The organism is Symbiopectobacterium purcellii (assembly GCF_019797845.1).
GTDB lineage: Bacteria > Pseudomonadota > Gammaproteobacteria > Enterobacterales > Enterobacteriaceae > Symbiopectobacterium > Symbiopectobacterium purcellii.
The window spans coordinates 863,397-978,739 of sequence record NZ_CP081864.1 but is presented as its reverse complement, the minus strand read 5'-3'; the positions used below and the strand labels follow the sequence as shown (position 1 = coordinate 978,739).

Genomic DNA, 115,343 nt, shown 5'->3' with positions numbered 1-115,343 from the left:
GCCCCAGCGCAAGCGCCGTCCGCTAATCACATCGTAAATCAATGTGACGTACAGCGGCGTCATCACCGAAAACAGCAGCAGGGTCGGAACATCGAGATAGAGATAACTACGGAACAGCAGCAGGTACATCACGCCGAGTTGGATCACGCCAATCAGCAAATACAGTCCCAATACCTTGGCTGAATAACCACGCCAACGCAGGAACGGCAGAAAAACCACGGCGGCCAGCACTAAACGAAACATGGCAGAGAACCAGCTATCGACCTGCCCCGCCAGAAATTCGCCAATCAGGCTAAATGAAAATGCCCACAGAATGGTGGTAATGACCAGTAGTAACACGCTGACACCCTAGCAAAAAACGATAAGGCACCATTGTACCGCATTGGCTGCATAATCCTCGACCAATGCGGTTTACATTTGGTTTACATTTGGTTTATATACGAACAATCAGATTTGCCAGCGCAGCCAGGCAAAAAAGACGTTGCCGTTGTTGTAGGTACCTGGAATGTAAGTCGCCTGAAATGAAAGACGCTGATAGTTCACCGAAACCAGCGGCAATAACACCGGGATCGGGACATAGTGCCAGTTGTCCCGCATGGTGACGCCAGCGGTGAAGCCAGCACCCAATTGAAAATCCGGGTTGGTGGTCGGCGTCCAGCGTTTCTCAAAGCCATAACCGCCGATCGGCTCCCATTTGTTAAAGGAGTCTTTGAACGCCATCAGATAGAGGCCATGCCAATCACCGTCGGCATCCAGCCGCGACACACCATAGCCCGCGCCCCAAGGGCGTTCATTGTACTTGTCGGTTTTCTCTTTGTCGTAAGTCCAGCGGTTATGCCAGGTGATAGCCGGGATATACAGTTCCTGACTTGACGAGTTCGACCAGGTTTCTGATAGATTAAATTTGGCTTTTTGCCACCAACTGCCCTGGCCACTGCTCTGCACAGTCCCCTTCGACATGTCCACGGGGAAATCCGTTGAGGCAGCGAGGGAAGGAAGTGAAAACAGAAAAGGGAAAAGGGTAAATATCACACGTCTCAGATACATCTTTGCTTCTCGTAAACCATCAATGTTGTTGCGAGACTTGAACCGTCACATGACAGGGAAAGTCTGGTCTAGGGAAACAGGCCGCGGGGAGAAGTCTGTCCAAAGCGGTATTATGACGGATTGACACACCCTATTGCGTGTAATTGTCGGTGAAGCGGCAATATTTGAGATATTTCTTATAAGAAAATATCCTAGGGGCTGTTGACAATTAACACAGCCAGACGAATGCAGCAGCGAGCGCAACGAATGATGCGAAGCGTTTTGAGAGTTTGTCGAAGCGTGTAGCTACGCGTCGAAATTGCTTGATACGGCAAAAGAAACGTTCGATCAAATTGCGTGAAGCGTAAAGATGTTTGTCCAGTGGGCGTTGCTCACGGCGATTCTCTTTGCTGGGGATGACAGCCTGAATGCCTACCGACTCCAGATATTGTAGAATCACATTCGTATCGTAGGCTTTGTCTGCAGCCAAGCTTGAAGGTTTCAATTCACCAAGTAAAGGCAATGCTTCTCTGGTGTCGCTCTTTTGACCACCAGTCAAACTAAAACGGGCAAGCATGCCCAGCCCATCAACCAGAGCGTGAATCTTGGTTGTCAATCCCCCGCGAGAACGACCAATCGACTGGTCACCGTTTTTTTGGGAGCGCCCGCTGCATGCTGATGAACCCGTACGATAGTGCTGTCGATGAAGATTTCCTCGAAATCGGCATCGCCCGCAAGTTCAGCAAAAACGGAATGCCATATTTCTGCCCGTGACCATCTGGCAAAGCGTTTGTACACACAGTTCCAGAGTCCGAAATCGGGTGGTAAATCTCTCCATGGGCTTCCAGTTCGGGCGATCCATAAAACCGCTTCGACAAAAAGCCGATTATCTGCTGCTGTTCGTCCCGGCTCCGAATCCTTTCCCGGCAAAAACGGGCTAATCCGTTCGTATTGGTCATCACTGAGCATCAATCTTGGCATTCTGCTTTTCCAAAAAAGACAGAATGTAAACAGATTCTTTTACAAAAAAACAGGTTCTTGGCGATGATTGTCAACAGGCCCTAGTTCTGAAGCCAGGCATCGACTTGATTTTTTTGTGATCGAGATCGTGTACTTTCCTGCGTACAGATCACGTACTTTTATTTGTACTTGATCACGTATGATTTTGTGCCTATGATTGGTTCAAAGGTTGTGATTAGAGGAATTTACACATGACTCAAGTAATCCATAGCGGCAGGGTTATCAGCATCACTGAATTCAGGAAAAACCCGGTTGAGTGTGTCAATTCTGGCAAAGGCGCTCTGGCTATCATGAGCCGTAACTACCCCGCCTTTTACTGTGTTTCAGCAGAAGAATTTGGAAAACTTTTAGAACTGGCCGAGATAGGTAAAAAGTCTCAAGCTAACTAATGTGACTGCCTGATTTGGCAGTTTTTTAATCTACATTTTCCTTAGATTTATGATTCATGAGTCTAATGAAAATTGAGATTTGTTCATATAGAACAAATTGTTAGGGTGAATCTCATTGTAAGCGCGGTTTGATCGTCACAATTGAACGTGCTAGATTAGGCTGGCTTATGCATTGTTACGGGTAGGACGTTCCCGGTAATAGCGTCTAGGGATGGGGGAATAGGCAAATGCCGAACCCCTGAATGCAAGAACCCCCCGAAATCATCTCGAATCTTGGCGGAGCCGAATGATATCAGGGGGTCGTAAAGCAGGCGCTGGCCTGAGAAGGATTATAGCAAATGTATAATCACTTACAACCCCCCTACTCCGCCATAAGTGCGGGCGGGCGTGACTGAACAATCAATTACGTCTGTTAGTCATTACAAACAGGTCAAAAACCCTAATCCGAAATTTGTCGAACCTGACGATAAACGGACACTCCCGTTTTGTCGGAAACTGATGGACAAAGCACAGGGATTCACTGAGCGTTTCGACTTCCTTATGCACGTTGCATTTTCGCGTTCATTAGGTAAACGCCAGCGCAAGCCAGCCCCTTTACGCTGCAAAGCAATCAATGCCCTACTCCAGGGGATGTGTTTTCACTATGATCCTCTCGCCGGTGAACGTGGACGTGTCCAGTGTTCAGTGACAACTCTCGCTATTGAATGCGATCTGGCTACGGAATCTAACCGTGGAAATTTATCCATAACCCGTGTTACCCGTGCGTTAGAGTCTTTAGACAAGGATTTTGGCATGATCTCCTATGATACTGAGTTTTTGGCAGAACTTGGCTGTAATGCCCCGTCGAACATTCAGTTCACTCCCGCGTTATTTGAAGCCTTAGACGTATCAATGCAGTCTCTGGAAGCTGCGCGAAACAGTCGCGCCGAGTGGCAGAATAAGCAACGCGAGAAGAAGGGTTTGCTGCGGCTTGACTTAGAAGAGCTGGCTAACCGCGCCTTCAGCTATGTGCGAAGCAAATTCCGTGAGTATCACCGCGAACGTCGCGAGCATGGGCTTAAAAGAGCCAGGGCAAAGCGTGATGCGGAACGCAGTCGAAAAGATATTGAGCTATTGGTTAAACGTGAATTGACGCGAGAAATTGCAGATGGTCGATTCCCGGCGGATAAGCTAGCCGTATTTAATGAAGTCCAGCGACGTACTAGCGAACGTACTATCATGGCCAGAGGCAATTATAGCCGCCTTGCCCCCCCCAATTTTGTTTGATTAACTTCCCTGCCCTCCGGTTGACGCCGGAGAATTTTGCTCGCCCTGAAGCATCCAGCGCTCATTTTTTAATCATCACAACCAGCATTCAGGCATCTGGGTCTGAGGTCCAATCGTGTAAAAAACCACGTTAAGAAGATAATTCATTGTTTAAATTGAAATTTAATGACCTCAATTCTCCCTTCAAAATATCTTCCGGCAGGGTAAACGTATAGTGCCCCAGCATGTTGATATGACCGTGCATCAGTGGCGAAAGCCGGGCAATATGCTCATCCTCTGGCGTCTCGCCTGTTGAGCGAAGGTGTGAAAGCGCCTCCTGCATATAAAGAGAATTCCACAGTACTACTGCATTAGTGACCAGACCAAGGGCACCCAACTGATCTTCCTGCCCTTCACGGTAGCGCTTTCTGATCTCTCCACGCTGACCATAACAGATGGCTCTGGCTACAGCATGACGGCTCTCTCCCCGGTTGAGTTGGGTCAGGATACGACGACGATAATCCTCATCATCAATATAATTAAGCAGATACAACGTCTTGTTGACTCGTCCAACCTCCATGATGGCCTGAGCCAGCCCTGACGGGCGGGTACTCCTGAGCAGGGAACGGATAAGTTCCGAAGCATGGATCGTGCCCAGTTTGAGGGAGCCGGACGCCCGCATCATTTCATCCCAGTGGCTTTCAATCTTTGGCAGCGCCACACATCCCCGAGCCAGTTCATCCAGTACACCGTAATGGGAATTTTTGTCTATCCGCCAGAATACGGCCTCACCGGCATCCGCCAGCCGGGGCGAAAACTGATACCCCAGTAGCCAGAACAGGCCAAATATAATGTCGCTGGCTCCGGCCGTGTCTGTCATTATCTCTACCGGATTCAGGCCGGTCTGTTGTTCCAGTAGCCCTTCCAGGACAAAGATAGAATCCCTCAGCGTCCCGGGGATAACGATACCGTGGAATCCGGAATACTGATCGGAAACGAAGTTGTACCAGGTGATACCGCGTCCGGAACCAAAGTATTTTCTGTTAGGGCCTGAATTGACGGTTTTCACCGGGGTGACAAATCGCATACCATCCGCTGAAGCTACCTCGCCGCCGCCCCAGTGGCTGGCAAGCTCCAGCGTGGACTGAAAATCAACCAGCCGGGCATTAGCGCTGACCAGCGTTTCTGCCCGGAGGTAATTCTGTTTCACCCAGCTGAGACGGTGGCGAGTCAGTGCCGGGATATTGTGCTTTATCAGCGGTTCATGCCCGATATTACAGGCCTCAGCCAGCAATACGGCACACAGGCTGACGTTAAGATCCTTTGCTCTCGCTTCAGATTCACTGACGTGCGTAAACTCACGGGTAAAACCAGTTCTGGCGTCGATTTCAAGCAACAGCTCAGTTAAATCCACCGGGGGAAGGAGCTGTTTCACCCGGCTGCTGAGTTGTGTCAGCGCGGATGGCTCATTGAGTTTTTCCAGACTGCCGATAGTCAGGGAGGGATATTTGCCTTCATGGCACATACCTACAGCATCATTGCTGTGAAAGCGTGCGGACACGGCTTTCCAGGTCTCATCCAGCTGGTTCGCCATCTGCTCCGTGGCTTTTCTGCCATCGGTGGGGTGCCCCAGCGCACGACAGACTGCGACACGTTGAGCCTGCCACTCTTTGCCATGAAGCAGCTTCTGACGCGGATCGCCCCAGCGCTCGCTGTTTTCCAGCCAGATATCACGACGCCGCAAGGCATCCTGAAGACGCTCCAGCAGGCACAGTGAGTAACCAGCGCGTTGTATCCGGCCCTCCGCATCGTATACGAGGCGTTTCCAGGGGCCAGTGATGATATGCTCAGGCGCATCATCGAGGATGCGCTTTTTCGAGCCGATCAGTTCTGCCAGGTAATGGATTGCGGCCAGGGGATGCTCACCGTCGGGCGCAGAGCTAAAGTGCAGGTCGCGCAGTAGCGCGGGAAGGAAACGCTTTACTCGTCCGTACTGCTCCACCATTTCATCCTGAAAATTCGTGTCCTGCGGACGGGCCAGCTCGTTAACTTTATCAACAGACTCCGCAAGCCTGGCGACCGGAACGCTTTTGAATATGGTCTTTCGCAACGTACTTTCGTCAGTATTTTCATCAAGCAAAAGCGCACAGGCCCGCGCCAGCAGCAGTGCTGCCCGATCGAGATCTTTCAACGTCCTGAGCCGCTTTTTCTGTCCCGTTTTCTTCGCCTCGCGGGCGATGTCCAGGATCAGCATATCAAGCACATCGACGGCGTCATCCAGCGCGGATATTTCCTGCGCTTTAACAAATGCGGTCAGAACCGCCAGCCGCCGCACCTCAGGCATTCTGGCGATATACTTGGCTGACGTCATTCCTGCGTAGCGGGCCAGGTTACGTAATTGTATGGCCGGGAGGCCACTGAAATTCAGCCGTGAAAACTCCAGGTTTCTCAGTCGGGTATAGCGTTCCAGCGCTTCTGTAAAAGACGGGCCGCTGACCGCCACAGGACCTTTACGTAGCTGCTCCATAACCGACACCCGCTGCCCCTCGGGGACCTCAAGTAAACACGCCAGTTGTGCTGTCTGCCAGCTGTCAGGCAGCGATGCCAGTTTTCGCCACAGGCGACGATTTGCCCGCTCCCGTATTTCACCAATAATTCTTGTCAGCGTGGAGGCAGCTGGCAGTAACACTTTGTACTGAAGTAACCATGCTGTCGCAAAATCAAACATCAGACCGGGCCGTTCATTGCTGAGCCAGACGCGGACATACAGAAGACGTTTCAGCCTGAATGTCCAGGGGAAATCACCAAAATCATGATAGCCGTAGTGCTGCCTGATCAGGGCATGGTGTTCCCAGCGTGTATTATCCCTCTGTGCGTAACGGGAAAGGATTTCCGGGCGGGGAATGCCTAATTGCGCTGCCACATAGAATCGTACCCCGTCAGGGATCTGCATGAGATCATGCAGAAACGTTCCCAGAAAACGGGCGGTGGTGAGCTGAAGGGCAATTCCAAGGCGGTTATGTCTGCCCCGGCGCTGATTAACGAAATCCAGATCGCACTCATCAAGATGAAAATACCTCGCCAGCTGAACCTCATTTGGCTCGGCGGCATAACAACCATAGCTCTGGACCTGGCTGTCGGTCAGAAAATCAACACTCATCCGCAAATCCCTTTTTCGTTCATTATTCCATAATATTTTTGATGGTATCAGATATTATAAATTTTGAGACTGCTCAAAATGGCTTCAAACATGAGTATCAAAAATCGCGATTTATACTTTATGATACTATGCAGTATTAATATCGATTTGTGAGACCAATATGGCATTACTGGGATATGCAAGAGTATCAACCAGCCATCAGAAACTGACGTTGCAGATCTCTGGGCTGAAATCTGTAGGTGTCAGGGATGACAGAATTTTTACTGACATGATGTCGGGAGCCACGGACGAACGTGAAGGGCTACAACGGTTGCTTGCCCGTGCGGAAAAAGACGACATCATCATTTGTACAAAAATGGATCGGCTTGGCCGCAATACAGCGGACATGATCCACATTGTTGACGTTTGCTATAAAAAGGGGATCGCTATTCGTTTTCTGGATAATGGTCTCAGTACTGAAGGGACTATGGGTAAAATGGTTATACAGATACTTGCGGCCGTAGCAGAAGCAGAGCGAGAGCGTATTTTGGAGCGAACTAATGATGGTCGGGTAGCTGCCATGGCTGCGGGGATTAAATTTGGTCGCAAGCCCCATCAAAAATCGGCAATGGCACAGGAGCTTATCCAGCAGAAGATACCAGGTAAAGGTGTGATGGAGAAAACTGGAATTTCCCAGGCTACCTATTATCGCCTAAAAAGGCTTAAAGAGAACAAATAGTAAGCTATTCGGAATGTTTAAGCGTACACTGAGATCCAACGTCTCTGCTGGATAAAAGATATGTCTATATTTGATAGCTTTAAGATGTTTCGTGACAAATCAGTAGATGTCACATGTCCTAAATGTTCTCGCATAGCTCAACAGCATACTCATAAATTAAGAAAAAAAATGACGATGGTCTGTCCTCATTGTGGGCATTATTTTCGGGGTGGGGAAGATTAGAGATGATGTGCATATTTATGAGCAATAGTTGAGTGCTATTTGAAGCTAAATATTTCTTTTCCATTTAACCAAGCGTACTCTAATTATTAATATTGCATATGTTATTTTCATGAGTGCATTGTGATTAATTTATGAGGGGGTTCTACATGATTGCATATTTCATGCTGATTCATCGTTATCCGAAACAATTCAAGAGATTATTTAAATCTATTTATCATGAAAAAAATTATTATATAATACATATTGATAAACGTGCCGGTAGAAAAATATTTGATGAAATAGATTTATTTTTGGGTGATTATGAAAATGCATCAATATTAGAAAGCAAAGAAGCTATATGGGGAGGGTATAGTTTGGTTGATGCCCAGTTGCGTGGTATTGAAAAGCTTGTAACCAGTGGTGGAACATGGGACTATTTCATAAATCTAAGCGGTCAGGATTTTCCATTAAAAAGTCAGGAATTTATTATGGAGTATCTTAGTGCATTTGATTGCTGCGAATTTATAAAAGTAGTTAATCAAAATTTGATTAGACCAGAAACCATGCACAGAATAAAAGACTATGTAGAGGAGATAGATGGTGAGTTGGTAATATCTACTACATCTAACAGAGATTTTTTGACAGGGGTTACGCCATATATAGGTAATCAGTGGATGATACTAAGTAAGGATTTTTGCGAATTTATTACCTATAGTCCAGAACTGGCAGTTTTTAAAGAATTTTATCGCAATACATTAATTGCAGATGAAAGTTTTTTTCAGACTGTATTGATGAATACTACATTTAAATCCAGAATAATTTATGATGATAAAAGAGAAATTGACTGGATTGAGTCAAGTGATATTAAGTTGCGCCCTCGTGATTTCTTGACTAATGATTCGAAAATGCTATTAAATAGTAAGAATTTATTTGCCAGGAAATTTGATGAGAATATAGATGGCGGCATTCTCACTATACTTGAACGCAGCATTAAGCCGTCTGTCATTAGCGCTATATTATATTGAGAGTCTTTATCTCATTCCAACCAGTCACTGTAAATGACTGGTAAATAATGGGTTAGAGTAAGCTTTCGCACTGCTGACCCTGGAACCAATTAAAGTCTGCCGTTAATACGTTGATTGTCTCTGAGTACATCAATTGCGGTCTGCATCGCAACTTTATTATCTCTTCTTTTTTGCTTTTTCTGCATCACCTGCAGATATTCGAGCAGCGTCCGGGTATTAATCGCTCTGCCCTGTTTACCAACAACCAGCACGGCTTCACCAAGGATGATTTTCACTGGAGGCAATTGAGCCGGGTACCAGTCGAGGGTGTCTTCTGATTTCATCATTAATTTCTCATGGAAGGGCATTCTATCACAGATAAGGTTTTTATGCCTGAACTGAAATTACCATCATCCCTTGTTCGATTAAGTAAAGGAATTCATTGCTATTTTTTACCGTTCAGCAAAATATGCCGCCTCTAGGCAATACTGGCACCAATTGAAAGAGTAAACAAAACCTGTCTTCTTTATTATCTCTAAATATGTTCAAGAAATGCACTTAGCGTAAGTTATCATTTCGTTGGATTTTCCTCACATAAAACTAAATTTTTCAGGTGGTTAATTGCTTAACGTGGTTTTTTACACGAGTGGACCTCAAACCCCGGTACCAGTCGAGGGTGTCTTCTGATTTCATCATTAATTTCTCATGGAAGGGCATTCTATCACAGATAAGGTTTTTATGCCTGAACTGAAATTACCATCATCCCTTGTTCGATTAAGTAAAGGAATTCATTGCTATTTTTTACCGTTCAGCAAAATATGCCGCCTCTAGGCAATACTGGCACCAATTGAAAGAGTAAACAAAACCTGTCTTCTTTATTATCTCTAAATATGTTCAAGAAATGCACTTAGCGTAAGTTATCATTTCGTTGGATTTTCCTCACATAAAACTAAATTTTTCAGGTGGTTAATTGCTTAACGTGGTTTTTTACACGAGTGGACCTCAAACCCCGGTACCAGTCGAGGGTGTCTTCTGATTTCATCATTAATTTCTCATGGAAGGGCATTCTATCACAGATAAGGTTTTTATGCCTGAACTGAAATTACCATCATCCCTTGTTCGATTAAGTAAAGGAATTCATTGCTATTTTTTACCGTTCAGCAAAATATGCCGCCTCTAGGCAATACTGGCACCAATTGAAAGAGTAAACAAAACCTGTCTTCTTTATTATCTCTAAATATGTTCAAGAAATGCACTTAGCGTAAGTTATCATTTCGTTGGATTTTCCTCACATAAAACTAAATTTTTCAGGTGGTTAATTGCTTAACGTGGTTTTTTACACGAGTGGACCTCAAACCCCGGTACCAGTCGAGGGTGTCTTCTGATTTCATCATTAATTTCTCATGGAAGGGCATTCTATCACAGATAAGGTTTTTATGCCTGAACTGAAATTACCATCATCCCTTGTTCGATTAAGTAAAGGAATTCATTGCTATTTTTTACCGTTCAGCAAAATATGCCGCCTCTAGGCAATACTGGCACCAATTGAAAGAGTAAACAAAACCTGTCTTCTTTATTATCTCTAAATATGTTCAAGAAATGCACTTAGCGTAAGTTATCATTTCGTTGGATTTTCCTCACATAAAACTAAATTTTTCAGGTGGTTAATTGCTTAACGTGGTTTTTTACACGAGTGGACCTCAAACCCCTCTACTACAGACCAGACGATCTGCTGCTTCGCTGGTAGTTCTTCGACAGAGATGCAGGCAATACCATTCAGTTCACGTACCGTCCGCTCAACAACCACGCCAAAAGCCTTTTTCATCAGATGAATATTGGCATCGGCCAGTTGAAGCACCGTTTTGACACCCATGGCATTCAGTTTGACGCTGATCCGGTGGCCAATTCCCCACACTTCCTCAACCGGTAGCAGCGCCATCAGCTTACGCTGGCGAACGCGGTCACTCAAATCGACCACACCTCCAGTCGCAGGCCAGGTCTTGGCTGCATGATTGGCTAGCTTGGCGAGCGTTAATGTCTGTGCGATACCAATGCCGCAGGTGAGGCCGGTTTGTTGCAATACAGTCGCACGTACACGATGGCCATAATGTGCCAGCGGTTCGCTGGCCTCGATACCGTCAATCTGCAAGAAGGCTTCGTCAATGGAGTAAACGAAAATTTTTGGGGCCATCGATTCTAAAATCGCCATAACACGGGCGCTTAATTCGCCATACAGCGCGTAGTTGGAACTGAAGCAGGCCACCTGGTGGCGATCGATAAGGGGCTTAGCTTGGAAAAAAGGTAAGCCACGTTTGATGCCGAGAGTTTTAGCCTGGCGGTTGAGTGCAACAATGGCACCGTCATTGTTGCTGAGAACAATAACAGGCTTGCCTTTTAAATCAGGACGAAACAGTTGTTCGACACTGGCGTACATCGCGTTGACATCTGCAAGAAGAAACATGGCCACCTCAGCGCAATGTGTGAATGGCGTGTATCACTACGCCAAAGATGTCTAAGTCATCAGGGTCCACAAAAATGGGGGCATAGGCAGGATTCATCGGTTGTAGGCACAGGCGTGGTGTCGTACAGAGTCGCTTGACGGTAAATTCGCCCTCAACCGCCGCGATAACGATATCGCCGTGGGAAGGCATTAATGCTTTATCTACAATCAGCAGATCACCGGAGAGTATGCCCGCTTCTGCCATCGAATCCCCGGTGGCGCGTACAAAAAACGTGGCCGCTGGATGCAGTATGCAATACTCATTGAGGTCCAGTTGGCGCTCGATATAATCTTGAGCTGGCGAGGGGAACCCGGCAGGACAGAGGTCAGCGAATAGGGGCAGTGCTAGAGGTACGCCAGTCAGCGGTGCGAAGAGTTCTGCTTTCATTGATATCTAAATAACTGTTCATCAATCCAGTATTATTAATTAAAAATTTCCGGTTTGACAAGCAGAACTCTGTGTAAATAGTAAATTCCAATCGGCTGTGGTGCGGGCTAAAATTTTTCGTCAGTATCGGACTCTTCTGGTCTGGGAAAACGTTGTGCCACAGAATGGGCAGGGGCGATGGCCAGAGGGCAGACACTACATGTTGTGCGCCGGTCAGATCATCGAGACACTAGATGTTGATTATCCACAGAAACCGGGGATAAGGTCGGGATAACTGGACAGAATAACCTGAACGTCCAAACTGGTGTGGAACCTATGATGCAGGTATCGGCAATGGGGTATACTCCAGGTATAACAACTGGCGGGGATTAAGCGCTGAATGAAACTATATCATTATACAGACCTGAACGGACTCAATGGCATTGTTGAACATCATTCTCTGTGGGCGACCAATCTGTATTTTCTCAATGACGAAGAGGAAATGCATCATGGCCTTAAAGCATTCGAAAATACCCTAGAACATCTGAAGGAAGATCTGAGTGAGAAAAGTATTAAAATCCTTCGTGATACACTCGCTGGACATAGGTTATTTCAGGCAAGATGTAACTATAATATTTCATTCTGCCAGGAACCTGACCTGCTGAGCCAGTGGCGCGGCTACGGAGCATCGCAGGGTGTGTGTTTGGAATTCGATAAAGATGAATTATTAGAGGCGCTGGATTTCGGAAACGCGACGTTTTTTTCTGGTGATGTTTTTTATACCAAGCCTGATTCAACGCTGGAAGCAAAAGAAGAAATTCTTACTTTTTTGAACAACGCGGATTTTCTTAAAAAGAAGAAAAGCTCGGTGCTGCATGAATTTGTGGGTACAGCGGAATTGATAAACAGCCTGACACCTTTTTTCAAGCATGAGGGTTTCCGGCAAGAAAGCGAGTTCAGGATTGTGATACAGCAGGATATAAAGTCTAAGGCTATTAAGTTCCGGGTGAACACGCACGGACTCATTCCCTTCATTGAGATCAAGGCCAAATCAAATACCCCTTATACAGGGCGGCTACCGCTACGGGGCGTGAAGATTGGTCCATGTAAAAACAGATGCTTTGTGGCTGAAGGAATACAGTTTCTGCTTAACAGCAGGGGTTATAAAGGCATCCGACACTCATTCACTGAAACGCCTTTCCGGGCATGAACCATAAGGCTTTACGCGATGCAAAGGGATCACCGGACAGAATGCGCAGTATGTCCAGGTGTCGCGGGAAATACACACAACAGGCGCAAAAAAGACCGCTGGAGCGGCCTGACGGTAGAGCTGCACTTCATTAAAGAAAGAAGACCACTCGGAATGTCATATTCAGATTCTGCATTTGAGATGCAGATTTCGTCAGCAGCATCTTAAATTTATCTCAGATAACGGAAAATATATAAAATAATAATACAGGGAATTGTGACCTTTAGTGCAAAAAGGAACGATAGAAATAAAAGATCTAGATTGATTTTATGATTATAGTCAAGAAAATAGACGCCAAAGGAAAATGTGATAATAAATAATGATATAGAGAAAACAAACTCCCATTTCTTAATACCATTTTTTTTTAATAATGAATAGACTCTATTTGCCATATTAATCGCATCCTTTATAGTTATTCGCAATACTATCACAACAGCTATTATGGTACGTTACATTGCAGTAAAACAAAGGCATATGGGTTCTGACGCTTATGATCTCCACGGATTGAAGATCTGCACCCCAGTCGGCTCGAAATCTGCCACATTCCGGGTTACTACAGTCATCCCATGGACCAGTGCCGTTGCTGCGATAAGCGCATCACGTTCCCCGCGTTTATCAGGGACATGAAGCCGGGCGCAGCGCAATGCCACAGCAGTATCGACGGGCAGCGTTCTACCTGAAAACTCAGGTAATACATGCTGCTCTAACCAGGAGCGAAGTAAAGCACCTTGCACGGCATCCCGGCGTTCAACTGACAGAATCCCTAGTTCCAACTCCATGATAGTAATCGAAGACACAAAGAGATCAGCGGCATCCATGCTTTCAGCCCATGCCAATACGTTCGAATCTATCTTCCCTGTTCGCGCTTTTCTCAGTTCAGACACGACGTTGGTATCGAGAACGAACATCATGATAAATCAGCCGGCTTCGTTCCTAGCGAGATACGTGGCGGCTCAAAATCAATATCAGCCGCATCTGGCATGGCTAGCGCGTCCGCGATGCTCCGGCGTTGCTGTGTTAGTCTCTGATACTCCTCGATACTCAGAAGAACATGCGCCGTTCTGCCACGATCCGTGATAAACACGGGGCCATTACAGGTGGCTTTCTTGGCTCGGGTAACATCCTGATTCAGCTCCCGGCTCGACAGTGTGGTGATAGTCATTTTCGATTCTCCAGCAACTCAATATCTTCATGTAGTAACGTTACTACATATGGCGAACTCTGTCAAAGTCAAAACCTGTCTAACAGGCAGATGGCCGCTCCGGGTTCTTCACATCAGGAAAAAATTTGTCTGTAGCTGAAGCAGAGCGCAGCGATAATGAGGAACACAAAACCGGTATATTTTGCAACGTGTTTAGATAGGATGATAAATTTACGAAACTTAAGGTCTGGATCTTTACTCATATAAAGACTTAACTGGGTGTCTTCGAGAAGAAAAGAAGTACCTAAAGATGCCGCCCCAAGTAAGAAAAATATAATTGCTGGATTACCTAACATATTGATTTATCCCATGCGTTGATGATGAATTTACAAGATAAAGTCGCTTTAACGTTTATGCTAATAACGCTACGCATGGCTTTGTTGAATAAATCGAACTTTTAGGTGATTGGCGGATCTTATCGCTAAATTCGTTTCAACATCAGGTCCCCATGGCAAAGCAAAAGTTTAAAATCACCAACTGGCCCACCTACAACAAAGCACTCAGACAACGCGGTTCTCTGACAGTCTGGCTTGATCAGTCGGCCATCGCTGCATGGACTGACAGTTCTTCGCCTGAAGGTCGTGGCCGGCCGCTTTACTACAGCGATATGGCTGTTACCACAGTCCTGATGATGAAGCGTGTGTTTAACCTGTCGCTCCGGGCATTACAGGGCTTCGTTGATTCGATTTTTAAACTCATGTCTTTGCCGCTGTGCTGCCCGGACTACTCGCTGGTCAGCAGACGAGCAAAGAGCGTCAACATCAGCATAAAAACGCCAACGCGTGGTGAAATCTCGCATCTGGTCATCGACAGTACCGGTCTGAAGCTCTTTGGCGAAGGTGAATGGAAAGTCAGGCAGCATGGGGCTGACAGACGAAGAGTGTGGCGCAAGCTTCATCTGGCCGCAGACAGTGCGACGCATGAGATTATCTGTGCCGACTTATCGCTCAGCGGAACGACAGATGCGCAGGCACTGCCGGGCCTGATGAACCAAACCCACCGGAAAATTAGGGAAGTGTCAGCAGACGGTGCTTATGACGCCCGTTACTGCCACGATACGTTGCTAAGAAAGAAAATCAGGCCCCTTATCCCGCCGCGAAGCGGAGCGCAATACTGGCCGGACAAGTACCATGAACGTAACCATGCGGTGGCGAATCAGCGTCTGAGCGGGAGTAATGATATGTGGAAAAAGAAAGTGGGTTATCACCGGCGTTCAGTGGCAGAAACAGCGAGGTTCCGCATAAAAACTTTGCGGGGTGGCCATCTGAGCCTGCGTGACTATGAGGCTCAGGTAGGTGAAGCCATGGCGATGGTCAAGGCGCTGAACCGTATGACGTTGTTGGGTATGCCACACAGCGTCAGGATCGGATAACAGGTGTAGCAGAGGGAGCCATCCTGTCGGCTAATTCTGATTTATTCAACAAAGCCGCTACGCATGACATGTTCAATCAGACATGTTGCGCTGGTTCAACTTGTGCTTTGACCAATGTCTTGATGGCACTAACATCAATATCTTGCTGTGCATGCCATAGGTCATAGCCGGACTGCATCGCCAGCCAGTGGCGAGCGGTGCCAATCCCAGCGGCTTCAAGTTTAACGGCCATTTCAGGGCTGATAGCCGTATCTCCACGCATAACACGGGAAAGAGTCGATGGAGCGACACCCAGCGCACGTGCTGCGGTGTTGATCGATAATGCCAAATCTTCCAGTGACTCAGCAATGATGCCACCAGGGTGTGGAGGGTTAAACATAGTCATCAGTGATAATCCTCTAAATCTAGAATATAGGCGTCGCCGTCCTCAAATTCGAACGTGATCCGCCAGTTTGCTCGCACCGTGATTGAGTATGTTCCTTTACGGTTACCTGTCAGTGGATGAAGCTTGTAATTCGCAAAAGCTGCGATTTCATCCAACGTTTCCGCGCTATCGATCACATAAAGCCGTTGCCGTATCCGCTCTACATCTTTCTTGTCACTTAAAACGCCTTTTGGGTTACCTGTCAGGTAAAGCTGTTGTAATCCTTTATGTTTCCACGTTTTTATCACGGCTCTTTTCCTGAGTTGTTGCGTAACGTGCAATGGCATTATAATAGCATAATGCATATTGCGCAATGGGCATCATTCAGCCGAACCAGGTAAAGATAACGGCAAGCGCAGATGAAAAACTATGAAGCAGAATTGGGAGCGCCATCCCGCCGCTGCGCAGACGTGCCCACCCATATACGAGAGACAGTGACATCAATTCTATAAGCGTACTTAGATGGTGGTACTGAGGGTGAACAGCAGCAAACAGCAGCGCGATGAACACTATGCCAGCCCACAATGTCCAGGGCCGAGAGGTGCGAAAGAGGTTGAGCAGTACGCCGCGAAATACGATTTCTTCGCTCACTGGTCCCAGTAACAGGATGGTGACAAACACAGATAATAGCTGCCAGGGAGGCCGACTCAACACTTCTTCAACCCAGGTTTCAGGAGGCTGGCCAGTAAACTTGGCATAGACATGTTCTAGTGAATATATCGCGAGAACTGCGACCGCTGGCAGTAATGAAGTTCGCTGCCAGGCCCGCCCCCATTCCAGTGATGCCATCCAGCGATGATAGGCAGGTATCACGGCGAGCAGAACGGCAACGCCGGTAAGATGTTGCACAAACAGATTGTACCCCAGTGGAATGTTAAACAACGCCCAGTCACCAACCTTGCTCAGGACCACAAACCACACACAGGCAATGGCGACGGCCACCGCAGCCTCATTCAATTTTTTTAGTTTTTTACTGGCTAACATTCATCCTCACTTAAGCTGTTTGCCGGCAAGCGCGGCGACAGAATATCCCTACCAAGCATTGTGGCCTGCCGATGTAGCGTATTTGAACAGAAACATGACCAACATCAAGCCTCTTTTCGCTTTGGTTGAAAGCGTATCAACGTGGCAAACGCGCCCCTTCTCTTGCTATGCGCGTTTTGCCCTAAGCATCAGTGGTAGTACAGATCACTACGTCATGCGTTCTTGGGTGAGGTTGCGTGCTATAAGGTTTGGTTGAATCGTATAACGTAATTACATTAACCCCCATGGTCTGGCAGTGTGGGAGGGGTGTAAGTCAATCTGAGGGATAATTTAGGCCCGAAGGTTTATGCTCCGTGATTCGTCTGTAAGTGTTATTGCGCCTTCTTCTATCCCCCGAGGGGCCGGGGGAGGATTTATTATCAGTTGATTACTGTAACGCGTCCATCGAGTATCTGGTATGGCGTTTCTGGAAGGATGCCGTTTTGACCAATTCGAGCAACGGTGACTTCAAGGGTATTGCCAAGCCACCAGGTAAAGCGTATCTCGGTACCGTCACCGGCGGTCACGTTGGAACCTGGCCCTACAATGACATGGGAATCAGCACCGGCCTGTACGGTTGAGTAATTACCCGCATCAATTTTACTGTTCGCACCCACCGTTATTGTGCAGTTATGGCGGCATTGAATGAATGAGTCATCGCCGGATAAAATACTGCATTCATCCAGCGCAAAAACTGCGGTGTTATTACCGGCAGAGAGGGAAACAGTATTAGCGAGGTTAATCGTGCGATCGTGGGAACATTCGATATACATGCTCATGGGTCGTGGTCCTCGAGACAATGAAGAGACACCACCGCAGGCTGCTAATCCGTGTCTGGTGGTGAACTGGGAACAGGTTAGCAGTACCGGCCACGACCGGCCAACCCAAAGGTTGCCCAAACCCAGCCCACCATTACTGGAAGCTGACTTCGTGGAAACACGGACTGCTAATTCCGTAGCACTGTGCTCAGCGCTAGCGAAAGGCTAAATGAAGCATTTCGCTTTGTCAATTCAATACTTTGGTCGGTTGGATTTTGCGTACCGCGTTTGTTATGAATACGCAGAAAACAATCAGTAACGCAGCAAAAGCCACGACTGACGGGTGCTTATCAAATAAAAAAAGACCGCCAATGGTAATCCCAAAAGTAATGGGGTACAAAAATGACAGTATCAAGATTAGAGTTGCACGCGTTAATTTACTTTTCTTATCCATATCGCACCTCCTATTTTTATATATATTACCATGGAATGCTGGGAATATCAATTTTTTACTCCATGCAACTCAATTATTTCAATGAATTGTTAGGTGGTGTTTTCTCTTTTTCTCCTTTTTTGCCATTTAATGTATTCTCAGTTTTATTCGCAAGAATATTGGTTGCATGACTTGCTTTGTCAGATGTATCTCTGCCTAAAGAGGAAGCCATGTGACCACCGACCCAGTTAATCACTTGGTCAGGTACAATATTGATAAGACTGAAACTGGTATGGACCATGGCAATGGACATGGAACAATAAATAATGATGAATCCAGTGATAGTAACGATTCCTGATATTGAGTCAAATTGTGCGTTTGCAATCGCAGAGGGCAGTAATTTAGTAATCAATGTGCCAGCGATAATGACGATACCGCCACCTAATAAAAAGCCGCCTACCATAAGAATAGGTCTAAACATCAGGTTTAACAGAAAAATATAACCGTGTGCTGTTTTTTGCCCCATGCCGTCACCGGTTCCCAGTAGGTGAGAGAAGGCCCACAGAGCAGATGCGAAAATCCCCTCTCCTATAATGATTAAGTAATTTACACAAGCGGATACCCATATAATATAAGGCATCAGCGGTATATATATTGATAAGGTAATTCCTGAACCAATTAACATCACCAGTAATATGGTGACGTAGGGACCGGAAAAATCTACGATGGCTTTGATGGCGGCTGAGGCGCCAACAAACTTATTAGAGACCCAGCCAAGCAGAGACTCATTAAGTCCTGAAGAGATAGCCTTTGCGGCCCCATAGGTGACAAACCCGATTTCCGCACCTACGATCAACCTGTCGCCCAGGTTTTTCATGGCAATGATAGGGTTGACCATATTGGAGTCATTCTCTGACATGCTGATGAGTTGGCGTGTTATGTCCTGCCCCATCGCACTAAATACATATCCAAAGAAACTACTGGGATCTTTTATTTCATTGGTTTCAAATGACGATTTGGCCGTTAGAACCCCTGCGCTGGTATTGTCTGTCACCGATTTCTGTGCCTGGTACGCACTCATGACCAGTTTATAAGCGTCTGTAGTCACCGGTATTTGTCCCATTGATTGTCCGAAAGCGGACCCCTTCGCGGCCGCTGAGTTTCCAATTCGATTGTTGGCCACGGCAAGGGTCTGGTACCAACTGCCAAGGGAAAACCACCCTTCTGACTTTATCGTGTCAGCGACTTGGCTTGTCAGGTTCTGTAACTGGCTGTTGACATTTGAGGACCGAATAGCCGCAGTGACACGGTTTTCATAGACTTGGCTGGCGTTTTGTACGATGGCTTCAGCGTTTACCAGGGGGGCATTTTCCTCCTGTTGTCGGTTCATGACTTCTTCAACAAATTGTTGAGCACCGCTGCGCAACGTGCGTTGCATCTCGTTGAGACCTTCGACGTGGGCATCTTTTATTGCGGAAACGTCAACCTCTGCAACGATACCGAGTGTTGAGAGAACAGAGGATTCTTTTTCAATGGCGATAGTGGCACCGCCGCAGGTATAGCTTTTGGATTTCAGTATAAAGCCATTTTCTAACGGAGACTGATTCACGTAGTCGTCAGGAAAAACAATTCCACCGCTGCTGGCTTGTTGGTCTAAGCTGGTGTTGATACCAAACATGCAGAGATTGCTTTCAAACAGTGACCGGGCGAGGGATTGGGTAGAGGGGGCGACGGGCTGGAGTACGAAAGATTGACCCACCATAAAAGCGTCAACCGTGCGATCCGTTGCATAGTTTGCTCCACCGACCCCGACTTTCGATGCGGCATACAGCATCAGTAGCGCACTCAGGGTCCAGCCGTTCGGCCATGGGGTTAACATTGAAAATGCGGCCAGGACGCGTATTGGCATCCAGAATGAGCCACGTTCCCGATCCAAAAACACCCCATCATGGGCCGTTTGCGCCGTCTTTTGTGTGATCAGATATCCCCCAACTGCCGTTCCGACGATCAGTAAGGTAGTGCTAAATATTTTCAATATTTGAGCAACATGCGTTTCGCCGCCATCTTCAGTGATACCGTTCAGCGGGTCATTCACAATTTGGCCAAACAGTGACACCATCGCTTGCCGGCTTAAATCCGTTCCCCGGTCAGCGGCGGAGGTAATATCTTCAAGCGACTGAGCGTGAGAGATAAACGGCGTGGCCAGCGTAATAGCCAGCAGCGCGGTCAGCAGCGTTTTTCCTACGGTTGGACTGTTAGTCAACTTTAACGTATCGAGGAACCACCGAGTTTCGCGCTTGAAGTCGTCAAATCCGCCCCTTTCTTCTCTGCTTAAGCGTCGCGTTTTAATCTGCCAGATGCGGAACTGCGCGGGCACAGCAAACAGCGTCATGACACAAGAGGTAATAATCATCATGAAGCCGTAAAGGATGGATGCCGAGAGCATGGTGATAAGACCGGTGACGAAGGTCATATACACCAATACCAAGATCATGCGTTTTTTCATGCAGAAGAAAGACAGGGTTTCTTCTAGCGAGTAACATTCGCCACGCGCCGCTGCATTGGCTTCAGCGAGACGCACGGCCTCTTCAAAAGACAGTGGCTCTGAGATTGAATCCGCTTTCTTTGCATTTAGCTTTTCCCGAATATCTGCCCATTGTTGGGCAATAAATTCGCGTTGGTTGTTATGCGTTCGATATAGGCGTTTGAAAGTGAAAATGACGGGTAGCAAGGGAATCCATACCGGGGCCGACACCACCTTGCCGAATTTTTTTATGTTCACGCTTACTCTCCTCCGGCGCGTGCGCCGATCGCCTGGAATTGCTCATTCAGTAACGGCTCATATTCAGCACGCACCCTGGAAGCAAGATGTTGACCCGCGATGATGTTGCCCACTTGAATTTCATTACGGAGTTCGAGAAGCAACCAGTTGGTCAGGGATGCCACATTGATTTGTTCCCTGGCTAAGTTAGCGGTATCCATCGCTTGTAGATCTTTCTGATATTCAGTATTTGAATAACGACGCCCCACTTCGAATTGCAAAAATTCCGCCTTTGACATTTTCCCAGTGCTTTTGGCCACATCAGACGCGGTAGCGTCGAAATAGGTTTTCGCGCTGGGTGAGAGCAAGGCTTCTGTGAGCAGTTGTTTCGTGATATCCAGGGGTTGCCGTTCTGATAAAACGCGTTCTTGTGCATCGGCCGCGGCGCTTAGGGAGGCATTCATCTGTGTTTTCATGCCAATGTACTGTACCCCAGCGTTACTGTTGGCTTCTGCTTTGGTTAAGTCTTTGCTCACGGAGCGCCGGACAGAATTCTGCACATACATACGTGCAACGTCCGTTTGCTCTTGTGTGAAAGTGAGATCGGGGGCTTTACCCTCTTTGCCAGCACCAGACAAAATAGAGTCGATGCGTTTATCTGCGCCAGGCATCGCAGAATTTACCGATAAACAAGCCTGAGAACCGCCAAATGCTTCATAGTCGAAGCTGTCACAATAACCTGCATGGATATTCGCTGCCCGAGCGGCATCATCAGACGAGGATAAACTGGGTTTATTGACGGCTGCGTTAAGCACTTTACTGGCGATAGCCGTACCACCCGGACGCAATGCGCTTTTTGCAGATGCGCTCCCGGAGGATACGGAAACAGCGCCACCAGAGGCTGATTCACTGCATATACTGTTGGCAACTTGGTATTTTGCCTTGGCTTCTTGAATTTTCTCCTGCCGGCTTTTTTCTGTGCTGAACTCTCGTTCTGCTTTGGCGGCGGCCTCGATAGTGGTCGACACTTTACTGCCATTTTGATTAATCGCTGATCCTATTTGTGTCAGGTAGTTCACCATCTGCAACTGAAATGATGCGATCTGTGTTGCGATCGCATTAAAGCCGACTTTAACCACGGTAATCAGTGTGCCATCAGTGACCGGCATTGCCGCCCAGGTTCCGGTGGCAACGCCACAGAACATGATCACGGCCAGTATTTTTTTACGAATTCTCATTGTCTAATACCTCCGTAATTTTTGCGGAAATTTCCTCAATAACATAAGAGGCGACGGTCTGCCCCTCTGCATTAAGCCCTTTCTTTCTGATTTTTTCTTGGTATCGTTCCGTGGTTCCTGATGGAAATCTTTTGGCAAGATATTTACGAGAACGGTCCGTCCCGAAGCGTTTATAAAGTTCATCGCGGATAATCATATCCGACTGGTTGGTATTGAATGCCCACAGCTCACTGGCACTCGAGGTGTTATTAAGGATGTGGCAAACATTACCCAACGTGGTTTTAAAATAAGCGAGAAAATTGAACACAATCCGTACTCTGGAAAAATCATTGCCGTTGCAATACCCAAAGGTGGCGTTGGTAAATCAGCCCTAAGCATTAACATAGCTCCAGAGGTAAAACCGGATAACTTCTACGACACCGACCAGACCCCGGCTGTATCTACCTTCAACGGATTCAGACCAGTAGAGACACAATGGCACGTAATTAGGCTCAAGAGTGGCGTGGATAGTGCAGAAAAATTTGCAGAGGACCTGCTGACAGCTAAAGAGGAAGGAAAAACTGTCTTGGTGGACTGCGGTGGATTTGACTCGGCAATCACTCGTACTGCGGTTGCTATTGCTGATCTTATCCTTTCACCTTTCCACGATGACCCCTCAGACTTATTGGGTGTCCAGCTGTTTAGCGATGCGCTTAATGAGATTTCTCGCGAAATGGGGACGAAAATTACCGCACATCTGGTGATGTACAAAACTCACCCTTCACGCACAAATTTTAAAGCGATAGATGCTCACTTAGCGCAGTTCGACAACCTAAAGCGCCTCGATACCCCGATCCCACGCGATAACCTCGTACCAGAAAAATTCGGTGAAGGTATAGGAGTTGTTGAGCATTTATCCTCACGTCACAGTAAGGCCGGGATAGCATTCCGCTCTCTATTCCTTGATATACGCAAAGTTCTGGACCAACAAAAATAAATACATATAATGTATTTATAATGTACATATTTAGTATCAATAAGGTATTTTATGAGTGCTAAAAAAGATATGCTTTCTCGCCTTTCTAACGTGGCAAAAAATGCCCCGCTTCAGGAAAGCGCAGCGACAAAAACAGAAGACGTTACAGCTACTGACCGGGAAGTTAGTCCGGTTGAATCGGTTAAAAAGGCAAAACCAGCGCGTAAGGCTAAAAACCTCCAAATCCCTGAAGACTTATGGGATGCCTACGAAGTACTGAAGAGTAACAATACTACCTCACTTCTCATGACGGGATATATTCTGGAAGCATTTAGGGAAAAGCTAGCGAAAGATGGTGCGTTTAACAAATCATAAATCGCACTAATTAAATACTTAATTAATACATATTATGTACATAAATAGGATTTATAAAGTATTAAATATGTTGATATCGCACAGGCATGGCGCAAAGCAAACGAGGAACATGCACAGTTGGGAATAGTGCTGATCTGGAATGGAAAAGTTTACGGATGGAAAAATTGCTTACGCGATGCACAACACGAAAGACCAGGAGCTATCGTTGTTGATGCCACTGGGAATGTATTTATCACTGAAGGTGGCAACGAGTACGATGGGGCAAAGGTTTGGGTAGTTTTCCAGTCATAGAAGTACCTCAACACAGCAAATCAATCTTGCAGGACAGGGGAAGCAACCCAGCCCTGCATCATTTCTGAATGCCATTAAAAAGGGTCTGAAGCCCAACCGTACGAAAAGGGGTAATGGGAGCGAAGCTACAATATGACGACATTTGTCTTGGATGGTCTCTGACAACCATGATCAGCTTAACGCCTCAAATATCATGTCCATCGAAAACCCCTTGTACTGGAGGTAGCGAATCTGTTTATTTTTTTCTTTAGCATCTGATACCACCACATCACCAAATTTACTGACTTTCAGGTCCTTTGCCATTGCATACCAGTCCACATCCACTTTCTCCAGCATCTGCCCGACCAACTCCTGAGAAAAACCTTTTTGCCTGATCTCCTGTTTGATTCTGGCCGGGCCATGCTTTTTTCGAACATGTTTATCAATCAGGTGTTTTATCAGGCGGTGATCATCCAGATAACCACACTCAACCAGCCTCGACAACGCCTTGTCGATATTCTCTTTGTTTTCCGTCATCTTACTCAGAGCCCGTGCCAACTCACCGGATGCGTAATCCCGCCTTGCAAGCAGTGACACCGCGTGGTCATACAGTTCCTGTGATGTCATGAGGCATCTCCGCTGTAGCGCAGGCCGTCTTTTCCTACCGATAATCCTTTGATTTTATCTGTCATCAGCGGCCAGAGTGCGGTTTTACGTTTATGTTGTTCGTAGAGCGTTCTGAGGTAGTCCTCTGTTTCCGGAAGCTGAGGGCAATCTTCCAGACCTTCGCCGTAATCGATGGCTTTTTTCATGTCTGAGGCGGCATAGCTGTAATACTTGCTTTTTGATTGCTGAATGTTGTCCTCGACCAAAAATCGGCGCAAAAGGGTCGCCGTATGCGCATAGCCATGTTTATACAGAGTACTGGATAATGTCCGTAAATATGAATGGGTGATATAAGCCAGAGAGTCAGTGAGGTTGTTTTTTGGTGTGCCCATAATGCAGGCGTCGATTAAGTCATACCGTTCAATATCTGATGCAAAACAGACATATGGTGCTACCCCTGTATCTTTTGCTATTTTCAGGAATACAGGGCTGTGATCGATATCTTTTTCAGCGGCTTTTGTGTACAGGTTATAAAAACGGGTATTGCATTGAAAAGTGAATGCTGTAATACAGTGGGCTTTGGCTTCCTCTTTTCTCCCTTCTTCGATCAGAGCCTGAATGAATAGTTCATTCCATATGATATTATCTGCGATCTCATCATCGTCAGCTCGCTGGCTGTTTAATACAGCGAGTGCATCATCGGATCGCAGTTCTTCCATAAGTAATCTGACATAATCAAAATAATGGGTGGAATGGCAAAATTCATCGTTTTTAAACGCCATCGTCAGAAAATCGAGGTCTTTTATTATTATACTGAGACCAAGAGCTTCCCGGGGGAGTTTTTTTTGATAATACATATCACGGATTACACGTAAAATATCAGTGCCAAGTAATGTTCGGTATTTTTTAAATATTTCAATGCCGAAATAGAATTCTCTTTCTACAACGGTGAATATTTTTTTAGCAATGGATGCGGGATCTTTGTTTTTTTGTGCTTCCAGTGATTTCATCCACGCATCCAACAGAATGGTGTAGTAACCCATCCAGCTTCCGCTGGAGGTGTCCACGTTCCCGGTGAATTTTTCGAACTCAAGCATCATTTTTACGCTCAGACTTTCTGCCTGCTCGGGGAGCGCGTGGGCGATACCCACAAGAGGGTTCGCTATACTGCGTGTCAGTTCGTCAAAAAAGGCATCGGCATCATAGTAATCATAAAAACGTTTGCTTCTGGCACGTCGGGCATACTCCTTCTCGACGGCTTTGAGTACCTCTGCTGCTGATAACAGATACCCATTCACCAGTGTGGTCCTGGCCTGCTTATTATCCTGTATCAGGTCATGAATAATATTAACCAGCACGTCATGGCTCATATCTGAAAGCTGTGCGGTTTGTTTTTTTGTTAACGATGCCATGAAGCTCCTCCTGGGGCTGGCTGTATGAAACACCGGGGCGTATTGCCCCTTAAGGTTATAAAATCTCCGGATTAACAGGATGAATTTGCAGCCTTTATTCTGTGAATAGTTTGCCGCGTCGTACTGAACTGACGGGCAACAGCACTGATGCTGTCTCCGGCTTTCAGACGGATGATCACCGCCTGCTGTTGTTCCTCATTCAATGCAGGTGGACGCCCGAAGCGTTTCCCTGCTGCCTTTGCCCTGGCAATACCAGAATGAGTGCGCTCAAGAAGCAAATCACGTTCGAACTCGGCCACTGCCGAGATGACCTGCATGGTCATTTTCCCTGCGGGGCTGGTGAGATCCACACCGCCCAGCGCCAGGCAATGAACCCGAATGTCTGACTTTGCCAGCAGTTCCACTGTCTTTCTTACGTCCATCGCATTGCGTCCCAGACGGTCAAGTTTGGTGACAATCAGTACATCGCCATTTTCCATACGATCAAGTAGCCTGGCAAAACCGGGCCGTTCGCTGGCGGCGACCGAACCGCTGATTTGTTCCTCAATCAGGCGCTGGGATTTAACGGTAAAACCGGCTGCTTCAATTTCCCGTCGCTGATTTTCGGTGGTCTGCTCGAGAGTGGAGACCCGGCAGTAGGCAAAAACTCGTGACATAGTGAAAATTTCTGTACGTAATGGATGTCCGAATCATAATACATGTACGAAAAAAATTACACTTACTTTCGTACATCCTCTGCAAGGGGTGTACGAAACCGACCGGTTATGGTCACTCTTATGCTGCCACTTTCAGCCGACTGCTCATGTCCAGTTCGATACGACCATACGGATTGACATGGTTGTATATCAGTGGACTCAGCCCCCTCCAGTCAGCTTCTGTCATTTTGCTTCGCCAGGCCGGTTCCGACAGTACCTCCTGAATCAGGAGTGTGTTGACGTAAACCAGACTGATCTGCAGCAGGTGCAGCGCCAGCATGGAAATTTCCTGTTCCTCTGGCCTGTTGGAGGTGAATTCACCATGCTCGCCGTAAAAAATAAAATCATTGGCGCTGTTCCAGTTTTCAACAACGTTCAGCCCGGCATTGATTTCACACCGTAACCCCTCGTCGTTTAAATAGCGGCAAGGAAAATGGTTTTTACAGCCCGTCCCAATTCTGCCAGGGCTTTATATGTCGGGTGTTGCGCATTATTGCGGGTAAATCGTCTTAATATGGCCTCCGGCTCTGCGGTTCCGGTTCTCAGGGCTGCCGTGTATTTGATAATTTCATCATACTGCTGCCGGATCAGCTCCCAGTTAATTTCCTTGCCCAGCACGGGGGACAAATCCGGATATAATGCAGCATCACCAGCTTCGCAGATACTGAGCTTTTGCCGGGCAATATTTTTCAGCCGGGGCAGTAAATCAAACCCCAACACATAGCTGAAGGCAAAAGCGACTTCACTCTGGCCGTGACTGTCCACATACTGATGGTTGATCTCCATATCCGTGCAGTGCCGCAGAACGCCTTCCATCATGGCGGCCACCTCTGATGAGGAGCATCGGCGCAGTTGAGAATAAATGCAGGTGGAGTTGGTATCCACGTGCCAGTAAATCATAATGCCGCGCCCACCATACCGGGCATGCCATTCCGTCATCAGATTCTGATCATACGCGCTGAACTTTCTGGAGTCAGCAGCACAGGACGTGGTGGCATTACCCCAGATGGTCGGCTGTTTTATCCGGAATATCCCGTTCACAATCTGCGCGATGGCCGATCGCAGAGTATCTTTCTGGATAAATTTCCGTTTGATATGTCGTAACTCTTCATAACTGACGCCCGGCTGCTGGCTGGCGATACGCTTCAGGCCGACGTTAGTTCCCAACCCGAACAGACACAACAGTAGCCGGTGCTGCAGCGTCTCCGGATCAATCACCTCACGGCTGCCTGACTTTCTGAATAATGACGAAAAATTTTCCCGCAGGTCAACCTCCTTCAGCATGTCAATAAGCTCGAGATCGGTCCAGCGACGTCCAATTTCACGCTTCAGCGACAGCGTATTCGGCGGATCTTCCTGCGGTGGCAACGGGCTCAGGCGTATCCGTTTTTTCCCCTGCGGCCGGATACTGACCTTCTGATTCAGAGGAAGCCCGTAATTCAGCGTTTCCAGCCACTGCCGCAGGGTCTTTTTAAGTTGGGCAATAAACACTTCTCCGTCAACAGGTGCACCCAGGAGCGTATAATAATGCTCCCGGTTATCAGAATAATCAGCCGGTAAATCCTCCTCCGGATTGCGGTAACGATCGGCTCCATTTACCCATATTTCTTTATTTCTAAGGCTGTTTCTTAGCGCCCGCAGGACGCATATTTCATAATTAATCCGGTTAATTCGCTCTTCGCCCTGTTTACCGGTTTCCATAATAATATTGCGCCATTTTTTTTGGATCACACCATCAACAGGCACATCGTCTGCAGCATAATAATGCTGGTTACTATGCCGGTGCACTTTGATAATATTAATAGCGTCAATCACGGGACGGTACAGGTGATTACCGGACTGGAAATCAAGCTGATCCAGCACGGGGAGCAGCATCCGGCGATAATGAGCACCATAAGATGCCCGGATAGACTCATGGACTTCAAGTTCAGGATCGCTTCCCAGCGTATTAAACTCTTCCACAAGACGTTGCAGCGTTCGCTGTGCAACAACGGGATAAACCACCTCTTTGATGACACCATCAGGTTGATCCGCTGTTGCTTCAGCCATCCGGAAGAGCAATTTTGCTTTTCCTCTGACTTTTTTAAAAGCCGCAAACTGTTTTTTATCCACTTTCTTTTCAGCCCGCGTTCCGAGGTTGTGGATCAACTGCATCAGCATTTCAGTCAGGGCATCGGTCAGCTGTTGCCGACGTCGCCAGCAGTACATGATAATCATGGGATAACGAATACTGACCGGGTGGCGCCGGATTTCCCTGACGGATTCGGCAGCGCAGCGCTGACGATATATTTCAATAAATTTGGGTGGTATGCCCCGGACCAAATCAGCATTCAGCCCCAGTTCATCAAGGGCTGTGAGTTGTGAAATAACAAAGAGAATATTATCGAGGCTGGGTTTTCCCGGCTCCTTTTTTATTATGCTGAATATATTTTCTTTATTATCAGAGTCATCATCTGTTTCTTTTTTCTTGTCGGGTAATAATTTCTTGATTACAGATTTATGGTTGTCGGTGAGTCTGTTGTAAATAGAGCTTAAAAGAGTCTCTTCATAATGGTATGTTGCCGAACGAATAACCCGCTCAAGATGTGCTTTTGCAGGAGGCTCTGTGCGTTGCTCGCGAAACCAGTCAAAAGCAGCTTCCCGTGCGTGGTGTGCTTTCGGATCCAGGGGTAAAACCTCAGCGCACAACCAGTCGAAAAGCTGCCGGAGATCACTGTCAGCAGAAGGGCGATAGCCGAGTAACTTTCGGATCGTCTGGCGATGCCGCAACCCCTGCCGATCCAGTGGTTCATATGAAGAAAAAAGATCACCAGAAAGACCGAGCTGTTGAGCAAGATACTGAATAACATCCATGCTGACATCCTTGCCTGACGAAGGAAATCGTCCGTACATCTCCATAAACTTCAACTGAATGGCAAATCCGAGACGGCCCTTATCGGTCATACCAGACAACAGGGGAACTTGCTCAGGAGTCAACAACCAGAAATCTTTCCATTCAGTTTTATCCTGCCAGTTATCCATATGTACTCCGATATCTGTAACTATCAGAAGATGCTGGTGATTTCACTCCTGTATACCACAAATGTCGTCATATTGCAGCTTCGCTCCCATTACCCCTACACGGATATGAAATACCAGCAGTCAAAAATCTACACCGACACGCAAATCGGTCAGGTACAGAATAATTTCAACCATAATTTTTATGAACTGAACAAACGCATTAATAGTGCAGAGAAAAGACTGAATGCCGGAATTGCAGGTGTGACGGCTATTGCATCAATTCCTTACGTTGCCGAAAACCGTTTTTCATACGGTATTGGAGCAGGAAACTATCAAAACGGCAATGCGATTGCGGCAGGAGTACAGTTTAAAACCTCACTGAATACGAATATTCGTCTTAATGTTTCATGGGACTCATCCGACAATTCGGCAATGGGCGTTGGCTTCGCAGGCGGCTGGTAATCTCGTGCCTGCATGGGGCCAGCTTGTCCATTCCCTCAGCCGCCACAAAGTAAGTTTGCGGCGGCTTCACGGCTAAATTCAGAAGAAATAACACAATGATGACAGAATCTGATAAAGAACGTTTCAACAATCGAGTATGTGTAGGGCAGGTGATTATCAGTTCGGATGTTTATGTTACTCCAGTTATGAGTGAAAGCGCGGCTGAGGTAGAGATAACTGTCCCTAATGAAAATTATCAAAAGGTAATGGATTTATATGATCGCATATGCCAGTTTGCTTTGCTTCATGGTGAAGACTTACAAGGACTATTCCAGACTGACAGCTATTACTACATGTCATGTTTCGTTCGTGATGTTGCAACATTTAAGACGGAATTTGAAAACGAGGAAATGCTAAAGCCTTTATTCAATCATGGTAAGGGGGAAACGGCTGAGTTTCTTATCAGTTTCCCTGAAAAGATGAACTATGACGGGAAAGAGACTATCAAGGCAAGTTTTATTGATATTATCCAGAAGCATGTTGATACAGTGGATGATAATACATGGAATTATTTTAAAAGCAGAGCATTAACGGGAAGTACAGTTAGTTGTGGTTTTGATATAAAAACCGGGGAATGTATAGACTTTGACAGTGAACGCGACAACATCATAAAACTCAATCGTCAGGAGTATGTTAAATCAAATCTAACAGATTCCTTCGAAGATGATTTTTATGTTAACCCTTTATTCAACAAAGCAGAAAAAATTGGTGAAATTAACGGTTATTCCGTCCATTTCAACTCCAGGGGGTTTTATTTTTACTGGAACAAAGAAACCGAATATCTGCTTGAAAGCTGGTTGACGTTCCCTGCTTATCCGTATGGCTGGTAAAGGAGTTATTGATGATGCCCCAATTGTACTGAGATTACATCTACTTAAATAAAACGGATATATTTTTAAGGTGATTAGCAGCCTGAAGCTAATCGTCCATCATGAAGTTAATGCATCAGAACTGATTTAAGGATTAAGATGAGACTCTTTATCGCAGAAAAACCGTCCGTTGCAAATGATATTGCAAACGCACTGGGCGGAAACATCCAGAAGAAAAATGGCTATATTGAAGCAGGGCTTTGTTGAATAAATAGAACTTTTAGGTGAGCATCTGCTCAGATCACTACCGTCATTTCAACATCTGCACCCCATGGCAAAGCAAAAATTTAAAATCACCAACTGGTCTACGTACAACAAAGCTCTCAAGCTGCGCGGGTCTCTGACAATATGGCTGGATGAGTCGTCCGTTTCTGCATGGACGGAGAAAACAACGCCTGAACGGCGTGGCCGGCCGCGTCACTACTCAGATATGGCTATCACCACTGTTCTGATGATGAAACGCGTGTTTGGCCTTTCGCTAAGGGCTTTACAGGGCTTCGTTGACTCCATTTTTAAACTGATGGGGCTGCCGCTAAGATGCCCAGACTACTCGCTGCTCAGCAAGCGAGCAAAGACCGTTAAAATCAGCATAAAAACGCCGACCCGTGGTGAAATCTCCCATCTGGTCATTGACGCAACCGGCCTGAAGGTCTTTGGCGAAGGCGAATGGAAAGTCCGGCAGCATGGTGCAGAAAGACGGCGGGTGTGGCGTAAGCTGCATCTGGCCACAGACAGTGTGACGCATGAAATTATCTGTGCTGATTTGTCACTCAGCGGCACGACTGATGCTCAGGCTCTACCGGGCCTGATAAACCAGACCCACCGGAAAATCAGGGAAGCGTCGGCTGACGGCGCTTACGATACCCGCTACTGTCATGATGTGCTGCTGAGGAAGAGGATAAAGCCTCTTATTCCTCCACGACGTGGTGCGCAATATTGGCCAGACCGATACCATGAGCGTAATCACGCGGTTGCGGATCAGCGTCTAAGCGGCAGTAACGATGTCTGGAAAAAGAAAGTGGGCTATCATAGACGCTCAGTGGCTGAAACAGCGATATTCCGGTTCAAAACGCTTCTGGGCGATCATCTAAGTCTACGTGACTATGATGCGCAGGTAGGTGAGGCAATGGCGATGGTCAAAGCGCTTAACAAAATGACGCTGTTAGGCATGCCGAACAGCATCCGGATCGCATAACAATCGATCTGCTAGGGGAGCTGTAGTCACAAGTTCTGATTTATTCAACAAAGCCTTGAAGCAGGTGAAGATCTGGTGACGTGGTGCTACGGGCATTTGTTGAAATCCGTCGAGCCGGAGGCCTATAACCCAGACTACAAAAAATGGGTGGCGGCGGATTTGCCGCTTCAACTTTACCCGCTGCGTTACGAACCTATCTCCAGTAATGCCGCGCATACACAAATCGTTCTCGCTCTGATTAAAAAAGCCGATGTGATAGTTCATGCGGGCGACCCGGACGATGAAGGGCAACTGCTGGTTGAAGAACTGCTGGAGTACGCGGGGAATAGCAAACCTGTTAAACGCCTGCTGATTAATGACAACACCGATACGGCAGTCAAAAAATCGCTGGCGCAGCTTAAAGATAACCGTGATTTCCAGGGCATTTATCGTAAGGCGCTGGCACGGGCAGCCGGTGATATGATTTACGGGTTGAGCATGACCCGTGCTTACACCATTGCAGGCCGGGCGCAGGGCTATGACGGTACATTGTCAGTTGGCCGGGTGCAGACGCCGATCCTGGGGTTAATTGTCCGGCGTTATCTGGCTAATCAGTCGCACACGTCGAGTTTTTACTACATCCTGACGGGTGATTTTTCTGTGAACGGTCAACGATTCGCCGCCAACTGGAAGGTCAACGAAGATTCGCCGCAGGATGACAAGAAACGCCTCACCAGCAAAGGCTATGCCGATACCCTGGCACAACATTTAAAAGGCAAGACGGCCAGCATAGAGGCCGCAGGCGTGCAGGAGAAGGAGACTGCCCCTCCGTTACCGTTTAACCTGGTGAAATTGCAGCAATACATGAACCGCCAGCACAAAATGACAGCGGCAAAGACGCTGGAAATCACGCAGCAGTTACGCGAGAAATACAAGGCGATTACTTATAACCGCTCTGATTGCTCTTACCTGTCAGACGAGCAGTTCAGTGAGGCACCGCAGGTTCTGGCCGCGCTCAAGGGGATGGTTAAATTTGCAGATCTGCAAATCGACCCAAGCCGCAAGAGCAAAGCATTCGATAGCAGTAAGGTCACGGCGCATACGGCGATCATCCCGACCGCCAGTGTGCCTGATTTAACAGCACTCAGCGAACCAGAGCGCCAGGTCTACGAGGCTATAGCCCAACATTACCTGGTACAGTTCATGGCAAACAAACGCTACCAGGAGGCGTCTGTGGTGGTATCGGTGGACGGGGAGACGTTCAGCAGTCGTGCCCGTCAGACGACCGATGCAGGCTTTACCGCGTTCCTGCGCGGTGAGGACGCCGAAGAACCCTCAGATGATGCGCCAGAAAGCAGCTTTGACGCGCTCAGGGCACTGCGTACAGGGACAGCCGGAAGTTGTGACACGGTCACTGTGAATGAGAAGAAAACGACCCCGCCGCCGTTGTTCACCGAAGCAACCCTGCTGGCCGCCCTGGTACGTGTGGCTGATTTTGTCGAAGATCCGCGTATCAAGGCGTTACTCAAGGCCAAAGACAAAGACAAGAAGGATGAACACGGTGGCATCGGCACACCGGCGACCCGCTCCGACATGCTGGAAAAGTTGAAAACCCGCCAGTACATCACCCTGGACAAAGGCAGACTCGTTCCAACCGAAACCGCTGTTGCCTTTTTTAAAGCCCTGCCAGAGAGTGCCACATTGCCCGATATGACCGCGCTGTGGTCAGAACAGCAGACGGAAATCGAAGAAGGAAATAAAAGTGTAGATGCCTTTGTCGAAGATCTGCTCGGCCAATTGCGGCAACAGGTGCAAAATGTTACCGTGGGCGAAATCAAAGGGGAAACCAAAAGCCCGGCTGGACAGTCAGAACGACTGGAAGCGCCCTGCCCTCATTGCGGCAAATCCATTGTGGTACGTCCTAAGCTGTTTGCCTGCACCGGGTGCGACTTTAAAATATGGAAAGAGTTTATTGGCAAAACATTGACCATTAACCAGGCTGAAACGTTGCTGAAAAAAGGCATAACCGGTGTTATTAAAGGTTTTACCAGCAAAGCCGGTAAAAAATTCGACACGGCTTTAGTTCTGGAGAACAAGAAAACCGGCAAACTCGGCTTTCCACCCCGTAAATAGGCTGTGATGAAAAAAACAAAAAAGACTGGCGTGTGGAAATACGCCAGATAACCAAAAGGAAATGATGAATGAGCGAGACCGCCACTAACAATGAAATCCGCCGCACATTGAGCAATATCAGATCGCTTCGCGTGTTCGCGCGCGAAACAGAATTTGATTTACTGCTCGATATGTACGAAAAACTGGGCGCAGTTATTGAGGAACGCCGGGAAGATACCGAACGTGAAGTAAAAGAACGCGCCGAACGTAAGCAGAAACGTCTGGATTTGCTGCAACTGATTGCCGGAGAAGGGTTCACCCCGGAAGAACTCCTGGGGCAGTCTGGAGGACAAGGAAAAAGCAAAAAGCGCAGCGCCTCCCCTAAAGCTGTGCCCAAATACCAGTTTGTAGAAGATGGCGTGACTAAAACCTGGACGGGCAAAGGGCGAAAACCGAAACCCATTGAAGAAGCGCTGGCCGCGGACGTGATCTGGATGAATTCTTAATTGCAAAAGGCGACCCTGTAAATAAGATTGTGTAATTGCCTGATTTTGATATGTTCAATCCAACATCAAGAACAGGTTAATTTATGGACGAAAAGAACAGGGGGTCCCACTTCAACGAGCCGAACCTAAAAACGGAGGTAAGGCATGCAGCTTCATGAGTTAATGAATCCAGACTATTCTGAAAATCCCTTTCTTCTTTATAGAAAACTCCATGAGCAGGGGCCGCTCATACGGGGTGGTGATAATGTCATTATCAGCGGAAGCCACGCCGTCGTGGAGGCCCTGCTGAATGACAGACGAGCCGGCAAAAACTATATGGACAGTGTCCGGCTGCGTTTTGGTGCCGATGCTGCAGGGATGCCGGTATTTCGGGGAATGAACAGGATGTTTCTCGTCCTGAATCCGCCTGAGCACACCCGGCTGAGGGGGCTGGTCATGAAGTCCTTCGGCGCAAAAGAGATTCAGTCGCTAAGGGAGATGGTACTCGCCGTGGCAAACGACCTGGCTGACTCCCTGGCTGGCCGGTACTCATGCGACCTGGCCCGGGAATTTGCGTTTCCCCTTCCTGTGCGTATTATCTGTCGCATGCTGAACGTACCGGAATCTGATGCGGCCAGACTTGGCCATTCGGCCTCAGCACTGGTCAGGGTCTTCGACCCGCAGATAACGCAGGAAGACCTGCTGAAGGCCGGGGTGGCATTTACAGAACTGGAAGAGTACTTCAGCGCACTCATCGTGTCCCGGCGCGGAAGTGAGGCCAGTGACCTGGTGTCGCTTTTTCTTCGAGGTGGCACTGACGGTGACAGGCTGCAGCACGATGAAATCATCGCCAACGTCATCCTGCTGTTTATTGCCGGCCACGAGACCACCTCTAACATGCTGTGCAACACCGTGTTAGCCCTGTATGAAAACCCCATTGAGCTTGAACGTCTCAGGCAGGACCACAGCCTGATACCCGCCGCCATAACCGAGTGCATCCGCTACGACAGTTCCGTCCAGATGCTGTACCGTACGGCTCTCGACGAGATCGAGGTGGCGGACCATGTTATCCCGCGCGGAACCAGCCTGTTTCTCAGCCTGGGGGCGGCCAATCATGATCCGGCGGTGTTTTCCTCACCGGAAATCCTGAATATCCGGCGCCGGGAGGGACGCAGTCTGTCCTTCGGCGGCGGTATACACCACTGCATGGGATACCGCCTTGCGCTGGCCGAGATGGAGGTCGCCCTGGAAGTATTGCTGACGCGCCTGCCGGATATGCGGCCCGTGACAGGGGGGATACAGCGCAACAACAGGGCCAACCTGCGGGGCATCAGCATCCTGCCGGTCACGAAAGATAGTACCTAAAGAGGAATGTTGCTATGCCGCAAAGCGGCATAAAAGGTGGCACCTGAAAGGGGTTGTAAAGGCAGGGAGTGCTGACGGAGGATACAGCGATGAAAAGAGAGGCTATTCTGCAGGTGCTCAGGGCGCACCCGGATAACTGCATCCGCAGTTACCACCGCGGTCACCCCCTGGGCAACGGGCGCACAGAGGGCCGGGTACTGGTCCGCCACTATGGGGGATTAATCCCTGATGAAATCGTCCTCACAGCGGTGATGTTTCTGGAGGTTCAGAACGCGCTGTGCGTCAGCGAATCCTGGGGCAGCGACGGCCTGGGCGGCTGCACCTGGCGGCTCAGGGAAGACGCTGGCGACAGGGTGTAAGCTGGGGTCAGTTTGGATATCGAAAATTATTGTACGTTAAGGTCGTTTTATGTACTCACTATTAGTTTTTGCCTAAAAGTGAATGAGCCTTTACTGCTCTAAAAAAAATAATGGTGTCACTCTATACTGGGTTAAATATTCACCAAGACATTTAACTTATTGAAATGAAAAATATCCTTGTTATTTCAGGTCATCCTGAGCTGAACCATTCCGTCGCCAACGCCACTATCCTTGATGAAGTGGAGAGCGCCCTTCCAGATGCTGAAATTCGTCGTCTGGACTGGCTCTATCCGGACGGCAAATTCAATATCGCTGCGGAGCAGGAAAGCCTGCTCAGGGCCGATGTGATTGTCTGGCAGTTCCCTTTTTCCTGGTATGGGCTGCCCGGGTTAATGAAACACTGGCTGGACGAGGTCTTTGTCCACGGCTTCGCGCATGGCTCAACGGCGAAACTGGGCGGTAAAAAGCTGATCCTCTCCTTCACTACAGGGGCGCCACAGGCGCTCTATACCGCTGACGGTTTCTTTGGCCATCCCATTGAAGCGTATCTTATTCCATTCGAGACCACGGCAAGGCTGTGCAATCTTGAGCTGCTGGCGCCGGTTTATACCTGCGGTATCAGCTACGCCGACCGGGATGCCGACAAAATCGCGCAGCAAAAAACGCTTGCCCGGGAACACGCTTCAAGGCTTGTCGATCTGCTCAATTCCGTCGTGAATAATCCAGAGGGAGAATAACGATGCAGTATACCCGGCTCGGTAAAAGTTACTTACTGGTCTCCTGCATCTGCATGGCAAATTAATGTTCAAGTCCAGAATCGAGTTCCTGCTCGCTTTGGCGCTCCTTCTCCAGCAAGAATTTTTGTTCCAGCCTTTCTGAAGCAATATCGAGCGTCATCTCCTTCTGGAGTAAATCCCCTTCAGCTTTCCCACGATCGAATATCAGCCCTTCTGAGGTGAATTTTTGCTGGTATTCATCGATCACATTAAGGATCTGGCCGTCCTGCTCAGTCACATCCCTCCCCTGCGCTTTCTCAATCTCATGACGAGGAACCCGAACTGCATCACTCATAGCGGCACTGAGTCCCTTCTGATCGGCAATCTTTTCATCCACACGATAAATTACTGCATCCTGCTTATTCACATCATGAAGGTTAGCGTTAACGTCTCGCATGTCTGCGGCGTCCTTAAGACGAGAAAAACTCGTAGGAGCGGCATCAGGCTGGTCATTATTGAATTTGACAAAATAAACGTAGGTGGTCGGTTCATTGACGGCCATAACATCATTTTTGTAAGCCTGTTTTGTTTCAGCGGGAGATTGCTGCAGATCAGATACACCTTGTTTAACTTCTGCCTGTTTTACCGCTTGCTCTTTTTCAACAACAGGTGCCTGCTCACGGCTGGCCGCCAGTTCGTTCTTGGCTTCCAGCATTATTTTTTGGAACTGCTCTGGTCGCAGAATAAGATTCATATTTTTTTCAGCGGCAATTTGCGCACACTGTTTTTTGAATTCATCTGAGCCAGATAGCCTGAGAACACCGCCAAATTTTTCCTGGGAATATTCAAGCATAACGCCGATCTCTTCATTCGAAGGACTTTTTCCTGAAACGATGAAATCACCTTTATCTGTGAATACAGGTGCTTCCGTTTTCTGATCACGGTAAATTATTTTATCTTCTCGCTTATCCATAACCAGATCTTTTAAGCGACTATTTTTTTTCTGAAGTTCCTGTAATCGCCGCTGTGCTTCGACAGCTTTTTCTAAAGAAAAATTATTCTCAGCCTGAGATATGCTATTTTCATCTTCATGATTGAGATAGTTTTTAAGTTTATCTAAAGCTTTCATATTATCTTTATCCTCATTCCAATTTTTATGGTACTGACTAATGAAATCACGTCCCTGAGACGACAAATCATTTAGTCTTTCAAGCGTGGTTAATTTTTTATATATCAGTAAACCCTTAGCAACCTCCCTATTTTCTTTTGAAATAGAGAAGAGCTGCTTTCTCATTTCACGCAATTCATTATACAAGTTTATTTTTTCAAATCGTATAACTTCACGCAAAGATTTATTTGATTCTTTTATTGACAAGAACCGCTGTTTCGATTGTTCAAAGTTTAGCTTTGATGTGATTTTTCCTTTTTCGAATGGTTTATTTTCTAATTGTTGAGAATAGGTTTCAAGCAGGAACTCTTTAGCATCCTTCCAGGATAAATTAAGATATTTAGTCAGAAAGTCTGAGGCATTGAGATTCCTTTTCTCGACAGCAAAACGGGGGGAACCATCTTTAGCATGACTAACTGCGTGGTCTTCGGTCTTAATGTTGTATTTTATTGAGGCTGCGGATAAGAATCGTTCATGGTCAATATCACGGCGTATACCAGACATAATTTGGATTTCATTTTTTTCCGCATCAGCATTAAGCTTCTTATAAAGAGACTCATGCAGAACGGAGGACAGCTCAACTGTTTTTATTCCTCGTTCTGTGAGTCGTCTATCAGAATCCCGTCGCATTTTTTCATCAGAATGTTGTCGGGTTTCCATTCGCTCTGCCAGATTATACTGTTCATTATGCGACAATATACTGACAGATTCGGGCGGTTTTCCCCTACCGCTGATTCCTCGAACCAGACCGCGTTGGGGCATATGTGGCAGGCCAACTCTTGTTTTAATTCTATCAAGTCTGGTAGCTGATTGAGGACTAAACTTGTTACTGCTCGTCCGTCCTCGCGCTCGTTCAGTATTTTTTTTGTCAAGTTTGTATTGTTTGTCATAGTCATCAATCCTGGTATGTAGGAATGCCGCTTTATCTGAGGCATTCATAGATTTATATACGTTCCGTAGCTTTTCAGACTTAGGAAAGATATGCTTAATTTCATGGCTGGCCTTATCCAGCCATGTACTGAGATTCCGTTCTGTTTGATCTGGCGTAGGCTTTACCAGAGGTAATTGTCGACTTTCGATGAATCTACGGCTGAATAATGGGATTTTGAGATTGGTAAATTTAACATCACCCTCAAATTTCACTGCGAAATATTCAGTCGGTTTACCTTCATTACGAATTTTAACGTCACCGTAATTTTTTAGTAGGTTGTTAAATTCATCAGCCGATTTGACATTTTCACTGGTTATTCTGGAAAATATCTCACGTTTGGTTTCATTGTTTCGCTCACGGTATAAGTCGCCTTTAACGCGAGATAATACATTAGCATAATTTTCATCACTCACGCGAACGCCATCTTTCGGGCTAATCAACCCATATTTGTTATTGATATGCTCCTGAATGGCATCTAACTGCTCTTGTGTTTTAGAGTTTGTTAAATCACCTCTTGGATTCATAGACCTTTCAGTTACAAGATTTGTTCTTGGGATCACAATATGAATATGTGGTTTTCGTTCAATCAGTTCTCCCGTACGGTTATCAACCAGATTTTTTATCTTGGGTAAATGCGCCTCGGCATAAAAACAGTATTCATCCTCATGATAAGCATTCATAAATAACGTTTTATATTCCTGCGTGACAGCTTTAAGCGTTTCGTCGCTTATCTCCGATTCTTTAAAGGAAAGAGTAATATGCAGATAACGCTCCTGCCCTTTATCCTCAATGCTATGAATAACTTTATTCGTCGTTTGCAAATCGCCGTCCAGTATCAGACGATGATCCAGTTCGTCACGGGTATATTCCCTTTCAGCTTTTCTGCCGCTCTCCAGATACTCGGCTATCCCGTCATTGCCGCCACCATACCGGGTGATCATTTAGTTATATCCTGCAAGGTTTCTCTGATACCAATAAGCGCATTGAGTAATTTTTTATATAAGGTTTCTGATATAATACCTTTAGCATTATCAGTGTTCAGACGATGCGCAATCTGGTTAAAGTTGTTGCTTGTTTTAGCTAAGTAAAATAAGCAACGCTTGTAGTCTGTAGTTACTTTTGGTTTAGACGGAAGCGAGGCAATCCGGTTGAGAATTAGCGCGCGGAAAAATTCTGACTTGCCGATTTCCGTATGCTCCAGCAGATCTTTAAAAGGCTGATACTCATCATCAGTTAAACGTACTGAAATTATTAATAGCGTCAATCACGGGACGGTACAGGTGATTACCGGACTGGAAATCAAGCTGATCCAGCACGGGGAGCAGCATCCGGCGATAATGAGCACCATAAGATGCCCGGATAGACTCATGGACTTCAAGTTCAGGATCGCTTCCCAGCGTATTAAACTCTTCCACAAGACGTTGCAGCGTTCGCTGTGCAACAACGGGATAAACCACCTCTTTGATGACACCATCAGGTTGATCCGCTGTTGCTTCAGCCATCCGGAAGAGCAATTTTGCTTTTCCTCTGACTTTTTTAAAAGCCGCAAACTGTTTTTTATCCACTTTCTTTTCAGCCCGCGTTCCGAGGTTGTGGATCAACTGCATCAGCATTTCAGTCAGGGCATCGGTCAGCTGTTGCCGACGTCGCCAGCAGTACATGATAATCATGGGATAACGAATACTGACCGGGTGGCGCCGGATTTCCCTGACGGATTCGGCAGCGCAGCGCTGACGATATATTTCAATAAATTTGGGTGGTATGCCCCGGACCAAATCAGCATTCAGCCCCAGTTCATCAAGGGCTGTGAGTTGTGAAATAACAAAGAGAATATTATCGAGGCTGGGTTTTCCCGGCTCCTTTTTTATTATGCTGAATATATTTTCTTTATTATCAGAGTCATCATCTGTTTCTTTTTTCTTGTCGGGTAATAATTTCTTGATTACAGATTTATGGTTGTCGGTGAGTCTGTTGTAAATAGAGCTTAAAAGAGTCTCTTCATAATGGTATGTTGCCGAACGAATAACCCGCTCAAGATGTGCTTTTGCAGGAGGCTCTGTGCGTTGCTCGCGAAACCAGTCAAAAGCAGCTTCCCGTGCGTGGTGTGCTTTCGGATCCAGGGGTAAAACCTCAGCGCACAACCAGTCGAAAAGCTGCCGGAGATCACTGTCAGCAGAAGGGCGATAGCCGAGTAACTTTCGGATCGTCTGGCGATGCCGCAACCCCTGCCGATCCAGTGGTTCATATGAAGAAAAAAGATCACCAGAAAGACCGAGCTGTTGAGCAAGATACTGAATAACATCCATGCTGACATCCTTGCCTGACGAAGGAAATCGTCCGTACATCTCCATAAACTTCAACTGAATGGCAAATCCGAGACGGCCCTTATCGGTCATACCAGACAACAGGGGAACTTGCTCAGGAGTCAACAACCAGAAATCTTTCCATTCAGTTTTATCCTGCCAGTTATCCATATGTACTCCGATATCTGTAACTATCAGAAGATGCTGGTGATTTCACTCCTGTATACCACAAATGTCGTCATATTGCAGCTTCGCTCCCATTACCCCGAAAACGTACGTAAGACTGGCGAGCAGTGCGCAGCCTGTCCGGGTATGCGCGTAGCGCATGGAGGCGCGGCAAGGTTCTCACATAGAGCTCTGTGATTATATCCGCGCCTGAACCCGGCGCAGCCGGTTACGCCATTGAAAATGAACCGAATAACCCCCCTCCCTGCAAAGCATAACGTTCTCACAGCGATTTTGTTTCTAAGTTAAGGCCGAAGCCCCGGTGAGCGGTCAGGACGGCGCTATGCGACGTTCTGAGCGTGATTTCCGGGGTCTTAACGGATGTGACCAGCGGGAACAGCCGTTTAGAGGCTTAATAGCTCAGAATCGAAGTCATTTTTGACGCAATAGATGGTTATGGGTTAGCTGAAGCTATTGCCCGCCTTTGGCGGGTGCTAACTATTGGGAGCATAGCGACCATTTATCCGAACCGTCGCGAGCGTAGCTCGCTGAAAGGGCGGTCATTATTGCTGTCCACAGGACAGCTTCTGAATAGGTTTTTTTTTAATGGAGAGAAAACATATGTTTTTAATAGAGAGATCGAGTGGGGGTTTAAAAGGATCATTGCGCTTTAAATCCGGGCCGATTTGCGCTTTTTAACGCGTCCGGGTGTTGGTTAAGAGAGATAACCTCTTGCAGTTTTATGTTGATAAGTCATATACGCAAAAAAATGGCGCATCGAAGAACGATTTAGCCGAAATGTAGGTTCCGCTCTGGAGAGTTGGATGCGGGGTTTGAGGTCCACTCGTGTAAAAAACCACGTTAAGCAATTAACCACCTGAAAAATTTAGTTTTATGTGAGGAAAATCCAACGAAATGATAACTTACGCTAAGTGCATTTCTTGAACATATTTAGAGATAATAAAGAAGACAGGTTTTGTTTACTCTTTCAATTGGTGCCAGTATTGCCTAGAGGCGGCATATTTTGCTGAACGGTAAAAAATAGCAATGAATTCCTTTACTTAATCGAACAAGGGATGATGGTAATTTCAGTTCAGGCATAAAAACCTTATCTGTGATAGAATGCCCTTCCATGAGAAATTAATGATGAAATCAGAAGACACCCTCGACTGGTACCCGGCTCAATTGCCTCCAGTGAAAATCATCCTTGGTGAAGCCGTGCTGGTTGTTGGTAAACAGGGCAGAGCGATTAATACCCGGACGCTGCTCGAATATCTGCAGGTGATGCAGAAAAAGCAAAAAAGAAGAGATAATAAAGTTGCGATGCAGACCGCAATTGATGTACTCAGAGACAATCAACGTATTAACGGCAGACTTTAATTGGTTCCAGGGTCAGCAGTGCGAAAGCTTACTCTAACCCATTATTTACCAGTCATTTACAGTGACTGGTTGGAATGAGATAAAGACTCTCAATATAATATAGCGCTAATGACAGACGGCTTAATGCTGCGTTCAAGTATAGTGAGAATGCCGCCATCTATATTCTCATCAAATTTCCTGGCAAATAAATTCTTACTATTTAATAGCATTTTCGAATCATTAGTCAAGAAATCACGAGGGCGCAACTTAATATCACTTGACTCAATCCAGTCAATTTCTCTTTTATCATCATAAATTATTCTGGATTTAAATGTAGTATTCATCAATACAGTCTGAAAAAAACTTTCATCTGCAATTAATGTATTGCGATAAAATTCTTTAAAAACTGCCAGTTCTGGACTATAGGTAATAAATTCGCAAAAATCCTTACTTAGTATCATCCACTGATTACCTATATATGGCGTAACCCCTGTCAAAAAATCTCTGTTAGATGTAGTAGATATTACCAACTCACCATCTATCTCCTCTACATAGTCTTTTATTCTGTGCATGGTTTCTGGTCTAATCAAATTTTGATTAACTACTTTTATAAATTCGCAGCAATCAAATGCACTAAGATACTCCATAATAAATTCCTGACTTTTTAATGGAAAATCCTGACCGCTTAGATTTATGAAATAGTCCCATGTTCCACCACTGGTTACAAGCTTTTCAATACCACGCAACTGGGCATCAACCAAACTATACCCTCCCCATATAGCTTCTTTGCTTTCTAATATTGATGCATTTTCATAATCACCCAAAAATAAATCTATTTCATCAAATATTTTTCTACCGGCACGTTTATCAATATGTATTATATAATAATTTTTTTCATGATAAATAGATTTAAATAATCTCTTGAATTGTTTCGGATAACGATGAATCAGCATGAAATATGCAATCATGTAGAACCCCCTCATAAATTAATCACAATGCACTCATGAAAATAACATATGCAATATTAATAATTAGAGTACGCTTGGTTAAATGGAAAAGAAATATTTAGCTTCAAATAGCACTCAACTATTGCTCATAAATATGCACATCATCTCTAATCTTCCCCACCCCGAAAATAATGCCCACAATGAGGACAGACCATCGTCATTTTTTTTCTTAATTTATGAGTATGCTGTTGAGCTATGCGAGAACATTTAGGACATGTGACATCTACTGATTTGTCACGAAACATCTTAAAGCTATCAAATATAGACATATCTTTTATCCAGCAGAGACGTTGGATCTCAGTGTACGCTTAAACATTCCGAATAGCTTACTATTTGTTCTCTTTAAGCCTTTTTAGGCGATAATAGGTAGCCTGGGAAATTCCAGTTTTCTCCATCACACCTTTACCTGGTATCTTCTGCTGGATAAGCTCCTGTGCCATTGCCGATTTTTGATGGGGCTTGCGACCAAATTTAATCCCCGCAGCCATGGCAGCTACCCGACCATCATTAGTTCGCTCCAAAATACGCTCTCGCTCTGCTTCTGCTACGGCCGCAAGTATCTGTATAACCATTTTACCCATAGTCCCTTCAGTACTGAGACCATTATCCAGAAAACGAATAGCGATCCCCTTTTTATAGCAAACGTCAACAATGTGGATCATGTCCGCTGTATTGCGGCCAAGCCGATCCATTTTTGTACAAATGATGATGTCGTCTTTTTCCGCACGGGCAAGCAACCGTTGTAGCCCTTCACGTTCGTCCGTGGCTCCCGACATCATGTCAGTAAAAATTCTGTCATCCCTGACACCTACAGATTTCAGCCCAGAGATCTGCAACGTCAGTTTCTGATGGCTGGTTGATACTCTTGCATATCCCAGTAATGCCATATTGGTCTCACAAATCGATATTAATACTGCATAGTATCATAAAGTATAAATCGCGATTTTTGATACTCATGTTTGAAGCCATTTTGAGCAGTCTCAAAATTTATAATATCTGATACCATCAAAAATATTATGGAATAATGAACGAAAAAGGGATTTGCGGATGAGTGTTGATTTTCTGACCGACAGCCAGGTCCAGAGCTATGGTTGTTATGCCGCCGAGCCAAATGAGGTTCAGCTGGCGAGGTATTTTCATCTTGATGAGTGCGATCTGGATTTCGTTAATCAGCGCCGGGGCAGACATAACCGCCTTGGAATTGCCCTTCAGCTCACCACCGCCCGTTTTCTGGGAACGTTTCTGCATGATCTCATGCAGATCCCTGACGGGGTACGATTCTATGTGGCAGCGCAATTAGGCATTCCCCGCCCGGAAATCCTTTCCCGTTACGCACAGAGGGATAATACACGCTGGGAACACCATGCCCTGATCAGGCAGCACTACGGCTATCATGATTTTGGTGATTTCCCCTGGACATTCAGGCTGAAACGTCTTCTGTATGTCCGCGTCTGGCTCAGCAATGAACGGCCCGGTCTGATGTTTGATTTTGCGACAGCATGGTTACTTCAGTACAAAGTGTTACTGCCAGCTGCCTCCACGCTGACAAGAATTATTGGTGAAATACGGGAGCGGGCAAATCGTCGCCTGTGGCGAAAACTGGCATCGCTGCCTGACAGCTGGCAGACAGCACAACTGGCGTGTTTACTTGAGGTCCCCGAGGGGCAGCGGGTGTCGGTTATGGAGCAGCTACGTAAAGGTCCTGTGGCGGTCAGCGGCCCGTCTTTTACAGAAGCGCTGGAACGCTATACCCGACTGAGAAACCTGGAGTTTTCACGGCTGAATTTCAGTGGCCTCCCGGCCATACAATTACGTAACCTGGCCCGCTACGCAGGAATGACGTCAGCCAAGTATATCGCCAGAATGCCTGAGGTGCGGCGGCTGGCGGTTCTGACCGCATTTGTTAAAGCGCAGGAAATATCCGCGCTGGATGACGCCGTCGATGTGCTTGATATGCTGATCCTGGACATCGCCCGCGAGGCGAAGAAAACGGGACAGAAAAAGCGGCTCAGGACGTTGAAAGATCTCGATCGGGCAGCACTGCTGCTGGCGCGGGCCTGTGCGCTTTTGCTTGATGAAAATACTGACGAAAGTACGTTGCGAAAGACCATATTCAAAAGCGTTCCGGTCGCCAGGCTTGCGGAGTCTGTTGATAAAGTTAACGAGCTGGCCCGTCCGCAGGACACGAATTTTCAGGATGAAATGGTGGAGCAGTACGGACGAGTAAAGCGTTTCCTTCCCGCGCTACTGCGCGACCTGCACTTTAGCTCTGCGCCCGACGGTGAGCATCCCCTGGCCGCAATCCATTACCTGGCAGAACTGATCGGCTCGAAAAAGCGCATCCTCGATGATGCGCCTGAGCATATCATCACTGGCCCCTGGAAACGCCTCGTATACGATGCGGAGGGCCGGATACAACGCGCTGGTTACTCACTGTGCCTGCTGGAGCGTCTTCAGGATGCCTTGCGGCGTCGTGATATCTGGCTGGAAAACAGCGAGCGCTGGGGCGATCCGCGTCAGAAGCTGCTTCATGGCAAAGAGTGGCAGGCTCAACGTGTCGCAGTCTGTCGTGCGCTGGGGCACCCCACCGATGGCAGAAAAGCCACGGAGCAGATGGCGAACCAGCTGGATGAGACCTGGAAAGCCGTGTCCGCACGCTTTCACAGCAATGATGCTGTAGGTATGTGCCATGAAGGCAAATATCCCTCCCTGACTATCGGCAGTCTGGAAAAACTCAATGAGCCATCCGCGCTGACACAACTCAGCAGCCGGGTGAAACAGCTCCTTCCCCCGGTGGATTTAACTGAGCTGTTGCTTGAAATCGACGCCAGAACTGGTTTTACCCGTGAGTTTACGCACGTCAGTGAATCTGAAGCGAGAGCAAAGGATCTTAACGTCAGCCTGTGTGCCGTATTGCTGGCTGAGGCCTGTAATATCGGGCATGAACCGCTGATAAAGCACAATATCCCGGCACTGACTCGCCACCGTCTCAGCTGGGTGAAACAGAATTACCTCCGGGCAGAAACGCTGGTCAGCGCTAATGCCCGGCTGGTTGATTTTCAGTCCACGCTGGAGCTTGCCAGCCACTGGGGCGGCGGCGAGGTAGCTTCAGCGGATGGTATGCGATTTGTCACCCCGGTGAAAACCGTCAATTCAGGCCCTAACAGAAAATACTTTGGTTCCGGACGCGGTATCACCTGGTACAACTTCGTTTCCGATCAGTATTCCGGATTCCACGGTATCGTTATCCCCGGGACGCTGAGGGATTCTATCTTTGTCCTGGAAGGGCTACTGGAACAACAGACCGGCCTGAATCCGGTAGAGATAATGACAGACACGGCCGGAGCCAGCGACATTATATTTGGCCTGTTCTGGCTACTGGGGTATCAGTTTTCGCCCCGGCTGGCGGATGCCGGTGAGGCCGTATTCTGGCGGATAGACAAAAATTCCCATTACGGTGTACTGGATGAACTGGCTCGGGGATGTGTGGCGCTGCCAAAGATTGAAAGCCACTGGGATGAAATGATGCGGGCGTCCGGCTCCCTCAAACTGGGCACGATCCATGCTTCGGAACTTATCCGTTCCCTGCTCAGGAGTACCCGCCCGTCAGGGCTGGCTCAGGCCATCATGGAGGTTGGACGAGTCAACAAGACGTTGTATCTGCTTAATTATATTGATGATGAGGATTATCGTCGTCGTATCCTGACCCAACTCAACCGGGGAGAGAGCCGTCATGCTGTAGCCAGAGCCATCTGTTATGGTCAGCGTGGAGAGATCAGAAAGCGCTACCGTGAAGGGCAGGAAGATCAGTTGGGTGCCCTTGGTCTGGTCACTAATGCAGTAGTACTGTGGAATTCTCTTTATATGCAGGAGGCGCTTTCACACCTTCGCTCAACAGGCGAGACGCCAGAGGATGAGCATATTGCCCGGCTTTCGCCACTGATGCACGGTCATATCAACATGCTGGGGCACTATACGTTTACCCTGCCGGAAGATATTTTGAAGGGAGAATTGAGGTCATTAAATTTCAATTTAAACAATGAATTATCTTCTTAACGTGGTTTTTTACACGATTGGACCTCAGACCCAGTAGAAGCTTCGGCACCCGCATCACCGAATATGAAGAGATGCGCCAGGCTGTCTGTCAATATGCCGAACGGGCAGCTGAAAAGTTGCGACAAGAGCGCCAGTACTGCCGCCATATTGTTGTCTTCATCAGAACCTCACCTTTTGCCGCAAAAGAGCCTTACTACAATAATCAGACCAGCCAGAACCTAGCCGTACCAACGCAGGACACACGTGATATTATCGCCGCAGCGGTCACAGCACTGGATCATATTTGGCGCGATGGGTACCGCTACGCGAAAGGCGGCATCATGTTGAATAATTTTACGCCGACTGGCGTGTCCCAGCTAAACCTGTTTGATCAGATACAGCCGCGATTGCAAAGCGAAGCCTTAATGCTTGCGATTGACAACATCAACCGCTCAGGATTGGGTAAAGTCTGGTTTGCAGGCCAAGGAATAGATAATAGCTGGGCCATGAAACGAGATATGCTTTCCCCAGCTTATACCACGCGCTGGCAAGATCTCCCCAAGGCCAGATTGAGCTAACTTTTTTCTCGTGATCAAGTCACGTTCATCGTTTCCATCTCAGCGCATTTCCCACGTTAGCGGCACCAGGCATCATCGCTGCACATTTTCGTGTACGAAATTCTTGTGCTCCTCAATTGCTGCGCAAAACCAACCGGCGGCAATATTTTTATCTAACCCAGGTGGCAGGAGAGCCAAAAGCTCATCAAGCACTGCGCCGGTGGAAGTGTCGAGCTTTTTATCTAATCGTAAGAGTAACGACGTCATGCCAGCCCAATCGACATTGCTTGCTGGCCGCCAACCACTATTAATGAGTAAACGTAGCGCGCTTAGCGCGGCCCAGGCGGGGATCTTACCCGAGCGTCCCCAGTCCGCGAGGGCAGTTCCAGACAACTTCCGGGGTTCATTAAGCAGTCCAGAGCGATAGGCTTCATCAGCGAGAGCTTGTGCAGCCTTAGACTGAGGCAGCTCAGAATTAATTGACCAGAGTTTGCCAATCTGGCTACGGAACGCGGTAGAAAGTGCCACATAGGGTGTCATGGATCGTGTCCGGTTAGGGGTTTTACAGGGCATAACGGCTTTGTTGAATAATAGGGAATAATGCTGTTCTGACATGCCTTTTTTGGACGAAAATGCTGCTCACCCCGGGGTGCACCACCAAGCTCTGGGTGTAACATACTGATTTTACGTTAAGGGAATCCGCAGCCTTTATGGCTGCGCAGCATAATATCTATTTATTCAACAACGCCCATGCGTGATGATGTGCGCAACATGATCCACCAGGCGTTCTATCTCAATAGCCTGACGTTACCCAATACCAGCGGCATGACGGCGTATGAGGTCAGCCAGCGCGTGCAAGAGTACATCCGGCAAGCAACCCCGCTATTCGCCCCAATGGAGCCGGAATATAACGGTGACCTTTGTGACATGACGTTTAGTAAGTTGATGCGTGCGGGGCCTTTGGCTTGATCTACGATATCCCGCAGTCGCTTCAGGGTGAAGATGTACAGTTCACCTTTGAGAGCCCTCTACAGGCTGCTTTGGGGCAAGAGAAGCAAGGACAGTCTCAAGCAGTGGCGCAGATTCTATTGGGTGCTGCTCAGATTGAACAAGCACCTGGCGCTGTCAATGTGGATATCAACAGCATGATCCGCGACACAATCAGTGGCTCTGGTGCACCGGCCAAATGGCTGCGTAGTGAAGATGAAGTGGCTCAAATCATGCAGCAACAACAGGCGGCACAACAGCAGGCGGCAGAGGTTCAGCAACTACAGCAGGGTGCTCAGACGGTCAATGACATGGCCAACGCTGCTCAGTCTGTTCAATCACTCGCGAGGTCAGCATGACAAAAGCCCCGTTACTTTATTCGAACCCCTTATACTGGGGTGTTAGCCAGCCAGACCCGGCATGATTACTGCCCCCAGTCGTCCATGATCCGGGGGGTGATGTCACCGGGTCTGGTGGGGCGTTGGTAACCGCTGATAGGGGTCAGGTCAGGCACTTTTGCCGGGACCGTCTGTAACGTGGATGCCGGTACCCGCTCCCCATGGTTATCTGGTTAACCCGTATAAACAGGGAGACAGAATGACCGAATCCAGCGATTACGAATCCGTCCAGGTCTTTATTGGCGTTGATGTCGGTAAAGATACACATCACGCTGTTGCCGTTAATTGTTCCGGTAAGCGACTGTTCGATAAAGCATTACCCAACGACGAAACCAAACTCAGGTCACTGATATCTGACCTGAAACAGCATGGTCGGATACTGCTGGTTGTTGACCAGCCAGCCACCATCGGCGCGTTACCTGTCGCCGTTGCCCGCTCTGAAGGCGTCCTTGTCGGGTACCTCCCCGGGCTGGCAATGCGCCGCATCGCCGACTTACATGCCGGTGAAGCCAAAACCGATGCCCGCGATGCGGCTATCATCTCCGAGGCTGCCCGTACCCTGCCTCACGCGCTACGCACGCTAAAGCTGGCTGACGAGCAAATCGCCGAACTCTCCATGCTCTGCGGCTTCGATGATGCTCTTGCCGCACAGACAACGCAGGCCAGCAACCGTATCCGCGACCTGTTGACCCAGATACATCCGGCACTGGAACGCGTCCTCGGCCCACGGCTGGAGCATCCGGCAGTACTCGATCTTCTCCAGCGATATCCCTCACCCGAAAAACTCGCTTCGCTGGGTGAGAAGAAGCTGGCAACCCAGCTCTGCAAACTCGCACCTCGTCTGGGAAAACGCCTTGCTACAGATATCACCCAGGCACTGACCGAGCAAACCGTCGTCGTTCCGGGCACGAATGCTGCTGTCGTTGTTCTGCCACGTCTGGCACTCCAGCTCATAACTCTGCGTAAGCAAAGAAACGAGGTGGCCCTTGAGGTGGAACAGCGGGTTCTTGCTCACCCTCTTTACCCGGTCCTGACCAGCATGCCCGGAGTCGGTGTCAGGACCGCAGCCAGACTCCTCACTGAGGTCGCCTGTCGCGCCTTCGCCTCTGCCGCACATCTCGCAGCCTATGCTGATCTGGCACCGGTAACCCGACGCTCCGGCTCATCCATACGCGGGGGGCTAATTCCCAGTCGAAACGCCACAAAACGGTAGGGCATTAAGCCGCCTGTAAATGCGTTAAAAATACCTCATTCGGAGAGCGATAGCCAAGTGATTTTCTCCCTCGCGTGTTGAGCAGATGTTCAAGTGCAGCAATCTTGCGATGGGTGACCTGATTGAAGTCTGTTCCCTTGGGGTAAAAACGCCGTATCAGCCCGTTGGTATGCTCATTCAATCCACGCTCCCAGGGATGATACGGCCGGGCAAAGTAGACCGGTGCCCCCGTGATTTTCGTTATCTGCTCGTGCTGGGCAAATTCAGAACCGTTGTCGGCGGTCAGGGTTTTAAAATCGCAGAAGGTATTGGCGACGATGTCCCTGAAAGCCGCTACCACGCTCTCTGCGCGCTTGTTGGGCAGTTTGCGAATAATGACCAGCTTGACGGCGTTATCGACCAGCGTCAGCAGAAATGACTTCTGATCTTTACCAAAAATGGTATCAATTTCAAAGTGTCCGGGCTGTTTTTTGAGGTCCGCTGCGGCAGGCCGGTGCTCAATGCCAACACGGTTGGGGGTTGGGAATAGGACCCCGCCTGGTCTGGTCGGTCTGATAGTTATACCGTTTTCCCCGATGCGGGAGCTGCTGGTACAGGTCTCCCCCGGCCTGGCGCTCTTGCTGGATATAACGATAGAGAGAGTTCTTGCTGACCGACAGGCCAAATTCCAGGAGCAGACGTTCACTGATGACCTCAGGGGAGGTGTGTAGACAAAGCTTGCAAGATAACGTCCTGAATGTGCGGTTCCACGTTGTCCGGCCGTGCTTTCTGACGCCGCCCTCTGGCCAGGTTTTCCGCCCTTCTGCAGGAATAGACACCGTTGAAAGCGGCGTCGGTATTGCGTCTGAGCTCCCTGCTGATGGTAGAGCGTGGAAGCTCAAGTTCCCTGGCGATGGTGGACTGGTTAACCCCATTATCACGTCGTTTTTCGATGTAGAAGCGTTCTTTCTGAGTCAGATGTTTTCCCTGCATGCAACGGGCTCTCCAGTAGGGCCAGAACGGTGATTTTATCCAGGTCTGGCCAGTGGGTCACTTTGTTGCATTTTGTGTGGGAATTGGCCGAAGCGTCCCCGCTCCAGGCGCTTAGTGAACAGGCACAGGCCGTCACGGTCTGCCCACAGCACCTTTATCATATCGCCGCGGCGACCGCGGAAGATGAACAGATGTCCGCTGAACAGGTCGTCCCGCAGCATGTTCTGCACCCTGGAAGCAAGGCCGTTAAAGCCGTTACGCATGTCGGTCACGCCGGCAACCAGCCAGATGCGTGAGCCCGCGGGGAGTGATATCACCGGCACCCTCCCTGCATTTCCCGGATGAGTATCTGCAGTAGCTCTGGCGTCAGCTTTCCGCTGATACGAAGCGTCCCGGCGGGAAGAACCAGCTCACAGCAGAGGGCGTAATCGCTCTGGATGGGGGGAGTCTGAGCCAGATCGAGATCTGATTCAGCAGTGAGCGTCACGGGCAGCATGACCGGAGCTTCTGTCCGTGCAACCAGCAGCCCCTGTTGATAACGACGCCGCCAGTTGAACAGCAGATTGTCATTAATGTTATTTTCGCGGGCAAGCTGTGCCACGCTGACGCCGGGCTGCATCGACTGCTCCACCAGGGAGATTTTGAAGTCCTGTGGGAAGTTGGGCCGGCGCGACCTCTTACGGGCAGCGGGTATTTCGACGGGAACCGGGTACAGAGTGGGGGATTTTCGGGAGTCCTGCCGGTAAAGTCGTTTATCCAGCTTTCTTGCGTTGATTCGTGCCGGCAAAGGCCATGACAAACCTGCCTTCCGGAAGCGGACAAAGAGATCACAGGCTGTAGATTTGGGAATGCCTAACCGGCGCCCCGCCTCAATGCGCGGCAGCTTTTCTTCAAAATGGAGGCGGAGTGCCTCAAGGAGCCATGTCCGGTGTTTCACGCGATAGTGTCCATTAAAAATGATGGACACTATTTTCCCGGAACCGGAGCCCTCTGCACAGACGGTCTAAATGAGACGCTTACAGTTGTATCTGGCTATCAACGATATCGACCATACGAAAACCAAAGCGATGTCTCCGCAGACAAACGGCATCTGTGAGCGCTTCCATAAAACCATTTTGCAGGATTTTTATCAGGTTACGTTCCGCAAGAAGTTATACGGGGACCTGGAAAGCCTTCAGACGGATCTGGACAACGGGCTGTGGCATTACAATAATGAGCGAACTCATCAGGGAAAAATGTGCTGCGGGCGTACGCCAATGGCAACATTACTTGATGGAAAACGAGTCTGGGCAGAAAAGAATCTGAACCAGATTTAATCTGACAGACACCTGTATAAATAACCGGTAACTGTCAGATCAGGTCTGAGCTAGGGCCTGTTGACAATCATCGCCAAGAACCTGTTTTTTTGTAAAAGAATCTGTTTACATTCTGTCTTTTTTGGAAAAGCAGAATGCCAAGATTGATGCTCAGTGATGACCAATACGAACGGATTAGCCCGTTTTTGCCGGGAAAGGATTCGGAGCCGGGACGAACAGCAGCAGATAATCGGCTTTTTGTCGAAGCGGTTTTATGGATCGCCCGAACTGGAAGCCCATGGAGAGATTTACCACCCGATTTCGGACTCTGGAACTGTGTGTACAAACGCTTTGCCAGATGGTCACGGGCAGAAATATGGCATTCCGTTTTTGCTGAACTTGCGGGCGATGCCGATTTCGAGGAAATCTTCATCGACAGCACTATCGTACGGGTTCATCAGCATGCAGCGGGCGCTCCCAAAAAAACGGTGACCAGTCGATTGGTCGTTCTCGCGGGGGATTGACAACCAAGATTCACGCTCTGGTTGATGGGCTGGGCATGCTTGCCCGTTTTAGTTTGACTGGTGGTCAAAAGAGCGACACCAGAGAAGCATTGCCTTTACTTGGTGAATTGAAACCTTCAAGCTTGGCTGCAGACAAAGCCTACGATACGAATGTGATTCTACAATATCTGGAGTCGGTAGGCATTCAGGCTGTCATCCCCAGCAAAGAGAATCGCCGTGAGCAACGCCCACTGGACAAACATCTTTACGCTTCACGCAATTTGATCGAACGTTTCTTTTGCCGTATCAAGCAATTTCGACGCGTAGCTACACGCTTCGACAAACTCTCAAAACGCTTCGCATCATTCGTTGCGCTCGCTGCTGCATTCGTCTGGCTGTGTTAATTGTCAACAGCCCCTAGCCTATTGGTAAAAATTTTCTTTAAAAATCCGACACAAAGCATTACAGGACGAGTTTTGGTTTATCCCTTTTCATTCACGCATTACACTGACAGTACAGATGACAGAAACCGAGCAGGAAAACGGCATGATTGACCCGAAAAAGATTGAGCAAATTGCACGTCAGGTGCATGAATCCATGCCTAAAGGCATACGTGAACTGGGCGAAGACGCCGAGAAAAAAATTCGCCAGGTTCTGCAAGCACAGTTTACCAAGCTTGATCTGGTAAACCGCGAAGAGTTCGATGTACAAACGCAGGTTCTGCTGCGCACACGTGAAAAACTGGCGCGGCTGGAACAGCGTTTAAGCGAGTTGGAAGCCAAGCTGGACGCGGACAAAACGGCTACGTCTGAACAGCAGCCCTCATAGGCGGTATCCCTCATCGCGGGCACCGGCCACTCCCAAAGGCCGGTGCAACGGCGATTATTCTGCCGCCAGCTGCTGTGACTTATGCGGTAACCCCCACCACAGCACTGCCAGCATAATCAGTGCATAGAGCGATTTAGCCCCCACCATCACCAGCAGTGCGCAGCACAACACGCTGCCAATAATCGCCATCAGGCGGGCCCGACCTTTCAACAATCGACACCCTGCCAGCATGCACAGCAGATAAACCAAAACAAAAATGCCGTTGGCGTAAACGATCAACGTCGATAATGGCAGTGACAGCCAGTAAATCAGCAGGCAACAGACCATGCTACACAGCACCACCGCCGACAGCGCACTCAGGGGAACCTGGGCCCGAGACAGCCGCCCCAAACGACTCCCTGGCGCTGCCTGTGACCACACCAGTCGCGCAAAGCCCTGCGTATAAATGTTCACACTGGCAAAGCACGCCAGATAGCCAATCAGGCAAGCTCCCCAATAGATCCATTCGTTGCCAAACAAATCTGCGACGATGCTCAACAGCAGCGAGGTCGGCGCGATATCACTGCCATAGACGTTCAACTGCAAAATCGCGACGGTACAGCCCCAATAGACGATACCGGCAATCAACATGCCGATCATCAAGGCACGGGGAAAATCACGCTCAGGGTTACGGAACTCGGTAGAGAGGTGAGCAAACGCTTCCAGTCCGACAAAACACCAAAACATCACGGCGAGTGAATCAAAGGTGTTCGGCCAAGAAAGGGTACTCAGTGCAGGCCAGTCAATATGCGTGGGATTGATCTCTCCCCCCCACCAAATGGCAGCGACCAACAGCACCACTAACACGGCAATGCCCGTTTGAATGGACGCGCTTGAACCCGCACTGCGCGACCCGAGCAGCCAAATGGCGACCAGCGTCAACAGTTGCACCATCAAGATGCCCACCCTGTTGTGGCCGATAAACGGCGCCCAAAACTCAGCGGCAATTTGCAGCGCAGCGGGCAAGCCAAGGGGGATCACGGAGAGAAACAGCCAGCGGGTCACGCGGGCCAGACGTGGGCCAAATGCCAGATTGACAAAGTGAGCTGCGCCACCGGCATTGGGAAAATGCTGCCCTAACGCGGCAAAGCCAATGGCAATCGGAAACACCAACACAATCAGCAGCGGCCAGGCCCACAGGCTGTCATTACCCGACAGTTGCGCCACAATGGCTGGCACCGCAAACACGCCGGTTCCCAGTAGCGAAGTGGATAGTAGCCCCACGCCCTGAACCACCCCCAGATCCTGCTTTAACCCATTACTACTTGCCACGTCAGCCCACCCTATCCCCTAAAAAAAAAGCCTCCATAGAGGAGGCTTTGCGGTTACACAATCACGTTTACCCATTAGCCCGCAGCACATCGCGAATACGGCCCTTGTAGGCTTCAACTTTCTGCGGCGTCATCAAACGACGCTCATCATCCAGAACCACACCGCCGACGTCATCAGCAATACGCTGTGCAGATTGCAGCATCAGTTTGAAATTCTGGCTTGCGTCACCGTAGGAGGGCACCATCATGAAAATGGAGACGCCCGGCGTGGAGAATTCGGCCATATCGTCGATACTGAAAGAGCCGGGTTTCACCATGTTGGCCAGGCTGAACAGCACCGGCCCAGCACCCGCCGGGTTAACATGGCGATGGAAAATATTCATTTCACCGAACTGGAAGCCTGCCTGCAATACGCTTTGCAACAGTACCTCACCGCCAATGATACTGCCCTGATGAGCAGCAACGTGCAGAACCAGCACCGTTTCTTGCGCGGCGTTGCTTGCACTTTGCACTTGGTCAGCATCCTGTTCGGACAACTCTTGCTCTGCGTCCTGCGCTTCAACGTGTGGGGTGCGTTCTACAGAGGCTGGGTACACAGGCGCGGCATGTGCAGGACGAGTATCCTGCGTAATGCGATCGATGTGCGCCTCAGGAGCAGATTGCGGCGCGGTAGTCGCGCCTAACAGCGGATCGTAATCGGTACGAACGTGTTCGGCAGCAGAAGCGAAAGGCGATGAGGATGCAGGCGGCGGCGCAGACTCACTGAACGACCCCAATGCCGGTTCTTCCTGCGCACGCGTCCGCGTGACTCTGACTTCGCCGACCCCTTCATCAAGCTCCTCAAGCGGCGCAGTCTCTTCCCGCTTCTGCTTTTGCTTAAGGCGCTTCACCGGACGGTCACGAAAAAGGGACGAACGCTCTTTACGGCTCGTCCACAAGCCGTGAAGCAGTAGCGCAATTATAGCGATCGCGCCCACAACGATTAATATCAGACGCAAGTCCTGCATCATTGCTATCCCAGTTAATTCAATTTATTGCCACCGCGGCAACTTTTTCATACCCCTAACTCTATTTGCCTGCGTACACAAGTGCAAGCCTGCACAGTATTTTATAGGAATAAAGATATACCGGGCGCACTTTTTTGCTTTTTTTTCGTCCAAAGGGTCACTGGTCAGCAGAAAATCATCCCGATATGATGCAGATCACACAAACTACTCCGATCGTACCAACGATCCGGATAACCCCACAATGAGGAACAGGATGTCATGGTAACCCCGTCCCCCGCTACGCCGGCGCGTTCAGGCATTTACTATTTCGCACAAGGTTGGCAACTGATGTCGCTGCCGGGCATACGGCGTTTTGTCATCATTCCACTGCTGCTCAATATCCTGTTGATGGGCGGGGCCTTTTGGTGGCTGTTTTCCCGCATGGGTGATTGGATTGCCCGGCTGATGGGCCATGTACCAGAGTGGCTGCAATGGTTAAGCTACCTGCTGTGGCCGCTCGCCGTCATCTCTATCCTATTGGTATTCGGCTATTTTTTCAGCACCATCGCCAATTTTATCGCGGCCCCGTTTAACGGCTTGCTGGCCGAGCAGCTTGAGGCGCGACTGACCGGAAAGGCCCTGCCGGACAGCGGCGTCATGGGCATGGTCAAAGATATACCGCGTATCATGAAGCGCGAGGTGCAAAAGCTCGCCTATTACCTGCCGCGCGCCGTGGTGCTGTTGTTGCTGTATCTTATCCCGGGTATCGGGCAAACCGTTGCCCCTTTGCTGTGGTTCGGGTTTAGCGCCTGGATGCTGCCCATTCAGTATTGCGATTATCCTTTCGACAATCACAAAATCAGCTTTCCCACCATGCGCGAAGCGTTGCGGCGTCATAAACTCAACAATTTGCAGTTCGGCGCGCTGGTCAGTGTGTTTACGCTGGTGCCGTTCCTGAATTTGGTGGTGATGCCAGTCGCCGTCTGTGGCGCAACCGCATTGTGGGTAGACAGGTATCGTCATCTCTCGGTATCAGCGGGAGTGCGATAGTTTTTTCCGACTGTAATGAAAAGATATTTCTTAAGAACATAACGATATAGCAATTCTTTCCTTCCCTGAAAGGATGGAGTGAGTATGCTCTATCTTGTTGGTAAAAATTTCATACAGTTATAAGGACTGGCCATGAGCAAAATCTATGAAGATAACTCCTACACCATCGGCCACTCGCCGCTGGTTCGTCTGAACCGTATCGGCAATGGACGTATTCTGGCAAAAGTGGAATCTCGCAACCCCAGCTTCAGCGTTAAATGCCGTATTGGCGCGAACCTGATTTGGGATGCGGAAAAACGCGGCGTATTAAAACCCGGCGTATTAAAACCCGGCGTTGAACTGGTAGAACCGACAAGCGGTAACACCGGGATTGCTCTGGCCTATGTCGCTGCTGCCCGCGGGTACAAATTAACCCTGACCATGCCAGAAACCATGAGCATTGAGCGGCGCAAACTGTTGAAAGCGCTGGGTGCCAAACTGGTACTGACCGAAGGTGCGAAAGGCATGAAAGGGGCCATCGCCAAGGCAGAAGAGATTGTTGCCAGCGACCCGAACCGCTTCCTGCTGCTGCAACAGTTCAGCAACCCGGCTAACCCGGAAATTCACGAAAAAACCACCGGCCCGGAAATTTGGGAAGACACCGATGGTGAAGTGGACGTGTTCATCTCCGGTGTTGGCACGGGCGGTACGTTGACCGGCGTCAGCCGTTTCATCAAGAACACCAAAGGCAAAGCTATTACCACTGTCGCGGTGGAACCCGTTGATTCACCGGTGATCACCCAAGCGTTGGCAGGCGAAGAAATCAAGCCTGGCCCGCACAAGATCCAAGGGATCGGCGCCGGTTTCATTCCCGGTAACCTCGATCTGTCTCTGGTGGATCGCGTGGAGCGCATTTCTAACGAGGACGCGATTTCAACCGCGCGTCGCCTGATGGAAGAAGAAGGTATTCTGGCCGGGATCTCTTCCGGTGCTGCCGTGGCTGCCGCGCTGAATTTACTGAAGGATCCCGCGTTTGAAGGCAAAACCATCGTGGTGATTCTGCCCTCCTCCGGCGAGCGCTATCTCAGTACGGCGCTGTTTGCCGATCTGTTCACAGAACAAGAATTGCAGCAGTAATTCTTCGTTACATTGACGGCATAAAAGCACCTTCACAGGTGCTTTTTTTGTGGTAGGGTTCAAAGTTTATACCCATCAATGATTGCTTTTTTGGTCCAGGTTTAGTATTTAACCGAACAATTATTTTGATGCGCGAAATTAATAACCGTAACATCGTACCCTGTTCCCGCTGATTGCAATGTCCGCATTTTTTTACCACAGAGGCAACAACGTCATCAGACACTGGGCTGGAATACGGTGCTATTTGGCGTATATATTCAAGGAAGGCGTTTCGTCGTACCTTGCCGCATCAAAGGCGACCCCGTAACATAAATGGGGTTGACCTAACAGACTAAAGTTCGGTAAATACACTAAACTTTAGTTCCACAACACGAATCCAAACCATAGTTGGGGAAAACAGAATGTTCCAGCAAGAAGTTACTATTACCGCTCCGAATGGCCTGCACACCCGTCCTGCGGCTCAGTTTGTTAAAGAAGCCAAAGGATTTACCAGCGAAATTACCGTCACCTCTAACGGAAAAAGTGCCAGCGCGAAAAGTTTGTTCAAACTTCAGACCCTTGGCCTGACGCAAGGCACTGTTGTTACCCTTTCCGCAGAAGGTGAAGACGAGCAAAAAGCCGTTGAACATCTGGTTAAGCTGATGGCCGAACTTGAGTAATCTGCAGGCTTTTCGTGTGAACATCAGTTTTGAGTGAAGGTAGGGTTATGATTTCAGGCATATTAGTATCACCCGGTTTTGCTTTCGGTAACGCGCTGTTATTGAAGGAAGACGAAATCGTCATCAGCCGGAAGAAAATTACTGCTGAAGACGTTGAACAAGAAATCGAACGTTTTCTGAGCGGTCGGGCCAAGGCTTCTGCACAGTTGGAAGCCATCAAGACCAAAGCCGGTGCAACCCTGGGCGCTGAGAAAGAGGCCATCTTCGAAGGGCATATCATGCTGCTTGAAGATGAAGAGTTCGAGCAGGAAATCATAGCCCTGATCAAAAAGGACCATCACTCTGCCGATGCGGCAGCCTACTCTGTTATCGAGAATCAGGCGAAAGCGTTGGAAGAACTGGACGATGAATACCTGAAAGAACGCTCCGCTGACATGCGCGATATCGGTAAACGCCTGCTGAGAAACATTCTCGGTATGCCGATTATCGATCTCGGCGATATTCAGGAAGAGTCTATCCTGATCGCAACCGATTTGACGCCATCAGAAACCGCACAGTTGAACCTGGATAAGGTTCTGGGTTTTATTACCGATCTCGGCGGTCGGACATCCCACACCTCCATCATGGCGCGTTCTCTGGAGCTGCCCGCGATTGTCGGCACCACGGATGCGACCCAACAGGTGAAAAACGGCGATTATCTGATTCTGGATGGCGTGAACAACAAGATTTATCAGAACCCGACGCCGGACGTGATCGAACAGCTGAAAGCGCTGGAAGCACAGTACTACGCTGAAAAAGATGCATTGGCAAAACTGAAGGATTTGCCTGCCATCACGCTCGACGGGCATCAGGTAGAAGTGTGCGCCAACATCGGTAACGTGCGTGATGTTGCCGGTGCTGAGCGCAACGGCGCAGAAGGTGTTGGTCTGTACCGCACCGAATTCCTGTTTATGGACAGAGATGCGTTCCCGACAGAAGAAGAACAGTTCCAAGCCTACAAAGCCGTGGCGGAAGCCGTAGGGGCGCAGGCGGTTATCGTGCGCACCATGGATATCGGCGGCGACAAAGATCTGCCTTACATGAACCTGCCGAAGGAAGAGAACCCGTTCCTGGGCTGGCGAGCAATTCGTATCTGTCTCGATCGTAAAGAAATTCTTCACGCACAGCTGCGTGCCATTTTGCGCGCGTCGGTGTTTGGCAAGCTGCGTATCATGTTCCCGATGATCATTTCCGTGGAAGAAGTGCGTGCGCTGAAAACCGAGCTGGAACTGTTGAAGTCGCAGTTGAGAGCAGAAGGTAAAGCCTTCGATGAGAGCATCGAGGTGGGCGTTATGGTTGAAACACCTGCTGCGGCCGCCATTGCCAATCATCTGGCAAAAGAAGTGGACTTTTTTAGTATTGGGACAAATGACTTAACCCAGTATACTCTGGCAGTCGATCGCGGTAATGAGCTTATCTCTCATCTCTATAACCCGATGTCGCCAGCGGTATTGCGTTTGATCAAGCAGGTCATTGACGCATCTCATGCCGAAGGCAAATGGACGGGGATGTGCGGCGAGCTCGCTGGTGACGAACGTGCTACACTGCTATTATTGGGTATGGGTCTGGATGAATTCAGCATGAGTGCAATCTCAATTCCTGGCATCAAGAAGATCATTCGTAATGCAAATTACGACGATGCCAAAGCGTTGGCAGAACAAGCGCTCTCCCAGCCCACAGCGCAAGAACTGAGCGATGTAGTGAGCCGATTCATCAAAGAAAAAACGCTCTGCTGATTCTGCTATGCTGACCCAATATTAATGATTAGGAGAAGATCATGGGTTTGTTCGATAAACTGAAATCTCTGGTATCTGATGACAAAAAAGATACTGGCAGCATTGAAATCATTGCACCGCTGTCTGGTGAAATCGTCAATATCGAAGACGTTCCTGACGTTGTTTTTGCTGAAAAGATTGTCGGGGACGGTATTGCCATTAAACCGACAGGCAACAAAATGGTGGCGCCGGTTGATGGCACCATCGGCAAGATTTTTGAAACTAACCATGCATTCTCTATCGAATCCGACAGCGGAATTGAACTGTTCGTTCACTTCGGCATCGATACCGTTGAGCTGAAAGGTGAAGGCTTTAAACGCATTGCGGAAGAAGGCCAACACGTGAAGAAAGGCGATCTGGTCATTGAATTCGATCTGGCGCTGTTGGAAGAAAAGGCAAAATCAACGTTGACGCCAGTGGTTATCTCCAATATGGACGAAATCAAAGAGCTGACCAAGTTGAGCGGCACCGTTGTTGTTGGTGAAACACCGGTTATCCGCATCAAGAAGTAACGCTGTTCTGAATCCAGCACCGCATACCTGCCCCACGGTCAGCCTCTGACTGTGGGGTTTTAATTTATTGCCCCCCGTTTAGCGTGAACGCGGACGTTTTATCGCACCGGCAGAAGCCATGTCGAGCGCGGTCAGCACTTTCACCGCACTACCGCTCAATGAAATCCCCAGCGATAGCGCCACCAGTGCGCTGCACTCCCCGTTCCTCACCCGTTCCTCACCCGTTCTGCCCCGGACGTCTCAACATCAATCATCTCCAAACGATGCATCGCCGTGTGGCAGTGATGAATGCCGTGCTCCCTGGCAACCACAAGACAGGATTCGCCCTGACGAACTCGCTCACCGGCCACCGTATTCACGGCGATGCTTTCCAGTTCACACATCGCGGCGAACATAGGATTGATACCATGTTCTCTGGCGACTAACTGACAGGACTCCCCCTTACGCACCCGTTCTCCCGCACAGGTGTTGACAGCAACCCTCTCCAGCATATCCATGGCTTCATACAGCGGAGAGATACCATGCGCTTCTGCGACCAGCAAGCATGACTCGCCGTTGCGCACCCGCTCTCCCGCTCGCCCCCTGACCGCATGCCGTTGCAGACGGTTAAAGATAAAACTGTCCGGATCGATGCCATGATCCTCGGCAATGGTGTAACAACACCCGCCCTCAAATGCCCGCATACCGGCAGGGCCGTCAACGGCCAACATATTCAATTGGTACATCAAGGCACTATTCCGTGAAATACCGTGCGCCTGCGCCACTGTCTTGCACGATTGCCCTGCCAATACGCGCTCTATCGCAACGGCATGCGCCAAATGAGCATGCTCGTCAATAGAGATGGATTTCCAACGTTGATAAAACGCCTTACGCAGGGTGCGTTGCACGATGGGAGGAAATTCACTGTTGCCTTCGATAAAACGCGCCACCCGCGCGAAATCGCCAGATTGAGAAAACGCATTCACCTCAGTAATGCGATCTACGCAGACCTTGGTCGCCAATACGGACAAGGTAGGTATAGAACCACGCTCAGACCGCGCCATCGGCTCTGCGCCATCATGGCTGACGACGATCACCGCTTGCAATAGTCGTAACGGCTGCCCGCCCAGCCGATAGCCAAAAGAGCAATTGGTAGGAAAACGAAAAGACAAGTTATCGATAGGGCAGAAAACGTCCGAAGGCATCTTGGGCATCCTGAAAGAGGGTTGCGTATCCATACTAAAGCCAGTTTCGGACAAAAATGCGCGACTACCGTTTTAAAAAACGCGCTAATTAATGACGCTGTGGTGCGGTCTCTTTCCAGCGAGGAATAAAGATACACACGGTCAACCCCCCCTGCGGCCGGTTATCCGCCTCAATATGACCTCCGTGCGCCATCACCACTTTGCGGGCAATCGCCAGCCCTAAGCCATAGCCTTTGCCAGACTGCGGCGATTCGATGCGAATAAAGGGATCGAAGATGCTGGAAAGCTTATTTTTTTCCACACCCGGTCCCTGATCGGTGACACACAGCAGCCACTCGCTCTCCGTGCCACGCAGCGCTACCAGCACCGTCTGTTCGCGGGTTGAAAAGCGCAGCGCATTGCGCACGATATTATCCAACGCGCGCCGCATAAGCTCCGCATTGCCTTTTACCGTGTGATCCTGCTCGGTGTCCGCCTCCAGAAGAATGGTGACGCCGGGCACTTGCGCCTCATAGCGCGCATCGTTTACCACCGCATCGACCAATCCGTACAAATCGAAGTAAGACTCATCGACTACCTGATGCTCGGCGCGTGATAGCGTCAGCAATTCACCGATCATTTTGTCCATGCGCGCCGCTTCGCCTTCGATGCGCTGCAACGATGTGTCGATATTAGCGCGGTTTTGGTGCGCCAACCCAATAGCCAGTTGTAAACGCGCCAAAGGGGAACGTAGCTCATGAGACACATCATGCAGCAGTTGTTCGCGGGAGCTCACCAACACCTCCAGCCGCTCGACCATGGCATCAAAATCCCGCGCTACGTCGCTCAACTCATCGTGCCGTCGTTTCATGTCCGGCAGCAGACGAATGGATAAATCGCCCTGTGACACGCGATCAAAACTGGCACGCAAGCGATTAAGCGGCCGGGTCAGGTTCCAGGCTAATACCCCACTGAACAGCAGTCCGCCTAATCCCGCAATCCACACCAACGGTTCGGGAATATTGAGTATCAACATCGGACGCGGTGCGTAGGTTTCATCGCGCAAACGCAGAACGTCAAAAGAGACCCAATAGCGCTCGCCATTGGGCCCATCGACCGCGTTGACCAGCGGCATGTGCCGATCGCCCCGGTGATTCTCCTCATCCGCTGGCGGCCTGGGGCCACCGGGAGGCGGCATATCGCTGGCTGGCGGTTCACGCCACGGTGCAGGCGGTGGAGCCCATTTCTCAGCATCGATGGCCGTGGTGGACACGCGCAGAAAACCACGCTCCTGTGGCGGCCACTGAGCTTCCAGTGCGTCCAACGCGGGCTGCCCACCCTGTTGCAATGCAGATTGCGCCATCGACAGTTGTAACGACATTAAGCGCTGGATCATCGCCTCTTCCGGCGGTGCGCGGTGCCCGCCGTCATACAGCGTGAACCCCAACCACAGCAGTTGCGATATCAATAAAAATGTCAGCCAGAAGCCAAACAGAATTTTCCAGAACAAGCGTACCTGTATCATTAACGAATCCGATATCCTACGCTGCGCACGGTCTCAATGGTCATGGTGCTGCCCGGCAGTTCAGCCAGCTTCTGCCGAATGTTGCTGATATGCACATCCACACTGCGATCGTAGGCTTCGCGCTGCCGCCCCAGGCATTTTCCCGACAGCTCATCTTTGGAGACCACGCGCTCGCACGCGCGCACCAGCAGTTCCAGCAAATTGAACTCTGAAGCCGTCAAATCAAAGGGGCGACCTTTCCATTCACTGGTGCGCGTGGCGGGGTTCAATACCAGTTCGCCAAGCGCCGCTGCCCCTTCGCTTTCCTGCTTTTCCGGGCGTTCGTCATAACGGCGCAACACCGCGCGCAAACGAGCCACCAGTTCACGCGGGAAACAGGGCTTCGGCATATAATCATCGGCCCCCATTTCCAGACCAATCACTCGGTCGATATTGTCCCCCTTGGCCGTCAACATGATAATCGGCAACCGGCTCGCCTTGCGCACCTGACGTAACACATCAATGCCGCTCATGTCTGGCAACATCACGTCCAGAATCATGGCGGTATAATTTCCTGACAGTGCGCTTTCCACGCCCTCTTTCCCTGTCAACACGCGCGATGCGGCAAATCCCTCAGCGCTGAGATACTCACAGAGCAGGTTTCCCAACTCCACATCATCATCAACCAGCAACAGCTTCATACCTTGCTCCCCTTGGCGGTTCTGGTGGCTATTTTCTCGTTTAATCCGTATTTTCGCAGCCATCTTTACTGAATTCTTACCTTCCATAGCACTAAATAGGCGAGATCGGGTCATAGAGTCAGGGTAAAGTAACCGCGTGGTTCTTCGCGGTTAGCATCGCCCAGTCAAACGTCGATACCCTGTTAAGACGTCAACACCCGATAAGGATATTCAACTGCTCATGCCTGCTCGTTTTTTGTCATTACGTACATCGCTACTGGTACTGGTTGCCATCGTTGCCCTTTATTTTGGCTATAAACACTTTTTCGCCCCACCACCACCGGTGAACTACATTACCGCGCCCGTGGAAACCCGAGATATTGAACAGACCGTCCTGGCGGATGGCACCATTGAAGCACTCAAACAGGTGAGCGTTGGTGCGCAGGTATCAGGACAAATCAAAGCGTTGCATGTTGCACTGGGCGATAAGGTCAGCAAGGGGCAACTGCTGGCAGAAATTGATGATTTAACACAGCAAAATACGCTGAAAGACAGCGATGCCGCGCTGAAAAACATTCAGGCGCAGCGTGCTGCCAAGCAAGCCACGCTGCGCAACAATCAGCTTAGTTGGCAGCGTCAGCAAATGCTAATGCAACGCGGCGTGGGGGCTCAGGCCGATTATGACAGCGCCAAAGCTACGCTGGATGCCACCACGGCAGACATTGCCGCCCTCGACGCACAAATCGCCCAGGCGGAGATCGCCACCAGCACCGCCAAGGTCAATCTCGGCTATACACAAATTACCGCCCCGATGGATGGCACCATCGTCGCCATTCCAGTGGAAGCCGGACAGACCGTCAACGCGGCGCAAACCACCCCCACCATCGCCAAAGTGGCAAATCTGAACACCATGACGGTGAAAGCACAGATTTCCGAAGCCGATGTGGTCAACGTGAGCGTCGGCATGCCGGTCTGGTTCACCATTTTGGGTCAACCCAACAAGCGCTATCAAGCCACGCTGCGCGCTATCGAACCGGCACCGGACTCCATCAACGACGAGACCACCACGTCATCGAGCAGTTCCAGCAGCAGTAGCAGTTCTTCAACGTCTAAGGCGATTTATTACAACGGCCTGTTTGATGTCGATAATCCGGATGGCACGCTGCGTATATCGATGACGGCGCAAGTGTATATTCTGCGCGCGGCGGTAAAAAACGCGCTGGTAGTGCCAGCCACGGCCGTACAGCAATTGAATGGCAAAACCGTAGTGCAAGTGGTTAATGCGCAAGGACAACGTGAATCCCGCGACGTGACCGTTGGCATTAACGACAACGTGCATACCCAACTCCTCACCGGCGTCAGCGCGGGTGAACAGGTGATCATCAGTCAGCAACCGGGTTCGTCATCATCAACGGCACGCCACCCCGGCCCACCGCCGATGTAACGGGAGCTAACGTATGACTCAACCTTTATTAACGCTAACGGAAATTTCACGCCGTTTTACCAACGGTGACCAAACGGTCAACGTGCTGAAAGCGATAAACCTGACGATTCATGCCGGCGAAATGGTCGCTATTGTTGGGGCTTCCGGCTCCGGCAAGTCGACATTGATGAATATTCTCGGCTGTCTGGATAAAGCCTCCGAAGGGGAATACCGGGTTAACGGCCAAGCGGTAGCGACGCTCGACAGCGACAGCCTGGCCGCGCTGCGTCGGGAGTATTTCGGGTTCATCTTTCAACGCTATCACCTGTTGGGCGATCTTTCCGCACAGGGCAATGTCGAAGTCCCCGCTATCTACGCCGGGCGCGACCGCACCTCGCGCCAGCAGCGCGCAGCGGCACTGCTACACCGCCTTGGATTGGGTGAACGCCTGAACTATCGCCCCAGCCAACTTTCTGGTGGGCAACAACAGCGCGTCAGTATCGCCCGCGCGCTGATGAATGGCGGCCAGGTGATCCTCGCGGATGAGCCAACAGGCGCGCTGGACACGCACAGTGGTAATGAAGTGCTGGCCATTTTGAAAGATCTGAATGCGCAGGGGCACACTATCATTATCGTGACCCACGATATGCAGATCGCACAACATGCCGGGCGGATCATTGAATTGCGCGATGGCGAAGTGATCGCGGATTCAACCAGTACTACGTCGCCTGCCGAGACTGCGCCGCAAGAAAGCGTCAATGCCAAGCCCACCTCACGGCTGCTGCAAGCGCGCAATCGTTTTATCGATGCCTTTAAAATGGCGCTGCTGGCGATGAATGCGCAGCGCATGCGCACCTTTCTGACCATGCTTGGCATCATTATCGGTATTGCCTCGGTGGTCTCTGTGGTTGCGCTGGGCAAAGGCTCGCAGCAGCAAGTACTGGCCGACATCAGTGCCATGGGCACCAGTACGCTTGAGATCTATCCCGGCGAGGATTTCGGTGACCGGCGTTCGAGCGCCATTCAAACGCTGCGCGCGACCGATATCGAACCACTGGCACAGCAGCCCTACGTTCACAGTGTGACCCCGTCCGTCGCCACCAGCGTCACGCTGCGCTATGGCAATGTTGCGGTCACCGCCACTGCCACCGGTGTAGGAGAGCAGTTTTTCACCGTGCGCGGCTACAGTGTGGCACAAGGGATGATTTTCCCACGCGCCAGCGTGGATAATCTGGCACAGGAAGCGGTTATCGACCAAAACACATTGCAGAAACTGTTTCCCAACGGGGAGAACCCCATCGGCGAGGTGATCCTACTGGGCTCACTCCCCGTGCGGATTATTGGCGTGGTGGAAAAAAACAGCAGCGGTTTTGGTAGCGATGAAAACCTTAACGTCTGGGTACCCTACACCACGGCGATGAAACGCATGATCGGGCAGTCCTACCTGAGAAGCATCACCGTCAGGGTCAAAGACAACGTGGATTTGAGCGTGGCGGAACAGGGCATTACCCAGATTTTGACACAGCGCCACGGCAGCAAGGATTTCTTTGTTTTCAACACCGACAGTATCCGCCAAACCATAGAGAAAGCCACCACCACGCTGGCGCTGCTGGTCTCCGCCATTGCATTTATTTCGCTGCTGGTCGGCGGTATCGGCGTGATGAACATCATGCTGGTGTCGGTGACCGAGCGCACGCGTGAAATCGGCGTGCGCATGGCGGTTGGCGCGCGCGCCAGCGATATCATGCAACAGTTTTTGATTGAAGCGGTGCTGGTGTGCTTGCTGGGCGGCGTATTGGGGGTTTCGCTGTCGCTGCTGGCAGGTGCAGTATTTAGCCACTTCTTCAGCAGCTTCTCGTTAATCTACTCGCCAGCCTCTATTGTTGCCGCATTCCTGTGCGCCAGCCTGATTGGGGTGATTTTTGGCTTCTTCCCCGCCCGGCGTGCCGCCTACATGGAGCCAATACACGCGCTGGAACGGGAATAAGATTAACCAAATACGCCAGTGGACAGGTAGCGATCGCCGCGATCGCAGACAATCGCGACGATCGTGCTGCCGGGGGTTTCCTGCGCCACGCGCAGTGCCCCCGCCACCGCACCGCCAGAACTGACGCCGCAGAAAATACCTTCTTCCTGCGCCAAGCGGCGCAACGTGATTTCCGCCTCTTGAATCCCTGGCTCATACCCCAGCGCCCAGCGGCGGATACCGGGAATATGGCTCCCCGATGCGGGTTGTAAACCGATAGTACAGAGGGATGCACGCTGTTGTTTAAGGAAGCGACTGACGCCGGAAAGCGTGCCGGTAGTGCCCATCGCGGACACAAAATGGGTGAGTGCACCTTGCGTTTGCTGCCAGATTTCCGGCCCCGTGGTCATAAAATGCGCCAACGCGTTATCCGGATTGTTGAACTGATCGAGCACCTTGCCTTCTCCGGACTCTGCCATCTGGCGTGCCAGATCGCGCGCACCTTCCATGCCACACTCAGGGCTGACCAGCACCAACTCCGCACCGTAGGCGCGCATCGCCAGTTGCCGCTCACGACTCATGTTCTCCGGCATCAACAGTCGCAGGCGATACCCTTTCACCGCAGCAATCATCGCCAACGCAATACCGGTATTGCCGCTGGTGGCCTCAATCAGCCGATCGCCGGGGATGATTTCGCCGCGCCGTTCGGCCTGTTCCACCATAAAACGGACCGGACGATCTTTTACCGAGCCAGCCGGATTGTTCCCTTCCAGCTTAAGCCAGACCTCACTGCCAGTATCCTGCGTCAGCCTTTGCAGCTTAATGAGCGGCGTATTACCAATTGTGTTATCCAGGGTACTCAACGCGTCTCCCCTACCTACTCAACATGAAAATGTTACAACGCGAGCAGTTTTTCCTGCGAAGGCGCGAAGAAATAGCTGCCGCTAACGGCGCGCGTGAAGCGCAGCATCTCATCACGTTTGCCGTCACGATCGCCAAACATGCTCAGTAATTGCTGTTCAATATTATGCAAGCGCGCGCAGTAGGCAATAAAGTAAAGACCATGTTTGCCGCTGGCCGTGCCATAAGGCATGCTCTGGCGCAAAATCTTCAGCCCTTTGCCCTCTTCCTTAAGATCAACTCGGCTCAGGTGAGAGGTGATCGGGCGCTGTTCTGCCGGGATCTCTTCGTTGTCCTGCTTGGTGCGGCCAATCATCTGCTCTTGTTGCTCCACGCTAAAGCGCTGCAACTGCTTGAGATTATGCTCCCAGCGTTGCACAAACACATAGCTGCCGCCAGCGTCTGGCCGATCGTCAGCGATAATCGCCACCTCACGCCGCACATCGCCCTGCGGGTTCTCTGTGCCGTCGACAAACCCGCTCAGGTCACGATCTTCTACCCAGCGAAAGCCGTGCGTCTCTTCTTCAACGCGGATCGCGGAACCAAATGCCGTCAATGCCGCCTGAGCCAGGCTGAAATTGACATCGTGGCGCAAAGATTGAATATGCAGCAGCAAATCGCGCTGCGTCGCCGGTGCCAATCCCTTACCCAGCGGTACAAAAGGCTTCAGTTCAGCAGCGCCTTGTTCGCAATCAAGATCGCGCCACACATCATGGCCAAACGCCAGCGTCGCCCCCAGCCCCGCATCGGGAAAGCGCGCCTTCAACTCCTGCAACGACTGACAAAACTTTTTGCATCCTTGGCGAATAGCGTCGAATTCGCCCTGAATCATGGCTTCAATAAAAATGGCAAAACGACGGTGCTCAAGTAAAATTCCGCTCTGTATCTGCGTCATTTCAAGCTTCCTCATGTTTTAATTATCTGCTTTTATCGTTTTTTGGCACTAGGCGGCCTAAGACGCTCATCATACCGCATTCACGGCAATGTGCTTTGTTCAAAAACAAAGGATAAAAATAAACGATGAGAGGGCGGAAACGCTACGACCTTGGCGCGTTACCGCGCCAAGCTTGATAGGTGTGGTTTAGAAAATGAATCAGTCACGCGCCTGTGCGTGCCAGATGATTTTGCTGACATGCCAGGATTGCAGAATATCATCAGAGGGCATTAAGCCTTCCGGGCCGTTCCAGTCGCCAGAGTAAAGATAACTGACGTGCTTGCTCTGCGATTCAATGCACTCGACGCTACGGGCATCATCCCCTTGAGCCAATTGGCAGACCTCAAAGGCTTTGCGGTAATGGGCGCTGAATGCATCCCCGATTTTCACGCCCCATACGCTGGTAATTTTCGCATCCATCACCTCGACGCGATTGACCTGCGCTTTAGGCTTACCACTGATTAACAGTTTGATCTCTTTACCATCCAGCGCCTGATAGAACGCCGTGATTTGGCCATTCGTGGTGCCCATGCCGCTGCGCAAACGATAATTGCCGTTCAACGCCTGGTTTATCGGCTCTTGTGCCAGCGGCGTGCCGCCGTTAAGCCCGCCGACGCCAGCATCCGACACCTCAATTTTGCTGCCAAACCAGTTGAACGGCGACAGACTGGACCAGGAAAAGTTGGAGAGTGCACTACATCCCGTCAACAAAGTGGCGGCGAGCACACAGGGAATAACCAACTGAACGGAGCGAAACCTCATGACATAAATTCCTTTAACAATGAGCGGCACCTACGCCACCCCACGATCGTCTGCGTGAGGGTTTGAGTCTCTGGCCTCGGAAAAGTGCCGTAAAAAACGATCAAGTGGGCAAGATTATCGTTGATTATCCCGGTAAGGGGAAGTGAGGCGCCGAAGACGTTGGCGACACGAACAGGCTCCCTATCCGTGTGCATTTGGCCCTGTTACAAAGGCTGGACGGACTCAACGTCATGTTGAAAAACATAAGGATCAGACAACAGACCAAACTGTTCATCGTCAGGATAGGTGACGGCAACGTGGTAATCTTCGCCCGCAAACGCTTTTACTGCATTCATATCTTGCCAGTAGGTGGCGAGAAAGAAATGCTCCCAATCACCTTGCGTCACCCTTTTGACTACTGCCCCCAGATTGCCCGGTATGCTTTGGGAGTGTTGAATGCCTGTGACATCAAGGTGTGCCGCAAACCCCGTTGCATGCGAAACGGGAACGCATCCATGCCATGTTCTTACAATCATTTTCAGCTCCAGCAAACGTGATGCAGATAACCTAACCGAAGCGGCGGACCACAGAAAGGAATAATTGCAGCACACCCGCAATCAGGACCGGATGCCCGAATGAAGGCCACACAGGCCTTCCTTCGGGTTGATGACATTATCCCGCCGTCACCGCGCGAAATGTGGTGAGGTCGTAATGATGCGGGAACAAATCGTCCAGTTCACCTTGGTGGGTAATGGCAATAACCGTACACGCTGGCAGCGCCTGTTTAAGTTCACTCAGCAACGCACGTGCCGCACTATGATCGAGACTGCTGGTGGCTTCATCCAGATAGAGCGTGTCCGGTTTAGCGATCAACGCGCGGGCGAAGGCCAGCCGCTGCTGTTCACCACCGGAAAAGATACGATCCCAGTTATGTCGCTCAGCCAAACGATCGCACCACTCACCGAGGCCAACCCGTTCCAGGGTGTGCTGCATGGTGCTGATATCCTTGAGCGGTGGGTGCGGGTAACACAATACCTCCGCCAGCGTCCCCTGCCCCAAATAGCTTTTCTGTGGCAACAGTAGCGAGCGGCCCGCTTGCGCTTGCCACTGCCCGCGATAGTAGGGCCACAGCCCGTTCAAGGTACGCAGCAGCGTCGATTTCCCCAATCCACTTGGCCCGGACAGTTTGCTCCAGCTTCCCGGCGCACAGTGCAGTGCCACATCGTTTAACAGCGGGGTGCCCTGCGGCGTAGCAAATGACAGCTGCTCGATATTCAGGCATTCACCCACGTCCGGTGCCGCCTGCTGCGGCTGATGGCGATCAATTTCCTGCTTGAACTGGATCAAACGCTGGATGCTGGCGGAAAGCATGGTTATCTCCACGTACATATGAATAAACCAGCTAAGCGCACCGTGCACCTGAGCAAACGCGCTGCGGATCTGCATCAATCCACCAAGCGTCACCGTTTTCGATAAAAAGGCTGGCAGCGCGGCAAAAATGGGCACAATCAGACTGACACGCATATAGCCGGAGGTGAAGAACCCCATATTACGCTTCGTGTCCATCAGTTGACGCCAACTGCGGGCGACCTCGCTAAAATGGCGCGTCAAATAGGTTTTTTCCTGCGCCTCACCGCCATAGAGCGCGATTTGTTCCGCATTGTCGTGTTTACGCAACAGCGCGGCGCGGAAATCCGCTTCTGAGCGCTGTCGGGCATAGCTGATGCCGTGCAGTTTTTTCCCCACCAAATGCGTAATCAAGGTCCCCACCACGGTGTAGATAATCACCACCCACACCAGATAGCCGGAGATCGCCCACTCACGACCAAACAGGGTAAAGCGTTGCACGCCAGAGAGTTGCCAGAGAATGATCATAAACGACGAGAGCCGACACGCATTGATGATAAAAGCCACTACCATGCTGACCAGCTTATCGGTGAACAAATTGATATCTTCGGCGATACGCTGATCCGGGTTGTCGATTTTTCCGGTTAACGACATGCGATAAAAGGTGCGTTTTGCCAGCCAGCTATCCACAAATTGCGCGGTCAAGGCGCTACGCCAACGGATCACCAGCAAGCTGGTAAACCAGTCCTGATACACAAAAACGCCGATATAGAGCAGGATGTAGACCGTGTACTCCTTCATCAAGCCAAACAGCTTGCTGCTGTCGTAAGTGCCGAGCGTGTCATAAAACACCCGGCTCCATTCGTTGATCTGCACGTTGAGATAGACGATGCCGAAGCCCATGGAGACAGCAACTGCCAGCAGCGACCAGGCGCGCCAACTGCGCCATCCAACCCAGAAGGGGCGGCACAGTTCCCATAATGCGCTCATAGGGTGACGTCTCCATCCGCTGCGCTGTCCGCTGTTTCAGCACCTTCTCGCGGTAATGACAGTAACAGCACGCGGTTAGCCGGGTTGAGCAGCTTGCTCGCCATCCCACGCACGCCCTCTAACGTCACCGCCTGCGCGAGGTTTGCCACGTCACTCAAATAGCGCGGATCGCCGTAGTGACGGTCGCTCAATATCAAGCGCCGCTGCTGGGTAGTGAAATCATTGCCACGCCCTTGCTCCGCGCGAATAAATTGCTGGCGCTGCTGTTCAATATCGTCTGCGGTGATCCGTTGCGGTAAGTTCGCCAGCACCTGTTCGGCGCGCTGCCACAGCTCATGACCCCGTTCAGGAGAAGCGGTAAAGCTTATCTCGGTCTCGATGCGCTGGGCCTTGTCTGCCAGTTCGCTGTCGAGGCGCATACGGTAAATACCCAGCGCCTCATCGCGCAGGCTGTTTTTCAGATATTTATTTGCCAGATTGCGCGCAATGCTGACCTGCACAGCCGCCTGCGGCGTCCAAGGTTGCTCGGTGTAACTCCAGGCCCGCACGTCTGAGCGCGGCTCAATATTCAACGCCACGGTGGATTCGCGCGTGCCTGCCAGCGCCAGATGTGGCGTGATGGCAGGCTGGGTAGCACGCGGCAATGATGCCAGATAACGTTCCACCAGCGGCAAGAACGTCTCCGCCGGTTGGTTCGCCATCAGATAATAGGTGACCGGCACGCTGACTGTCCGTTGCCATTGGGTGAGCAACATCGGCGCGGTGACCCCACGCAATTGCGCTTGATCAGGCTCCTGATACGCGGACTGCCCAAAGCGCAAACGCGTCACTTCACGCTGACGCAGATCGCCTGACGACTGGCTGCGGTTGGCACGTTGGCGCATCAGCGATGCCAGACTGTCTTTCATGACGCTGGCGTCAACGCCCGCCTGCGTGTTCATTGCATGATAAAGCTGGAACAGCGACTGCACCTGTTGCAGCGTGGATAGTCCGTTGATCTGCAACTCATCCGCACTTTGGCTGACGTTAAACGACACCGCTTGCGCTTGTTTCCAGTCGCGCAAATTCTCTGCACGCCAGCCCTGTGGACCACTCTGCGCCACAATCTGGCTGGCAATTTGCGCCTGCCAGGGGTTGAGCGTTTTCGCCATAAACCCGGCGTTGCTGTAGGCCGACAGGTAAAACTTGTCGCGCGCCAACGGCGTGCGCAGGTAAACCACGCGATCGCCGTTCGCAAGCTGCCATTGTTCCACCTGCTGCTGCGGGAAGTGCTGTACCGCCGTGCGCTTACCCGTGGCGGTCACTACGGGCAGTTCCGGCACCACTTTCGCTAATGGCAGTGGCGCAGGCGCAAGATTAACCGCACGGGCTTTTTGTAGCTCAGTGGTTATCGCCGTTACCGTTGGTAGCGTAAACGGTGCATTGCCAGGCACGCTGAATTGCACCAGCGTATCCGACGCGGACAGCCAACGCTGCAAATGCTGATTCACCTCTTGCGGCGTGATGGTCGGCAACAGCGTCAGGGCATCACGGCCAATCTGCTGCGCGCTGACATAGGGCTTGCTTTGCAGCCAGCCCACCGAAAGTTGCTGAACCCAATCGGCAAACTCGCGTGATTCCACATTGTCAGCCATGCGATTTGCGGCTTGTCGAATATCGTTTTTAAGCTCGACAATGTCGCGCTCGCTGAGCGGATAGCGCTTCACGCGTTCGATCTCTTGCAACAGCACCGGCAGTGCCGCCTGATGTTCGCCTGGGATCACATCGGCAAAGAAGCCTACCGCAACGGTGGTTTTGCCAATATCCGACTTACGCACCACCAGACTGTTCACGCTGTCCGGCAGGTGCTCGCTTTGGCGGCGCAGTTGACGTTGCAACGCATTGCTGGCGAGTTGATCCAGCAAGCGGTGACGCATGCCTTCCAGACCGATTTTTTTACTCTGCGGATCGTTGAGACGAAACACAAAGGCAATCTGGCTGGCACCACTTTCGCTGTCCTGCAAACGCACCACGTTTAGCTGTTTTTTCAGCTGCGGTTCGTAATAGTGACGGGCAGGAAGCGACACGGCAGGCAGCGAACCAAACTGGCGGGCGATCTCCGCGACCACCTCTTGCGGAACGATATCGCCAATCACCATCAGGCGCATATTGGCAGGGTGATACCAGCGCTGATAGAAGTCCTGCAACTGGGTGGCGGGCATAGTGTTGATGGTCGCTTGCGTGCCAATCACCGGGCGAACGGGATAGCGCGACCCTTGGCGTATCGCCTGGACGCGCTGCTGATTCATGCGCTCGGCGACGCCGAGCTTGCCGCGCCACTCTTCCAGAATAATTTTGCGCTCATCATCCAGATCGCTTTGCAGCAAGCTGGCGTGCCCGACCATTTGGCTTAGTGCCGCCAGCGGCAGATCGCGTTTGCCAGCCGGCGGGCTCATCATGTATGGGGTGCGCTCATAGTTAGTCATGGCGTTGTAATGCTGGGCGCGAATCCAGCCCTTTTGATGCAGCATGTTCGCCACGCCGCTCGGGTACGCTTCGCTGGCGCGGAACACCATGTGCTCAACCATATGCGCCACGCCGGATTGTGTCTCGCTTTCATCCACCGATCCGGCTTCCACCGCCAGTCGGATATCGACGCGCTGTTTCTGGCCTTCCAGCGGCACCAGCGTGTAGTGCAGTCCGTTAGGCAACGTGCCGGTGGTAATGTGCGGCAGCGGACTTTTTATCTCTGCCGCAGAAAGGGCGGCGCTGAAAAAAATCGCGCCCGCCAGCCAATAGCTCACTGTGTTTTTCATTGTTTTTCTTCTTACCAGGAATAGGTCACATCAAGCCAGAACTGACGACCGAGGCCGTAGTTGGATTCCGTTTTGTTGGCTTTGTCCAAAACGTTCAACACATCGACGCCCACTTTCAGTTTCTGTTTACCCAGCGGTTGGGTATAAGAGATACGCCAATCAAGTATCATGTTGGTACCGTACTGCTCTTCTTCATAAACATCACCGGAGCCGACCAGACCGCCACAGCGATCGTCGCCAGGGCACACCACGGTCGTTTGGTACGAGACAGCTTTATAGCCGCCGACATAGTTGACGCGCTGCGTCCAGTCCAGCCGCCAGTCGGGGATTTCCGTATTCAATTCAACAAACGCCATCCAAGGACGGTTAAAATCCTCGGCGGGCATATCAATGGCGCGCATCGGCTTGCCCTTGTAGATGACGAACCCATCGACATCCACATCGGCGTCGTAGGTTTTATTCGAGGATTTACTGTTAAAGATATTCCCGCCCGCTCGCCATTTGAAAATCGCCGGTCCCCACTCAATGGGCGCTACCGGTTCAATTTCCAGGCTGTAGGTGTTAGATTCGGACTGACCATTATTGGTCAGTTCATAGGCACCGTTGATCTTTTCTTCGCTGCGGGCAAATTCATCCTTGTCTTTGCGGTGTACCCATTTCAGCGTCCAGAACGTATTTGCAATACGTTGTTTGACGCCCAGCGTTTTTTCATCGCTGTACGGGGTATTAAGCGAGGTATAACGGTAATTCACCGCAGAAAGTGGTTTCTCATACACCCAGTCAGCCGGTGTGCTACTGGTCGTCAACGCAGCGGTACAAGCCCCTGTGCTATTAACATGATCCGCCCGGCATTCAGTGTAAGGCTGGGCCCGCGCTTCGCGCAGCTTATAGGCCAACACGTTGCCAGCATAATAACGACTCATACCACCGAATAACTCGGTTGAACGATCGCCCCACACGTCATAGCTGGAACTGAAGCGGGGAGAAACATTCAGGTTCTGCATATAATCGTCAAAATCAACGCGAATACCTGGCACCGCCGTCAAACGGTACAGCTTGAGCGTGTCTTGTACATAAGCGCCGTAGGTACCGGCATCGACCGTAATGTCCGAAACGCCGTACACCGTTCGCTTGTTGTGATATTGCTCACCATCAATACAGGCACTGTCTCCGCCACACACAATGGTGCTGGAACGTCTGGGGCTGGTGTAGGAATAGGTTGTCTCTTTTCGGCGATAGCTCGCTTGAGAGAGCGTTACGTCATACCCGATATCCCATTGGTGCTCAAGGGAATAGGTGGAAAATGGTGTGAATTGAAAACCTTGCTTCAAGTTGATACTACGCTGTGCCGTTTCTACCTTGCCAAACCCACCTTCCTGCGCGGTGGCCACAGCGGAAGCCCAATCAATGCTCTCGGTTCTCAGCCAGTTGTAATAATCACGCTTCTGATTGTTGATGGTGTTTTCATTCTGCTTATAGGCCAGATTGGACGTCATCACGCCAAAGGTATTTCTATTATCCCACTTAAGATTGACGCTATAACCCCCCCCTTCATTGGTGTACTCGCCATTTCGGGTATTAGCTCTTACGTAACTGGAAGTATGAGGCGCATACAGTAATTGCAGGTCAACCTGGTTATTAGCATCAGGATCCCAGGCACCACGCAGCATATAGTTTTCGGACAGGCGATCCTGGTTTTGCCATGTTCCCATGTATTTGTGCCAATACGGGATCACCGAATTTTTACGGTCATAGACAAACATCACAGCGGCGTTGTCACTGAGTGGCTGGCTGGAATAAAAATTATAAAAATTCTTGGTAAAGCGCGGCTGCTTGTTCAAAGCCGTGGCCGTGGAAAAGGTTTTTTCCTCGGTCGACGTTAAATGGTATTTGGTCCAGGCATCACGCGAGGTACGGTAACCGACAGCCCCTGATGCCTCGGTGAAAGAGGGACGCTTTAATTTTATATCAATCACCCCTCCCGTAAACTGGCCGTACTTGGCAGAAATATTGCTGTCAAATACCGACATGCTTTCAATCAGATTGGTATCTATCCAAAACGATTCCGGATGCCCGGAAGGAAAATCGTTAGCTGAATTACCGTTAGGCGCCGCACTGATAGCACCGACATTGTCGCCGGGATTCAGGCGATCGTTGTTCGACATACCATCAATGATAAAATTATTGTTGTAGAATTTTCCGCCGTGAAATGACACCACATCAGGGGCAATCTCCCCCGGCGACGCGCTGCTACGCGAGGTTTCAGCGAACTGTACATTGGGGTTAGTGCGTAACAGTTCAGTGACATTACCGTTCGCCTGCGGCTTTTTTGCGATGTCCTCTGCCGTCAACTGCTGGCTACCAATCTCCATGGGCCCCGGCAATACACGCGCCTGAACGGTAATGACATCCCGCCGGTTGCGTCCCGCAGCGGCAGAAGGTACATCCTCCTGATTCTCTGACGTCGTTGGTTTGGCACTGATCTGCGCCAGCGGACGAATAATAAACCCTTTACCGTCGTCGGTCGGTTCCGCATACAGATTATTGCCGCGTAACAACGCTTCCAGCGCCTGCTCCACACTGTAGCTACCACTCAGCGCCTGCGCCTGCTTGCCCGCCACCAGTTGGCTGTCTACGCCAAAGTTAACGCCGGTTTGCCGTGCCAACTGCATCAGCGATTTTTCCAAGGGTTGCGCGGGCAACTGCACCGTGCTGACCGTGGCGGCCTGCGCCATCCCGGCGCTTAATGCCACAGTCAACACTGCCTGCGACCAATACTTCCCCTGTTGCGTAATAAAAATGGACATGAATACGAGTTCCCTGCCTGCTGCTATTTTTGATTTCTACTGACGATGACGTCAGGCAGCAAAAATCGGGCAGAGCAAAACGAAAATAATTTTGATAATCATTCTCAATATGTAATAAAAAATTGATTTTTATAGCGTTATTTTTTGCTACCGATCAACGCCACGGCATCGACAGGCTGCCGGTAGGAAAGTGGCAGAGAATGACTGAGTAACGAGAGGGCGCGGCCAGTATCATCCAGCGGCAAGACGCCGGTAAAACGCAGTTTATCCAGCATACGTCGATCGCGCGGATCCAAATAGATAACGCCACGGTGATAGCGACGTAGCTCATCGAGCACCTCGCTTAAGGGCGCATTTTCAAACACCAACTGATTGTGCAGCCAACCCGCTTCTGCCACACCGTCCTGCACGTCGTCCAACAACGCATATTGCGTAAGGCTGACTTGTTGGCCTGCGCTCAGATCGACGCTGACCGCGGGATCGCCCTGCGCCGTGACGCGAACACGAGACTCTTCCACATGCACCCGGGTTTCCTCTCCCACTTCGCGTACGCTATAACGCGTGCCCAGCGCTTGGGCAGAAGCCTGTAAGCTGCGAATCACAAACGGGCGCCCGGCAGGATCTTTTGCCACCTGTGCGTAGGCTTCCCCTTGCACCAGTTCCACCGTGCGTTGTCGGGTATCAAAGTGCAGATTAACCGCAGAGTCGGTGTTTAGCGTCAGTATGCTGCCATCATCCAGCGTCAGACGGCGGATTTCACCGATTGCCGTGCGCTGATCTGCCAACCAGTAGCGATAAGGCAGTTGGCTGGCAAGCATGCCCACCACCCCCAGCGCCAAGGCCAAAGAGAGAAACCGTTGCGGGCGCGCTTTACGCTGCGTGGTGGCCGGTGTCAGCGCCGCGCTGGACCAGAGTTGCTGCATCTGGTGATAAACCCGCTCATGACGCGCATCCTGTTCGCACCAACGCTGCCATTCGGCAGCACGTGCGGCCTCGTCTTCTTCAGGTTCAGAAAAGCGGATGAGCCACTCAGCGGCCTGTTGCTGGATACGCGCTAACTCAGCTTTCTGGTTCATCGCTTTCCAGACTGAAGATACGGGTGTGGAAATGGACCATGGCTTTTGCCAGATACTGTTTGACGCTGCTTTCGCTCACGCCCAACGTAACGGCGATATCCCGGTAGGAATGGCCTTCAACGCGCGCCATGATGAACGCACGCTGCACTTTTTCATCCAGCTCTTCATTGAGGATATGCAGTGCCGTTGCCACCAATTGACTGATGGCCACACGCTGCTCGGCAGACTGCGCCTCTGCCCCCTCCGCCAACTGCGCCAGCGCCGCCAATGCATCCTCTTCCAGTTTGCGTTTACGGAACTGGTCGATCATAACGTGGTTGGCAGTGACCATCAGGTAAGCGCGCGGATTACGGATGGCTTCCGGCTCCGCCAGGGTAAGCAGTTTAAGGAAAGTATCGTGGGTGAGATCGTCCGCCAGATGGCGGCAACCGGTTTTTTTACTGAGCCATCCGCGCAGCCATCCCTGGTGGGAGTGGTAAAATACGCTCCAGAATGTCGTTAGCTGCGTCATAGTCGGTGGCAATAAACATACCGCAAAGATTAATTGATACTCATTATCATCTAAGCGAATCAGACGACGCAACAGTTTTTAAACAACAAGCCAAAAAACCGACAATACACCCTAAATAATTCGAGTTGCAGGAAGGCGGCGACGCAGTGAATCCCCAGGAGCATACTCAAGTATGTGACTGGGGTGAGCGAGGAAAGCCAACGCACCTGCAACTTGAAGTATGACGGGTATAGGCGTTAGTATTCTTGATCTTCGATGAGACGTTTCCCCAGCGTAACAGAATCCACGATATCGTAGTTCAGCTTCTCATACATGCCGATCACCGCATCATTGTCCTGCCGCACCATCAGGTGGATTTTGGGGCAACCGCGTGCGATCAATTTTTTCTCAAGGCGGCTAATCAGCGCGTTCGCGATGCCGCGCCCGCGAAAATCCGGATGGACGCCCAGATAGTAGGCCGACCCGCGATGACCGTCATACCCCCCCATCACTGAACCCACGATTTCGCCGCCCACTTCGGCCACCAAAAATAGGGAGACATCGTGATTCACTTTGCGCTCAATATCCATTTCCGGATCGTTCCAGGGGCGCAGCAGATCGCAACGTTCCCATAGGGTAATCACTTCTTCAAAGTCATCTTGTCGGAATACGCGGATTTCCATGGGATCCCCCCGTTGATCGCTAAGGAAAATCTGATTATCGCGTGATCTCACGCAGACGCAATATCAATTTGCTCTCATATCCCCCGCCGCAGTTGCTCAGCAGCAGGAAAACCAACACCTCGCGGTTGTGGCAGGCTATACTGGTAGCCCTTTTGTTATAATGGATTTGCTAACACTGTCATGAGTCAGCCCGATATTTCCGCCGTAAAATCCTTTTTACTGACGCTGCAAGACACCCTGTGTCAGCACCTTGCCGCCGCAGATGGCAAGAACAGCTTTAATGAGGAGTGCTGGCAACACGCCGGCGGCGGCGGTGGGCGCAGCCGGGTACTGACCCAAGGCGCGGTATTCGAACAGGCAGGCGTCAACTTCTCTCACGTGATGGGCGCTACGCTGCCCCCTTCGGCCAGTGCACACCGGCCCGAGCTTGCCGGACGTCGCTTTCAGGCCATGGGGGTTTCGTTGGTGATCCATCCGTTAAACCCGTATGTGCCCACCAGCCACGCCAACGTACGCTTTTTCGTTGCAGAAAAAGAGGGTGAAGCGCCGGTATGGTGGTTTGGCGGTGGGTTCGATCTCACCCCGTTCTACGGCTTTACCGAAGACGTCGTACACTGGCACCAAACTGCGTACGATCTTTGCCAGCCGTTCGGTGACGACGTTTATCCGCGTTACAAAAAGTGGTGTGATGATTATTTCTTTCTCAAGCACCGCAACGAGGCACGCGGCATCGGCGGGCTGTTTTTTGATGACTTGAACACACCGGATTTCACCACCAGCTTTGCGTTTATGCGCGCCGTCGGAAACGGTTTTCTCGACGCTTACCTACCGATCGTCGCGCGACGCGCGGCACTGCCTTGGGGAGAGCGCGAGCGCCAGTTTCAGCTCTACCGTCGTGGGCGCTACGTTGAGTTTAATCTGGTGTGGGATCGCGGCACGCTGTTTGGCCTGCAAAGCGGTGGACGCACCGAATCTATCCTGATGTCGATGCCGCCGCTCGCGCGTTGGGAATACCACTATCAACCGGAGCCGGACAGCCCGGAAGCCGCACTTTATCGTGATTTTTTACCGGTAAAAGAGTGGTTAGCCAAGGAGCTTGTATGAACGACAATACCGACGCAGAACCGCAAATTTGGGTGGATGCTGACGCTTGCCCCAATGTAATTAAAGAGGTGCTGTATCACGCAGCCGATCGCACACAAACCCGTGTCGTTCTGGTCGCCAATCAATCACTGCGCACGCCGCCGTCACGTTACATCTCATCAGTGCGCGTTGCTGCCGGGTTTGACGTGGCGGATAACGAAATCGTGAAACGCGTCAATGCCGGGGATTTGGTGATTACCGCCGATATTCCACTGGCAGCAGAAGTGCTGGAAAAAAAAGCCGTGGCGCTCAACCCGCGCGGTGAAACCTACACGCCCGCCACCATCCGTGAACGACTGACGATGCGCGATTTTATGGATACGCTGCGCGCCAGCGGTGTGCAAACCGGTGGACCGGATGCCCTCAATCAGAAAGATCGCCAGCGATTTGCCAATGAGTTGGATAAGTGGCTGCGCCAACGGCGTTAATTCCCTGATAAAAAACAGCCCGGCATGCCGGGCTGTTTGCTGTAGGACAATGCAAATGACGTTACAGCGGCTGGGTCTGCGCTTCCACCACGGCCAGCGCCACCATGTTGACGATACGCCGTACCGAAGCGATCGGCGTCAGGATATGCACCGGTTTGGCAACGCCCATCAGCACCGGCCCAACCGTCACCCCTTCAGACGAGGAAACGCGCAGCAGGTTATAGCTGATACGTGCCGCTTCCATGTTCGGCATAATGAGGATATTGGCCGAGCCTTTTAACGGGCTGTCCGGCATTTGCTCACGACGAATCGCTTCCACCAGCGCGGCATCGCCGTGCATCTCACCGTCCACTTCCAACTCCGGAGCCAGCCTGTTGATCAACGCCAGCGCCTCACGCATTTTGCGTGCGGTAGGCGAGTTCGAGGTGCCAAAGTTGGAGTGCGACAACAACGCGACTTTTGGCTCGATACCAAAACGACGCACGGTGTGTGCGGCCATCAACGTGATTTCCGCGAGTTGCTCTGGCGTGGGGTCTGGGTTGACATAGGTGTCAGCAATAAAAGTATTGCCGCTCGGTAGCAACAGGGCATTCATGGCACCCGCCACGTGTACCCCTTCGCGGTAACCCAGCACCTTCTCAACCACCTCAAAATGCTCTTCATAGGTGCCGATGGTGCCGCAAATCATCGCATCCGCTTCACCGCGTTGCACCATGATGGCAGCAATCACCGTCGGGTTGCGGATCACTTCACGCTGCGCGGTTTCTTGTGAGACGCCACGGCGTTTCATCAACGCGTAGTATTCCGACCAATATTCCTTGAAGCGCGGATCGGATTCGTTGTTCACCACCTCAAAATCTTTACCGATGGTGATTTGCAGGCCGAGTTTTTGCAGACGCTTCTCAATAACGCCGGGGCGACCGATCAGAATGGGGAAAGCCAGCCCCAGTGTCACCAGTTCTTGCGTGGCGTGCAGCACGCGCGGATCTTCCCCTTCGGCAAACACCACGCGTTTCGGCTGCTGGCGTGCCTGAGAGAATATCGGCTTCATAAACAGGTTGGTTTTATAGACAAACTGCGTCAGTTTCTCGATATAGGCATCAAAGTCGGCGATAGGACGCGTCGCTACCCCTGAATCCATCGCTGCTTTTGCCACCGCAGGCGCAATCTTGATGATCAAACGCGGATCGAAAGGTTTCGGGATCAGGTATTCAGGGCCAAATGACAATTCCTGATCGCCATACGCCGAAGCCACGACTTCACTCTGTTCCGCCAGCGCCAAATCAGCAATGGCCTTCACACACGCCAGCTTCATCTCTTCGTTGATGGTGGTTGCACCGACATCCAGTGCGCCACGGAAAATAAACGGGAAGCACAGCACGTTATTCACCTGATTCGGATAGTCAGAACGTCCGGTACAGATAATGGCGTCAGGGCGTACCGCTTTGGCCAACGGCGGCAGAATCTCCGGCTCTGGGTTTGCCAGCGCCATGATCAGCGGACGCGGCGCCATGGTTTTCACCATGTCCTGCGTCAGTACGCCAGGGCCGGAGCAGCCCAGGAAGATATCGGCATTAGGGGTAACATCACCCAGTTTGCGCGCACCGGTGTCTTCCACCGCGTAAATCGCCTTATTCTCTTCCATGTTGGCGTCACGACCTTTGTAGATCACGCCGCGTGAGTCACACACCACGATGTTGTGTTTCTTCAGCCCCAGCGCCACCAACAAATTCAGGCAGGCAATGGAGGCAGCACCCGCGCCGGAAACCACCAGACGCACGTCAGAGATGTTTTTCTCCACCACGCGCAGGCCGTTCAATACCGCCGCAGTACAGATGATCGCCGTGCCGTGCTGATCGTCATGGAACACCGGAATCTTCATGCGTTCACGCAGTTTCTTCTCGATATAGAAACACTCTGGCGCTTTGATATCTTCCAGGTTGATGCCACCAAACGTCGGCTCCAACGCGGCAATCACGTCGATCAGTTTATCCGGGTCCAGTTCGTCCACTTCGATATCGAAAACATCGACGCCGGAGAATTTTTTAAAGAGAACACCCTTGCCTTCCATTACCGGCTTGCCGGCCAACGCACCAATGTTACCAAGGCCAAGCACCGCCGTTCCGTTGGAGATCACCGCAACCAGATTGCCGCGTGCGGTGTATTTGTAAGCAGCCAGCGGATCTTCGGCGATTTCAAGACAAGGAGCAGCAACGCCCGGAGAGTAGGCCAACGCCAAATCACGTTGGGTCGCTAGCGGTTTGGTAGGGGACACCTGAATCTTCCCCGGCACCGGATACTGGTGGAAATCCAATGCGCTCTGTTTGAGTTGTTCATCCATTGTTGCATCCCTTATAGGCTTTTGTTGTCGTGACGTAGGGCGGCGAGTCTATCCCAAGCAGACAAGGAGAGGTGAACGCCGTAAGAAGTTCAATCATTACTGCTTATATAAGCTTGGAGCATGGCAAAAACCGATAGTGAATGCAGGTTAATATAGTTAATTTATCTGCTTGTTTTTTGCGCATAATGTCACGTTATCGCGAACTGGATAACGTATTGCTAACCTGCGGGCAAAAGACAGACGTAAAAATCAACTAAAAGAGGTGATAAATCATTCATATACCGGACAGCGAAGCGCTGCTGCCCGGCAGAAGAAAGAACCCTATTGGGTCATATTGAGAATGGTGCGGATGTTCGAGGCGCTGGTGGCAATAATATCGATAGCACCGGTGCGCAACGCGCCCAGTATCGCCAGTGCTTTGGTGTTTTCTGAAGCAATGGCAATAACACAGGGAATGTTGCGCAGCTCTTCGATGCTGACGCCAATCACCCTGTCGTGCATCACGGTATCGATGTGCTGCCCCTGCGCGTTAAAAAAGTCATAACCAGCAATGTCGCCAATCACGCCCTGATTAAGGCTGGCATCAAAAATTTCCTGCGGCGTGAACCAGCCCAGTTTTACCATATAGCTGTTTTCGTTCATGTCACCAATGCCTACCAGCGCGATATCCGCCTTACGGGCGCGATCCAGCGTCTCCTTAATGGTGCCGTTCTGCATAAACGCTTGTTTGAGCGCGCGATTTTCCACATAAGCCGGGGCGTAAAGCGTTTCACTGCTGCCGCCAAATTTCTTCGCCAGACGCCGGCTGATATGATCGGCGTTGATCGCATCGCCGGGACGGTGAGTACCGCCAATCCCGCAGATAAACTTGCAGTGGCGTTCAGTCACGTTTCCTACGTGATCGGCGACACCGGACACATTGCGCCCCTGCCCGACCGCAACCACCGTACCATCTTTCAGTGTTACTGCCAGATGGTTGGAAACCAATGCCGCCACCTGACGCCGCTGTTCTTCTTCATCAGGGTGATCGAGCGCGATCAGCGCACGTTTGATGGGAAAACGCTCCAGCAGTTGCTGTTCCAACCGGGTGCTGAACACCGGGTGATAGCGAACGTTGATCTCGACAATGCCCTCTTCTTTAGCACGCTTGAGCAAACGCCCTACTTTGATGCGCGAAATGCCGAATTTCTTCGCGATCTCTTCCTGGGTAATCTCGTCCTGGTAATAGGCCACGGCGATTTCCGTCAGTAGTTCGTTATCCTGAGATCCTGATTGTTTTTCCATTCGGTAATATTGTCCTTACGCAAAGGGTAAGCGTGCCTGGGCAGACGCGGCCCTGTCGGCAACAGCCGATCATCATTAACAATTGTTGCACGCCGCAAGTCAGGGCTCAACTCCGGCAACCAATCTCCTGATAATAGTCGCGTCATTGCCTAAAAACAGTGATGCCGCAAACCCGAATAAACGGGCTTGCGGCGGTTTCACGTCATTGATGTGCGACAGGCATTAGCGCTCAATGGCATCAATCTTCAGCATTCTGGCGATCACCAGATCGAGCTCTTTTTGATCGAAGATCTTTTTCCAGTCCGGTTTGATAATGTTTTCTTTGCCGTACTCGATGGCAATCATGCAAGCATCCGAGAACGGGTTGGTGCTACGGAACGCCACCGCCAGCGCGATTTGAATATGACCATAGAGCATCGCTTCCGCTGCCGCTTTCGGTACGCCGATGGTATTGACGGTTTCATCCAGCGCTTCTTTCATCAGCGTGCCCACCATACAGGCCACGGTTTCAACCAGCGTCGGTTCCAGATAGGCCAACTGTTTGACCGTCACCCAATGCACGTCAATCACCGGGCCATACATGACTTTGACCACTTCGGCCAACACGGCTTTCTGCCGATCGCTGCCTGTCTCATAGGAAGCGGCAACGTGCTGAGGTGCTGCCACGCCGCCAAACGCGTCGGCATGTTCTTCTGGTGTGAAACGATCGAGGAATACCGAAGGGTGGCAAGGGTGTGCGACCGCGTAATCGATATCATCACGCTTGGCGATCAAATTGGCGTAGGCCGCAGCCGGATCGAGCGTTAACAGAATCGCACCGCGTTTCATTTGCGGCACCACCTGTGCAGAAACCACTTTCAGCGCAATATCAGGGACGGCAAGGATCACCACGTCACTGTCAGGAATAACCTGCTCAGCCACCGCCAGCTCCCGTCCTGCGGCAATCACTTGCTCCTGCGCGCGTGGCGAATTCTCACAGTAAAACACCTGATAGGCGCTTTTCTGGAAATTGGCAGAGATACGCATGCCCATTTTGCCACCAGCGCCCAATACCGTAATCGTTTTTAATTCTGTTGTCATGATGGTTACTCCTCGGATTTGGAATGCATTTTCGTTCAATAAAAAAGGTTATCGCAGCCCCGCCTGCGGATTGCGGGCAAAAAGAAAGTTCAGGCTTTGAGTCGTCCAGGCGGCTTCTTGTCGGCAGGTCTCTTCCGGCGTGGATTGCCACGGCAGCCAGTGCTCCACCACCTGATTGATGTGTCGCTCATTAGGACGAACCGCGTTTTGCAGGTGGTCGTAGTCGAGCAACCCGGTGCCGAGCGGGCTACCGGAATAGGTAAACCCAACCCAGCCATTCTGGCGCGCAAAGGCAAAATCCTTGATGTGCAGGTTCACTACGCGTCGCGCCGTCATATCGATAACGTCACACGGATGCTCCAACGCGGCCACGCAGTTTCCCGGATCGAGACAAATGCCTAACGCCGGACTGTCGATAGCATCAACCACCTCCAGCAGAGTACGGGTTTTTACCTGCTCGTAAGTTTCCAGCCCAAACTGAACGTCCTGCTGCTCTGCCTGCGGCACAATGATCCGCAGCAGTTCGCGCGCTTCATCCGGTGTGGGTTGGTGCGTCACGCTGTTAAACATGGTGCGAATAAAACGGACATCCAGTGCCTGAGCCAGCGCCAGATAACGCGTTAAATGCGCGGTCTCCAGTCCACGGGTTCCGAGTTCCAGCCGAACCGATAAATCCTCGGCGCGCTGACGCAGCTTTTCCAGCTCAGCGCATGACAGCGCTTCCACCGGTGCGTAATCGCAAATCTGAAACACCGTCGCGCCCGATTCTGCCGTGTGATCCAGCATCGCCTCCAGCCCCATCGGGTCAGGAACGCGGGAGGACATGCGCCAGAAAAAAGCGTAAGTGCTTAAACCAATAGCCACGGTAATCTCTCCTTTCTGCGTATTGTTATTGCGGAGCGCACAGCGCCAGCGCTTCATCCATAATGGCGTTAAACGCCATGGGATCGTGGGCGAAACGCCCTAAAAACAGGCCATCAACCGCAGGCCCAAGCTGACTCAGTAGCCCTGGCCCGGCGCTGCCGCCGTAAATCACGCTGCCGTCACGCACGCCCGTCGCCGCGAATAGCTGCTGCTTTAGCGCCTCACAGACAAGGCTGATAGCGTCGGTGGGAGCGGGTTCTGCACTGCCGATCGCCCATTGCGGCTCATAAGCGACAACAACATGCCCCGTTAACTGCTGTTGCTGCGCGCGGTTGAGTGCACTGGTTAACTGAGCCTGACAAATCGCTATCGCCTGCTGTACGCTGCCGCGTTGTTCTTCGCCAACACAGAGCACAGGAGTGAGCCCGTTACGCCAGGCGGCCGCTGTTTTAAGGGCAATATGCTCATCGGTTTCACCAAAATAGCGACGCCGTTCCGCATGCCCGACTTCTACATAGCGGCACCCCATTTCGTGCAGTAGCGTGCCGCTGACTTCCCCGGTGAAGGCGCCGTTATCCGCCCAGTGCAGGTCTTGCGCTCCGACATCAACGGCAGAATCAGCAAAAAGAGAGACCGCAGGGGCCAACGCAGGAAAGGTTGGCAACACAAACAATCTGACCTGTACCACCGACGCCAGCGGATGGCGCTGCACAATAGCGTGGATGCGCTGGCACCAGTCCACGGTTTGCTGGTAACCGAAATACATTTTCAAGCTGACACCCAGCGTGACAACCCGTTCGTGACTCCCCGGTTGGCTCATTGTGCTTGTGTCTCCTGTACCGCAGCGTGCTCGGTCTGGCCCTGGTTCAACACGGCGGCAACCGCATTCAGAATCATTGCCAGAGAAATCGCGCCCGCATCCGGTGTGCCCAGACTTTTTTCTGCCAAAGGACGCGCACGACCAATTTTGGGACGCAGTTGCGCAGTGGCATCCGCCGCCTGTTGGGCCACCTGTGCGGCTTTCAACCAGGCCTGCGTCAATGCGTCGCCGGCGTTGACTCGCTGCGTCAACGCCTCACTGAACGGCAACAGGGCATCGACCAGCGTTTTGTCACCCGCTTTCGCCTTACCAAAATGCATAATGCCTTCTGCCGCCTGACGAATACCGAGGGCAACGCGCGCGCCGTCCGGTTTTACGCTGTCACCCAGCGCCGTACCCAGCGCGTTGAGCGCCACGCCCCAAATGGCACCGGACGTGCCCCCTGCACGATCGGCCCAGGCATCCGCGGCACGCTGTAATAAGGAGCCAGCGCCCGCCTGCTTCTCCAGCATGTTGACGGCGGTTTCCGCCGCCGCCACTATCCCACGCTCCATGCCAATACCGTGATCGCCATCGCCCGCCACGGCATCAATGCGACCCAGTTCATCGACATTCGCCACAATGACATCACGCGCCGCCGCCAAGGCAGCGGCAACACACTGCGCCGCCTCGCGCGATGCGGGAGTTGCTTCCGGAATACTGTCCTGCTCGACGTTGAATTCGCACTCCTCGCGAGGTTCAGCGGCTGTCATGCTGCCCTTGCGGAACGCGGGTGTATTGGCAGGCGCACACCAGAAGCGCTCCAGTTCCTCATCCAGCCAGAACAGGGTGAGTGAAAGTCCAGCCATATCAAAACTGGTCACCAGTTCTCCCACCTCTGGTTCAACGATGGTGAGCCCTTGCGCCGTCAGCAGTTGAGCAACGCGGCGATATACCACAAACAGCTCTTCATACTTCACACCACCCAGTCCGTTGAGCACCACGCTGAGGCGCTGCCCGGACAGTGCGCTCACCGCCTGCGGCACTTCTTTTAACAACGCGTTGACCAACAGTTCGGCCAGTTCATCCGCACTGGAAATCGGCGCATCTTTAATACCGGGCTCACCGTGGATGCCCATCCCGACACCCATCATGCCTTCCGGTACGGTAAGCAAAGGGTGATCGGCACCGGGTAAGGTGCAGCCAGAAAAAGCAACGCCGAAAGAGCGTGTGCGCTGGTTAGCGCGATCGGCCACCGCCAGCACCGCTGCCAGATCGTATCCCGCCTCAGCGGCGGCGGCTGCCGCCTTGAACACCGCCAGATCGCCCGCCACGCCGCGGCGCTTTTGCCACTCCTCCGGCGGCGCGCTGGAGATATCATCGGTCACCGCCAGCAACTCGCACGGGATCCCTTCGGCATTCAGCCGCGCTTTCGCCTGGCCAAAGTGGAGCACATCTCCCGCGTAGTTGCCGAATGTCAGCAGAACACCGCCGCCGTTATGCGCCGCACGCGCCACGGAGCAGATTTGCTGCGCAGATGGCGAAGCAAACAGGTTGCCCATCGCGGCACCGTGTGCCAAACCTTGCCCAACCAACCCGGCAAACGCCGGGTAGTGTCCAGAACCGCCGACTACCACGATGGCGACACTGCCTTCAGGGCTGCGGGTGCTTCTGACCACGCCACCCGGCACCTGACGCACTTTATCGCTGTGCGCCGCAACAAAACCTTCCGTTAATTCACGTGCAAAATCAGACGGCTGGTTAAACAAATAGGTCATATCAGTGCTCCTGTGTGACTGATGCGGCTTGGGATTCCTGCCCGGAACGACTCAATAGCACCATCAAGATTGCGGAGAGCAGCATCAGGCCACCGACAATCAACATCGGAAGAACGTAGGTGCCGGTAACGCCCCGTACCGCCCCAGTGATATACCCCGCAGAGAACCCGGCAACGTTACCGATGGTATTGATCAGGGCAATCGCCGCCGCCGCAGAGGCCCCAGTCAGGAACTGCGTAGGCAACGTCCAGAAGTTAGGTAACGCAGAGAAAATGGAACAGGCGGTCACGGTAATTACGGCGATGGTGGCAGCCGGTGATTCCATGTACAGCGCCAGCGGAATGCTGATGGCATCAGTCAACGCCGGAATAGCGATGTGCCAGGTACGGCAGCCGCGACGGGTCGCGTCACGTGACCAGAAGTGCATCACAATGGCGGCGGGCAGATACGGTATCGCGGTAATCAACCCTTTTTCCAACACGTTAAAGGTGGTGCCAAACTGTTGTTGGAACCCGCTGATAATAGTGGGCAGGAAGAACGCCAGCGCATACAGACCATAAATAAAGCCGAAGTAGATCAGGCACAGTACCCACACGCGCTTGTTGAACAGGACGGTGCGCACGCTGGGGTGTTTACTGTGCTGTTTGGCGGCATGTTCACTTTCCAGTTCGCCCACCAGCCAGCGTTTCTCTCCTTCATTGAGCCATTTTGCATCCTGTGGGCGATCGACCAGGTAGAACCACGTGATAATCCCGACCACAATCGCCGGAATCGATACCCCGAGGAACATCACGCGCCAGCCCGATAAACCAAACAGGCCATGCTGTTCAATCAGCCACGCCGCCAGCGGTGCGCCGATCACGGTGGTCATCGGCTGTGCCAGATAAAACAGCGCCAGAATCTTGCTGCGATAACGCGCTGGCACCCATAAGCTCAGGAACAAAATGGCTCCGGGGAAGAAGCCTGCCTCGGCAATCCCCAGCAGGAAGCGCAGGATATACAGCTCTTGCACACTGCTTACCCAGGTAAACAGCAGTGACACAATCCCCCAGGAAACCATGATGCGTGCCAACCACTTGCGCGCACCAAAACGGTGTAATGCCAGGTTGCTGGGCACTTCCAACAGAATGTAACCAATAAAGAAAATGCCGGACGCGAGCCCAAACTGCGCAACGGTCAGCGCCAGGTCGGTATTCATACCGTTCGGGCCAGCAAAAGAAATTGCAGTGCGGTCGAGGAAGTTAATAAAGAACATCAATCCGACGAACGGCACCAGACGCAAGGAGATCTTGCGGATGGCGGACTGCTCTGCGGAGGATGGCACAGCGACGCCCTGTTGTGCCGCTTGTGTAGCCGATATCTTGCTCATACTGCCCCCCTGCCGTTCGCGATGGAGTGCCTGGTGTGACCTTTGTGTTCTATCGTCGTTGTTATCGTTTGCGTATCGGTCTGAGACATTGTTATGCCCTCTAAAGAGTCAAATCAATAATACACACAGTGAACATATGAACGATATGATCGCGCCGATTCTTTGCCTACCACTCTGTTTAAAAATTGTGAGCATGATCCAAATATGTGTATAAAAGGTAAAACAACGCTTAAAAAGCGCAATTAGTGACCTTGATCACCTTTCATAGAAGATCCAGCACACCTGGCAATTAAAAACAAATAATCACTAATTGAACATTTGATACGATCGGTATATGTTAGCCATGAAACGCCGGATCTGGCGCTATGTTGACCTTTAGTAAGGCAGGAGATGGGTATGCACGCAATTGCGATTGGCGCAGACAGCGCCGCGATCGATTTGAAAAACATCATTAGTGAATTTTTACAACAGCAGGGATTGCAGGTTACCGACTACAGCTACGATCCCAGTGGCGAAAATCCGATCTACCCCGATGTTGCACACACCGTTGCTGTCTCCATCAAAGAAGGAAAACACGAGCGCGGGATTCTGATCTGTGGCACCGGAATCGGCATGAGTATTGTCGCCAACAAAGTCACGGGGATCCGGGCAGCCCAATGCCATGACACCTATTCCGCACAGCGCGCCAGAAAAAGTAATAATGCGCAAATTATCTCGCTGGGCGCGCGGGTTATCGGGCCAGAACTGGCAAAAGAGATCGTCGCAGCCTGGCTGGCTTCTGAATTTGAAGGCGGGGGATCGGCACCCAAAGTGGATCGCATCGGCTACTATGAGCAGCAGGAAAACGGGCGGTGACATGATGAATCAACTGGATGCCCTGAAGCAGTTTACCGTTGTCGTCGCGGACAGCGGTGATATTGATGCGATTCGTCAGTTTTCACCCGAGGACGCGACCACCAACCCCTCACTGATTTTGAAAGCGGCCACCCTACCTCAATATAGCCCGCTGTTTGAAGAAGCCATTACCTATGCCCGCCACCAGGGGGGAAACAGCGCGACCCAACTGATCAACGCGGGCGACCGTCTGGCGGTCAATATCGGTGCCGAGATCCTCAAATCGGTGCCGGGGCGCATCTCTACCGAGGTGGATGCTCGTCTGTCATTCGATCGCGGCATGTGCGTCGCCAAGGCGCGCAAGCTGATTAGTCTGTATGAAGAGAAGGACATCCCGCGCTCGCGCATATTGATTAAACTGGCTTCCACCTGGGAAGGCATCCGTGCGGCGGAAGCGCTGGAACGCGAGGGGATCAACTGCAACCTGACGCTGCTGTTTTCCTTTGCCCAAGCACGCGCCTGTGCCGAAGCAGGCGTGTTTCTTATCTCGCCGTTTGTTGGCCGTATCTACGACTGGTATCAGGCCAAGCAACCCGCTGAACACTATCAGGCCGAGCAGGATCCCGGCGTGCTTTCAGTGCAAAAGATCTACGACTATTACAAACGCCATCGCTATAACACGGTGATCATGGGTGCCAGCTTCCGTAAAGTAGAACAGATTCTGGCGCTGGCAGGCTGCGATCGCCTGACTATCTCACCGTCACTGCTCGATCAGTTGAAAAACAGCAGCGCCCCGATAACGCGCCAGCTCACGCCGTCGGTGGAAGCGCTACACCGCCCTTCCCCGCTGAGCGAAGCCGAGTTCCGCTGGGAGCATTGTCAGGATGCCATGGCGGTAGACAAGCTGGCGGAAGGCATTCGCCTGTTCGCTATCGATCAGGAAAAGCTGGAAGCGATGCTCGCAGCGCAACTGTGATTTGGAGAGCCCATTATGTCGTTGTCTGATACGCCGCACGACCGTCGTCAACGTGCCAACGCCATCCGCGCACTCAGCATGGATGGCGTGCAAAAAGCCAAATCCGGTCACCCGGGCGCACCCATGGGTATGGCAGATATCGCCGAAGTCCTGTGGCGCGATTACCTTAATCACAACCCGGCTAACCCGCACTGGGCCAACCGCGACCGTTTCGTTCTCTCCAACGGTCACGCTTCCATGCTCATCTACAGCCTACTGCACCTCACCGGCTACAACCTACCGATTGAAGCGCTCAAGAATTTCCGCCAACTGCATTCCAAAACCCCGGGGCACCCGGAGTACGGTTACACCGACGGCGTGGAAACCACCACCGGCCCACTCGGGCAGGGTATCGCCAACGCGGTCGGCATGGCCCTGGCGGAACGCACGCTGGCGGCGCAGTTCAACCGCCCGGGTCACGATATCGTTGACCACTTCACCTACGTGTTCATGGGTGATGGCTGCATGATGGAAGGCATCTCCCATGAGGTGTGCTCGCTGGCCGGTACCCTGAAGCTGGGCAAGCTGGTGGCGTTCTATGATGACAACGGCATCTCCATTGACGGTCACGTGGAAGGCTGGTTTATCGATGACACCGCAGCACGCTTTGAAGCGTACGGCTGGCACGTGGTGCGTGGGGTCGACGGCCATGACGCCGATGCCATCACCCGCGCTGTCGAGCAGGCGCGCGCGGTAACGGACAAACCGTCTCTGCTGATGTGCAAAACCGTGATTGGTTTTGGTTCACCGAACAAGGCCGGCACGCACGATTCCCACGGTGCGCCGCTGGGTGACGCTGAAGTGGCCGCTTCACGCGAACAGCTGGGCTGGAAATACCCGCCGTTTGAAATCCCTGCTGACATCTATGCCGCCTGGGATGCCAAGGCGGCTGGCGCACAGAAAGAAAGTGCCTGGCGCGAGACGTTTGCCGCCTATGCCAAGGCCTATCCGGAACTGGCTGCCGAATTCAAACGCCGCACCGTTGGCGACCTGCCGACCAACTGGCAGGCTGATGCTCAGAAATTCATTGAAGCGCTGCAAGCCAACCCGGCGAAAATTGCCAGCCGCAAAGCCTCGCAGAACGCGCTGGAAGCCTACGGCAAGCTGCTGCCGGAATTCCTCGGCGGCTCTGCCGACCTGGCACCGAGCAACCTGACCATCTGGTCCGGCTCGGTCTCGCTGGATAAAGACCCGGCAGGCAACTACATCCACTACGGGGTGCGCGAGTTCGGCATGACCGCCATCGCCAACGGTCTGGCGCTGTACGGCGGCTTCCTGCCGTATACCGCGACCTTCCTGATGTTTGTGGAATATGCCCGTAACGCGGTGCGTATGGCCGCACTGATGAAAATCCGCAGCATCTACGTCTATACCCATGACTCCATCGGTCTGGGTGAAGACGGCCCGACGCACCAGCCGGTAGAGCAAATGGCGAGCCTGCGCGTGACACCAAACATGAGCACCTGGCGTCCGGCGGATCAGGTAGAAACCGCGGTGGCCTGGAAATACGCCATCGAGCGCAAGGATGGCCCGACAGCGCTGATCCTGTCGCGTCAAAACCTGGCCCAACAGGCACGCACCGCGCAGCAACTGGCGGACGTGGCGAAAGGCGCTTACGTGCTGAAAGACAGCGACGGCCAGCCGGACCTGATCCTGATTGCTACCGGTTCAGAAGTGGAACTGGCGGTGGCGATCGAAGCGGGCATTGCTGACTACTGGTACAAGTATGTCGGCCTGAACGGGGCGATTGTGGGCATGACGAGCTTCGGCGAATCGGCTCCGGCGGAAAAACTGTTCGAGGTGTTTGGCTTTACGGTGGATAACGTGGTGGGTGTGGCGCGTTCGCTGTTACGCCAAGGCTAACGTCAACAATCGGGGCGCCTCAGAAACGCCCCTTCATCTTTTTACGCTGCACACCACCCCTGTAGTTGCGCATAGTGCAGCAGCATGATGGTTTTACCATCACAGATACGCCCGTCTTTGATCATCGCCAGCGCGTCAGTAAACGGCAGTTCGATAACCTCAATGTCTTCATCATCCACGCCACCGCCGCACGCCAGACGTTGGGAAGGCGCGTATTCTGCGGCAAAAAAATGCACCTTTTCCGTCACGCTACCGGGCGACATGTAGGCTTCAAACAGTTTTTCGACCTGCTCGATGCGGTAGCCGGTTTCTTCCATGACTTCCTTACGGATGCACGCTTCCGGCGACAACGCATCCAGCAGGCCAGCACAGGTTTCCAACAGCATGCCGCTCTCATTACCGTTGAGGTAAGTCGGGATGCGAAATTGGCGCGTCAACACTACCGTCTTTTTATCCCGGTTATAGAGCAGAATGGTGGCGCCATCGCCTTTGTCATAAACTTCACGCCGCTGTCGCACCACACCGCCCTGTTTACGTTGCAGATCGAACGTGTAGTTGTGCAATACATACCAGTTATCGGACAGCAGTTTTTTTTCAATGAGCTTTATGGGAGACGACATCACAACACTCCATCACGCGCGAAAACACGCGGCTGACTTAACGAAACTCCTGATACAGATGTTCACCACGAAAACCGATACGACGCGATAGCGTGAGCGCCGCCGTTGATATCAGCGAAACCAGCTCAGCAATACGCTCAGGGTTATCTTTTACTTTGGAAAACAGGCTGGCAATACTCAGCGCCGCTTGCACGTTACCCCGAGCGTTATAAATAGGGGCTGCGACACAAAAGACTTCCGCGTTATGTTCACGATCGTCAATCACGTAGCCGCGCTGGCGCGCTTCGTTCAGCACGCCGAAAAAACGCGCTTCATCCGTCACGGTAAAAGGCGTAATTGGCTGCAAACCGCCGGTTTTATCGAGAATGGCTTTGACCTGTTCATCCGGCATCGTCGCCAGCAGCGCCTTCCCAAGGCCAGTACAATAAAGCGGGTTATTGGAGCCGATGCGCGCAGAGGTACGCACTGATGCAGCACTCTCCACTTTATCCAGATACACCAGCATACCGTCGTTTTCCATCGCCAGGAACGAGGTTTCCTGCGCGCTGGCAGCCAGTTCTTCCAGCACCGAACGTGCGGCTTCGTGAAACGGCGTTTGATCGAGATAAACCGCACCGGTCTGGAACAGTTTAAGCCCCAGACGGAAAGATTTGACACGGGGATTGGCGATTTCAAGGTAGCCTTTATCCACCAGCGTATAAATAATATCGAAGGTGGTGCTTTTCGGTATGCCTAATTGAGTACTGATTTCCGTTATGGTTAACTCATCCCGCGTTCCTGCGACCAACTCCAGCATATCCAGCGCTCTGGCCACCGAGCGATTGATTTTTTCCACGCCATCCATCCCCATGCATTCGCTTGCGCGGGATTATACAAGATAACCATAGCGGTAAGAAAAAATAAAAGAGCCCGATAAGGGCAACCCGCGTTAATAGTGCAGCAGGCAGCCATTATCGGAAGATGATAGTCAATCAGAGAGGGTAACAAACGTCATCCGGCTTTTTATTTTCCCGAAAACGCGTAATAAAGGTCTGCGCCAGTTCGGTTAACTGTTGCCATGCTTGCTCGGCCACTAACGTTTTATTGATCAGTTCGCTGCCTACCCCAACGGCAAATGCCCCCGCCTGTGCAAAGTCTGCGACATTATTCAGCGTCACGCCGCCAACAGGAATGATCGAGAGATTGTTAAGCGGCCCCTGCAACTCTTTCAGGTAGTTGACGCCCAAACCGTTAGCCGGAAACAGCTTCAACAAATCGACGCCCATACGGCACGCCTGCAAGATTTCAGACGGCGTAACGACGGCGGGAATCATCAGCTTCTGCTTTTCATGCACCATGCTGACCACCTGCGGATTAAAATCCGGTGCCAGCACAAAATTGGCTCCGGCATCCATCACCAACTGCGCAATGACCGGATTGATCACGGTTCCCGCACCGATCCACATTTTATCGCCCAACTCCACCGTGAGCGCTTCAATACTGCGCAGATAACCTGACGTGTTGCAGGTCACTTCCAACACGCGCACGCCGCCATCGTAGAGCGCGCGTGCCACGGGGATCACCTCCTCGGGTTTTGTCCCTCTGACAATCGCGATAATGCCCGTTTCTTCTATGGCGTGAATCACTCGGTGCTTAATCATTGATAACCTCATAACCCTTTAATTAACTATTAAATCGACTGCAACAAACGGCGAAAAAGGCGGCGCGAGGCCGCCTTCACTGCGATCATGCGTTAGCGACGATCGGTTTTCTGACGATGAACCAGTAGCACAGGGCAGCACAGCCAGCGATGATCCCGCCGCTGACAAATGCCATGGTGTAAGAACCGGTGGCATCGGCGATCATGCCGGTCACCAACGGTGAGAGTGAACCGGCAAAGTAACCGCCGAAATTCTGGATACTGCCCACGGAGGCCACCATGGATGCCGGAGCGACATCACCCGGTAATGCCCAACCGGTTGCAGAAAGCGCTGAGAGCAGCGCCATGGCAATCACCAACAGAGCCAGCGTACCGGTCAGGCTGGTCGCGAACGGAATAGCCACGACTGCAACACCTGCCAGCAGCGCGGAGATGCTGATAGTGACGCGTTTGGCAACCAGTGAATCACTGAAAATTTCCCTGTCCATCAGCCATTTGGAAAGATACCCGCCGCCAATGGCCCCAACGATACCGCCGAAGTAAGGGATACTGGCGTAGATGCCCAACGCCTTGAGTTCGATGTTCTGGGTTTTCATCAAATAGAGCGGCAGGAAGGTGGTGAAAATGTTCATCATCCACACATAGCAGAACCAGCCCAGGATCATGCCCCACACGCATTTGTACTTGAACAACCCGCCCCAGCTAATGGTGACTTCACTGTTGCCCAGTTTCTCAGCGGTACCGCCGCCCCCTTCTTTAATGTAATCCAGCTCTTCTTTGCTCAGCGTCGGGTGCTTTTCCGGCTGATGGTAAGCGAAGATGAAAAACACAAGGAAGATCAGGCCAATACCACCGGCGATAAAGAACAAGGCACGCCAGCCGAACGGTACAATAATGGCAACCAGAATCGGTGGTGCAATGGCAGGACCCCATTTGGATGCGGCATCCCAGAAACCGGTTGCCAGTGCGCGTTCTTTTTTCGGGAACCAGGAGGCAGTAATTTTCGCTGCACCCGGCCAGCACGGCGCTTCAGTGATACCCAGAATACCGCGCGCAAACAGCAGCGTGGTCAGGTTGCTGCAAGCGCCGGTCAGCATGGTGGCACCGCTCCACAGGCCGATAGCCCAGCTGTAGACTTTCTTCGGCCCAAATTTATCGACCAACCAGCCGGAAGGCAGCTGGCACATGGCGTAAATCAGTGCAAACACGGACCCCATCAAGCCAATATCAGTATTGGTTAAATGCAGATCTTTCATCATGTCAGGTGCGGCAATGGATAATGCAGCGCGGTCGAGATAATTGATAACGCCACCAACTAATAACAAGAAAACGACAAACCACCGTTTCTTGCCGATCTTTTTACTCGCGGTGTCGGTATTAACCAGAGTACTCATCGTGATATTCCTATAATAATACCTGTAGGGTAAGAGGTAATGACATTCTTCTGCCTGCCAGTAGGCGGAATGTTCGTTAAATAATTTTCCTGACCCGGGCAATTTCCAATGCACCTAAGCCAGACAGCGACGGCTGATTATCATCAATCACCACCACGTCACCGGTAAAAAAGGCATCATCCTTAATTAATATTTCAAAGGCATTCTTTAATATTTTTTTGCCACAAATCACTAATGTGGCATCCGAGGAGATATTCAGCGCTTTGCTGTTTTTGATCGCGAGAATATCCGTTTGTAATACTGCACCGAGCAAATAGTTCGCCTTTTGGTTATCACTCAGTGACGCGAACATATCGAGAATGCGTACCGAGAAGCAGCTGCGTGCCAAACCGACGGCAGCGCAATCATGTGCACCTTGCAGCAGAAACTTCGCTTCTACTTCATTGGCGAACTGGTGTTTCAGCGAACTGGCCAGAATGGTGCGTTGCGTAATGACATCCAGCAACTCACCGGCAATGGTGGTTACGCAGCCTTCAATGCGATTATCTGCATCGACTTTAATGAATTTGGAGTGGGAACCCGGCTGGATAATCAGCGCCGGGCCACGAATATCCAGCGCGGCAATGGCACCGATGGTTTCCACTTCCTCACCGCGCATCACATCCATTTTTTCGACGTTTTCCGGCGCAACCGCACCGTCGTTGTTGCGAATGCCGGGAACAAACCAAATCGGCTGATCGCTCACTTCTGGAATGATCTGCTGCACCATGCCCGCGGCCAATTCGTTAATGCCCGCGGGTGCCACAACGTGCGGGATCTCACACAGGCCGACATTGGACGTGATCATACCCGCAGACAGGTAGGTCACCTTGGCCCCTGGCGGTAACGCCGCCTGTGCCAGTGCAGCCTGAACAGCGGCCTGTACGCCCCGCGTCAGGGTTTCTTTGCTGCCAGTAATGGCCGTGTCGCGCACGCCAACTGCCTGGCTGGCTTCAGCTATAATGCGATTGTCCTGCCAGACAAAAACGCGCGTGTTAGTGGTGCCGGTATCGATGGTAACGGAATACATTTTTCTCTCCTGCCTCAGCCCTGTTGCCCCAGTTCAACGCGAGCGGCGATATAGCCCGCCCCTTCCACCACCAGCCTGTCAATCTCGTCCCGCGCGGTGATAAGCGTCGCTGGGCGCGTCAGACCGAGCACCTTTTTCATCATGTGCTGGTAGATATGGCAGCGCTGCGCGTTGCCAACAAAAATCACCTCACCGTTCAGGTCAAACCCTTGCTGTTGGGCATCGGCAAACAGTTTCATGTCATCAGCCGCCATCGCTGCTTCGCAGAACAGCTTGCGCTCCGCCGGTTGGGTATCCAGTGAGAATTGAATAAAACGGGTCAGCAGGATGGTGCGCAACAGCCCGCTCTGCTGGACGCTGCGGTAGGCTGCATCGGCAATCTGCTCAGAGAAGCAGTCAGATTGGGGATCAGCACTTTTAACACTGGAGCCGATAAAGGTTTCTTTCAGGACAGCGGCATACACCTGACCGCTCAGCGATGTCATGCTGCCTGCCAGTCTTCCTTGCGCATCAATGTGAATCAGCTTGGTGGTCGATCCCAACTCAATGATGCTGCACGGCAACGCAGGCTTATAGCGGCTCAACACGCCAATCGCCTGTGTTTCTTCACCACGCATTAAATCCAGCGATGCGATCCCTTCCCAACCTCCCTTGCCAGCCGCATTTTTAATGCCGGGAATAAACAACACCGGGATATCAACCGGGAAAATATCCGGATCGCGATACTGACGGGCAAAGGTGGCAAGATCGTCAATGTTGACCGGCGCGGTCAGGTGCGGGATCTCTACCAGCCCCAGGTTAGAGGTGATCATCCCTGAAGCGATGGCAAAACGCACATCGTTGAGTGTCAGACTTTCCTGCGCCAGCAGTTGTTGAAAACCAGCGGCAATGCCCTCCTTCAACGCGGCATTATTACCGGTCGCAGCCGTGCTGTTTACCCCGACGGGAATTTCATTTTTACTGATTACCGCCTGATCGTTGATCAGATAAAGGCGGGTATTGGTAGAACCACAATCAATAACCACAAACATAATCGCTAGCCTCTTATTGTCATAACATTTATAACGGGCATCAAAAATAGGGTACAGAAGTCCGCTGACGAAAAAATCTCGTCAGGTGGAATAGCTTTTTATTGTCTGATGCGGGTTGCTATTAATGACACCACGCACCAGATAAATAAGCGTTTATCCCTGGTGGATAACGCACATAGAATTACAAGCAGCCCTGATAAATTTCCCGAATTTTTTCTCCGTCGGGTACACGTGGATTATTCGACAGCACGAATTTCATGGTGGTTAATACATTATTAATCAGCCAATCGAAGTGCTCTTCTCTAACGCCCAATTGCGTCAGCGTAGGTACCATATTAATGCCGGTCAGGAATTGATGAACCGCTGCCACGCTGCTTTCCGCTGCCTGCTCCTGACTCATGTCACGCGTATCCACGCCCATGGCTTTGGCGATAGCGGCAAATTTCTCCGGCGCCGCAGGCCAGGTATATTCCATAAAGGGCTTATAAATGGCCGCGATACCTTCCGCGTGCACCACATCCAGCAGGCCGCCCATCGGATGCTGCAACGCGTGCGGCAGCGTGGTGCCAGCACAGTCAATTGCCATGCCTGCCAGGGAACTGGCCAGCGTAACATTCTCCCAGGCGGCGACGTTGGTGACATCGTCATAGACCAGCGGCAGGTTCTGCGCAATCAGCTCAATCGCGCGCAGGGACAGCATTTCGCTGAACGGCGTGGCATTCTTGGAAATGAAAGATTCAAGAGCATGGAACAGCACGTCGGCTCCCGGCCCGGCGATCACGCGTTTTGGCAGAGTCAGCATCAATTCAGGATCGATAATGGCCGCCTTCGGGTAGATGAGCGGATTCACCAAGCCTTTCTTGTCATTGGTTTCCGGGTTGGTGAATACTGCGGTGCGGTTAGCTTCACTGCCGGTGCCTGCGGTCGTTGGGATAAGGATGATCGGCAACGCCCGGGTGCCAACTTTACGACCAAACACGTAATCCCAGATGCTACCTTCATTGACCGCAGAAAAGGCAATCCCTTTCGCCATGTCCATCGCGCTGCCGCCGCCCAGACCAATCACCAGATCGCATCCTTCATCGGCAGCGACCTGCGCCCCTTCAGCCACCAGCGTGGACAGCGGGTTCTGCATAAAGCGATCGTAAACCACAAATGCGACGCCCGCTTCCGTCAGCGACTGCTGCACCGCCTGCAACTGCCCGGTGGGTTTGGAACTGTCTGACGCCACTAGCAGCGCCTTTTTACCGTAAGGATGGGCAATGTCGCCCACTTGCTTGTGTCGTCCTAACCCAAAATGAAATTTGACGGGATTACTGTAATCAAAAGTTGGCATCTCTCACCCCTCACTGTTCGCATATGAGAACGCTGTTCGTATTAATGATCCAGATAATAGAGAGGAGGAAAAATGAGCGCCAGCCTTTTGATAAAAAAAATGGACTGCCATCACATTTATTGTGACGACAATCCGTTAGACGTGAGAAATATTATGCCGTATCAGTTGAGGAAAAATGTACTGATCAGCAGATAGGCATTGAGAGAAACAACAAAAAAAACAATTACATTACCAGCATTCTGAACCCAACGACCGTTGACCATGCATCCCATCAACGCCCGATTTCCGGTAAACGCCAACAACGGTACCAACGCCAGCGCAATACCAAAACTGAGCAGCACCTGACTCAACACCAACACGCGAGTGGGTTCCATACCGGACATAATCACAATAAACGAAGGCAGCATGGTGACCGTGCGCCGCACCCACAGTGGAATATGGAAACGGATGAACCCCTGCATCACCACTTGACCAGCCAGCGTCCCCACGACGGTAGAAGAGAGCCCCGCAGCCACCAGGCTTAAGCCGAAAATGGTCGCTGCTGCCTTCCCTAACAGTGGATCGAGGGTGAGATAAGCACGCTCCAGATCGGCGATATCCTGATTGCCGCTAAAATGAAACGCCGCCGCCGCGGTAGCCATCATCGCCAGATTGACGAATCCGGCAATGGTCATCGCCACTGCTACGTCAATCTTGGTCGCAGCATAGCGTTCGGCACGGGTGTGGTCTTCACCTTGCTGGGTCAATGAAGAGTGCAGGTAAATCACATGCGGCATAATGGTGGCGCCCAACACCCCAGCGGCCAGCAACACCGCATCCGAGGTGGGCAACTGCGGCACCGCCATACCACGCACCAGCGAGGCCATTTCAGGACGCGAGAAGATCAGTTCGACAATATACGCAGCAGCGACAAACAGCAGCAGTCCGCCGATAATCATCTCCAGCGGCTTTTGACCACGCTGTTGCAGTGCAAGAATCAGGAAGGTCGCAATACCGGTCAGTATCGCGCCCTCAAGCAGAGAAACCCCCAACAGCAACTTAAAGCCGATGGCAGCACCGATAAACTCAGCCAAATCGGTTGCCATGGCGATGATCTCCGCCTGCACCCAATAGGCCCACACCGCAGGGCGAGGGAAACGATCGCGAATGTGCTCAGCCAGATTTTTTCCGGTGGCAATCCCCAGTTTGGCAGAAAGCAACTGGATCAGCATCGCCATCAGGTTGGCCCATACCACCACCCACAGCAATTGATAACCGTAGGCCGCCCCTGATTGAATATTGGTGGCGAAGTTACCTGGATCGATATAGCCAATCGCCGCTATAAATGCGGGCCCCATCAGGGAAAGTTTAAGCTTCCTTGACGTGCGGCTGGCAGTCTCTATCACTCGGCTTCCCGGCATACAATGGCCCTTTATTACCTCTATAATGATTCACTCTGTCATGAGTGATAATGATTATCAAGTGCATTTGGAGTGGTAAAACGGATTGCTGCAATAGCTAAAACCAACATATTTAGCAGGGAGATACGTTTAGCCTGATAGGTTCACGATGACCTCTCTGCTATCACCGCCCCAGCACGTGCACATTACTGTAAATGTGATCTGCGCCATATTGTTAACAAAATATAAACAAAAAACCCCAAGGTAAAGTCACTTGGGGTTTTTATTGATTTCAATTTGTTACGCCTGCCTTCACGGCACGCGCGGGTCGCTCAGGGAAATCAGCCCTTCGCTTTGGAAATGGCAACCATGGCGGGACGCAGCAAGCGGCCGTTCAGGGTGTAACCTTTTTGCATCACCATCATGACGGAATTAGGTGCATGGTCGGCCGATTCCAGCATGGTCATGGCCTGGTGCACTTCCGGGTTAAACGGCACGTTCACGTCACCCACCACCTCGATACCAAACTTGCGCACGGCATCCAGCAACGATTTCAGCGTCAGTTCCACACCCTCAATCAACGAGGCAAGGGACTCATTACTGCGATCGGCGGCATCCAGTGAACGTTCGAGGTTATCAATCACGGGCAGCATTTCACCCGCAAATTTTTCCAGCGCAAATTTGTGCGCTTTTTCCACATCCATTTCAGCGCGACGGCGGATATTGTCCGTTTCGGCACGCGCGCGCAGCACGGTATCGCGCTCACGCTGCTGTAGTTCGTTCAGTTGCGCTTCCAATTCGGCAATACGTTCATCACGCGGATCGGCGACGTCTGTCGTTGCAGGTTCCACTTCCGCATGTTGCCCCTGTTCCGCTTCCATTTGATCTACGACTTGCTCGTCAGGCGACTTCTGTTCTTTACTACTCATGAAATTCTCCGCGGTTTTAGCATTCATCTCGCTTGTTCGCTTATTATGGGGATGAAAACCGGGGATTCAAGAGAAGTAGTCACATATACCGACAGATTTCGTGATACCGGGCGGCTCAGGGTAAGGAAAAGCATAACGATGACGAAACAGTTCAATTGCATTGGCATTGTGGGCCACCCGCGCCACCCCACGGCACTGGCGACACATGAGATGTTGTATCACTGGCTACACGGCAAGGGCTACCAAGTGATGCTCGAGCAGCATATCGCCCACGAGCTAAACTTGCCCGACGCGCTGACTGGCAGTCTGGCGGAGATCGGCCTGCAAGCCGATTTGGCCGTGGTGGTAGGCGGCGATGGCAACATGTTAGGTGCCGCGCGCGTGCTCTCTCGCTATGACATTGATGTGATTGGCGTCAACCGGGGAAATCTCGGTTTCCTGACCGATCTCGATCCCGATCAGGCGCAGCAGCAGCTTACCGAGGTGCTGGAAGGACGCTACCTGAGCGAACGGCGCTTTATGCTGGAAGCGCACGTCTGCCGTCGTAATCAACCAGACAGCACCAGCACGGCGATCAATGAAGTGGTACTGCACCCCGGTAAAGTCGCCCATATGATTGAGTTCGAAGTCTATATTGACGATCGTTTCGCCTTTTCCCAACGTTCGGACGGCCTGATTATCTCAACACCAACCGGTTCCACCGCTTACTCGCTTTCCGGTGGCGGCCCCATCCTGACACCGACACTGGATGCTATCGCACTGGTACCAATGTTTCCCCATACGCTTTCAGCGCGCCCACTGGTGATAAACAGCAGCAGCACCATCCGTCTGAAATTTTCTCATATCACCCACGATCTGGAGTTGAGTTGTGATAGCCAGATAACCCTGCCAGTACAGGAAGGGGAAGAGGTACTGATTACCCGCAGCCAATACTCGTTAAATTTGATACACCCAGAAAACTACAGCTATTTCAATACACTAAGCACAAAATTAGGGTGGTCAAAAAAATTATTTTAAAATTTCGCGCTGGCCACTTTACTGGTTAAAAAACGGCATTATACTGTATGCAATTACAGTCTATTGTTACATACAGGAAGGTGATTCATGCTGGCGCAGCTCACTATCAGTCATTTCGCTATCGTACGTGAGTTAGAAATTGATTTTCAATCAGGGATGAGCGTTATCACCGGTGAAACCGGCGCGGGCAAATCCATCGCGATTGATGCATTGGGCCTGTGTCTGGGCAACCGCTCTGACGCCAGCATGGTGCGCCCCGGCGCACAGCGCGCTGATATCTGTGCCCGTTTCGCCCTCAGCGACACCCCTGCGGCACGCGCATGGCTGGAGCAAAACCAACTCGATGACAGCAACGAGTGCCTGCTGCGCCGAGTGATCAGTGCAGACGGGCGCTCACGCGGATTTATCAACGGCACCGCCGTGCCATTATCGCAGTTGCGTGAGCTCGGTCAGCACCTGATCCAACTGCATGGACAGCACGCTCATCAGTTGCTGCTCAAACCTGAACATCAACGCCATCTGCTGGATGCCTACGCAGACGAACCGCAACTGCTTACTGCCATGCAACAAATCTGGCAACAGTGGCACCAAAGCTGCCGCGATCTGGCACAGTTGCAACAAGCGAATATTGAACGTGAAGCACGACGTGAACTGTTGCAATACCAACTCAAAGAGCTGAAAGAATTTGCCCCACAGCCCGGCGAATACGAGCAAATTGACATCGAATACAAACGGCTGGCTAACAGCAGCCAACGGCTGTCGCTCAGCCAGCATGCATTGCAACTGCTCAGCGAAAACGACGATCAGAACATCATGAGCATGCTCCACAGCGCAAAACACCAGCTCGGTGAACTCGTTACTCTGGATGAAAAACTGGGTAGCGTACTGAATATGCTGGAAGAAGCCAGTATTCAGATCAGTGAAGCCAGTGAGGAATTGCGCCACTACAGCGAACAAACGGATCTCGATCCGACCCGACTCTATGAGCTGGAGCAGCGCTTGTCACGCCAAATGGCGCTGGCGCGGAAACATCACGTTGCCCCGGAAAACCTGCCAGCATTCTATCAGCAACTGTTGGATGAACAGCAGCAACTGGTAGAACAAGAGAGCAATCACGCCACACTCAGTCTGGCCGTCAGCGAATATCACCAACAGGCGCTGCACGCAGCGGAGCAGTTACATACCCGCCGTCAACACCATGCGCATGAACTGTCTCAGTTGATTACGGCACAGATGCATGAACTCGCCATGCCGCACGGCCACTTCTCCATCGAAGTGGAATTTTCGCCAGAACGCCTGACAGCCTATGGTGCAGACAGCATCGCATTTCTGGTCACGACTAACCCCGGTCAACCACATCAGGCTCTGGCGAAGATCGCCTCCGGCGGCGAGCTATCCCGCATCGCATTGATTATTCAGGTGATCACAGCGCGTAAAATGGATACTCCAGCGCTGATTTTCGACGAAGTGGATGTGGGCATCAGTGGCCCGACAGCCGCAATTGTCGGCAAAATGCTGCGTCAACTCGGCACATCCACGCAGGTGATGTGTGTGACACACCTACCGCAAGTTGCCGGATGCGGTCATCAACACTTCTTTGTCAGCAAACATACCGACGGTGCTGCCACTGAAACGCTAATGCAACCGCTGGATAAACGCGCACGGCTGCAAGAGTTGGCTCGTTTGTTGGGGGGCAGCGCAGTCACCAAAAACACATTAGCGAACGCCAAAGAGTTACTGGCTGCGTAAAAACCGCAGCAGGCATCGCGAACCATGGCTAATTAGGTACGTTTTACCGCTGTAACCGTTGGCGTTCAGGCAAAAATAATCAACTTTTTTGCATTCCGGTGGTCATACAAGCGCCTTGCCGGTTTTCAAGACAGGCAAGGTCTATTATCATCGGCAACCTATGCCCTTAAGGAATGTATTTACTATGCGCTGTAAAACGCTGACCGTCATCGCCGCGATGGTTGTTATGCTGACCGCCGGTTGTTCTACGCTGGAAAGACTGGTTTATCGTCCAGATATCAACCAAGGGAACTATCTGGCACCGGCTGATGTGGCAAAAATCTACACCGGTATGACCAAGCAACAGGTTGCCTACACATTGGGTACGCCGATGATGCAAGATCCCTTTGGCAGTGACACCTGGTTCTACGTTTTCCGTCAGCAACCTGGGCATGAGGCGGTAAAACAGCAAACGCTGACGCTGACCTTCAGCCAGGATGGCATTTTGACCAACGTGAAAAATCAACCGACGCTGAATTGACAGTGGTGTGGTGATCAATGCACGCATAATAAGGCACAGAATGTGCCTTATTTTTTTGAGCGCTCCGCACGCTGGCGGCGTAATTCTTTAGGATCAGCAATCAACGGGCGATAGATTTCTATACGATCGCCCTCAGTGACCGCGTCCATCAAACGGGCCGCCCGACTAAAGATCCCGACTTTGTTAACCTGCAAATCGATATCGGTACGCAATGTCAGCAACCCTGAGGCGATAATAGCCTGCTCCACCGTTGCGCCCTCTTCCACCGTCACGGACCGCACATACTGCCGTTCTGGCAGTGCATATACCACATCGACACGGATTTCAGGCACGGTATACCTCTTTGGCGCGCAGGGTGAAGGCCTGCACCATATTACTTGCCAGCTCTTTAAACACCTTGCCAAAAGCCAATTCGATCAACGCATTGGTGAACTCGAAATCAAGATGCAGTTCCACCTTGCAAGCATCGGCACTTAAAGGAATAAAGCGCCAATCGCCACTCAGTTGACGGAACGGACCATCAACCAACTGCATACTGATGCATTGACTATCAGTGAGTGTATTGCGCGTGGTAAAGGTTTTGCTGATCCCAGCTTTGGAGACATCGACGGCGGCCGTCATCTCTTCAGCGCTGGCAGCAATAACGCGGCTCCCGGTACAACCCGGCAAAAACTGGGAATAGGAGGCGACATCATTCACTAACTGGTACATTTGTTGCGCGCTGTAGGGCACCAGTGCAGAGCGGCTAATCTTGGGCATGGCTTTTTCCGTATAACTTCAAACGCGCGGAATAATAGCACCGATGGCCCGGATGGTAAAAATTCTGAGGCGGCGATCGCATCCCTTCCTCAACGCACGTTCGCTGATGCGGCAGTGATGTCTTTCCCCTTAACATCCGGTATAATGACGACACTATGACAAAGAAAAAAGCTTATAAACCCGGCTCCGCCACCATTGCGCAAAACAAGCGTGCTCGCCACGAATACTTCATTGAAGAAGAGTTCGAAGCGGGATTGGCGTTGCAAGGATGGGAAGTAAAATCACTACGCGCAGGTAAGGCCAACATCAGCGACAGCTATGTACTGTTGCACAGTGGGGAGGCTTTTCTGTTTGGTGCTACCTTTCAGCCATTACTGGCCTCGTCAAGCCACGTGGTTTGTGACCCTACACGCACCCGTAAACTGTTGCTGAACAAGCGCGAGCTAGATTCACTCTACGGACGGGTTAATCGTGAAAGTTACACGGTGGTCGCGCTTTCGCTGTATTGGAAGAACGCCTGGTCAAAAATAAAGATTGGCGTTGCCAAAGGCAAGAAAGAGCACGACAAACGTTCTGATATCAAAGAGCGCGAGTGGCAAACAGACAAAGCACGCATCATGAAAAACGCCAACCGCTAACAGTGGATTAGGGCGTCACGGTTCTGTTATACTACTGAAGTACTTGGGGCTGATTCTGGATTCGACGGGATTGTGTAGCCTTAGGAGCATGCCGAGGGGCGGTTTGCCTCGTAAAAAGCCGCAAAAAAATAGTCGCAAACGACGAAAACTACGCTTTAGCAGCTTAATAACCTGCTCTGAGCCCTCTCTCCCTAGCCTCCGCTCTTAGGACGGGGATCAAGAGAGGTCAAACCCAAAAGAGATCGCGTGGATGCCCTGCCTGGGGTTGAAGCGTTAAATCCAATCAGGCTAGTTTGTTAGTGGCGTGTCTGTTCGCAGCTAACCGGCGAATGTAAAGACTAGACTAAGCATGTAGTGCCGACGGTGTAGTAATTTCGGACGCGGGTTCAACTCCCGCCAGCTCCACCAAATTCTTAATCGGCGATCACCAGAGTCGACCGATAAAGTCCTGAAAGCCCGCACAGCGCAAGCTCTGCGGGCTTTTTTGTGTCCTTATAGGTCCTTCGACGTATTCCAACTTCCGGTACCCAACCGCAAGGTACCTAAACACGGAAGTACCTAGGGCTCGTCTAACCAAGCCACTCACGGATACAGAGATCAAGGCCGCCAAGCCTGGAGAAGTAGATTACACGCTGCATGATGGCGATGGTCTACAACTGCTGATCAAAACCAGCGGTAAGAGAGTCTGGCAATATCGTCATCTTCGCCCTTTCAGCCAAAAAAGAGCAAAACTTACCTTTGGTCCCAATCCCGAAGTCAGCCTAGCGGATACCCGGCAGCGTCGCCGCGACGCACGAACACTTCTGACAAAGAATATTGATCCGTATGAATTCCTGCTTTCGCAACGCAAGCAGGCACTTGAAGTCGAAGCCAACACATTCAAGGTCATCACTGAACGCTGGTTGTAGGTAAAAAAGAGCAGCATCACCGAAGATTACGCCACCGATATCTGGCGCTCACTGGAAAAAGACATCTTTCCCGCCATCGGCGCTCTCTGCATCACCGATGTCAAAGCGCGTACCTTGGTACAAGCCGTGCAGCCGGTACAAACACGCGGTGCGTTAGAAACAGTGAGGCGACTCTGCCGGCGTATCAATGAAGTGATGATCTATGCCGTGAACACCGGCCTGATAGATGACGCCCCCAGCGTTCATATCAGCAAGGCATTCGAGAAACCGAAAAAAAAGCGCATGACCCCCTTCGTCCGGAGCAGCCTCCACACCTTATGGACACCATGCGGCTGGCAAATATCGGATTCCAGACCCGCTGCCTATTTATGTGGCAACGGCTGCCCCTTGCCCGCCCTTCTGAAGCCTCCGGCACACGCTGGCATACGTGAATAAGAACGAGGTGCGCCGCGCCTATAACCGCAGCGACTATCTGGAACAACGCCGCCCCTTGATGCAAGGGTGGACTGATTTTGTGAAGGCGGCAGATAGGGGGAGCCTTTTGAGGGCGACAGCCTGTTTGTTCGATTGAAGCATGAATGAAAAGGGTTGTGCTAAGCCTTTGCACATAGTGCAGGAACTACGCCACTGGCAATTAGCAGCATTCGCAGAATGCGCCGTTAATGACGTAGCTTGGCTAATTCCTCTTCAGAAAGGCCCGTCGATTTCATAACAATACCCAGTTCCACACCGTTTTGAAGCAGTTCACGGGCGATGTCCAGCGTGGCTTCACGTCGCCCTTCTTTGCTACCTTTTTCGATACCTTTCTGTTCCAACTGTTCCGCTATGGTCATCAGTTCATCTCCATGTTGCGGCACCCGTTGTGCCAGCTGCCTTACATAAGCTTCAGCATTTGATGTATTGCCTGCCTGTACCATGTAATTTATCAGCGATATGACCTGTTGTCTGGTCATGTTAGTCGTCAGCATAATGGTTACCAGCCGGTCCATCAAGTCAGACAAATCGCGTTCGCGAATGTGCTTTTGTATCAGTGTCAACGCAGCCATACTGCGATGCTGCATGATGTCGTCATCGGAAATGATCGTCACATCAACCAGCGGGAAATCTTCACTGTAGAGCTGCCTGGCTAAAGCCGGATGGTCGAACAGTTGTAGCCAGTTGGTGGAATTCGGGCAAGGGCTCGGCTTGCCCACATAAAACAGTACCGGGATCACCAATGGCAGTTTCTTGTTTCCCGCATCAAGGTGCCGCTGCATTGCGGCAATTGCGTAGCGCATCAGTCTGAATGCCATCTGCTTATCCGGCTTGCTTTGGTGCTCAATCAGCACATGGACATACCCTGCTCCCGCGCGGGTCTGTAGGCTGTAAAGCACATCGCTGTAAAACGCTCTTAAGTCATCCTCAACAAACGAGCCGGACTCCAGTTTCAAGGTGGTAAGATCGCAAAGCGCCAACAGCTTCTCAGGTAAATGCAGTTGGATAAAATCTCGGGCAGACTCCGGATGCGTCAAAAACTGTTTAAACGTCGCATCATGGGGGAAGGTGGTCTTGTTGACCTTTTTCATTAGCGCGGACTCTGAAAATTATCCGCAGCAGTTTAGCTATCTTGACCTCTCACGCACCTCAATAGGAGGCTATCTTGGCTCTGTTTAATGGTATAAACGCGACTCAATGGCCCGGCGCAGGGACATGGAAAATATTACGTTCCCTATCACACTCGTCCAGATAGAAAGCGGTGGCAATAATTACGCTGCCACCGCTATTTCCAAGGGAATTTTCTATCTGATAGAGCCGTCAGCGAGTTATATCAATCAAACGCTCTGAAGCAGAATCGCCGGGTCAACGTTCCGCACATCGGCGGTGCCGGTCAGCACCATGCTGGACTCAAGCTCACCCTGGAAGCGTTTGAACTGCATCTCAACCCCTTTAACACCACCACCGAGGCTGGCACGTAGCATAGGGCGGCCAACCAATACGGCATGGGCACCGCTGGCCAGTGCTTTGAGGACATCGCCACCGTCACGCACGCCACCGTCGACCAGAATCGGCATCTTGTAACCGCGATCGCGTACCGCTTTGACAATGGCGGGTAACACATGCATGGTCGTTGGGGTCGAGCTCAGTACGCGACCGCCGTGGTTAGATACCACAATCGCCCCGCAACCGGCTTCGGCGCACATCAGGGCTTCTTCCACCGTCATCACGCCTTTCGCCATAAAGGGGATCTTGGCGTATTTAACGATTTCTTTGAGTTTTTTCAGATCTTTAGGCTCAACCGTATTGCCGGGCAATGCACGAGCGGCACGACCTGCGGAATCGATATCAATCGCAAAGAAAGGCGCACCGGCGTTCTGCACCAGATCGATACGTTCAAAGATTTCCTGTTGGGTACGCGGCTTGATTTGCGCAATCGCGCGACCTTTAAACTCTTTAACCACTTCTAAACGACGTTTGTAGGTATCGAGTGGATCTTCAATGCCGTCCGCTGCCCAACCTAAACAACCGGAATTTGCTGCCCCTTCGATAATGCCGCGCGCATATTTATCTTCGGTCATGACTTCGCCATCGAACGCTAATTTGTTGGCAGCGCCCATGTTGTAAGTGAGACCACCGGTGACCCCGGTCAAGATGGGCATCGCTAATTTAACGCCGAGTAATTCGGTTTCCATTTTTGGCTTGCTCACATTGTGCAGGCTGCGCATTGTGAGACTCATGCCTTCAAAGGCTTCAATGTTGCGCACAAAACTTTGGCGCATACCGCCCATACCGGGAACGCCTTCCCCGCACGGACCTTTACCGTTACAACGTCCTGCCCCGGCGACATCACAGGCTGCGCACGTACTCATGATTTTTCGCGCATTGCCGAGTACGTCTTTTAAGTTTTTAGGCTCTTTAATATAACCAGTGATGGCTTTTGGCTCTTCCGCAGAAGCAGTGGCGCCCGTTGTGGCCACCGCTTCTGCGGCATGGGCTGAAGATGAAGCGGTCAGCGCAAGCGTTCCTGCCGCAGCTGCGAGTACGGCTCCCTTGGTTAAAAATTCTCGACGATTTTGATCTAATTTATTATCCATATTAGTGTCCCCTATGTTATTCAATTCTTTTCAGGAGTTATTAACGCGTATTGCTCACAGCCTGAATTTACGCTGCGTAATTTCGGAAGGGATAACATTCGAGGATAGAATTTGGAGATAGATCGCTTAACGTAAAAAACTTTGAACTTTGCATACCCTATTATGCATTTTTGCATAACGCAGAGACTCAACGCTTCAATATTAATTAATTATCATTCTCTTTAAGAGAATATGACGTAACCGTAGCATTAACCACGTAAATTAAATGTGATATCCCTGTCAAAAAAGAGATAACAGTCTGCGTAGGTAAATTAACCGCATTTAAAATTTCGTCTACTTCAAAAAGCGAGGTTGATCTCTTCCCTTTATTCAATAGCAGCGTAAAGTAAAGCTTTCAGCCACTCTTCTCCATAAAAAAGCAATCATCAATGTTGGGAAGTGTTTAAGAAGGTGTGTATTGCGTGAGCTATTGGCAGTATTTACGGGGAATGGTCGTAGCGCTGAGCCTGTTCTCGGTTCAAGGATTTGCGCAGCAAAATCTGACATTCAATGTTCATAGCAACACCCCCCCCCCTTTGAGTGGCAAAATGAGGCCGGGGAAGAGACCGGCTTTAACATTGAATTGGCCCGTCAAATTGCCCAAAAGTTGCAATACAATTTAATTATCAATCGCCAAACGCTCGAGCAAACCCTGTATTCCGTAACCCACAATACGCGCCAGTTAGCCGTGATTGATTTACCCGCAGGAGAAACCTTTGCGCTCAACACCGCGCTGCCGTTATTGCCCACCTATATCAGCGCCTACAACCTGCGCAGTGCAGGTCAAGCGGACTCCT

General features: G+C 51.1%; 100 protein-coding genes, 1 other RNA gene and 13 pseudogenes (2 of these 114 cut by a window edge). 45 read left to right on the top strand and 69 right to left on the bottom strand.

Annotated features, from left to right (window positions below; translation table 11 throughout):
- The 3 genes and pseudogenes from K6K13_RS04665 to K6K13_RS04655 all read right to left on the bottom strand — a co-directional run.
- Window positions 1-339 carry the 5' end (the start) of a carboxylate/amino acid/amine transporter gene (locus K6K13_RS04665; protein WP_222159744.1) on the bottom strand. 561 nt of this gene lie to the left of the window's left edge, so the window shows 339 of its 900 coding nt (coding positions 1-339); its start codon is at window positions 337-339; its stop codon lies off the left edge, out of view.
- 108 nt (window positions 340-447) lie between these two features.
- Entirely contained in the window at window positions 448-1,047 is a 600-nt protein-coding gene (pagP, locus tag K6K13_RS04660; RefSeq protein WP_222159743.1) for a lipid IV(A) palmitoyltransferase PagP, read from the bottom strand.
- Between the two features lie 208 nt (window positions 1,048-1,255).
- Window positions 1,256-1,995 (bottom strand): annotated as a pseudogene (locus tag K6K13_RS04655) (IS5 family transposase).
- A 242-nt stretch (window positions 1,996-2,237) separates the two neighbouring features.
- Between K6K13_RS04655 and K6K13_RS04650 the strand changes: the two are divergent.
- On the top strand, window positions 2,238-2,435 hold the full coding sequence (locus K6K13_RS04650) for a type II toxin-antitoxin system Phd/YefM family antitoxin (protein ID WP_222159742.1): 198 nt from the start codon (window positions 2,238-2,240) through the stop codon (window positions 2,433-2,435).
- Between the two features lie 375 nt (window positions 2,436-2,810).
- Window positions 2,811-3,701, top strand: coding sequence for a plasmid replication initiator RepA (gene repA, locus K6K13_RS04645; RefSeq protein WP_222159741.1), 891 nt, complete (start codon window positions 2,811-2,813; stop codon window positions 3,699-3,701).
- A gap of 130 nt (window positions 3,702-3,831) precedes the next feature.
- Here repA and K6K13_RS04640 read toward each other — a convergent pair whose 3' ends face one another.
- The gene (locus K6K13_RS04640; protein WP_222159712.1) at window positions 3,832-6,840 is read right to left on the bottom strand and encodes a Tn3 family transposase; all 3,009 of its coding nucleotides are present in this window, start codon (window positions 6,838-6,840) and stop codon (window positions 3,832-3,834) included.
- 160 nt (window positions 6,841-7,000) lie between these two features.
- Here K6K13_RS04640 and K6K13_RS04635 point away from each other — a divergent pair, with 160 nt between their 5' ends.
- From K6K13_RS04635 to K6K13_RS04625, 3 genes are all read left to right on the top strand, one after another.
- Window positions 7,001-7,558 (top strand): recombinase family protein, encoded by a 558-nt coding sequence (locus K6K13_RS04635; RefSeq protein ID WP_222159713.1) that lies wholly within the window; start codon window positions 7,001-7,003, stop codon window positions 7,556-7,558.
- Between the two features lie 60 nt (window positions 7,559-7,618).
- Window positions 7,619-7,780, top strand: coding sequence for a YnfU family zinc-binding protein (locus tag K6K13_RS04630; RefSeq protein ID WP_222159714.1), 162 nt, complete (start codon window positions 7,619-7,621; stop codon window positions 7,778-7,780).
- Window positions 7,781-7,926: 146 nt separating this feature from the next.
- Window positions 7,927-8,784 (top strand): beta-1,6-N-acetylglucosaminyltransferase, encoded by an 858-nt coding sequence (locus K6K13_RS04625; RefSeq protein ID WP_222159715.1) that lies wholly within the window; start codon window positions 7,927-7,929, stop codon window positions 8,782-8,784.
- Window positions 8,785-8,873: 89 nt separating this feature from the next.
- Here K6K13_RS04625 and K6K13_RS04620 read toward each other — a convergent pair whose 3' ends face one another.
- The 3 genes and pseudogenes from K6K13_RS04620 to umuD form a co-directional block, all read right to left on the bottom strand.
- A complete protein-coding gene (locus K6K13_RS04620) occupies window positions 8,874-9,107 on the bottom strand; it encodes a YnaE/YdfK family cold shock protein (protein WP_222160961.1) in 234 nt (77 codons plus the stop codon).
- A gap of 1,373 nt (window positions 9,108-10,480) precedes the next feature.
- Window positions 10,481-11,224, bottom strand: a pseudogene (locus tag K6K13_RS04615) (Y-family DNA polymerase); the annotation flags it as partial.
- 7 nt (window positions 11,225-11,231) lie between these two features.
- Complete coding sequence (gene umuD, locus K6K13_RS04610; RefSeq protein ID WP_222159739.1) at window positions 11,232-11,651, bottom strand: translesion error-prone DNA polymerase V autoproteolytic subunit; 420 nt, start codon at window positions 11,649-11,651, stop codon at window positions 11,232-11,234.
- A 379-nt stretch (window positions 11,652-12,030) separates the two neighbouring features.
- Here umuD and K6K13_RS04605 point away from each other — a divergent pair, with 379 nt between their 5' ends.
- The gene (locus K6K13_RS04605) at window positions 12,031-12,840 is read left to right on the top strand and encodes a DUF2971 domain-containing protein (RefSeq protein WP_222159738.1); all 810 of its coding nucleotides are present in this window, start codon (window positions 12,031-12,033) and stop codon (window positions 12,838-12,840) included.
- A 527-nt stretch (window positions 12,841-13,367) separates the two neighbouring features.
- Here K6K13_RS04605 and K6K13_RS04600 read toward each other — a convergent pair.
- The 3 genes from K6K13_RS04600 to K6K13_RS04590 form a co-directional block, all read right to left on the bottom strand.
- Window positions 13,368-13,787 carry a type II toxin-antitoxin system VapC family toxin gene (locus K6K13_RS04600; RefSeq protein WP_222160964.1) on the bottom strand — a complete coding sequence of 140 codons (420 nt, stop codon included), beginning with the start codon at window positions 13,785-13,787 and terminating at the stop codon, window positions 13,368-13,370.
- Window positions 13,787-14,041 carry a type II toxin-antitoxin system prevent-host-death family antitoxin gene (locus tag K6K13_RS04595; protein WP_222159737.1) on the bottom strand — a complete coding sequence of 85 codons (255 nt, stop codon included), beginning with the start codon at window positions 14,039-14,041 and terminating at the stop codon, window positions 13,787-13,789. The genes K6K13_RS04600 and K6K13_RS04595 overlap by 1 nt, the downstream gene beginning before the upstream one ends.
- A 113-nt stretch (window positions 14,042-14,154) precedes the next feature.
- The gene (locus K6K13_RS04590) at window positions 14,155-14,376 is read right to left on the bottom strand and encodes a hypothetical protein (protein WP_222159736.1); all 222 of its coding nucleotides are present in this window, start codon (window positions 14,374-14,376) and stop codon (window positions 14,155-14,157) included.
- A 152-nt stretch (window positions 14,377-14,528) separates the two neighbouring features.
- Between K6K13_RS04590 and K6K13_RS04585 the strand changes: the two genes are divergently transcribed.
- The gene (locus K6K13_RS04585) at window positions 14,529-15,452 is read left to right on the top strand and encodes an IS5 family transposase (protein WP_222159735.1); all 924 of its coding nucleotides are present in this window, start codon (window positions 14,529-14,531) and stop codon (window positions 15,450-15,452) included.
- Between the two features lie 76 nt (window positions 15,453-15,528).
- Here the strand turns inward: K6K13_RS04585 and K6K13_RS04580 are convergent, their stop codons facing one another.
- The 8 genes from K6K13_RS04580 to K6K13_RS04545 form a co-directional block, all read right to left on the bottom strand.
- A complete protein-coding gene (locus K6K13_RS04580; RefSeq protein ID WP_222159734.1) occupies window positions 15,529-15,837 on the bottom strand; it encodes a HigA family addiction module antitoxin in 309 nt (102 codons plus the stop codon).
- Window positions 15,837-16,124: a type II toxin-antitoxin system RelE/ParE family toxin gene (locus K6K13_RS04575; RefSeq protein WP_222159733.1), complete on the bottom strand. Its 288-nt coding sequence runs from the start codon at window positions 16,122-16,124 to the stop codon at window positions 15,837-15,839. The genes K6K13_RS04580 and K6K13_RS04575 overlap by 1 nt, the downstream gene beginning before the upstream one ends.
- Window positions 16,125-16,200: 76 nt before the next feature.
- Window positions 16,201-16,860, bottom strand: a complete 660-nt coding sequence (locus K6K13_RS04570; RefSeq protein WP_222159732.1) for a CPBP family intramembrane glutamic endopeptidase — start codon at window positions 16,858-16,860, stop codon at window positions 16,201-16,203.
- 419 nt (window positions 16,861-17,279) lie between these two features.
- Entirely contained in the window at window positions 17,280-17,678 is a 399-nt protein-coding gene (locus K6K13_RS04565; protein ID WP_222159731.1) for a hypothetical protein, read from the bottom strand.
- A gap of 226 nt (window positions 17,679-17,904) precedes the next feature.
- Window positions 17,905-18,111, bottom strand: a complete 207-nt coding sequence (locus K6K13_RS04560) for a hypothetical protein (protein ID WP_222159730.1) — start codon at window positions 18,109-18,111, stop codon at window positions 17,905-17,907.
- Between the two features lie 73 nt (window positions 18,112-18,184).
- On the bottom strand, window positions 18,185-20,872 hold the full coding sequence (locus K6K13_RS04555; protein WP_222159729.1) for a DotA/TraY family protein: 2,688 nt from the start codon (window positions 20,870-20,872) through the stop codon (window positions 18,185-18,187).
- A 2-nt stretch (window positions 20,873-20,874) separates the two neighbouring features.
- A complete protein-coding gene (traW, locus tag K6K13_RS04550) occupies window positions 20,875-22,089 on the bottom strand; it encodes a conjugal transfer protein TraW (protein ID WP_222159728.1) in 1,215 nt (404 codons plus the stop codon).
- Window positions 22,076-22,285 carry a hypothetical protein gene (locus K6K13_RS04545; protein WP_222159727.1) on the bottom strand — a complete coding sequence of 70 codons (210 nt, stop codon included), beginning with the start codon at window positions 22,283-22,285 and terminating at the stop codon, window positions 22,076-22,078. Before K6K13_RS04545 ends, traW begins: the two co-directional genes overlap by 14 nt.
- A gap of 60 nt (window positions 22,286-22,345) precedes the next feature.
- Here K6K13_RS04545 and K6K13_RS04540 point away from each other — a divergent pair, with 60 nt between their 5' ends.
- Both K6K13_RS04540 and K6K13_RS04535 read left to right on the top strand, forming a co-directional pair.
- A complete protein-coding gene (locus K6K13_RS04540; RefSeq protein ID WP_252120420.1) occupies window positions 22,346-23,065 on the top strand; it encodes a ParA family protein in 720 nt (239 codons plus the stop codon).
- Between the two features lie 51 nt (window positions 23,066-23,116).
- The gene (locus tag K6K13_RS04535) at window positions 23,117-23,419 is read left to right on the top strand and encodes a molecular chaperone (protein WP_222159726.1); all 303 of its coding nucleotides are present in this window, start codon (window positions 23,117-23,119) and stop codon (window positions 23,417-23,419) included.
- Between the two features lie 462 nt (window positions 23,420-23,881).
- Here K6K13_RS04535 and K6K13_RS04530 read toward each other — a convergent pair whose 3' ends face one another.
- From K6K13_RS04530 to K6K13_RS04515, 4 genes and pseudogenes are all read right to left on the bottom strand, one after another.
- A complete protein-coding gene (locus tag K6K13_RS04530; protein ID WP_222159725.1) occupies window positions 23,882-24,316 on the bottom strand; it encodes a regulatory protein RecX in 435 nt (144 codons plus the stop codon).
- Window positions 24,313-25,707, bottom strand: a complete 1,395-nt coding sequence (locus tag K6K13_RS04525; protein WP_222159724.1) for a DUF6880 family protein — start codon at window positions 25,705-25,707, stop codon at window positions 24,313-24,315. Before K6K13_RS04525 ends, K6K13_RS04530 begins: the two co-directional genes overlap by 4 nt.
- Window positions 25,708-25,778: 71 nt before the next feature.
- Window positions 25,779-26,363, bottom strand: a complete 585-nt coding sequence (locus K6K13_RS04520) for a recombinase family protein (protein ID WP_222159723.1) — start codon at window positions 26,361-26,363, stop codon at window positions 25,779-25,781.
- Between the two features lie 118 nt (window positions 26,364-26,481).
- Window positions 26,482-29,423: pseudogene (locus K6K13_RS04515) on the bottom strand (Tn3 family transposase).
- A gap of 198 nt (window positions 29,424-29,621) precedes the next feature.
- On the opposite strand from K6K13_RS04515, the pseudogene K6K13_RS04510 reads away from it, so the two are divergent.
- The 8 genes and pseudogenes from K6K13_RS04510 to K6K13_RS04475 all read left to right on the top strand — a co-directional run.
- Window positions 29,622-29,864 (top strand): annotated as a pseudogene (locus tag K6K13_RS04510) (YadA-like family protein); the annotation flags it as partial.
- Between the two features lie 95 nt (window positions 29,865-29,959).
- Window positions 29,960-30,733: a hypothetical protein gene (locus K6K13_RS04505; protein ID WP_222159722.1), complete on the top strand. Its 774-nt coding sequence runs from the start codon at window positions 29,960-29,962 to the stop codon at window positions 30,731-30,733.
- 310 nt (window positions 30,734-31,043) lie between these two features.
- Window positions 31,044-31,967, top strand: a complete 924-nt coding sequence (locus tag K6K13_RS04500; protein ID WP_222157231.1) for an IS5 family transposase — start codon at window positions 31,044-31,046, stop codon at window positions 31,965-31,967.
- A gap of 57 nt (window positions 31,968-32,024) precedes the next feature.
- Window positions 32,025-34,079: pseudogene (locus tag K6K13_RS04495) on the top strand (type IA DNA topoisomerase); the annotation flags it as partial.
- Between the two features lie 68 nt (window positions 34,080-34,147).
- A pseudogene (locus K6K13_RS04490) lies at window positions 34,148-34,599 on the top strand (H-NS family histone-like protein).
- Window positions 34,600-34,708: 109 nt separating this feature from the next.
- Window positions 34,709-35,908, top strand: a complete 1,200-nt coding sequence (locus tag K6K13_RS04485) for a cytochrome P450 (RefSeq protein WP_222159721.1) — start codon at window positions 34,709-34,711, stop codon at window positions 35,906-35,908.
- A gap of 89 nt (window positions 35,909-35,997) precedes the next feature.
- Window positions 35,998-36,267 carry a hypothetical protein gene (locus tag K6K13_RS04480; protein WP_222159720.1) on the top strand — a complete coding sequence of 90 codons (270 nt, stop codon included), beginning with the start codon at window positions 35,998-36,000 and terminating at the stop codon, window positions 36,265-36,267.
- A gap of 164 nt (window positions 36,268-36,431) precedes the next feature.
- A complete protein-coding gene (locus K6K13_RS04475; protein WP_222159719.1) occupies window positions 36,432-37,004 on the top strand; it encodes an NAD(P)H-dependent oxidoreductase in 573 nt (190 codons plus the stop codon).
- Between the two features lie 670 nt (window positions 37,005-37,674).
- Here K6K13_RS04475 and K6K13_RS04470 read toward each other — a convergent pair.
- The 3 genes and pseudogenes from K6K13_RS04470 to K6K13_RS04460 form a co-directional block, all read right to left on the bottom strand.
- A pseudogene (locus tag K6K13_RS04470) lies at window positions 37,675-40,023 on the bottom strand (LPD7 domain-containing protein); the annotation flags it as partial.
- Window positions 40,020-40,346 carry a plasmid mobilization protein gene (locus tag K6K13_RS04465; protein ID WP_222159717.1) on the bottom strand — a complete coding sequence of 109 codons (327 nt, stop codon included), beginning with the start codon at window positions 40,344-40,346 and terminating at the stop codon, window positions 40,020-40,022. The gene K6K13_RS04465 and the pseudogene K6K13_RS04470, both read right to left, overlap by 4 nt.
- Window positions 40,336-41,478 (bottom strand): annotated as a pseudogene (locus K6K13_RS04460) (DUF4158 domain-containing protein); the annotation flags it as partial. The gene K6K13_RS04465 and the pseudogene K6K13_RS04460, both read right to left, overlap by 11 nt.
- A 1,218-nt stretch (window positions 41,479-42,696) precedes the next feature.
- On the opposite strand from K6K13_RS04460, the gene K6K13_RS04455 reads away from it, so the two are divergent.
- Window positions 42,697-42,930, top strand: a complete 234-nt coding sequence (locus tag K6K13_RS04455) for a YnaE/YdfK family cold shock protein (protein ID WP_222160961.1) — start codon at window positions 42,697-42,699, stop codon at window positions 42,928-42,930.
- Between the two features lie 89 nt (window positions 42,931-43,019).
- Here K6K13_RS04455 and K6K13_RS04450 read toward each other — a convergent pair whose 3' ends face one another.
- The 3 genes from K6K13_RS04450 to K6K13_RS04440 all read right to left on the bottom strand — a co-directional run bounded on the left by K6K13_RS04450 (window position 43,020) and on the right by K6K13_RS04440 (window position 44,803).
- The gene (locus K6K13_RS04450; protein WP_222159715.1) at window positions 43,020-43,877 is read right to left on the bottom strand and encodes a beta-1,6-N-acetylglucosaminyltransferase; all 858 of its coding nucleotides are present in this window, start codon (window positions 43,875-43,877) and stop codon (window positions 43,020-43,022) included.
- Between the two features lie 146 nt (window positions 43,878-44,023).
- Window positions 44,024-44,185, bottom strand: coding sequence for a YnfU family zinc-binding protein (locus K6K13_RS04445; protein ID WP_222159714.1), 162 nt, complete (start codon window positions 44,183-44,185; stop codon window positions 44,024-44,026).
- 60 nt (window positions 44,186-44,245) lie between these two features.
- Complete coding sequence (locus K6K13_RS04440) at window positions 44,246-44,803, bottom strand: recombinase family protein (RefSeq protein WP_222159713.1); 558 nt, start codon at window positions 44,801-44,803, stop codon at window positions 44,246-44,248.
- Window positions 44,804-44,963: 160 nt separating this feature from the next.
- Here K6K13_RS04440 and K6K13_RS04435 point away from each other — a divergent pair, with 160 nt between their 5' ends.
- Together K6K13_RS04435 and K6K13_RS04430 are read left to right on the top strand one after the other, a co-directional pair.
- Window positions 44,964-47,972, top strand: coding sequence for a Tn3 family transposase (locus K6K13_RS04435; protein ID WP_222159712.1), 3,009 nt, complete (start codon window positions 44,964-44,966; stop codon window positions 47,970-47,972).
- 32 nt (window positions 47,973-48,004) lie between these two features.
- Window positions 48,005-48,529: pseudogene (locus K6K13_RS04430) on the top strand (DinB/UmuC family translesion DNA polymerase); the annotation flags it as partial.
- Between the two features lie 72 nt (window positions 48,530-48,601).
- Here K6K13_RS04430 and K6K13_RS04425 read toward each other — a convergent pair.
- Window positions 48,602-49,048, bottom strand: coding sequence for a hypothetical protein (locus K6K13_RS04425; protein ID WP_222159710.1), 447 nt, complete (start codon window positions 49,046-49,048; stop codon window positions 48,602-48,604).
- 210 nt (window positions 49,049-49,258) lie between these two features.
- Here K6K13_RS04425 and K6K13_RS04420 point away from each other — a divergent pair, with 210 nt between their 5' ends.
- The 3 genes and pseudogenes from K6K13_RS04420 to K6K13_RS04410 all read left to right on the top strand — a co-directional run.
- Complete coding sequence (locus tag K6K13_RS04420) at window positions 49,259-49,477, top strand: portal protein (RefSeq protein WP_222159709.1); 219 nt, start codon at window positions 49,259-49,261, stop codon at window positions 49,475-49,477.
- Complete coding sequence (locus tag K6K13_RS04415; protein ID WP_222159708.1) at window positions 49,474-49,854, top strand: portal protein; 381 nt, start codon at window positions 49,474-49,476, stop codon at window positions 49,852-49,854. The genes K6K13_RS04420 and K6K13_RS04415 overlap by 4 nt, the downstream gene beginning before the upstream one ends.
- A gap of 238 nt (window positions 49,855-50,092) precedes the next feature.
- Window positions 50,093-51,100: pseudogene (locus tag K6K13_RS04410) on the top strand (IS110 family RNA-guided transposase); the annotation flags it as partial.
- A 10-nt stretch (window positions 51,101-51,110) separates the two neighbouring features.
- Here the strand turns inward: K6K13_RS04410 and K6K13_RS04405 are convergent.
- From K6K13_RS04405 to tnpA, 4 genes and pseudogenes are all read right to left on the bottom strand, one after another.
- Window positions 51,111-51,791, bottom strand: a complete 681-nt coding sequence (locus tag K6K13_RS04405) for an IS30 family transposase (protein ID WP_222159707.1) — start codon at window positions 51,789-51,791, stop codon at window positions 51,111-51,113.
- Between the two features lie 8 nt (window positions 51,792-51,799).
- Entirely contained in the window at window positions 51,800-52,078 is a 279-nt protein-coding gene (locus K6K13_RS23695; protein ID WP_222159706.1) for a helix-turn-helix domain-containing protein, read from the bottom strand.
- Window positions 52,079-52,167: 89 nt separating this feature from the next.
- A pseudogene (gene tnpB / locus K6K13_RS04395) lies at window positions 52,168-52,395 on the bottom strand (IS66 family insertion sequence element accessory protein TnpB); the annotation flags it as partial.
- Window positions 52,392-53,045 (bottom strand): IS66-like element accessory protein TnpA, encoded by a 654-nt coding sequence (gene tnpA / locus K6K13_RS04390; protein WP_222159704.1) that lies wholly within the window; start codon window positions 53,043-53,045, stop codon window positions 52,392-52,394. The gene tnpA and the pseudogene tnpB, both read right to left, overlap by 4 nt.
- A 52-nt stretch (window positions 53,046-53,097) precedes the next feature.
- Between tnpA and K6K13_RS04385 the strand changes: the two are divergent.
- The 3 genes and pseudogenes from K6K13_RS04385 to ubiK all read left to right on the top strand — a co-directional run.
- Window positions 53,098-53,394 (top strand): annotated as a pseudogene (locus K6K13_RS04385) (integrase core domain-containing protein); the annotation flags it as partial.
- A 134-nt stretch (window positions 53,395-53,528) separates the two neighbouring features.
- Window positions 53,529-54,280 (top strand): IS5 family transposase gene (locus K6K13_RS04380; RefSeq protein WP_252120419.1). Its coding sequence is split into 2 segments (ribosomal slippage): window positions 53,529-53,862 and window positions 53,862-54,280, totalling 753 coding nucleotides; the frame shifts between segments, so codons are not numbered across the junction.
- Window positions 54,281-54,422: 142 nt separating this feature from the next.
- Window positions 54,423-54,704 carry a ubiquinone biosynthesis accessory factor UbiK gene (ubiK, locus tag K6K13_RS04375; RefSeq protein WP_196908581.1) on the top strand — a complete coding sequence of 94 codons (282 nt, stop codon included), beginning with the start codon at window positions 54,423-54,425 and terminating at the stop codon, window positions 54,702-54,704.
- A 54-nt stretch (window positions 54,705-54,758) separates the two neighbouring features.
- Here ubiK and yjeH read toward each other — a convergent pair whose 3' ends face one another.
- Together yjeH and zipA are read right to left on the bottom strand one after the other, a co-directional pair.
- Window positions 54,759-56,015 carry an L-methionine/branched-chain amino acid transporter gene (yjeH, locus tag K6K13_RS04370; RefSeq protein ID WP_222159703.1) on the bottom strand — a complete coding sequence of 419 codons (1,257 nt, stop codon included), beginning with the start codon at window positions 56,013-56,015 and terminating at the stop codon, window positions 54,759-54,761.
- A 67-nt stretch (window positions 56,016-56,082) separates the two neighbouring features.
- Window positions 56,083-57,024 (bottom strand): cell division protein ZipA, encoded by a 942-nt coding sequence (gene zipA / locus K6K13_RS04365; RefSeq protein WP_222159702.1) that lies wholly within the window; start codon window positions 57,022-57,024, stop codon window positions 56,083-56,085.
- A 255-nt stretch (window positions 57,025-57,279) separates the two neighbouring features.
- Between zipA and cysZ the strand changes: the two genes are divergently transcribed.
- The 5 genes from cysZ (at window position 57,280) to crr (ending at window position 62,151) form a co-directional block, all read left to right on the top strand.
- Window positions 57,280-58,050, top strand: coding sequence for a sulfate transporter CysZ (gene cysZ, locus K6K13_RS04360; protein WP_222159701.1), 771 nt, complete (start codon window positions 57,280-57,282; stop codon window positions 58,048-58,050).
- A gap of 132 nt (window positions 58,051-58,182) precedes the next feature.
- The gene (gene cysK, locus K6K13_RS04355) at window positions 58,183-59,166 is read left to right on the top strand and encodes a cysteine synthase A (protein WP_222159700.1); all 984 of its coding nucleotides are present in this window, start codon (window positions 58,183-58,185) and stop codon (window positions 59,164-59,166) included.
- Window positions 59,167-59,567: 401 nt separating this feature from the next.
- Window positions 59,568-59,825 (top strand): phosphocarrier protein Hpr, encoded by a 258-nt coding sequence (gene ptsH / locus K6K13_RS04350; RefSeq protein WP_002913505.1) that lies wholly within the window; start codon window positions 59,568-59,570, stop codon window positions 59,823-59,825.
- Between the two features lie 47 nt (window positions 59,826-59,872).
- Window positions 59,873-61,600, top strand: coding sequence for a phosphoenolpyruvate-protein phosphotransferase PtsI (ptsI, locus tag K6K13_RS04345; protein WP_222159699.1), 1,728 nt, complete (start codon window positions 59,873-59,875; stop codon window positions 61,598-61,600).
- A gap of 41 nt (window positions 61,601-61,641) precedes the next feature.
- Entirely contained in the window at window positions 61,642-62,151 is a 510-nt protein-coding gene (gene crr, locus K6K13_RS04340; protein ID WP_196908569.1) for a PTS glucose transporter subunit IIA, read from the top strand.
- Between the two features lie 78 nt (window positions 62,152-62,229).
- Here the strand turns inward: crr and K6K13_RS23430 are convergent, their stop codons facing one another.
- The 4 genes from K6K13_RS23430 to K6K13_RS04325 form a co-directional block, all read right to left on the bottom strand.
- Window positions 62,230-62,361: a hypothetical protein gene (locus K6K13_RS23430; protein WP_286206781.1), complete on the bottom strand. Its 132-nt coding sequence runs from the start codon at window positions 62,359-62,361 to the stop codon at window positions 62,230-62,232.
- A complete protein-coding gene (locus K6K13_RS04335) occupies window positions 62,358-63,335 on the bottom strand; it encodes a hypothetical protein (protein WP_222159698.1) in 978 nt (325 codons plus the stop codon). The genes K6K13_RS23430 and K6K13_RS04335 overlap by 4 nt, the downstream gene beginning before the upstream one ends.
- 88 nt (window positions 63,336-63,423) lie before the next feature.
- Entirely contained in the window at window positions 63,424-64,839 is a 1,416-nt protein-coding gene (locus K6K13_RS04330; protein ID WP_222159697.1) for an ATP-binding protein, read from the bottom strand.
- Window positions 64,839-65,519: a response regulator transcription factor gene (locus K6K13_RS04325; protein ID WP_222159696.1), complete on the bottom strand. Its 681-nt coding sequence runs from the start codon at window positions 65,517-65,519 to the stop codon at window positions 64,839-64,841. Before K6K13_RS04325 ends, K6K13_RS04330 begins: the two co-directional genes overlap by 1 nt.
- A 220-nt stretch (window positions 65,520-65,739) precedes the next feature.
- Between K6K13_RS04325 and K6K13_RS04320 the strand changes: the two genes are divergently transcribed.
- On the top strand, window positions 65,740-66,942 hold the full coding sequence (locus K6K13_RS04320) for an efflux RND transporter periplasmic adaptor subunit (protein ID WP_222159695.1): 1,203 nt from the start codon (window positions 65,740-65,742) through the stop codon (window positions 66,940-66,942).
- Between the two features lie 13 nt (window positions 66,943-66,955).
- Entirely contained in the window at window positions 66,956-68,908 is a 1,953-nt protein-coding gene (locus K6K13_RS04315; RefSeq protein WP_222159694.1) for a MacB family efflux pump subunit, read from the top strand.
- A gap of 2 nt (window positions 68,909-68,910) precedes the next feature.
- Here K6K13_RS04315 and cysM read toward each other — a convergent pair whose 3' ends face one another.
- The 10 genes from cysM to K6K13_RS04265 form a co-directional block, all read right to left on the bottom strand.
- Entirely contained in the window at window positions 68,911-69,750 is an 840-nt protein-coding gene (cysM, locus tag K6K13_RS04310) for a cysteine synthase CysM (RefSeq protein ID WP_222159693.1), read from the bottom strand.
- Window positions 69,751-69,782: 32 nt separating this feature from the next.
- Window positions 69,783-70,682, bottom strand: a complete 900-nt coding sequence (locus tag K6K13_RS04305; protein WP_222159692.1) for a Dyp-type peroxidase — start codon at window positions 70,680-70,682, stop codon at window positions 69,783-69,785.
- Window positions 70,683-70,880: 198 nt separating this feature from the next.
- The gene (locus tag K6K13_RS04300) at window positions 70,881-71,483 is read right to left on the bottom strand and encodes an RpoE-regulated lipoprotein (protein ID WP_222159691.1); all 603 of its coding nucleotides are present in this window, start codon (window positions 71,481-71,483) and stop codon (window positions 70,881-70,883) included.
- A gap of 203 nt (window positions 71,484-71,686) precedes the next feature.
- Window positions 71,687-71,998: a hypothetical protein gene (locus tag K6K13_RS04295; RefSeq protein ID WP_222159690.1), complete on the bottom strand. Its 312-nt coding sequence runs from the start codon at window positions 71,996-71,998 to the stop codon at window positions 71,687-71,689.
- A 136-nt stretch (window positions 71,999-72,134) separates the two neighbouring features.
- A complete protein-coding gene (locus K6K13_RS04290; RefSeq protein ID WP_222159689.1) occupies window positions 72,135-73,799 on the bottom strand; it encodes an ABC transporter ATP-binding protein/permease in 1,665 nt (554 codons plus the stop codon).
- Window positions 73,796-76,594, bottom strand: coding sequence for a M16 family metallopeptidase (locus K6K13_RS04285; protein ID WP_222159688.1), 2,799 nt, complete (start codon window positions 76,592-76,594; stop codon window positions 73,796-73,798). The genes K6K13_RS04290 and K6K13_RS04285 overlap by 4 nt, the downstream gene beginning before the upstream one ends.
- 11 nt (window positions 76,595-76,605) lie before the next feature.
- Window positions 76,606-79,401, bottom strand: coding sequence for a secretin and TonB N-terminal domain-containing protein (locus K6K13_RS04280; RefSeq protein ID WP_222159687.1), 2,796 nt, complete (start codon window positions 79,399-79,401; stop codon window positions 76,606-76,608).
- Window positions 79,402-79,538: 137 nt separating this feature from the next.
- Window positions 79,539-80,477 carry a FecR family protein gene (locus K6K13_RS04275; protein WP_222159686.1) on the bottom strand — a complete coding sequence of 313 codons (939 nt, stop codon included), beginning with the start codon at window positions 80,475-80,477 and terminating at the stop codon, window positions 79,539-79,541.
- A complete protein-coding gene (locus tag K6K13_RS04270; RefSeq protein ID WP_222159685.1) occupies window positions 80,461-80,988 on the bottom strand; it encodes a sigma-70 family RNA polymerase sigma factor in 528 nt (175 codons plus the stop codon). The genes K6K13_RS04275 and K6K13_RS04270 overlap by 17 nt, the downstream gene beginning before the upstream one ends.
- Before the next feature lie 236 nt (window positions 80,989-81,224).
- Window positions 81,225-81,650 (bottom strand): GNAT family acetyltransferase, encoded by a 426-nt coding sequence (locus K6K13_RS04265; protein WP_222159684.1) that lies wholly within the window; start codon window positions 81,648-81,650, stop codon window positions 81,225-81,227.
- Between the two features lie 180 nt (window positions 81,651-81,830).
- Between K6K13_RS04265 and hemF the strand changes: the two genes are divergently transcribed.
- A complete protein-coding gene (gene hemF / locus K6K13_RS04260) occupies window positions 81,831-82,754 on the top strand; it encodes an oxygen-dependent coproporphyrinogen oxidase (RefSeq protein ID WP_222159683.1) in 924 nt (307 codons plus the stop codon).
- Window positions 82,751-83,221 (top strand): YaiI/YqxD family protein, encoded by a 471-nt coding sequence (locus K6K13_RS04255; RefSeq protein ID WP_222159682.1) that lies wholly within the window; start codon window positions 82,751-82,753, stop codon window positions 83,219-83,221. The genes hemF and K6K13_RS04255 overlap by 4 nt, the downstream gene beginning before the upstream one ends.
- Before the next feature lie 61 nt (window positions 83,222-83,282).
- Here K6K13_RS04255 and maeB read toward each other — a convergent pair whose 3' ends face one another.
- The 7 genes from maeB to K6K13_RS04220 form a co-directional block, all read right to left on the bottom strand.
- Window positions 83,283-85,562: an NADP-dependent oxaloacetate-decarboxylating malate dehydrogenase gene (gene maeB / locus K6K13_RS04250; RefSeq protein ID WP_222159681.1), complete on the bottom strand. Its 2,280-nt coding sequence runs from the start codon at window positions 85,560-85,562 to the stop codon at window positions 83,283-83,285.
- A 321-nt stretch (window positions 85,563-85,883) separates the two neighbouring features.
- Window positions 85,884-86,846 carry a sugar-binding transcriptional regulator gene (locus K6K13_RS04245; RefSeq protein ID WP_222159680.1) on the bottom strand — a complete coding sequence of 321 codons (963 nt, stop codon included), beginning with the start codon at window positions 86,844-86,846 and terminating at the stop codon, window positions 85,884-85,886.
- Between the two features lie 222 nt (window positions 86,847-87,068).
- On the bottom strand, window positions 87,069-87,926 hold the full coding sequence (locus tag K6K13_RS04240) for a phosphogluconate dehydrogenase C-terminal domain-containing protein (protein ID WP_222159679.1): 858 nt from the start codon (window positions 87,924-87,926) through the stop codon (window positions 87,069-87,071).
- Between the two features lie 48 nt (window positions 87,927-87,974).
- Window positions 87,975-88,790 (bottom strand): sugar phosphate isomerase/epimerase family protein, encoded by an 816-nt coding sequence (locus K6K13_RS04235; protein WP_222159678.1) that lies wholly within the window; start codon window positions 88,788-88,790, stop codon window positions 87,975-87,977.
- A 25-nt stretch (window positions 88,791-88,815) separates the two neighbouring features.
- Window positions 88,816-89,610: an L-erythrulose-1-phosphate isomerase gene (lerI, locus tag K6K13_RS04230; protein ID WP_222159677.1), complete on the bottom strand. Its 795-nt coding sequence runs from the start codon at window positions 89,608-89,610 to the stop codon at window positions 88,816-88,818.
- On the bottom strand, window positions 89,607-91,367 hold the full coding sequence (gene lerK, locus K6K13_RS04225) for an L-erythrulose kinase (RefSeq protein ID WP_222159676.1): 1,761 nt from the start codon (window positions 91,365-91,367) through the stop codon (window positions 89,607-89,609). Before lerK ends, lerI begins: the two co-directional genes overlap by 4 nt.
- 1 nt (window position 91,368) lies before the next feature.
- Window positions 91,369-92,736 carry an MFS transporter gene (locus K6K13_RS04220; protein WP_222159675.1) on the bottom strand — a complete coding sequence of 456 codons (1,368 nt, stop codon included), beginning with the start codon at window positions 92,734-92,736 and terminating at the stop codon, window positions 91,369-91,371.
- 396 nt (window positions 92,737-93,132) lie between these two features.
- On the opposite strand from K6K13_RS04220, the gene rpiB reads away from it, so the two are divergent.
- From rpiB to tkt, 3 genes are read left to right on the top strand one after another with little or no spacing between them, the layout of a single operon-like run.
- Entirely contained in the window at window positions 93,133-93,591 is a 459-nt protein-coding gene (rpiB, locus tag K6K13_RS04215; RefSeq protein WP_222159674.1) for a ribose 5-phosphate isomerase B, read from the top strand.
- A 4-nt stretch (window positions 93,592-93,595) separates the two neighbouring features.
- Entirely contained in the window at window positions 93,596-94,546 is a 951-nt protein-coding gene (tal, locus tag K6K13_RS04210) for a transaldolase (RefSeq protein ID WP_222160960.1), read from the top strand.
- Between the two features lie 15 nt (window positions 94,547-94,561).
- Window positions 94,562-96,448, top strand: coding sequence for a transketolase (gene tkt / locus K6K13_RS04205; RefSeq protein WP_222159673.1), 1,887 nt, complete (start codon window positions 94,562-94,564; stop codon window positions 96,446-96,448).
- 41 nt (window positions 96,449-96,489) lie between these two features.
- Here tkt and nudK read toward each other — a convergent pair whose 3' ends face one another.
- The 9 genes from nudK to grpE all read right to left on the bottom strand — a co-directional run bounded on the left by nudK (window position 96,490) and on the right by grpE (window position 105,845).
- Complete coding sequence (nudK, locus tag K6K13_RS04200) at window positions 96,490-97,068, bottom strand: GDP-mannose pyrophosphatase NudK (RefSeq protein WP_222159672.1); 579 nt, start codon at window positions 97,066-97,068, stop codon at window positions 96,490-96,492.
- Between the two features lie 37 nt (window positions 97,069-97,105).
- The gene (locus K6K13_RS04195; RefSeq protein ID WP_222159671.1) at window positions 97,106-97,903 is read right to left on the bottom strand and encodes an IclR family transcriptional regulator; all 798 of its coding nucleotides are present in this window, start codon (window positions 97,901-97,903) and stop codon (window positions 97,106-97,108) included.
- A 136-nt stretch (window positions 97,904-98,039) separates the two neighbouring features.
- Entirely contained in the window at window positions 98,040-98,708 is a 669-nt protein-coding gene (locus tag K6K13_RS04190; protein WP_222159670.1) for a bifunctional 4-hydroxy-2-oxoglutarate aldolase/2-dehydro-3-deoxy-phosphogluconate aldolase, read from the bottom strand.
- Between the two features lie 85 nt (window positions 98,709-98,793).
- On the bottom strand, window positions 98,794-100,101 hold the full coding sequence (locus K6K13_RS04185; RefSeq protein ID WP_222159669.1) for an MFS transporter: 1,308 nt from the start codon (window positions 100,099-100,101) through the stop codon (window positions 98,794-98,796).
- A 76-nt stretch (window positions 100,102-100,177) separates the two neighbouring features.
- Window positions 100,178-101,170, bottom strand: a complete 993-nt coding sequence (locus K6K13_RS04180) for a 2-dehydro-3-deoxygalactonokinase (RefSeq protein WP_222159668.1) — start codon at window positions 101,168-101,170, stop codon at window positions 100,178-100,180.
- Between the two features lie 14 nt (window positions 101,171-101,184).
- Complete coding sequence (locus tag K6K13_RS04175) at window positions 101,185-102,201, bottom strand: 2-dehydro-3-deoxygalactonokinase (RefSeq protein WP_222159667.1); 1,017 nt, start codon at window positions 102,199-102,201, stop codon at window positions 101,185-101,187.
- Between the two features lie 181 nt (window positions 102,202-102,382).
- Window positions 102,383-103,537 (bottom strand): iron-containing alcohol dehydrogenase, encoded by a 1,155-nt coding sequence (locus K6K13_RS04170; RefSeq protein ID WP_222159666.1) that lies wholly within the window; start codon window positions 103,535-103,537, stop codon window positions 102,383-102,385.
- A gap of 161 nt (window positions 103,538-103,698) precedes the next feature.
- Window positions 103,699-104,937, bottom strand: coding sequence for an Nramp family divalent metal transporter (locus tag K6K13_RS04165; RefSeq protein ID WP_222159665.1), 1,239 nt, complete (start codon window positions 104,935-104,937; stop codon window positions 103,699-103,701).
- 320 nt (window positions 104,938-105,257) lie between these two features.
- Window positions 105,258-105,845 (bottom strand): nucleotide exchange factor GrpE, encoded by a 588-nt coding sequence (gene grpE / locus K6K13_RS04160; protein ID WP_222159664.1) that lies wholly within the window; start codon window positions 105,843-105,845, stop codon window positions 105,258-105,260.
- A 138-nt stretch (window positions 105,846-105,983) separates the two neighbouring features.
- Between grpE and nadK the strand changes: the two genes are divergently transcribed.
- From nadK to bamE, 3 genes are all read left to right on the top strand, one after another.
- The gene (gene nadK / locus K6K13_RS04155; RefSeq protein ID WP_222159663.1) at window positions 105,984-106,862 is read left to right on the top strand and encodes an NAD(+) kinase; all 879 of its coding nucleotides are present in this window, start codon (window positions 105,984-105,986) and stop codon (window positions 106,860-106,862) included.
- An 87-nt stretch (window positions 106,863-106,949) separates the two neighbouring features.
- Complete coding sequence (gene recN / locus K6K13_RS04150; protein WP_222159662.1) at window positions 106,950-108,611, top strand: DNA repair protein RecN; 1,662 nt, start codon at window positions 106,950-106,952, stop codon at window positions 108,609-108,611.
- Window positions 108,612-108,795: 184 nt separating this feature from the next.
- A complete protein-coding gene (gene bamE / locus K6K13_RS04145) occupies window positions 108,796-109,131 on the top strand; it encodes an outer membrane protein assembly factor BamE (RefSeq protein WP_222159661.1) in 336 nt (111 codons plus the stop codon).
- A 47-nt stretch (window positions 109,132-109,178) separates the two neighbouring features.
- Here bamE and K6K13_RS04140 read toward each other — a convergent pair whose 3' ends face one another.
- Both K6K13_RS04140 and K6K13_RS04135 read right to left on the bottom strand, forming a co-directional pair.
- A complete protein-coding gene (locus K6K13_RS04140; protein ID WP_222159660.1) occupies window positions 109,179-109,463 on the bottom strand; it encodes an RnfH family protein in 285 nt (94 codons plus the stop codon).
- Complete coding sequence (locus K6K13_RS04135; protein ID WP_222159659.1) at window positions 109,456-109,890, bottom strand: type II toxin-antitoxin system RatA family toxin; 435 nt, start codon at window positions 109,888-109,890, stop codon at window positions 109,456-109,458. The genes K6K13_RS04140 and K6K13_RS04135 overlap by 8 nt, the downstream gene beginning before the upstream one ends.
- A gap of 155 nt (window positions 109,891-110,045) precedes the next feature.
- Here K6K13_RS04135 and smpB point away from each other — a divergent pair, with 155 nt between their 5' ends.
- From smpB to K6K13_RS04120, 3 genes and pseudogenes are all read left to right on the top strand, one after another.
- On the top strand, window positions 110,046-110,528 hold the full coding sequence (gene smpB, locus K6K13_RS04130; RefSeq protein WP_222159658.1) for an SsrA-binding protein SmpB: 483 nt from the start codon (window positions 110,046-110,048) through the stop codon (window positions 110,526-110,528).
- Between the two features lie 45 nt (window positions 110,529-110,573).
- Window positions 110,574-110,936: a transfer-messenger RNA gene (gene ssrA, locus K6K13_RS04125) on the top strand.
- A gap of 188 nt (window positions 110,937-111,124) precedes the next feature.
- Window positions 111,125-112,007 (top strand): annotated as a pseudogene (locus tag K6K13_RS04120) (phage integrase central domain-containing protein).
- 88 nt (window positions 112,008-112,095) lie between these two features.
- Here K6K13_RS04120 and K6K13_RS04115 read toward each other — a convergent pair.
- Window positions 112,096-113,001, bottom strand: a complete 906-nt coding sequence (locus K6K13_RS04115; protein ID WP_222159657.1) for an Rpn family recombination-promoting nuclease/putative transposase — start codon at window positions 112,999-113,001, stop codon at window positions 112,096-112,098.
- A gap of 246 nt (window positions 113,002-113,247) precedes the next feature.
- Window positions 113,248-114,507: an alpha-hydroxy-acid oxidizing protein gene (locus K6K13_RS04110; protein ID WP_222159656.1), complete on the bottom strand. Its 1,260-nt coding sequence runs from the start codon at window positions 114,505-114,507 to the stop codon at window positions 113,248-113,250.
- Between the two features lie 622 nt (window positions 114,508-115,129).
- Between K6K13_RS04110 and K6K13_RS04105 the strand changes: the two genes are divergently transcribed.
- On the top strand, window positions 115,130-115,343 hold the 5' end (the start) of the coding sequence (locus K6K13_RS04105; protein ID WP_252120418.1) for a transporter substrate-binding domain-containing protein. 1,034 nt of this gene lie beyond the right edge of the window; 214 of the gene's 1,248 nt are visible here — the first part of the coding sequence; it begins with the start codon at window positions 115,130-115,132; the stop codon falls past the right edge of the window.

Coding starts and splice junctions, on each gene's coding strand:
- pagP (WP_222159743.1), bottom strand. CDS start 1,047: ATGTATCTGAGACGTGTGATATTTACCCTTTTCCCTTTTCTGTTTTCA.
- K6K13_RS04650 (WP_222159742.1), top strand. CDS start 2,238: ATGACTCAAGTAATCCATAGCGGCAGGGTTATCAGCATCACTGAATTC.
- K6K13_RS04640 (WP_222159712.1), bottom strand. CDS start 6,840: ATGAGTGTTGATTTTCTGACCGACAGCCAGGTCCAGAGCTATGGTTGT.
- K6K13_RS04635 (WP_222159713.1), top strand. CDS start 7,001: ATGGCATTACTGGGATATGCAAGAGTATCAACCAGCCATCAGAAACTG.
- K6K13_RS04630 (WP_222159714.1), top strand. CDS start 7,619: ATGTCTATATTTGATAGCTTTAAGATGTTTCGTGACAAATCAGTAGAT.
- K6K13_RS04625 (WP_222159715.1), top strand. CDS start 7,927: ATGATTGCATATTTCATGCTGATTCATCGTTATCCGAAACAATTCAAG.
- K6K13_RS04620 (WP_222160961.1), bottom strand. CDS start 9,107: ATGAAATCAGAAGACACCCTCGACTGGTACCCGGCTCAATTGCCTCCA.
- umuD (WP_222159739.1), bottom strand. CDS start 11,651: ATGAAAGCAGAACTCTTCGCACCGCTGACTGGCGTACCTCTAGCACTG.
- K6K13_RS04605 (WP_222159738.1), top strand. CDS start 12,031: ATGAAACTATATCATTATACAGACCTGAACGGACTCAATGGCATTGTT.
- K6K13_RS04600 (WP_222160964.1), bottom strand. CDS start 13,787: ATGTTCGTTCTCGATACCAACGTCGTGTCTGAACTGAGAAAAGCGCGA.
- K6K13_RS04595 (WP_222159737.1), bottom strand. CDS start 14,041: ATGACTATCACCACACTGTCGAGCCGGGAGCTGAATCAGGATGTTACC.
- K6K13_RS04590 (WP_222159736.1), bottom strand. CDS start 14,376: ATGTTAGGTAATCCAGCAATTATATTTTTCTTACTTGGGGCGGCATCT.
- K6K13_RS04585 (WP_222159735.1), top strand. CDS start 14,529: ATGGCAAAGCAAAAGTTTAAAATCACCAACTGGCCCACCTACAACAAA.
- K6K13_RS04580 (WP_222159734.1), bottom strand. CDS start 15,837: ATGACTATGTTTAACCCTCCACACCCTGGTGGCATCATTGCTGAGTCA.
- K6K13_RS04570 (WP_222159732.1), bottom strand. CDS start 16,860: ATGTTAGCCAGTAAAAAACTAAAAAAATTGAATGAGGCTGCGGTGGCC.
- K6K13_RS04565 (WP_222159731.1), bottom strand. CDS start 17,678: ATGAGCATGTATATCGAATGTTCCCACGATCGCACGATTAACCTCGCT.
- K6K13_RS04560 (WP_222159730.1), bottom strand. CDS start 18,111: ATGGATAAGAAAAGTAAATTAACGCGTGCAACTCTAATCTTGATACTG.
- traW (WP_222159728.1), bottom strand. CDS start 22,089: ATGAGAATTCGTAAAAAAATACTGGCCGTGATCATGTTCTGTGGCGTT.
- K6K13_RS04545 (WP_222159727.1), bottom strand. CDS start 22,285: ATGATTATCCGCGATGAACTTTATAAACGCTTCGGGACGGACCGTTCT.
- K6K13_RS04535 (WP_222159726.1), top strand. CDS start 23,117: ATGAGTGCTAAAAAAGATATGCTTTCTCGCCTTTCTAACGTGGCAAAA.
- K6K13_RS04530 (WP_222159725.1), bottom strand. CDS start 24,316: ATGACATCACAGGAACTGTATGACCACGCGGTGTCACTGCTTGCAAGG.
- K6K13_RS04525 (WP_222159724.1), bottom strand. CDS start 25,707: ATGGCATCGTTAACAAAAAAACAAACCGCACAGCTTTCAGATATGAGC.
- K6K13_RS04520 (WP_222159723.1), bottom strand. CDS start 26,363: ATGTCACGAGTTTTTGCCTACTGCCGGGTCTCCACTCTCGAGCAGACC.
- K6K13_RS04505 (WP_222159722.1), top strand. CDS start 29,960: ATGATGACAGAATCTGATAAAGAACGTTTCAACAATCGAGTATGTGTA.
- K6K13_RS04500 (WP_222157231.1), top strand. CDS start 31,044: ATGGCAAAGCAAAAATTTAAAATCACCAACTGGTCTACGTACAACAAA.
- K6K13_RS04485 (WP_222159721.1), top strand. CDS start 34,709: ATGCAGCTTCATGAGTTAATGAATCCAGACTATTCTGAAAATCCCTTT.
- K6K13_RS04480 (WP_222159720.1), top strand. CDS start 35,998: ATGAAAAGAGAGGCTATTCTGCAGGTGCTCAGGGCGCACCCGGATAAC.
- K6K13_RS04475 (WP_222159719.1), top strand. CDS start 36,432: ATGAAAAATATCCTTGTTATTTCAGGTCATCCTGAGCTGAACCATTCC.
- K6K13_RS04455 (WP_222160961.1), top strand. CDS start 42,697: ATGAAATCAGAAGACACCCTCGACTGGTACCCGGCTCAATTGCCTCCA.
- K6K13_RS04450 (WP_222159715.1), bottom strand. CDS start 43,877: ATGATTGCATATTTCATGCTGATTCATCGTTATCCGAAACAATTCAAG.
- K6K13_RS04445 (WP_222159714.1), bottom strand. CDS start 44,185: ATGTCTATATTTGATAGCTTTAAGATGTTTCGTGACAAATCAGTAGAT.
- K6K13_RS04440 (WP_222159713.1), bottom strand. CDS start 44,803: ATGGCATTACTGGGATATGCAAGAGTATCAACCAGCCATCAGAAACTG.
- K6K13_RS04435 (WP_222159712.1), top strand. CDS start 44,964: ATGAGTGTTGATTTTCTGACCGACAGCCAGGTCCAGAGCTATGGTTGT.
- K6K13_RS04425 (WP_222159710.1), bottom strand. CDS start 49,048: ATGACACCCTATGTGGCACTTTCTACCGCGTTCCGTAGCCAGATTGGC.
- K6K13_RS04420 (WP_222159709.1), top strand. CDS start 49,259: ATGCGTGATGATGTGCGCAACATGATCCACCAGGCGTTCTATCTCAAT.
- K6K13_RS23695 (WP_222159706.1), bottom strand. CDS start 52,078: ATGCAGGGAAAACATCTGACTCAGAAAGAACGCTTCTACATCGAAAAA.
- ubiK (WP_196908581.1), top strand. CDS start 54,423: ATGATTGACCCGAAAAAGATTGAGCAAATTGCACGTCAGGTGCATGAA.
- zipA (WP_222159702.1), bottom strand. CDS start 57,024: ATGATGCAGGACTTGCGTCTGATATTAATCGTTGTGGGCGCGATCGCT.
- cysZ (WP_222159701.1), top strand. CDS start 57,280: ATGGTAACCCCGTCCCCCGCTACGCCGGCGCGTTCAGGCATTTACTAT.
- cysK (WP_222159700.1), top strand. CDS start 58,183: ATGAGCAAAATCTATGAAGATAACTCCTACACCATCGGCCACTCGCCG.
- ptsH (WP_002913505.1), top strand. CDS start 59,568: ATGTTCCAGCAAGAAGTTACTATTACCGCTCCGAATGGCCTGCACACC.
- ptsI (WP_222159699.1), top strand. CDS start 59,873: ATGATTTCAGGCATATTAGTATCACCCGGTTTTGCTTTCGGTAACGCG.
- crr (WP_196908569.1), top strand. CDS start 61,642: ATGGGTTTGTTCGATAAACTGAAATCTCTGGTATCTGATGACAAAAAA.
- K6K13_RS04335 (WP_222159698.1), bottom strand. CDS start 63,335: ATGCCTTCGGACGTTTTCTGCCCTATCGATAACTTGTCTTTTCGTTTT.
- K6K13_RS04330 (WP_222159697.1), bottom strand. CDS start 64,839: ATGATACAGGTACGCTTGTTCTGGAAAATTCTGTTTGGCTTCTGGCTG.
- K6K13_RS04325 (WP_222159696.1), bottom strand. CDS start 65,519: ATGAAGCTGTTGCTGGTTGATGATGATGTGGAGTTGGGAAACCTGCTC.
- K6K13_RS04320 (WP_222159695.1), top strand. CDS start 65,740: ATGCCTGCTCGTTTTTTGTCATTACGTACATCGCTACTGGTACTGGTT.
- K6K13_RS04315 (WP_222159694.1), top strand. CDS start 66,956: ATGACTCAACCTTTATTAACGCTAACGGAAATTTCACGCCGTTTTACC.
- K6K13_RS04305 (WP_222159692.1), bottom strand. CDS start 70,682: ATGACGCAGATACAGAGCGGAATTTTACTTGAGCACCGTCGTTTTGCC.
- K6K13_RS04300 (WP_222159691.1), bottom strand. CDS start 71,483: ATGAGGTTTCGCTCCGTTCAGTTGGTTATTCCCTGTGTGCTCGCCGCC.
- K6K13_RS04295 (WP_222159690.1), bottom strand. CDS start 71,998: ATGATTGTAAGAACATGGCATGGATGCGTTCCCGTTTCGCATGCAACG.
- K6K13_RS04290 (WP_222159689.1), bottom strand. CDS start 73,799: ATGAGCGCATTATGGGAACTGTGCCGCCCCTTCTGGGTTGGATGGCGC.
- K6K13_RS04285 (WP_222159688.1), bottom strand. CDS start 76,594: ATGAAAAACACAGTGAGCTATTGGCTGGCGGGCGCGATTTTTTTCAGC.
- K6K13_RS04280 (WP_222159687.1), bottom strand. CDS start 79,401: ATGTCCATTTTTATTACGCAACAGGGGAAGTATTGGTCGCAGGCAGTG.
- K6K13_RS04275 (WP_222159686.1), bottom strand. CDS start 80,477: ATGAACCAGAAAGCTGAGTTAGCGCGTATCCAGCAACAGGCCGCTGAG.
- K6K13_RS04270 (WP_222159685.1), bottom strand. CDS start 80,988: ATGACGCAGCTAACGACATTCTGGAGCGTATTTTACCACTCCCACCAG.
- K6K13_RS04265 (WP_222159684.1), bottom strand. CDS start 81,650: ATGGAAATCCGCGTATTCCGACAAGATGACTTTGAAGAAGTGATTACC.
- hemF (WP_222159683.1), top strand. CDS start 81,831: ATGAGTCAGCCCGATATTTCCGCCGTAAAATCCTTTTTACTGACGCTG.
- K6K13_RS04255 (WP_222159682.1), top strand. CDS start 82,751: ATGAACGACAATACCGACGCAGAACCGCAAATTTGGGTGGATGCTGAC.
- maeB (WP_222159681.1), bottom strand. CDS start 85,562: ATGGATGAACAACTCAAACAGAGCGCATTGGATTTCCACCAGTATCCG.
- K6K13_RS04245 (WP_222159680.1), bottom strand. CDS start 86,846: ATGGAAAAACAATCAGGATCTCAGGATAACGAACTACTGACGGAAATC.
- K6K13_RS04240 (WP_222159679.1), bottom strand. CDS start 87,926: ATGACAACAGAATTAAAAACGATTACGGTATTGGGCGCTGGTGGCAAA.
- lerI (WP_222159677.1), bottom strand. CDS start 89,610: ATGAGCCAACCGGGGAGTCACGAACGGGTTGTCACGCTGGGTGTCAGC.
- lerK (WP_222159676.1), bottom strand. CDS start 91,367: ATGACCTATTTGTTTAACCAGCCGTCTGATTTTGCACGTGAATTAACG.
- K6K13_RS04220 (WP_222159675.1), bottom strand. CDS start 92,736: ATGAGCAAGATATCGGCTACACAAGCGGCACAACAGGGCGTCGCTGTG.
- rpiB (WP_222159674.1), top strand. CDS start 93,133: ATGCACGCAATTGCGATTGGCGCAGACAGCGCCGCGATCGATTTGAAA.
- tal (WP_222160960.1), top strand. CDS start 93,596: ATGAATCAACTGGATGCCCTGAAGCAGTTTACCGTTGTCGTCGCGGAC.
- tkt (WP_222159673.1), top strand. CDS start 94,562: ATGTCGTTGTCTGATACGCCGCACGACCGTCGTCAACGTGCCAACGCC.
- nudK (WP_222159672.1), bottom strand. CDS start 97,068: ATGTCGTCTCCCATAAAGCTCATTGAAAAAAAACTGCTGTCCGATAAC.
- K6K13_RS04190 (WP_222159670.1), bottom strand. CDS start 98,708: ATGATTAAGCACCGAGTGATTCACGCCATAGAAGAAACGGGCATTATC.
- K6K13_RS04185 (WP_222159669.1), bottom strand. CDS start 100,101: ATGAGTACTCTGGTTAATACCGACACCGCGAGTAAAAAGATCGGCAAG.
- K6K13_RS04180 (WP_222159668.1), bottom strand. CDS start 101,170: ATGTATTCCGTTACCATCGATACCGGCACCACTAACACGCGCGTTTTT.
- K6K13_RS04175 (WP_222159667.1), bottom strand. CDS start 102,201: ATGTTTGTGGTTATTGATTGTGGTTCTACCAATACCCGCCTTTATCTG.
- K6K13_RS04170 (WP_222159666.1), bottom strand. CDS start 103,537: ATGCCAACTTTTGATTACAGTAATCCCGTCAAATTTCATTTTGGGTTA.
- K6K13_RS04165 (WP_222159665.1), bottom strand. CDS start 104,937: ATGCCGGGAAGCCGAGTGATAGAGACTGCCAGCCGCACGTCAAGGAAG.
- grpE (WP_222159664.1), bottom strand. CDS start 105,845: ATGAGTAGTAAAGAACAGAAGTCGCCTGACGAGCAAGTCGTAGATCAA.
- nadK (WP_222159663.1), top strand. CDS start 105,984: ATGACGAAACAGTTCAATTGCATTGGCATTGTGGGCCACCCGCGCCAC.
- recN (WP_222159662.1), top strand. CDS start 106,950: ATGCTGGCGCAGCTCACTATCAGTCATTTCGCTATCGTACGTGAGTTA.
- bamE (WP_222159661.1), top strand. CDS start 108,796: ATGCGCTGTAAAACGCTGACCGTCATCGCCGCGATGGTTGTTATGCTG.
- K6K13_RS04135 (WP_222159659.1), bottom strand. CDS start 109,890: ATGCCCAAGATTAGCCGCTCTGCACTGGTGCCCTACAGCGCGCAACAA.
- smpB (WP_222159658.1), top strand. CDS start 110,046: ATGACAAAGAAAAAAGCTTATAAACCCGGCTCCGCCACCATTGCGCAA.
- K6K13_RS04115 (WP_222159657.1), bottom strand. CDS start 113,001: ATGAAAAAGGTCAACAAGACCACCTTCCCCCATGATGCGACGTTTAAA.
- K6K13_RS04110 (WP_222159656.1), bottom strand. CDS start 114,507: ATGGATAATAAATTAGATCAAAATCGTCGAGAATTTTTAACCAAGGGA.